Genomic DNA, 112,453 nt, shown 5'->3' on the forward strand with positions numbered 1-112,453 from the left:
GCGCGTGTGCTGCGCACGCCGGGGACGCCCGAGGAGTCCTTCTCCGATGACCCGCTGCGGATGATGCGCGCGTCCTCCTCCGGAGGAACGACGCACGGCCCTACGGGCCGTAAAGACGATAAACCCCTCCGGGGTTTAAACAATTCCTCCGGAATTGTTTGTGAAATTCCTCCGGAATTCACGCGCATTCGGATTTCGAGAATCCGGGAGAGTTGGCGAGTGCGGGTGTAGTGGTCGACGAACTTCAAGAGAGCTGGCTACGGGGAGGGGTGAGGGTGCGCCTGTTCCTGACGGAGACTGGGGTGAAAGGTGACGGTCCGCTAGCCACTGACGCTGCATCACCAGAAGGCGCGGCTTGCACGCCAGATCTTACCAGGAACCACCCTTTGGTGGCTACTCCTCCGAATCTGCTGCATCACTCCGTGATGCAAGGGTAGAGTTCGTGAAACCAGGGCACCACCCCCGAGGGTACTAGACCCCGTGAATTCCTCAGAGGACATGACCAAGTAATGCGTGCTAGAGAAATTGACCGCGCGAGAACATATCCGCCGATCCGCGCTGATCCGTTCAGGAAGCAAATATCGGAATGGCCCGTGAACGTGCAGCAACTCTGGACGGAAAATTGAATACAGCCGGGATTTTCTGATGGCACGCATCATCGAAGGGGGCCTGGGCGCCTTCAGGCCCCCTTGGAAACTTCGCTGGCGCCCTGGGAGGTCCTGCTTCTGGTCCACCCCGAGGGGGGTGAGGCGCGCGTCGTAGGGACTGGAGGACCGCCGGGCCTCCGCGTCGTAGTGACCTCAGCCCACTTAATACTTGGCGAAATCAAGAAGCCGCTGGTCAGGGGCTTGAGTAAGGCGCGATCCGACTCCTCAGCAGGGACACATCGGCTGCGAAGTGTCCCGACTGAGGGGGCATAACGGGGGCTCCATGTCAACCAGAGCCGACATGATCGGGTCCATCATGTCAAGTGGAGGCGACACGGAGTCGCAGAGCGACGGACGGGCCAAGGCGACGGGAGTTGTGTCCCGCCTGAGGGGACACAACTCCCGCGAGATGTCGTGTCGGAGTGACATTGATGTCAAGCACAGGTGACATACTGTCGCCGGACCGAAGATCACAGAACGTGGGAAGAGCATCCTCGTGTCGACTGAGCCGCAGCGCCGCTCCAGGAACGCCCCTGGTGGGCCGCAGCCCAAGCTGCCCCTGGGCGATCCCGCTGACGCCTGGGACCGGCCTCTACGGCCGCTGAAGGACCTGGACGACGTCGCGAAGCGGTACCCCCGCAGGAAGATCACAGTCACCGGCGAGCGGAAGCCGCTGAAGTTCTACGGGCCGGCTGATCAGCCGAACGCGTTCTCCATGGACAGCCTGGAGTTCTTCCTGATCATCTCGCAGTTCTTCCGCGAGGCCCTGCCGCTTCGGCTGATCCTGCTGATGATCGCTTGTCAGAAGGCCGGCGGCCGGATCCACCTGACGCAGGAAGAGATGGCGACCGTCCTGGACGTGGCTCGGCAGAAGGTCAACGAGGCCCTAGGGGAGATCATGTCCCACGGCATCGTCTTCCGCGTGAAGCGTGGGGTCTACCAGTTCAATCCGCCGTACAGCTATCGCGTGGCAGAGTTCATCCCCGGCACCGAGGACATCGATCCCGAATACGTGCAGGTCGAGCAACACACGGTCATCGATCAGATCAAGGCGGATAAGAGCCTGCCCGATCTGGTGCGCTACCCGTCGCTGGAGACAATGAGGCAGGAGATCGAGCGCCTGCGTCAGGAACGGGCCGAGGAGCGCGCCCGCCGGCGGGAAGAGCGGGCGGCGCAGAAGGAGGCAGGACAGTGAGTGGTCTGCATTTCGCCGCGGTCAACGCGGAGGGGATCGTCGCCGACCTCGACTTGCTGCCCGCGGCGTACCGCGTGTTGCTGAAGCTGCGGGCCCACAGCGAGCCGGGCGGCCGCATCGAGATCGACCAGATCACCCTCGCTCAGATGCTCAATCTGAGCCGGGCGGGAGTGAACGCGGCACTGCGTGACCTGGACCTGGCGCAGCTGGTGAAGAAGCAGCGCGCCGGCGTCTACCAGCTCAACGCCATGCTCGCGGCGTACGTTTCACCCGAGGACGCCGTGGCAGCGGTGAAGGCGATGCCGAAGGCCGAGCGCCTGAACTCGCCAGGGTTCGTCGACCGGTACCAGAAGGCCGTGGCGGCTTACCAGGATCAGCTGGCCGAGAAGCGGCGGCGCAAGGAGGACCAGAAGCGCCGGCAGGCCCTCAAAGCTGTCTCCTGACCCCGCGAAGAACCCCACGGCGCTGCACCTCCGGTGCGGCGCCGTTCGCATGCCCAGCGGGCCGCACGCTCTTCCCGGGTTGGTATCACCAGGGGAACCGTCTTGTTCTGGTTCTCCAGAACAAACGCCACGAGGATCGGCCGCACGAAGGGGTAGACGCTCCAGGGGAAACCGCAGGTCAACGGTGCGCGGCGCGGCCGGACGGTATCACCAGGGGAATCGTTCCGTTCTGGTCCTCTAGAACAACCGGCGCCTGCTGCGGGAAGTGCGTACAGCGTTCCCCTGGAGGGGAAACGCGCAGGCGGCAGGGGCGGCGAGCAGCGCGGACGCGAGCGCTGTATTCCGACCAGCTTCTCGCTGGCATCGCGGAGATGAACCAGAGAAAGGGACTGCGAGGCCAGCTCTGAGGCCCTGGAGGGGCGGTTCAGCCTGCGCTATTCCATGCCTGCTGAGGGCCCATTGATCCACAGACTGTTCTGCCTCGCCTTCTCGGCGTCCCTGCTGGCTTGCATAAATTCGGCTAGTGGAGATTTCAGCGGACGATCGCCGCCGACCGGCCTCCTCGGCGAAGGGTCATCTTGTAGTTGTCTGGCCGGCCGTCCTTCCGGAGCGGAGGTGGTGCTCTTGATTTTCTTGATCTCCGTTTCAACGATTTTGCGGACGCCTAGGAGCCGATCGCTGATGCGGTCACACCGGTCGGAGAGGTGGTCGTAGCGGCTCTGAAGCTTTTTGACGGCCCGGTGGAGCTCAGCGAGGTCGCCGCGGAGCTGGGCTGCCTGATCGACGCGTGCCGTCTCATTGCGCTGGCGGTCTAGCTGCTTCCGGAGCGCGGAAGCCTCAACGTTGATCGCCACGATGGCGTGCTCCGTCTCCCTACGCTGGCGGTCTAGCTGCTTTCGGAGCGCGGAAGTCTCAACATTGAGCGCCACCATCTTGCGTAGGTGCGTCAGTTCGTGGCGCAGCTTGACCACCTCCGAAGCGAGGTCGCTCAGTGTGGGCGGCGGCATTCGCCTTGCCGTCCGATGCCGCTCATATGGGTCCAGGGTGCCCAACCCAGGTTCGTCTTCGTCGGGGGCTTCGTCGGGGTCTTCATCGACGGCTTCGACGAAGACCAGGGCAGGGAGATCGATACGCTCTGGCATGAGTGCCGCCTCCTTCAGCAACAGCGGCTAACTCCAGCCTGGACCTGCGACCCCGACGCTGCATAGGTCATCGCTTAGGACAAGGCACAGGTGTCCGACCTGCGAGTCGGCTGCACACCCTCCGCGGTATCCACCTGCCCCCACGGCCAGGGCAGCGTCGCGGGTACGGTGACGGCGAAGGGCCCGGAGTCAATTGGAGTGACTCCGGGCCCTTCGTTCGTGTGGGTCAGGCGGCCCAGCCGACGGAGGAGACGTAGGTGTAGGCGTCCCAGTCGGTGCCGAGGGCCTGGATGATCTCGTCCCAGATCGCGTCCAGCTCGTGCCTGTCGCCGGCGTTCCAGGCGTCGACGGCACGGTCCCACACGCCGCCGCGGACGTTGATGTCGCGGGTTTCCAGGTCGCGCTGGTGGCGGCGCTCGACCTGGGACTGGTCGACGGGGTCGATCTCGATGCGGGTGCCGCGGCCGCGGTTGTTCAGCCGGCGCTTGAGGTCGGCGACGACGTTGCGGCGGCGCAGTTCCCAGTAGGCAGCGTCCAGGCGGGCGAGGTTGGCCTTGTTGGGGGTCGTTTCTTCGGCGAGCCAGGCGATCAGGGTGCGGGGGCGGACGTGGATGCCGGCGCGGTCCATGGCTTCGTATCCGGCGTCGGAGGCGGTGAGGTAGCGCAGGCGGGCGGCCAGGCCGCGTTCGGAGTCGACGGGGGACTCGATGCCCGTCACCATCTTGTCGAGCCCTTCGGCCAGGGCGACCCATCCGGCGATTCCGCGGGCCCGGTAGGCGCCCAGGTCCCTCCAGCGGCCTTCTTCGGTGCCGGCCATCAGCGGGTCACCTGCCCGACGGTGTACTCACCGGACGCCTTGGCGTCGCTGTACTTGATCTTCATGTCGCTCACGCCCCGGCCCTCGGAGAAGACGCGGCGCCAGTCGCCGGTGACGTGCAGCTCGTCGGTGCCCACCATGGCGATGACGTCCAGGCCGGCCTGGTGGGCCTTGTACGCCTTGGTCCACAGGTTGGCGTACGCCTGGCTGTGGATGTTGTGCATCCAGTCCGGACGTTCAATTTCCCGGTTGTAAATGGACTCGCCCATCGTGGAAACGAACTTCGAATACATCGCCTTGACGTACTCGGTGGTGATCGTGTCCTCCTCGTCGATCGCCTTCGCCCGCGCGACGGTGAGAATCTTGCGCAGCGCATCGAGGAAATTCTCTGTCGCGCCGGACGTCCACGATTCGTGAATTTCAGGTGCTTCGATAAGGCCGTATTTCGGTTGGGAGAGGCGGAATAGCAGCCTGAGAGTGGCGTTGGTGACCCACAATGCCCCGTCGGTGTCGCGGTCGCCGAGGGGGTTGGGCAGGTGCGGGTGGCGCCACTCGGCGGGGGTGATCAGGTGGACGCCGGAGCGCTTGGGGCCCACGCCGTCGGCCCCGGTGGAGTGCTCCAGCTTCCCGATCGGCAACCAGCACTTGAGGGCGGAGAGATACGCGGCGTTGGCGTCGAGGGCGGTGACCTGGACGCTCCCGGGGACCTTCAGGGAGAAGTCGGGGTGGTGGAAGGCGGGACGGGCCTCCCAAATCTGGTCCGGCTCCTTCTTCGACGGCTTCTTGAGGATGTCCGGCAGCGCCGGATAGGCGGTGAACTGGTAGCGGGCGGTCGCCCGGGTCTCGTCGAACATCGCCATGACGTCCGGGATGGCGCGCTTGGTCAGCGCCTTCAGCGCGGCCTCGGTGTCGCCTTCGGCACGCTCCAGCTCCTCGTGCACGGCGATGCTGATCATGGCGTGAGTCTCGGCCTCGGCGCGGGCGGCGGACTTCGCGCGGCGCTGGGATCGGTTCGGCAGCGGTGCTGGTACCGGCGAGGCAGGGGCCGGGGCAGGGGCCTCGGGCTCCTGTGTGGGTGCGGGCTGGGCGGCGGGTGCGGCCTGCGGAGCCGTGGCGGCCGCCGGGGGCTGGCACATGGCGCCGGCGTGCAGCGGGCGGCCGTCGGTGGACCGGTAGGGCGTGGGGACACCGCAGCGGATGCACGGGCCCGGCTCCCCCTGGACGGCCATCCCGTTGTCCCCCCACGCGGTCTGCGCGGCCTCCGGCGTGACGAACGCCGGCGCCACCGGCTCCTGGAAGGTTGCGGCCACGGGGGCCGGGTGGAGTTCGGCGAGGCCCTCCAGGAGGGCGAGGTACAGGGCTCGCGCGGGCGGCTGCGGAGTGGCGGAGCCGGCTTCCCAGTTGGCGACGGTCTGACGGCCGACACCGACCGCCGCACCGACCTGGGCGAGGGAGAGCTCTGCGGCTTCCCGCAGCCGGCGGCGCTCCGCCGGCTCGGGCATCGCCGCCATCAGCCGCGCTTCCTCCAGCAGGGCTTTCACTCCAGCGAATTGGTCATCAGTCATGCCCGTAACATACAGCATGATGGACATGGATTGGCGTTGGATTAGACAGTTATTGGACATCGATTTGATGTTTGATTGGCTCGGCAGGCTCGGGCGGTGAAGCTGAGGGAGGGCGGGGGCGCCCCTTGCCCCTTGGGGCGACGGACTGAAGTGCCGGGCAGCAGGCTGGGCGTCGCCGAGGCGGTCAGCCGGCCTTTCGTCGGCACGGCCGACTGTCAGTGCCCTGCGGCAGGATGCCTTCGTGGCCGCCCTGGACGAGTTTCCTGCGTACCGGCGAGCGCAGCTGCTGTGGCGCTGGGCGCACCAGGGCGTTGCCCACGTCGAGGCGATGGTCCGTGACGCCGAGAGCCGGCCGTGCCGGTTGCCGGACGCTCCCCCCGGGGCCCCGGGCCGGGTTCTCGCCGTCCCCGGAGACGACGGCCTGGTCCACCTTGAACGGGCGGGCTGGCTGCTGTGCGGCGAGACGGAGACGGCCGACGGCTGGAGCCATCAGCGGCACTGCGGATGGCTTGAAGGCCGGGGCGGGCCGGAGGACTGGACGGGCAACTATGACGGTCCGGAGGCGACGGTCCGGGGCTCCCGGATCGCCGAATGGGTGGTGCGCCCGATCGGCGCGGGCGTGGATCCCGGCAGCATCGACCGGCCGAGGCGCTGCCTGGCGGGGAGGTACGCCCTGCATCACGTGTGGCCGCCTCGGCCTGTCAGTACGGCATCACTCCGGCGTCTTCGGGCAGCGCTGGTCGACGCGTTCGGTGTCGACTGCCAGCTGTGCGGCCTGTACCCCGGCGCGGTGGTCGACCACGACCACCAGACGGGCCGGGTGCGCGGTCTTCTGTGCGCCTTTTGCAACCGCGTTCTGGAGGAGTGCCCGCACCTCACCGGCTGTCCCAGGGCTGAATACCTGCTCGCTCCCCCGGCGGCTGCGCTGAACCTGGCCTACCCCGCCAGCCAGTAGTGGAGGATCAAGGAGGCCACCCGCCAGCGCAAGATCGAATTACTGGGGTTCGATCCCTTCGGCGCGATCGGACCGTGAACTGGGCATCGGTGATGGTTCCTTGCCCGAGCTCCCGGTCCCGGCAGGTGCGCCACGGGTCGTCAGCGGGTCTCCGCCGGCACTCGCGCGGACAGGGGCGAGTTTGAGCCACCTTATGAACGGAATTTTCGGCTCACAGCCGATCTGCGGGGATCCGGAGCGCCAATAATCAAGAAACCAGCAGGTCAGAGCGCCTATAGCCTAGCTTCTAGAAAAGTTGGAGTGCCGGAACGTCGCAGGCCAGGAACGGTGTGCAGCCCAGTGGCCGACGGCGGCCCCCTGACGAAGTCAGGGCCAATCTCAGCGCCCTAATGTCGATGCCGAGACGACGGAGGCCGCCATGCCCGGCGGCCTCCGATGGCGTCCAGAACCCCATCGGTGCGTTCGACAAGGAAGGACTCCACTCATGGAACCACAGACCTGGCGCGGCGTCAGAGTCAGGTGGACGCGGCCTCACGCCTCGGACCTCACGGTGGCGGGAGCCCTGTATTACCTGCTCTACCTGCAGCCGGATGTGCCCCAGCTCATCGCTGCCGCCGTGTCGATCCTCTCGCTCCGCTGCATCCGGATCGACCGCGCTGACTGAAATGCGACTGGCCGACCGGCCCCCTGCCACGCACCGGCAGGGGGCCTCCGGTCGCCTTCGGCACGGCCGGTGACGAACCGGCGGCACTGGACCAGGTCGCCGCCCGTCTCGAAGGCATCGAGCCGCCGCGCCCATCGGCCCCCGCTGAAGGCGGGCCGATGGGGTGGCGTTTCGCTCTTCCTCGACCGGATCCGATTGCTGGTGGTGGTGGTGGCGTATCGCTCGATGATGTCGGCAACCGTTGGCCTGCGCGAACTCCGCCTGTGCTGGACATCGGCAGCGCCGACTTCCGTCTTGGCGCCGAACCGGCGTGTGCGCAGCCGCTCCGTGTTGCACGACGAGGTGGCGCTACGTGGGCTGGCGGCCATGCCGTATCGCGCGCCTGCCGGCCTCCTCCCGCGACGCGTCCCGGCCGGCTTCATGCCTGGCACGCGTGGAGTTGGTCGGCGAGCGCGAGGTCGGGCCAGGCCAGGGCGTCTGCTTCGTCAGTGGGTTCGGCGGTGAGCCCTTGGACAGCCATGGTCAGGGATCGGGAGAGCATTCCTGCGTGAGTGTAGAAGGTCTCCATGGTCCACTCGGCGGTGCAGGAGTTCTGGCCTCGCAGGATGCGCAGGGCGCGGAGGAGCATCAGGGAGGTCAGGGGCTCAAGGCCCCGGCGCGTGGGCGAGGGGGGGATGTGGCGGCGCGGGCCAGCATCGCCGGCGTCCAGCTCGGCTGCCTGTCGGGCCCAGTGCCGCGCGTGCCGCAGCTCGCCGCGGGTGAGGTACAGCAGGTAGAGGCATTCGGCAGAGGCTGACTTGCCGGCGCCTGCGGCGAACTGCCAGAGGAACTCGGCCTGCTCGTCGCGGCCGGCCAGGTGCAGCAGGCAGGCGAAGGCCATGGAGCTGTCGGGGTCGATCTGGTGTGTCGTGGCCAGGCTGGCGATGTGCCGTGCGGCATGGGGGCTGCGGACCGTCCAGAAGGACAGGACGCGAAGCTGGCGGGCCGCCCGCTCCCGGCGGGCCGCCGGAGCGGGACGTCCGGCGGCGAAGGGCGGTTGGAGAATGGCGGGGTGCGGGTAGCCGCCCCAGGCAGAGCCGCGCAGCGCAGCGTCGTTGAAGTCTTCCTCCAGCCGGCGGCGAGAGGCCCGTTCCTCCTCTTCCCCAAAGTCGTCATGGGGAAAGGCGCGGGCATCGCGCAGGAGGTCATCCAGGGTGCGCGGCGTCTGCATGGGGCGGTACTCCTCAGTCCTCGGTCTGTTCGGTGTCGGGTTCCAGGCCCAGTTCGAGGGCGATCCGGTTGCGGGCGTGGAGGCGGTGGGAGCGCACCGTGGCTTCGGTAATTCCCATGATGCTGGCGGTCTTGGCGGTGCTGTAGTCGAGGACGTAGTGCAGCACCATCACGTCGAACTGACGGGCGGGCAGGCGGGCGATTGCGGGATACAGTCCGACGCTGCTCTCCATGGCGGCGAACTCATCCCTCGCGCCCTCCAGCACCGCGCGGGCGACTCGTTGGAACACAGCCGTCTCCGCGACGGCGGAGTCCCGGCCCTGGGCGATGAGAACGTCGTCGACGGCCTCTTTGAGGTGCGCCCAGGCACTGGCGGCGGGGCACGCCTCCTCCATCAGCCGCTTCCAGCCCCGCAGGAGGCTCATGAAGACCATGTGGACGACCTCGCCGGCGAGCCGCTCGTCAGCGAGATGGAGCTCCGCGTATTTGCGGTAGGCCCGATGGAAGCGACTGTGGAAGGCCCAAAAGGCCACAGGGATCTGCTGCGGTGCGTGCACGCCTGAGCTCGGCGCCGTCCGGCCGGTCCTCCTGTTCTCCGTCACGCGTCCTCCCCCTCGGCGGTCGGGAGCGGCAGGGGCATCTCCATGTGCAGCCGGGGCGGGCCGCCGACGCGCCGGTGATCGGCCAGCGAAGCGGCCCCCACCCTGACACCGACTGCCAATCCCCGCCTTGCCAGACGCACCGCATCGGGGGCGAAGACGCGCACAGCGGTGGCTATCACCAGAGCGCCGATGAGCAGATTGGACAAGAGTGCTCTTCCTTCCTTTCGTCGGCACTGAGCCAGCCCCCGCAAGCCCAACTAAGTTTCGTGCCGGAGGACTTGGTTGCCCTCACGGAACAGCTAAGCGGTCCAGGGTGGGCAAACGTGGAGGCTCCCGCGAAGGAATTTCGACCGATCGTGACGACTGAGCTTCCGAACGCGCCCACCCCGCACCCCCTACCGACCGGTAGACGGACAGCGAAGTTGCGGATACACACTGTGACCAGGGGCTTCTCGGAGCCGGTGCCTCACCTTGCTTCGAGCCCGTAGGAATCGAGGGCTCGCCCTCGTGATGCACATCACACACCCGGCTGCGGGCGGTGATCCGCCCTTGGGCCGTGATCTCCCGGTCTACGCGACAGGCTCTCGGGGAATGCGCCTCGCCCTGGGTGGATTATGTCGCTGAGAAGAAAGGTTCCGCCGTGACTACACCTACCCCCACACCCACCGTTGCCCTGTCCTGCCCGCCCAAGGAAGTCGGACGCTGCGCGACCTGCCAGCAGCCCTGCCACCGGTACGGGCACGGCGGCAATCCGCTGTGCAAGACCTGCCGAACCAACGTCGAAGCCGGACGGGCCAAGCCGACCGCCACGTAGCCGTCCGACAGGCACCTGCTTCGTCAGCCAGGAGCCGTGCCCCAGACGCCGGGTCCTCCGCCACGCCACTTGATCATCGGGTCGTTCAGCCGGGCGCCTTCTGGGTCCAGGCCGACTGTCGGCCCTGCCCCCGACGGGCATAGGGCCGGCAGCCTCCTCTCATCGGGTGGCGACGAGAGCCTCGGTGCGGATTGTCTCCTCGTACCGCCCGGCCGGCTCGTGCGTCAGCAACGCCTGGCGCAGGTCTTCCTCGAACGCTTTCCGGCGCTCGCCGAGCATCGCCGGGGAGGTGTAGCTGTTGCTGTATTGCAGGCCGATCAGTTCGTCCAGGGTGCGCACCACTGTCTCGTCCCAGGCCGTACTGACCACGGCGTTGAACGGGGAGCGGGCGAGGGTGTTGCGGTAGGGCTCGGTCGGCTGCGGGTACACCCCGCGTCCGGCCCGTCTGGTGTTGCCGAGGTGGGCGATTCGGACCTTCTCGATGACCTCGGCCCACTCGGGCAGTGCGGTGGTGCCGGGCGGGCCGGCAGAGACGATGACGACTCCGGCCTTTTCGGTGGTGAGCGCGTCGAGGTCGGCGAGCACCTGGTCGCGGTTCATCCAGTGGAAGCTCTTGGCCATGACAACGAGGTCGAGCGGTGGCAGGCCGAGTGCTGGCAAGCCCGCGGCGTCGCCCTGGATCCAGCGGATGTTGCGCACACCCCGTTCGGCGGCCAGCCGGCGGCCCTGGTCGAGCATCTCGGCTGCGGGGTCGACAGCGAGGACTTCGCCGGTCACCTCGGCCAGCGGCAGCGCGACGGTTCCCGGGCCGCACCCCAGGTCCAGGGCGCGCGCATCGGCCAGCGGGAAGCGGTCGGCGAGCAGGGAGAACAGGGTGTCGGGGTAGTGCGGCCGGTAGCGGGTGTAGAACGCGGCCGCCGAAGCGAATGCCTGAGGGTCCGAGACCACGAAGTACTCCTTCGGTTGGGTGGTGCGACGGCCGGTCAGCGGGCGAGGTTGGCGAGGAAGGACTCGGCGGCGGACCAGGGCGTCAACTCGATGCCGAACGTGCTGCGCTCCCCGGGGCCGTGGAGGTGGACCAGGCGGCCGGAGAGGTAGACGGTGTCGCCTTCGCGGAAGGCGCCGGTGTACGCGCCCAGGTAGGAACGCATCTGCGTGATCCGCCGGGCGAAGACGTCCGCTTCGTCGATCGTGGAGCCGGTGACCGTGTCCACCTCGATGCCGTACACGGCCGGCGTCGCCAGTCCCTCGTTGTGGTCGGTCACCCGGGCCAGCACGCTGATCGCGCCTACCTCCTGGGCGGCCACCCCGGCCAGAGTGCGGTCGCCGTCGTCCCGCAGCGGCTCGCAGTTGATGTGCGCCCCGGACCCGGTGGTCATGCCCTGCAGCTTGCGGGCCTCCTGCCGCATCAACGCGTCGAAGGACGAGCCAGCCATGTACTTTGCCCGCCGGACATACAGCCGGGTCTGGGCCTCGCCCTCGTAGGGCCGGATCAGCGACCGCTCGGCGAACAACTCGGCCGCGGCCTTGTACCCGCGGGGCCCGTAGCAGACCAGGTCGATGTCGGAGCGCGCGTTGCACACCCCGACCAGGAAGCTGCCGGTAACGCCGATGACGTCGGCGGCGCCGGCCTCCACGACCCAGGTGACGATGGCGGCCAGGTCCTTGCTCACCGGTGACCCATCCAGCAGCTCCGGCCGCTCGTGCAGCGCGGCCAGGGCGCGACGGCAGGAGTAGTGAGTGACGACGTCCTCGCGCGGCACGCCGGTGATGACGCAGCCGACGGCCGGCGAGTAGACGTAGCACTCGGGCCGGTCGGCCAGGATGCCGAACGCCTTGGACACGACGGTGTTCTGCCGGTACGTCCGGCCGAACAGGCTCCGGTCGCCGCGCTCGTCCGGGTAGTACTTCACGTAACCCAGCCAGTGCGATCCGGGGTGCACGTCCCCGATCACCTTGAAGATCACGCCGGAGCGGTCGAGGAGGTAGTCGCGGTCACGGATGGCCGGGAGCGCCGTGCCGAGCGGCGAAGTCGTCGAGGGTAAGGAAGCGGGCGGGGTCGACTGCTCCGGTGCGCTCATACTGCTCCAGGACCTCCGTGAATAGGTGCCGGCGGTATTGCCACTTGAGGTGCTTGTCGGTGCGCGCGGGGTCGGCGGGTTTCATCAGCGCGAGGAAGAACAGTGCCTTGACCAGCAGGAATGCCGCGAGGTGCTGGCTGAGGGACTGTCCGGTGGTGGCGCGGGCCGCCTCGTTCAGCGCTTCCAGGTACCGGCGGCGCTGCTCGGGGCTGGCCAGGTAGCCCTTGGTGCCGCCCTTGAACGGGACGATCTCCAGGGCCAGGGCGGTGTCGTAGCCGAGCGGCACCAGGCCGTGGTGCTGCCAGTCGATGACGCCGACCGGCAGGACGTTGGGCAGGCCGTAGTCGAGGTGTCCGGGCACCATCGGCACACCGGCGAGCTGGGCCACCGCCCTCTCCAGGGCCGCCCGCACCCGGGTGGTGGCGAGGTCTGGGTTCTCGGTGAAGACGTTGTCGGTCCACCCGGCCTCCCGCACCCACTCGCGCAGCATCAGCCGGTCGGCGGGGACCGCGTGTGCGGCCTGGGCGCGCAGCAGCCGGCCGCCGACCTCGGTGGCCAGGTCGACCACGGTGTCGGACAGGGCGCGGGTGCCGTCCAGGCTCTCCAGGGCCATGTCGTGCAGCGAGTGGTCGCCCAGGGATTCCTCCACGACGAAGACGTGGCCGTCGTCGAGGCCGTTGTCCAGGATGCGCGGGACCGGGTAGCCGAACTCGGCGAGCTGGCGCTGGTAGGCGGCCTCCGTGGCGAGGGCCTCGCCGCCGGTACGGCGGTAGCGGGTGCGGTCGTCGTTGACGTAGACCGCGCCGCCGGCCGGATCGGCGGTGCGCTTCTTCACGAAGTGCCAGTCGGCAGGTTGGGGGTTCATCCGGTTTCTCCTTCCGGGGGTTCCGTTGCGGAACCGACGTCCGTGCGGTGCGCGAGGGCGTGGGCCAGGACGCGGGCGTCCATGACCCATCGCCGGTCGCCGGCCTCGGCACTGTGCTGTAGCTCGGCGAGGACTTCGTCCGCGGGTATCGCGGGCCGTGCCAGGTCGACTCGGCGCAGGAACTTGATCAGCGCCGGGAGCCGGGCCGGGGTGATGCCGGCGCGCTCGCGCCATGCGCACAGCGGCAGGTACCACTCGGTGAACAGTCGCTGTAGCCGCGGGGTGACGCGGTGCGCCTCGAACAGCCGCCGCAGCACGGGCTCGTCGTAGGGGATGCGGCCGTGCAGCGCGTAGCGCAGCTGCATTCCGCCCCACCGGCGCACCGGGGCGCCGTAGGCGGCGACGTTCGCGGCGGCGTTCTCGGTGAGGGTCATGACGGGCCGGTCCTCGCCGCGCTGCGCGGCGGCGGCCAGCACGGCCAGGTGCAGCCCCAGCCGGGGGTCGAGCACCATGCCGTCGAGGCCGAGCGGGCCAAGGCTGATGCCGCAGGCGCGGGTGCGGGACAGGAGCAGCCGCTGTGGGGCGTTTTGTGCGATGTTCACCAGGTGCGCGGGCAGGCTGGCCCGGGTCGCGTGGAAGTCGGCCCGCTCCAGCACGGGCCAGCTGTCGGGCCGGTCGTGGACGAGCAGCTGCCGGAGGGCCGGACGGGTGCCGGCGCCGGTGGTGCAGGCCCGGCAGGCGTGGTCGACCTCACCGGTCATGTGGTCGCAGGCCCGACACAGCCGCACTTTTACGTGGGCCAGGGCCAGCGTGCCGGTGGCCAGCAGCTCCTCGCAGACGCGCAGGGCCAGGGCGGCCACCTGCGGTGCGGTGTCGGTCAGGAGGCCGGCGACCGGGGCCGGGCCGGGCGCGTACTTCGCCGCGAGCTGGCGCCGCTCCCACTGCCCGCGCGACAGCAGCGTGGTGGCGGCCGCGGTGCGGTGGCGGAGGTCGCCGTCGAGGGTGACGGTGTTCCACAGGTGCGGTGCGGGCTGTGCGCCCGTGAGCTGGTTGAGGGCCTCGGCCAGCCGGATGCCCGCGGCCTTGCCCGGACGGTTGGCGAGGGTGAAGGCGCCGTTTTGCACGGGCCCGTTGAGGAAGAGCGTCATCGGCGCGCCCTCAGCAGTCCGGCTCGGCGACGCCGGCGGCCTCGAAGCGCTCGTCGCGCAGCCGGTAGAGCAGGACGGCCGCGTTCGGGGTCTTGCGGCGGCGGGCCTCCTCAACCAGGTCGGTGACCGGCCGCTCCTCAAGGAGGGTGCGCAGCGCCAGGATCGCGGTGTGGTGCGTGACGGCGACCACCGCGGCCGCGGTCGCGGCGGTCGTGGGGAGCGTGGCGAGGAAGGTACCTGCCCGGCGCAGGACACCGCCGGCCAGCGATTCGCCGCCTTCACCCGGCGGCACCCACAGGTGCTTGCGCAAGCGGCGGTCCTCCGCGCCTTCGGGGAAGGTGGCGAACAGCTCCCGCTTGGTCATGTAGGTGGCGGCGCCGTAGTGCTGTTCGTTCAGCGCCGCGGTCACTTCGCTCAAGGCGCCCGGAAGGGCCAGGGCGGCGGTGTCCTGGGAGCGCCGGTACTGCGAGGTGCGTACGACCGGTGCGGGGCCGAGGAGTTCGGGCAGGGTGCGGCGCAGCCACAGGCACTGCTCGAAGCCGCGCGGGGTGAGGCCGACGAGGTCACGGGATAAGGCGTGGGCCGCGGCCGCGGTCCAGGGGCGCGGGTCGCGGTAGAAGGTCGGCTTGGTGGCGTTCTCCGTCGACTCGGCATGACGGATCACGGCCAGAGTCAGCGTGCGCGGTGCCATACGGACTCCTTCGATGCCCGGCGCGCGAGCGCGGCGGGGCGTAGGGCGTATCCGGCAGCACGGGAGGGCTCCGGCCGCAGCGCAGCGAGGGCCGGTCCACTGGGTGCTGAGTGGGACGTTCTCAGCATGCCGACGCCCTTGCGTAAGGCGCAAGGTTGCGCCTTAAGGTTGCGCCTATCGGGTCAACATTGGCATATGACGCGGCAGTTGAGGTCTGTAGAGTCACCGGCGACGAGGAGGAGGAACCCGGATGTCAGAGGCCCAGCCGAACATGATGCGCCGGCGCCTGGGCGGCGCCCTCAAGACCATGCGGCGCCGCACCGGCCTGAACCTCGACGATGCCGCCGCCCGGATCGGCTTGCCCAGCGGAGCCACCCTCAGCAAGGTGGAGAACGCCAAACGGCTCGTGTCCACCACCGCCCTGGACGCGTACTTCACTGCCTACGGCATCGAGGAGGGCGACGCCCGCCGCGTCGAGATCCGCAAGCTCGCCGCGCTCGCCGCCTCCACCCGGCGCGCCAACCTCCTGCGCCAGTACGGCGACGCGGTACCCGACGCCTTCGCCGACTATCTCGAACTCGAAGAGCTCGCCGCCCAGGCCGACATCTATGCCTCCCAGGTCATCCCCGGCATCCTCCAGACCCACGACTACGCCCACGCCGTCATCGACGGCGGCCGCCGCTGGAGGACCGAACGGGAGGTCAACGCGTTCGCCGAACTGCGCATGCAGCGCACGTCCGTACTGACCCGCGAGAATCCCCTGCCCGTCTGGTGCGTACTCGATGAAGCCGCGCTGCGCCGGGTCATGGGCGGGCCGGTGGTGCTTGCCGAGCAGCTGCGCCACCTCCTTGCCCTCCAGGAGCGACTCCCCCACTTGCAGATCCAGGTGCTCCCCTTCGCTGCCGGAGCGCACCCCGCGCAGGACGGAACCCACACGATTTTCCGGTTCGACACCGGCAGCCCCGTCGTGGTGGTGGAGCCCATGACCACGTCCCTCTACCTCGAAGAGGACGCCGACATCGGCCAGTACGACGTGGCCTTCAACCACCTGCGCAGCCAGGCCCTCGACACCAAGCACTCCCGCACCTTCATCCGCGATGTGATCAAGGAGATCCGTTGAGCACCAACCCCCGCACCGAGCCCGCCTGGCGCAAGAGCAGCTACAGCAGCGGAGCGGGCAACTGCGTCGAGATCGCGTGCATCGGCTCCGGTGCCGTCGCGGTACGCGACTCGAAGAACCCGGACCAGGCCCCGCTGTGCTTCTCCAGCACGGCATTCGCCACCTTCCTGCGCCTGTTGAACAGCTCGTCCTGATCGGCTTCGCAGACGGCCCGGCAGGGCGGGGTGCTGCATTCTCTCCGTCTCCACCATTTCGTCCCGCGAGAGAGCGGCTGCACGGAAGGATGGGGGCATGCCTGCTGACCACACGCCCGTGATGGAGCTTTTGTACGCCTCCCACGCGTCCGCACAGCGAGAAGCCCCGGTGCGCCGGGGCGATGACCCTGCCTGCCAAGTCGTGCTCCGTGCCGCGAAGGCCGACGCGGACGACGACGGCATGGAGCGGCTCACCGCCCTGGCCCTGGGCACGGCGCTCTGCGCGAGCGACCTGACCGTGGTCCTGGCCGACCACAAGAACATCACCACCCAGCAACTGGTCGACGAGCTGGTGGCCGCCCGCCGCGCCCAGGGCGCCGAGGACACCCCGATGCCAGACCTGCTGCTCGCTATGCGCGCGGATGACCCCGGACAGGCAGCCGACCTTCTCGGCAACCTCATCGCAGGCGACCAAGACGCCTTCCTCGACCTCATCGTGGAACTCGGCGGCTACGCCGCCACCTGCGTATCGCTCCTGGACGTCCTTGAGATCAGCCCCGTTGAGGACACCCTCGCCGAGCTGGCGAAGACGGTGCAGCAGTTCTTCGCCGGCCAGCAGCCGCCCCGCACCGGGACCGCCGGACAGCGCCGATAGCCCGCCCCTTCGACCGTCCTCTGCCGGGAGCCCGGGACACCCACGTCCCGGGCCGACTGCCGTGCATCCGGTCAGTGTCCGGTCACCACGGACACCGGGCTGAACCGCCGCTGAGGCGACGGACGGCTCAAGAGCCTGCATGCGCACCGGCCCGCGAAGAGTGCTCCGGGCCCGTGCAGACGGCGGTGAGGTGGTCGAGACGTGCGTAGAGGGCACGCAGCTGGCGGGCGCGCATCTGTACGCACTGGGCGGTTCCCAGCCGCGGTTGGCCCAGGCGCCGTTCGGCCTCCTCCAGCAGCAATTCGGCCAGGACGCGCGGCTCGGCCCGGGGCGAAAGGGCGGCGCAGCGGTGTCGGACGTCGGCGGCCACGGCGTGGGCGTGGCCGGTGAGCTGGAGGGCGATCTGGTCGTAGTCGCGGGTGGAGAGACGCTCCGTGCCGCTCCAGTCGATGACGTTGCGGGCCAGGCCCATGTGCGGTTCACGGTCGAGCGGGAGGCCGGGTTCGGCGTCTAGGTGGCCGTCGGGGTCGTAGAGCACGGTGTGGGTCATGAGGCCGTCGCCTTTTGGTGTTCGACGTGGTCCGCGGCGGGCGCGTCGTGGGCTGGGCGGAAGGTCAGGGCGCCCTGGGCGATGATCGCTGCGGGGCCGGTGAGCTCCATGCCGTCTGGGTGCACGCGGATGTGGAGCCGGCCGCCAGGGGCGTCCACGGCGTAGTCGCCCCGGGAAGAGGACTGCGGGTCGCGTGCCCGGAGGGCGGCGACGGCGGCGCAGGCGCCGGTGCCGCAGGCGCGGGTCTCGCCGACGCCGCGTTCGTGGACGCGCAGGGCCAGGTGGCGGGGGCCGAGCATGGTGACGAATTCGGTGGTGACGCCGTGGGGGTAGGCGTGGGCCGGGGTGACGGTGGGGGCGGTGCGCAGGTCGCCTGCGAGGGCGAGGTCGTCGACGAAGGCGACGGCGTGGGGGTTGCCCATGTCGACATGCACGGCGGGCCACCTCCGTGGGCCGGCGGTGACCTCGATGCCGTCGGGGCCGGGCAGGGTCGGGCGGCCCATCATGACGCTGACCGGGCCGCGGAAGTCGGGGCTGCGGGTGGGGACATGGATGTGGCGGGTGCCGGCGCGGGTGGCGAGGGCGAGGGGGCCGGGGGCGCAGTGGCCGGCGTCGACGAGGAAGCGGGCCAGGAGGCGGATGCCGTTGCCGCACATCGCGCCGCGGGTGCCGTCGGCGTTGCGGTAGTCCATGAACCACTCGGCGCTGTCGGCCATCGGGGCGGCCTCGGGTTCGGCGGCGCAGCGGACCGCGCGCAGGATGCCGTCGGCGCCCAGGCCGGAGCGTCGGTGGCACAGGCGTATGACGTCGTCGGCGGACAGGACCAGGCGGCCGTCGGGGTCGGGGAGGATGACGAAGTCGTTCTCGGCGCCGTGGCCCTTGGCGAAGTACTGGATGGCCAGGGGCGGGGCAGGGGCGGCGGTCATGGGCGGGTGTCTCCCGTTTCGAGGCGCAGCCAGGCCGTGTGTCCGGTGGCTGTGGTGCGCAGGCCGAAGGTCGTGCCGAGGTCGAGGACGGCGTGCAGGCGCGGCCAGTGATGCGTCAGGAAGTCCTCGCTGACGTCGACTTCGATCCGTATGGCGCCGGGCTGGTCGATGACGCGCGGGCTTTGGCCCATCAGGGCGGTGAGCTGCGTGGTTGCTGCGTGGATGACGGCGGTTTGCCGGTGGTCGCGCACTACGCTCACGTTCGATCAGCCCGTAATCACTCGTCGCATTCCTAGCCCACTAGCTTCCGGCTAGTGAACTAGCTTGTCAATGGCGACAGCATCACGGGCAAGGAGAGGTATGGCCGAGGGGACAAACGGCACCCGCGGGGAGACGGCTCCGTACCTGCACGTGGCAGCCGAGATCCGTGCCCGTATCGCCGACGGCGCCTGGCCGCCCGGCCACAAGCTCCCCTCCCGCTCCGCCCTGGGCGCCGAGCTCGGCGGATACGGCGACAACGTCGTCCGTCGCGCCCAGGAGGCCCTGATCGCCGAGGGCCTGCTGGAGGGACGCGCCGGATCCGGGACCTACGTCCGCGATCCCCACGAACGCCGCACACTGCTGCGCACCCCTGCACCCGAAGGCGCACCGGAGCTGTCCGGGCTCGCCCCGGCCGGGTTCGTGGGCACCTGGGAGGCGGAGAGCGAAGCCAAGCTCGGCGCCCCGCCCGAGATCGCTGAGCGGCTGAACATTGCCACCGGTGACCTCTGTGTGCGCACCCAGTACGAGTGGCTCGACGCCCGCCACCGGCCGGTGATGGTCTCCACCAGCTGGGAGCCGATGGAGCTCACCGGCACCACCGTGGTGGTCCTGCCCGAGGCCGGCCCGCTCGCCGGCCGCGGCGTCGCCGCGCGGATGGCGCACATCGGCATCACCGTCACCCAGGCCGTGGAGGTGCCCCGCCCCATCCAGCTCAGCCGCGCCCAGGCGCAGCTGCTGGCGGGCGCCACCGTCGGGTCGCTGGCCACGCTCATCGCCCGGACCCACTACGACACGTCCGGCCGGCCGGTGGAGACCGCGGACATCATCGTCCCGGCCGACCGCTGGGACGTCGCCTACACCATCCCCGCGGCGCCGGGGACGAACAGCCGCTGAAGCACGGCCCCGGGCGCTTCGCCTTACGGCACAAGGCGGCGGCCCGGCACATCATGAATCGCTGAAGGCCAGTTGGCCAGGGGGAGGAACTTTCGTCATGTCCGCACCGCGCCAGGATCCGGTCCGCCGGCTCGCCGACCTTGTGGGGTCACCCGTACTGAGCGGGGTGATCGGCCTGGCCGGCGTCATCATCCCGGTCATCGCCTGGGTCAACGAGCGCGTCAACAAGGACTACCTGCTGATAGCGGAGACCGTCATCGTGCTGGCGCTGGTGGCGAATCATCTTTGGCTGAGGAAGCGGTTCATCACGCTGCGCCGGGCAACTAACCTTCGGGCCATGGACGACGCCGCGTATTACGACCTGGTCCGCGCCCAGTTGGAGAGCGAGCTGATCTCCGACTACGGCGAGATCGCCGACGGACACCTGCGCGTCTACGCCAGCGAGGTGCCGCGCCTGTCGGTGATGCTCGTCAAGACCCTCATCGACAGCGACACGCTGCCCAAGCGGATCCTCGCGGCCGACCTGACGACCAACCCGCAGCTGCTCACCCAGCGCCGCGAATACCTGGCCGCCAACCGCCGCCTTGTCCAGGCCGGCGGCAGCATCGACCGCCTGTTCATCTGCTACCGCGACGACCTGGTGCGCGAGGACTACGCCCGCCCGCTGCTCGAACTCATCAATCACCACCGAGGGCACGGCGTCACCTGCGGCCTCGCCGTCCGCGACCGGTTGCGTGCCGACCAGGCCGTGGACGTCATCATCCTCGCCTCCGCCGCCGTCCTGGTCGAAGAAGAGCAGGGCGACGCCGACTACACCAAGGGCCGCTCGTCCGTGTACTTCAAGGGCGTGGAGCGCTGGGTCGGACGGTTCGAGAGCGTGTGGGGCCACGGCACCGATTCCGCCCCCATGATGCTCCAGGGCTACGAGGCCGTCGCCCGCCCGATGCTGGACGCCGGATCCTGGGACAGCGACCGTGCGACCCAGGGAGTCGACGCGCTGTAGAGCGGCCGGCCGATCCGACCCCTTGCGGGTGACACGGCAACGGCAGTGAGTTGGACACGAGGGTAGAGCCCGCCGCGGCTCTACCCTCGGCCCATGACTGGACGTATCGGCCGGGGCGGGCGCAAGGGACAGACCCACACGGCCACTCCCAAGCTCCGCTCGTACAGCGTCCCGCCGGCCTCCGAGGTCACGGTGACCCGTACGGACGGGAGCATGCAGATCTTGCCCGCGCAGAAGCCGCAGGCCACCCAGAAGCAGCGGCCCAGGAAAGGCCCGCTGATCTGTGCGATGTGCGGTGATCCGACGGCCGAGTCCCCCACCGTCTACAGCAAGGCTCCCCGTACACGGGGCAAGCCGGTCCACGCGTCCTGCGACCCGACCGCCACGCAGAAGCGGGCCAAACGCCCGCCCCGCCAGCGCAAGCAGGACCTGGTGCCGCCACCGACCCGGGTGCGCCTGACTCCGGGAGCCGACCCGGCCACGGCCTGGATCGACCTTCCGTGCACACAGTGCCCCGCCCAGCCGGGCGAGCGGTGCGTCGTGAAATACCGCGACGGAAGCACGGCAGAGGTGAGGACCCCACACAGGGAACGTTCGCTGGCCGCACGTAAGGCGGCGGCACCTCGGTGAAGTCCTCGGCGACGCCGTGGCAACAGGCCCACGCCCCGGTCCGTCGCCATGCCCACCGGCATCCCACAGGCGCGCACGGTTCCGGCCGGCGTGTACGTGAGCGCTCACCGGAAAGCTCGGACAACGGGTGCTCGCCCCTATCGATACGGCACCGTAGGAACATGACGAAGAAGAACCCCTTCATGCTGACCACCACCGACCAGTGGATCGAGCTCGAATCTGACCCGCTCGCCCGATTCGCGCACATCCCGGACCATGAGACAAGCACCAAGAAGGCCGGATACTCGGAGTGGGGCACGCTGTCGCGGAAAGACCTCACCCCTCTGTGGCTGGAGATCTACCACCGCACCGACGGGCTGGACTCAGATCCGGAGTTCATGGTGGTGATCTGCAACCACCACTTCTTCCAGACGGTCTACGCGGAGAGCGCGCCAGCGCTGATGAACTTGCAGGCACGGTGGGCGCCGGCGATCCAGGCTGCTGCAGTGACCCAAGTTCTGGGCGAACTCGAAGACGGTGACTCCACCTTCGCGAGCTTGGTCCAGCAGGCTCTCTCCCGGGGCTGACGTGATGGTGCCCCCGGCCAGCTGAGTGGGGCCCTGGACGGGCCGGGTTCGGCCCCCGGACGAACCGAGCCCGGCCAAGATGCCGTTGGGGGGGGCGGGGCGCGCCCCTGGCCGCAGGCCGGCACCGGCGAACGCCCGGTCGCCGCTCGCGCGGCTGACGGGTATCTGGCATGCGTCGCCGACGGCACGAACCGCATCCGACCTCCGGTGCTCCCTGCCCAGCGGCGGCTACGGCGCGGGCGTCACCGTCACCGTCGTGCCCTTGCAGCCCGCGGCCGTCGTGCGCAGGGCCTTGATCTCGGCACGGTCGGCGGTCAGCTTCCAGCGGAGCTTCGCCGTGACCCAGTCGGCGGCGTAGGTGCAGGTGGCGTCCTTCGCCGGCGGCATCCACTCGGCCGGATCCTTGTCGCCCTTGGTCCGGTTCGGGCCCAGGCTGACCGCGACGAGACTGCGCTCGCTGCCCAGGTCGTTGGCGTACTGCTCCCGGCGCTCCGGCGTCCATTTCGAGGCACCGGAGTCCCAGGCTTCGGCGAGGGGCACGACGTGGTCGATGTCGAGTTTGCGGGCGTCAGTGACAGTTCTGTCGTCGTAATAGGAGCGCCAGGTGCCGCCAGTCAGCTTGCAGCCCTTGCCCTGCCGCGGCTTCTTCACCGCCTCGGCCAGCAGCACTTCCTTGCGGGTGTCGCAGTGGTCGTGGTCTGCGTCGGTCCACAGACGGAACCGATCCCGCTCATACCCGCTACGGGATTCGCCGGACACCTTCAGCCGGCCGATCGCGTCCGTCAGACGAAGGCCGCCGCTCTTGCCGCCGGACGACGAGGCGCTCGGGCCGGCCGACGGCGGCTTCGCATCCTGGTGGGCGGCGCCGGGAGTGCACGCGACCGCGGACAAGACCAGCAACGGGCAGGCCAGAGCAGCCAAGCGGCGCGCGGAGAACATAGGGCTCCCAGGTCAGATGAGATGTCAGCTCCACGGGTCTACCCATCGCACCAAGGGCCGTCAACCTGGGCACGGGGGAGAGCACGGCAGGAACCGCTTGAGGGTAGCCCTCCCGCACGGCACGCTGACGGAGTAAACATGACGGTTCAGGTGACGATGGTTCCGAGCCCCTTGGGTATTCCCTTTCGGGCAGTGATCTCGGCCGCCTTCTTCTTCAACTCATCGCGCGTGTCGTCATAGACCAGTTCGAGTGTGAAGTCCAGGATCTCCACGCCGTCCAGGACATCAGGGATCTGCAATCGAGACTCATGACTTCCGACATTGCCGATCCACTTGACCGCCAACAGCAGACCGGCAGCCTCTGCATAGGACGGCTTAGCTGTCTCGAATACCTTGATCCTTTTTGCAAGGCTGAAGAGGTTTTTCCGCGGGATCCCCTGTTCGTCCATCAGGGCCTCTACGGCGGTCCGGAGACGGTTGGCAGCCGAGTTGGGGTCGACCCAGAGCACCTTTGACGCCGCTTTGATGCAATCCTGGACTGCCTTGGGGCATGCGCTTGAGGTCTCAACCAGCGGCAGCGCGGGCATGAAGAACTTTGGATGCAGGTGCTCGTAGTAGGACTCGTAGTCGCCACGGTCATCGAAATCCGGGTGCTGCTCCATCTCCCCGATGACCCACACGAGGTCACAGGACTGGTTTCGGCATTTCAGGCGGCAGTGAAATTCGCCGCGCACTCCACCGGGGTGCCATTTCCCTTGGTCCACCAGTGAGGCGCTGCTGTTGGATTCCTCGCTGTGGAGGGAAGATCTGATGGGAGTCATGCCGCGCTGCTTGCATGTCGGGCAGGGAAGTTGAGGCCATGTGTCTAATGCATTCGCGGGAAATCCTTTATGGATTTCGCGGAGGACGTCGATGAGTCGGTGGGCCATGCTGCGTAGCATGGCAGCCTGCCCTGGTAGCTCGTCCGGCTTTCGGGAAATGCGTATCGGGGATCATTCCGGTGCCGCAGGAACGAGCCGGGCGATGCCGGTCAACGGCCTGGCCTGCCAGCTGCTTCGTGGAGTAGTCCATGGTGCGGCCTGCTGCCGGCCGCCGGAGGCTGGGGGCATGGAAGCCAAACCGCCGCCGATGCCGATGCGGACCGTGTGGCGCGGCGCCGTGTCCTTCGGTCTTGTGGCGGTGCCCATCCGGTTGGTGGCCGCGACGGAGGAGCACCGCGGCCGTTTCAGGGAGATGCACTCCGGGTGCGGCGGCCGGATTCGCCACAAGCGCGTCTGCGAGGTGGAAGGCCCGCAGGAGGAGATCAGTTATGGGGACGTCGGGCGGGCGGTGGAGCTGCCGGACGGCGGCCTTGTGCCGATCACCGACGAAGACCTTGAGCGCCTCCCCCTGCCCACCAAGCACACAGCGGAGGTGCTCGGCTTCGTCCCGGGCGCTGACATCGACCCGATCAGCTACGGCCGCGCCTACTACGCGGCGCCCGACGGCCCGGCCGCGGACCGCCCGTACGTCCTGCTGACCGAGGCCCTCGCGCGCACCGGCTACGTGGGCATCTGCAAAATCGCCCTCCGCCAGCGCGAAAGACTGGCGGTGCTCCGGCCCAGACGCGGAGTGCTCGTATTGCAAACCCTGCTGTGGGCCGACGAAGTGCGCGAGCCGGGAGACCTGGCTCCGTCGGTGCCCGTCACCGACCGGGAAATGCAGCTCGCCGAGCAGCTCTTGTCCGCGCTCACCGGGATCGAGATGCGGCAGCTGGAGGACGAGTACGGTCACGCGCTGGAGCAGCTGGTGGCCGCCAAGACGGTGGGAAGCGAGGTCCCCGAGCTGCCGGCGCCGCAGCCGGCCGTCGACCTTCTCGACGCCCTGGAGCAGAGCGTCGAGGCCGCGCGCCGCTCCCGGGAGTAGGCCGGCTGACGGTCGGTTCGGTCAAGGCCCTGTCACCGGCCGGTCTGCTGCCTGCGCAGGAAACGTCGTTCCCCGAGGCGTCGTCGGATCTGCCACCAGCGGGTGGTGTAGGCGAGGTCCTCCCGGCAGGCGTCCAGGAACGCTTCTCGCGCGGCGACCACCGCGGCGGACTGCTGCTGGAAGCGGGCGGCGCTCTCGTTCAGCTCCAGGTCGCTGATGGCGGTGACGAGGGCCTCCGCCGCGGCGATGACGGGCAGGCTGCCGCACAGCTGCACCCCGTTCAGCGCGCCGATGAGGTCGCTGGTGATCTCCCAGACCCGGGGCAGCTGCCCTAGGAGCAGCTTGTCCGCCGCCCGGCCGGCTTCGCGCGACAGGTGGGCCATCTGGTAGCCGTAGCCGAACGCGCGGGCTGAGGAGTCCAGCAGCCGGACGTATGCCTCGCGCCGCTCCTCCTTGCTGCCCAACCGGGGCACGCCCGTGGGCCGGTACCGGCCGATCAGGGCGCTGGTCACGCTGCCGGTGGCCTTGATGCCGGCGGCCGCCACACCCGGCGTTATGAACGTCATGAGCGGTTCTACCACCCGGCGGGTCCGGCGCGGGCCCGTACGGCGCAACAGCTGCCCGAGGCGGGCGCAGTGGTAGAGGGCGCGGGCCAGTGGAGCCAGGAGCGCCACGGTGTCACCGCCGTGCGCGGCGTTGGCCGGCAGGTCGAGCAGGGAGCGGATCAGGTCGAGCATCACGTCGGCCTCCGGATCGGCGAGCAGGTTCTGCCCCGTGCCGATTCCGGAGCCGCGTGGGCGGCGCCCGATGTTTCTGAGTATTTCCGGGGCTTCGTCCAGGATGCGGCACCTTTCGAGCGGAGTGTTAATCACCGGCCGGCAGCCGTTCCTGCCGGCGCCGCCCGCCCGGACGTGGCTCACGTCGCGGTGCTGACCCCTGCGAGGTCGCTCGGTTCGACTCGATTCCTCGAAGCTAGTGGGCTAGATGTACTTTGGGTGACGATCGGGGTTCTTCCCGCCGCTCACTGGGGGATCGTTCATGCTGCTCTGCCTCGCTGTCATCGCCGCCGGCATCGGCCTGCGTCAGATCGACCGGCTGCACTTCGCCCGTCGCCGGCCCCGCACCGCCGACGCCGCCCGCCTGATAGCCCTGCAACGCGCCCGCGCCAACAACGCCACCCCCCTGGTGCTGTTGGCGGGCCAGTGGGTGCAGATCACCGGCTGGTGGATGCTCGCCGGCCACGGCCCCTGGGCCGCCGCGGCGGCCGCGGTCGGCGTGGCCAGTGGGTGCAGGCATTTGCAGGAGATCAGCCACTTCGCCGTCCACGGCGTGCTCGCCCGCACCGCCCGCGCCAACCTGCTGCTCGCCGAAGTCTTCGCCCACCTGCCGCTCGGCCTGGGCGCGGTGGTGCTGCGCCGTCGGCGCCACGTGCGCGACCACCACCCCCACGCCACCGAGGCCGGCGTCGACCCCAACCTCGCCGAGCTCCACCAGGCCGGCCTCCAGCCCGGCGCCGGACGCGGGCGCCTGGCCCTCGCGCTCGTCCACCCGCTCACCCCCGCCGGGCTGCGCGCCACCGCCTCCGGCCTGGCCGTGAACGTGCTCCGCTCCCCCGCCCGGGCGGGCCGGACCGCCGCTGTCGCCGCGGTGATCGGCGCCGCCTACCTGGCCGGGGGCTGGGCCGGCCTGGTCTGGGGCCTGCTCGTCCCGCGCCTGCTGCTGTATCCGCAGCTCGCCTGGATGTCCCTGCTGGCGGAACACACCTGGTTCGACGCCGAACACCGCACCGGCTCCCCGGCCTGGGTGGAAGCTGGCCGCTGCCTGCGCCTCTACCCCCGCAACCGCGCCCTGGCCCTCCTCGCCGCGGCCACCTGGCTCCCCTACGGCGACCTCCACCACTACGCCCACTCCGCCCACCCCGGTGTGCGGTGGAACTACCTGCCCGCCCTCGAACGGCACCTGGGCCAGCCGCACTTCACGCCCGATGGTCTGCTCCTGGGCCCCGGCTCCGTCGCACGCCGGCACTTCGCCGCACTCCAGGCCCTCCCCTCCCCCGCACCAACGACTCCGGCGCGGCCAGCGAGCGCCCTCTGACCGACAGCAAAAAGCTGCCCGGACCTGTATTCAGGTCCGGGCAGCTTTGTGTCCGCAGGGATCAGCTCTCGTTCGGGTTCTTGCCGACCAACGCGGTCAGCAGCTCCACGATCTGCGCCTGATTGCGGTCCGACTTCGCCTCGAGGGCGTCGAAGCGGGCGTTGAGCGCGGTGAAGCCTTCAGTAAGCTGGTCCACCTTCTCGTCCAGATTGCTCACCTTCTGATCGAGGTTGCCGACCTGGAGCCGCACCGCGGTGAGATCGGATTTGACGATCCCGAACTCGCGGTCGGTCGTCTCCTGCCCCTGCTCGAAACGGCGGGTGAGCGCGGAGATCTCGCTCTGCGCGATGGGGTCCTCGGCCACGCGGGGCACTCCTGCCAGATCATGAAAATCAGCGGTCATCAGGCGCTCCACGATATCGCGCCGGCCAAGGCCCGTACCCACCCATTCGGCCCAGCAGGCCGTCGTCGGGGCCGCAGCAGTCACACACCGGTCAGTGCCCGGCCTGCCGTCCGCGGACTGAGCCGGTCAGCGTCTGCGCTTCAAGACGGTATCGGGCCGGCACACCGGACACGGCACGGTGACATCCGGTCCGGCGAGCGCGGCGAGCGCTTCCTGGTCGTTCACCAAGCCGCCGGTCGACTCGGCCTGGGCGCAGTCGGGCCGGTGCAGGTAGGCGTCGGCCCAGCCGTCGCCCCAGGGCGGTGGAGACAGTCGCCATCGTTTGCGCTGCTCGGGCGGCGGGAGATCGAGGCTTGCGTAGTTCTCCCCTGGGATGGCCCTGGCCACGGGGTAGGGAGCGCAAAAGGTGATCGTGCGGGAGCCGAGCGACGGCCCGCGGCGGCGGTCGTCGACCCTGTCGGGGAGCTCGATGGCCAGGTCGTACCACCACACCCCCGACCGGTCCCGCCGCCTCCCGAGCACCGCGGCCTTCACGCGCTGCCCATCGGGAAGCGTGACGTCCGCCAGCGGGGGCGGGGTACCCGTCCTCAGCCCGTCCTCATCATCTTGCATGGACCGAGGTGAATCTGTCGTCGAAAGTGGCCACACCCCGAGATTACGCTCACCTGTTCGATTACCCGCTGTCCGGCCGACCAGCCTCGGCACCCGGCGGGGAGAGGAATTCATGATCAGCCCGGGGCTACGCCGTGTGACACTGCGCCGATGACCGAGATCGAGACCTCGCGCCTGATCCTGCGCCGCTTCCGCATCCAGGACGCGGCTCCCATGGCGGCCTACCGCAACGTGCCGGACATAGCCCGGTACCAAGCCTGGCCTTCACCCCTCACTCCCCAGGCCGCTGCCGACCAGGCACGCGTCTACAGCGAACAGGACCCCGAGCAGCCCGGCTGGTTCCAGTACGCCATCGAACTCAAAGCCGACCAGAGCTTGGCCGGTGACCTCGGCGTGAACCTCCACGACAACCGCCGGCAGGCCGACCTCGGCTACACCCTCGCCCCGGCCCTGCACGGCCGGGGCTACGCCACCGAAGCCGTCCGCGCCGTGCTCGGCCATCTCTTCCACCGGGGCCTGCACCGAATCTCCGCCGAATGCGACGCCCGCAACACCGCCTCGGCCCGCCTGCTGGAACGCGCCGGTTTTCATCTCGAAGGCCGGCGCCCCGAGTTCACCCTGAACGTCAACACCGGCGAATGGACCGACACCCTTCTCTACGGCCTGCTGGCCAGCCGCTGCCAGACGCGTCCGGGTGCGCACCGAAGCAGTCGCTGAGCAGCTCCGGTGCGAGCCGGCCGGACGTGGGCGTCGTGGGCGAGGCGGCAGTCCGGGCACCGGCAGCCGCCGTGAGCGCATGCGTCGGCGAGGGCCTCGCCGGCCGAGAGGCGGCGCAGGAGTTCAGCACGCTTGGTTTCGTTGAAGATCGCTCGGCAATCTCCTTGCGACGCAGCCAGTCCTGACTCACGCGGTTGGCGCGGCAGCCCTCGCACCAGCTGTGTGTGACGTCTTCAGAGAGGGGCTTCCCGCAGTTTGCGCACCGCCTCGTGGGATAGCGCCGGCCTGCCGGTGTGGGCTCTGCTGTCGGGGGCGGTTCGACTGCCGGTCCGGATGGCGTGGTGCGCAGCCCGCGGGCGGCGGGGGTGGTGATGATGTGCTCGGCGTCGGTCCTCCTCCAGGAGGGCGGCGGCCCGGGTGCGCAGGGGGGTAGGAGACTTCGCAGCGCGGGTCGTTCGCCCATTTCGACGTCGCCGGGCCGGAAGTCCCCCTCGGGCGTCCACCTGCTGACGCCCCGATACCCCGACGGGACGAGGCTGATGGCCTGAATGGGTTGACCGGGTCGGGTTCTGAGCGCGTCCACGGCCATCGTGAGGAGAACCGCAGGACACCATCCGGGAGGCGTTTATGACGTACGAGCTGATCACGATGCGTTTCCGGACCGAGCTGCACGCTCGGTGGTCGGTGTTCTTCGACCACTTGGAAGTGCCCTATGAGTATGGGCCAGAAAGCTTTTCGACCTCAGAGGGCGGTTTGTGTACGCCGGCGTTCTGGCTACCGCAGCAGCGGATCTGGTTCGCGGCCGAACGGGAATGCCCACCGGCGGGGTGGGCGGCGTTCGCCGCCGGCGCCACGAACAGTGATTACGTCTGCATGCCGTGGGAGGGGCATGAAGTGGAGTGCGCCGACGTCCCGATGGAGGTCGCTGAGCGGTGGCGGGGGCAGGTGCTGTTGTCCCTGGGCGGGATCCCTGACGAGGGCCTGGCCATGTACTCGGAGAACGATCACCCCTATCGATGGACCGTGTGCCCGTTGTGCGGCTCTTTCGGGGCGACGTTTGGAGGGTACGCAGAACGGCTGCCATGTAAGTGCCTTGATGACTTCGACAACCGCAAGGTCGACTGCAGCACCGACGAGACGTTGCTGGATGCCTATCGTGCAGCGCTGGGCGAGCACCTTGAGGTCGATACGGACACCTACCCGACAGAGATGCCCGTACGGCGAAAGGCACTGGCCCGGCGCAGAGGCATGGCGTTGGCAGCCCAGCAGTGCAAGCGGGAATGCCGGTCGGTGGCTGATCAGCTCCGGGCCGTTCTGCCTGCCGGGGCGTACGTGGACGTTCCGGAGGGAGCGGACTCGCTCTGCGCGGAGTGCCCAGGATTTGTGTGCTCCTGGTGTCGGCAGCGGGCGGCCGCCGCCGAGGGCGTGCCCTGCTGGCTGTGTGACCCAGTGGTCTTCCTCACCAAGCGCCGGGCTCGGCAGGAGCTGAACATCCTGGCCGGCCGGGCGGGCAGCGCGGCCAAGCGGTCAGCGAGGGAGATCAACACGCTGATTAACCGGGATCGGCAGCTGCGCGGGCGCGAGTGGTTCTCCCTCTTCGATCTCGGAGAGGCCCTGACGCTGGTGGAGCGGTGGATCGAGGACCCCTCGCTGGTGCCACGATCAGACGGTCCCCGTCGACTGCTCTTGTCCGAGGACGAGCTCGACGCGCTTGATGAAGCCGAGCTTCGCCAGACGCTCAATGGCTGGGTAGGTCCGCTAGCGGGCGCCACCGATGCATCTTTCGCGGCTGTCCAGATGCAGTTCAATTACGTGATGGGCGTCGAGCAGCGGGGCGATGCCGACACGGAGCAGCTGCGCGACGCCATCCTCCAGGCCCAGGAGTGGGTGACCGATCCCAAGTCGTTTCGGGCCCATGTCCGCGCCGCTGGCGCGAGGACACTGCCGGGCAGTCTGCCTGAGCCGATGCGTGTCCGGCATGCCCGCGCGGAAGCAGCCTGCCACCTGTGCACCAGCCCGATCGCCGTGGGCGAAGTCATCGGCCGGCCGCATCCTCCGCACGGGCGCAAGTTCGTTCCGGCCGGCTGGTTGTGCGCGCATTGCCTGTACGACCGGCGGACCAAGCCCCGCCGCCTGGACGTGCTCCTGCGCATCTTCCACCACACTCTCTCCGACGATGGGGTGTGGCTGAACACCGCCGAGGCGGAGGTTCTGCTGAGCTGGCTCCTCGACGTCCCGCCGAACAAGGCGGCGCAGCAAAAGCCGCTGCGGGAAGCGCTCGATGCGCTCCAGCACGGCATCGACACCCAGGCAACCTCGATTCACCTGCCCCACCGCCCCACGCACGCCGTGGTCCGCGTCGTGCACCAAGGCGCCGAACCGGGTGCCACCGACACGCAGACCGTGGTCCTCAAGGCGGTGGCCCAGCACCTGGCCGAATGGCGCAGCAGCTCCCCGCGCCTGGACCCGAACCGCTTCACGAACCGGCGGGAATGGCGCCGCGCGATGCTTGCCCAGACCCGGCGTCCGACGGTGCTATCCCGCCAAGGGGGCCCACTGTTCGTTTGACGGCGGCAGGCGTCACCGGCGCAATGCTTGCTTCCCTCGCCCGAGCGATCCTGCTGCACCGAACCGGTGACCAGGCACCGGGGCACCATGCAGGCACCGCCATGTTGGAGCGACCACCCATCTTGGCGAAAGCAGACGGCATGACCTTCGAAGAAGTCACCCTGGACATGGCCGGCCACGACTTCCCGTCGCTCGACGAGATCCACGCTATGCGCGGTGCGGAGCGGCGCTCGTGGACCGACACAGGCATCAGCGCCGTCGCCCTCTTGCTGGCTGCCTCGCCCGATAAGGTCCGAAAGCGGCTCGCCAAGACCGTCGGCATCAAGGACTGGGCAGCCGCAGACGAGGCTGACCTGGGCGAAGCCTTGCGAGTCCTGCGGCGGTGGCTGAACGCCCCGGACTCATACGCCCCGCCGGCCCCTAAGCCACGGGTGAAACGGCCCGAAGGTATCGCCCAACTCCCCGTCCCCCGCATGCTCAAGCCGGCACACGCCGATATTGCCTGCGGGTTGTGCAGCGACCCGGTCAAGGCCGGAGACCTCATCGGCAGGTTCCGCACTCCCAAGGACGCCCGGACCTACGCGGCGATGGACTGGCTGTGCCATCACTGCCTCTACGAGCGGCGCCATACGCCCCGTCGGCGTGATCTCCTGATGCGGATCTTCCACCACCTGTTCGCCGGCAGCGCCGTCGACCTCAACGCCTTCGAGTGTGCGGTGCTTCTTGTCTGGCTGACAGAACACCCTGGCTTCGCCGACTCCGCTCCCTGGCTCAAAGACCCGCTGGACACCACCCTCACTCGTCTTCAGACCAGCATCACCGAAGGCAAAGCGCACACGGGCATCGCGTTCCCCACAGCGGTCACCGTCATTGCTGTCCTGCGAGAGGCGCCGGTGCAGGCCGGCTCTCCGGCCGAGCGGGATCTGCTCGACGCCATCGCGCAGCACCTCGAGGAGTGGCAGAACAACCCACAGCAGATCGAGGCCCGAAAGTACGGGTCCGGAATCCCCTACCGCCGCCAGGTCCTGAAGTCCACATCACATCCAACGGCCCTGTCTGCTCGTGGGGGCCCCTTTGACCTCCACACGGCACCGGCGCCCACTGAACCGCAGGCAGCCGACGAGAGTGACAGCTGACTGGGCGCCGGCACGCACGAACTGTCGGTCGGGCCGCGGCACATACCCGCGCATCGGCCCTCTGGCGGTCGCGCCCCTTTTGGCCCATCCCGGCGTATCGGATCCCGCGACGGGTCGTTGACGGCCCGTGGGACGAGCATCCAAGGGACGCCACAGCGCACGCCTGCATCGGCAAGCAGCCGGCGGGTTCACAATCCGCCCGGCCCGGCCAGACGATCACGATGCCCTCGCTGCTCTGCTGGAGCTGGTGGAGTTTGAAGACCCTGACGAGGCACGATGCGTGGCCCGCGCTCTGGCGTCACCACAGGGTGTCGCAGCACGCGTGGGTCTTGGCGCGTGGGTGGCTGAAGCGACCAGATGTGATGTGGCCGGTGTGGTCGTGACCTGCCCGCCTTTGTCTTGGATCAGCACCATCCCGGGGCTCAGCGATGACCACCGTCGGCGCCTGGCGCAACGTGTCGTCGAGGCGTCAGCGGTTGCGGTGTCCGAGGAATTCCGCGGCCGGCGGCTGGGTCGGCACCTTCTGCAGCGGGCGGCCCGGGAGGCTCGAGAGCAGGGCTACAGGGTCGTGCTCGGCACGCTGCTGAAAGAGAACGAGGAGTTGGTCGGCTACTACGCCGATGCTGGCTTCGTTGCGTTGCCGCCGGGTGAGCCGCTGTATCTCGTGGATCCGCTCGGGATGGTGCTGTGCCGACCGAGTTCGGCCAGGGTGCGCCAGCTGTGGATGCCGCTTCACCCGCAGGTGGCTGTCCAACGAGTCGCCGCGCCGAGCGGCGGATCCGTCCCGGCCATCGCCGGGGCCCTGGCACCTCCGGAGCATGCGCCGGAGCGTGTCATCCATCATGCCGACGGAAGCGCCACCTTCGAGGGCGGTGGCCAGCGCATGACCGTACCCGCCCCGGCGCTGCGTCTGCTGGAGTCTGTGCGGGGCCAGCAGGTCACCGACGCTGAGGTCCGGGCCGCTGCCGCTGAGGCCATCCGCTATGGCTTCGAACCGCTGATCGCCGCCCAGCTGCGGAAGTCCTCTGGTATGACCTTGGGGGCGCTTTTCGGTCGGTAGCAGGCGCTGGCGGACGCCGCCGGGCCGATCGAAGAGAAGCAAGCAAGCGAGCTTCGAGCCAGGGACCTGGTACGGAAGGTGGCCGGTGGGCAGCGAACAGCGGCGTGACAGCACACCGATGGCACGGCAGGGAAGTCCGTGGAGCGACTCTGAGTGCTCCGATCTGCTCGCGGCGATCGGCCAAGGGCTGTCCATGGCAGAGATTGCCGCACGGCACCAGCGGTCAGCAGTGGCCATCGAGGAACAGGCTGTTCGGCTCATCCCGCCCTCACAAGCCGTCGACCGCCAGCACGCGCTGCCGTGGCTCCGAGACTGCCTCCGGCGCGGAACGGACGTCGACTGGCGAAGCGCGCTCGCCGAGCGGGCCCGGCGCGAGCGGGGCCGCGACATCGCCCAGCAATGGCACAAGCCCCCTCCCCCGCCACCGGCCGCCTCCAGCTCAAGGACCCGTCTCGGCCGTCAGCTTGCGTTATCCGAGGCGCAGCCGGAGGCTCCCGACGAACAGCCGGCCCCGCGCGCCGCTCACTGGCCGCCGGAGCGTGGACGGGCTGCTCGGTGCCCCGACTGCCAAGTTCTCGTCCAGCAGTACCCGCTTGCGGGCCGGGGCTGGGTCGTACTCAATGCTGCCGAGTTGCCCGGGGCGGTCGTTCCTGGGACTTTGCGCTGGAGCGTTGATGAAGAGGGGGTGGCTGCATTGACGCCTGCGGCAGCCCACGCAGTGCGCATCGCCCACTCGGAGACCTGCCTGGCGTCCGGTGAGGCCCGCACGGGCTTGCTCATGCTCACCGGCCGGCCGCGTGACTTCACCCCGGGCCTTCCGGAGGAGCCAGCGGAACCGTCGCCGATCGCAGCCGTCCCCGTTCTTGCCCGTGTGGACCGCCAGGTCGTGATCCGCGAGGTTGCCTGCCCGGTGTGTGGGGCGCCGCCCGGCGTCCCATGCCGCCGGTCCGAAGGGTACCGGTCGCCCCGCAAACGGCCGCACGCGGAGCGGATCGCAGCATGGGCCGGCGGCTCCGCGTGATGCACCTGGCAATGGGCTGGCTCCCCTGCCAACCCGGGGCGTGCGGACGCTGACTACGCGCGGGTCGCTGGCTCCTGGTGTGCCTCAAGTAGGAGCACGAACTCTCGCACCGTGGCGTCCATTCGATCCTGGTATGCGTTCCGGATCGCTTGCAACTTGTCGTAGTCAGCCTTGGGAAGGTACCCCGAGGCTGGTGCCTCCCATGGCGTCCGGGTGAGGAGGAGCAGCAGCGTCTTCCACTTGCCTGCTCCGTACGCCGTGGACAGGTCCACGTACAGTTTCCGCTCGGCAGTTAGGTTGATCCACGCAGAACGCCGCTCCGCGTCGAGCTCTCGCACCCACGCAGCACGCGCAGCCCCCTCCACTGGAATCGGCGCGAGATCCGCCAACCTCCACGCCATGTCTTGGCAGATCACGGCTACAACGCCCGGCAGATGCCTCTGAACGATCTCCTTGACCGTCTCCAGCTCATCGGGAAGCAGCGACAGACGTGGGTCGTTGGCCGGGACGATGTCGTCTGGGTGCGTCAACGGTGGTGCAGCTAAAGGGGATTCCGTCTCTACTTCGTTCATGCGGGTCATGCTTCCACGCGCGCCGCCATTTCGTGCCATCTCTCACGCCTACCGTCGGCTGACGCTTTCACCCGCCCTCCGCATCAGATAGCGCTTGCCGTGCCTGCTGGCGACGCGGGCTGGGGCACGGGCCACACCCCCACCTTCAGCGACCGGCGCTCCCTGCTCAATATCCACTGAATGCCTGCGTACAGACCGCAGGTGAGCGAAGGTGAAGGCATAGGCAGGCGAGATGACCCGCTCGCCGGTGAGGACGGGAGACCGGCACAGGTGGGAGAGCAGGAGACTATGGCGGACGACGCTCGTCCCCAGCGGCAGGGTCGGGCCTGGACCGAGGACGAGTGCGCCGACCTCATCGCAGAGATCCGTGAGGGACTCGGTGTCGACGTCATCGCTGCACGACACGATCGCACCACGACCGCCATTGGCGCGCGCGCCGCACGGCTCATCCCCCGCTCGGCGGGCGTCGACCGGCACGCTGCCATCGCGTGGCTGCGCAGCAGACTGTCGCACGACAGCGCATACGACTGGCGGAGCGCCCTGGCCGAACACACTCGGCGCCGCCCTGCCGTCGGAGCACCTGCACCGCGCAGGTCTGCGCCCGCAGAGAATGCGTCCACCGCCTGTCACACGGGGATCCAGGCCGCGCCCGCGGCCGGTCCTTCTGCACGCGGACCGCTGGCAAAGCGACCAGATCCGGGAACCGTACCCACCTCTGGGCAGTCCGCCCATAGCGAGCGGTCCTGCGGCGCACCGTCGACGGACCGCGCGGTGCCGCGTGCCGCGGCACCGCGTTTGCTCCAGGGCGAGCTGCGGCAGCTGGTGTCCACGCTCACCCGCGTTACAGGGCTGACCTTCGGCGGGGTCAATCAGCGCCTGAATGCCAAACTCGGCGTGCCCACGCGGGCCGGAGCCGACGAGGCACTCCTCCAGCGGGCAGTGAACGTCGCGCAGGAGTGGCTGCAAGAGCTGGAAGGCCCCGAGCGTAACCATGAGGCACCGGAACCGGTCAGCGTGGGACGGGCGCCGGTTGTTCGTCGGGCTCCAGGGCCGAAACCCACGGCTGAGCAGGACCGCGCTGTTGAGGTATTCGCCGGCGGGGAGCATCTGGTCTTGCAGGCCGGGGCGGGGACGGGGAAGACGACCACGCTGACCATGCTGGCTCGCAGTGTGCGCAAGCGCGGCCGGTACATCGCGTTCAACAAGCCCGTGGCCATGGACGCCGCGGCCAAGTTTCCGGACAACGTGGCGTGCCGGACCGCGCATTCCCTCGCGCATGAGGCCGTGGGCAGGCGCTACCAGGACCGGCTGGACTCGCCTCGCCAGCCGGGCTGGGTGATGGGTCAAGCCCTGGGCATCGCCCCCACGATGGTGGTGCGCCTTGGTGAGCGGCGCGTCACCAACCGGGCGCTGTCCTACGTGGTGTTCGAAACCGTCAAGCGGTTCTGCTACTCCGCCGACGCCGAGCTCGGGCGCCGCCACGTCCCCGGGCTGCGCGGGTTAGATGACGCCCTGCTGCACGGGCAGCTGGTTGATCTGGCACTGCCGTTTGCGCGGCGCGCCTGGGAGGACCTCCAGAACCCCAATGAGGGCGTCGTCCGCTTCACACATGATCACTACTTGAAGCTCTGGGCTCTGCAGAAACCTGTGATCCGTGCCGACTTCCTGCTCCTGGACGAGGCCCAGGACACCAACCCGGTCGTGGAGGAAGTCTTCACAGCGCAACGCGACCACGCCCAGTTGGTGATGGTCGGGGACTCGGCACAGGCGATCTACGGCTGGCGCGGGGCGCGAGATGTCATGACCGGCTTCGAAGGACATCAGCTGTCACTGTCGCAGTCGTTCCGCTTCGGCCCCTGCCTCGCTCACGAAGCGAATCGCTGGCTGACCATCGTGGATGCGCCGATCCGGCTGCAGGGCTCCCCTGAGCTCGTCACCGACATCGGGCCGCTCAAGGACCCAGACGCGATCTTGTGCCGCACCAACGGGGGCGCCATCGAAGCGATTCTCCACCTGCTGGAGGCGAAGCGTCGCGTGGCGTTCGTGGGCGGCGGTGGTGCGCTGGCCGCCCTGGCCAAGGCAGCCAGCGACCTCAAAGAGGGGCGCCGTACCAGTCACCCGGAACTGGTGTTGTTCAAGAACTGGGCCGATCTGCAGGAGTACGTCACCTACGACCCGGCCGGCCACGATCTGGCCCCGCTCGTAGACGTCATTGATGAGTACGGCGCCGACGTCATCCTCGACGCCGTCAGCCGTCTCGACGATGAGGCCCAGGCGGACGTGGCGGTGTCCACGGCCCACAAGGCCAAGGGCCGGGAGTGGCCGACAGTCCAGATCGCCCGCGACTTCGAGCCCGCCCCGAGCGACACGTTCGACGCACACGGAAAGCCGGTCCCCGGGGACCTCAACATCCCCGAAGCGCGCCTGTCATACGTCGCCGTGACCCGGGCACGCCAACGGCTCGACCTCGGCGGGCTGTCCTGGATCAACGACCACCCCAAGAACCCTCCGACGTACGGCCTGCCAGCGGCTCCCGGCTTGAACCCACACCTGCCCCGTCGTAGCGATCCAGGCTCCTCCGATGGGCAGGCCACACCATGGGATCGTCTCGGTCCGCCACCGGCTGCCGAAGGCATCTGATCCCAGCGTGCAGCTCGTGGGATGAGCACACCTTGTGTCCCGGGGCCACTGCCGCGCGGCACAGAAATGCGCTGCTGGCCTCCCCGGGCGTTTGCACGCCCAGGGCATACGGAGGGCATCACACTGTGTCAATTGTCAGTGGCTCGCCGTAGCGTAACTCGTATGGCGCACGGTGTGTTCCACAAGGTGCTCGGGGCGATCAACCTCTCCGAGCTGGATCTCGATGTCCGGGAAGACCGGCTCCTGTGGGAGTCGCTCTACGGCAAGACCGTCAAAGGCGACCTGGAGTGTCTGGAATGCCGAGAGCAGGATCCGGGCTGCCCACAATGGATGTTTCTGCGGCTGTGGAAGGGCCGGCCCGTCGCTGTCCACTACAGCACGGGCCGACGACACCCCACAGCACCAGAGAGCCCTCGGCACCGGGCTCTCAAAGACCGCATCGCCCAGGCCGCCGAAAGCGCGGGATACTCCGCGGAACTCGAAGCGCGCGCGCCCGACGGGCGGCGGCGCACCGATGTTCTCGTCCACGGCGAGCAGGGGCTGCAACTCGGGTGCGAGATTCAGCTGTCCTGGGCCACGGCGCCGGCCGTGGCCAAGCGCAGCGACATTGCCCGTTCCGACGGGATCAGCCCGTTGTGGACCACCGACGACACAGGGGCGCCGCTCATTGAACGGACGCCCTGGGCGCGCATCGACCGGCTTCCGCTGGAGGCATTCTCCGGCGGCAATCCTCTTCTGGTCCGCGGTGGCGTCAAGGAGCTGAAGCTCAAGAAGTGCGACAGCAGGAATCCTCTGCCCTGTCCGGACCGTGGGTATGGGCGCTGCAATCAGTGGCACGGTACCTGGGCGCCCACCCTGGGTATGCAGCTCGACCGTCTCGTCGCGGTAGCTGCCGCCGGCGAGTACGTCTCTCTCTATCTGCCCGCGCAGGCGGGCCGCCGTAACCGGGCATCGCACATGTGGGTCGCCACGCAGGACCGCGACCGGTACCTCGACGCCACCAGCGATGATGTGGCTGCCGGTCCCGAGCCGGGCACCGTGGATGATCACGCTCCCGCCCGGCCGGAGAATCGGCCTCTGCCCCGCGAGTGCTCATACCAGCAGCGGCTGGACGACAAGGAACTCCGTGGCAGCCTCCCCCGTGATACCGGCGCGATCGTGCCGGCCGGTATCACCCTCCCCGAACCGCGGGCACCTCGGTCACGCCGGGCGCCGCTTCAGGCGCCGCCGACAGCAGGCTCCCGTAATGCGCCGGTTATCCCTCAGCAAGCGAGCGCCCCAGGCTCGGCCTCGCCCCGCTTGACGCCTCCCCCGCCTCTGCGCGGCACCCTGCTGGATGCACGCCGGCCGTCCCGCCCGCGGGCCGACCGCGCATTTGTCGCTGCCCGACTGGGGTGCCTGGTCGAGCAGGTGGGTCCGTGTGCGTCGTGTCAGGACCTGGTCCAGCGATACGGCGTTGGAGGAAATCCGTTGTGTCCCAGGTGCCGCGCTCAGGTCGAAGCCCGGCGAGCGAAGCCACGGGACGCCGCAACGTAGAGGTCCTGGCCCGGCTCCTGTTGGCACGTCGGCCGCGAATCAGGAGGTAGGAGACGTGGTGGTGGATGCCTCCCACAGTCGTGAGCCATCGCCGCTTTGCTGGATGACGTGGCGGATGATGACGCCGTGTTCGTTTCGGCCGGCGCGGGCGGCGAGCCATCGGTCGAGATGGACTGGGTGGACCTCTCCGTATCGGGTGCGCGGCAGGATGCTCACGAGCGTGCCGTCTTCCACCAGTTGTTGCGCGGTCACGGGCTTGCCGTGGCGTCCGCTCGCCCATACCGAAAGGAACTCGCGCCAGAGCTCCTCCGGGTAGATGTCGTCCTCTGCCTCGGGTTCGGGTGCCGGCAGGGCTGGGTCGGGGGCGTTGGGGCAGCCGATGTTGTTGTGGGCGTCGACCCAGCGGGTCGTGCCGGTCTGCTCGTGGTGGCGTTCTTCGAGGTAGACGTCGCAGTGCCGGCATCGCCGTGCGCGGAGGGTGTCGACACTGCAGTCGGGGCAACGGCGGCCGCGGAGGCTGCGTGATTGGGGGGCTCGGCATTTCCCGCACCAGGCGACCCGTTGGGGTTCGTGGTCGCCGGGGTAGATGGCCGGGGGCTGGGAGGCGGAGAGCATCTGGGCCGTGTACGCGGTGTGCGCGAGTGCGGCGAAGGCGGTGGCGGCCTCGTAGTTGCCGGCTGCGGCGTGTTCGCAGGCGTGCGCGTGCAGGTCGGCGGCGGACATCTGCGTGAGGTCGCGGTCAGTCACTCAGGCTCCAGGCGTAGGTGGCGGGTGGGTTCGCTGTTCGGCCGTGCGCGGTGTTCAGGGAGCCTCCGGTGCGGGCGGATCTGAGCGGGCGCCCTGCCACCGGGAGTGAACGGCTGTGCGGCGTTTCGTCCGCTTCGCGCACTGCCAGCACAGCCAGCCCTCGGGCACGGTCATCACCGTGGAGTTGTGGCAGCTGGCTGTCTCACAGCGGGTGGTCTTGGGCCCCATGTGAATGGGGACCTGGAGCGATTCCTTCTCCGGATAGCCCTGGGGCTTGTCGCCCACGATGAAGGAACCGTGTTTGATGGGGTGGAAGTCCACCCACTCCCGGGGGCTGTATTCCGGGGCCGGGGACTCGGCATGGACGTCGCAGTGCTGCTTGAACCAGCGTGTCGCGGCACCGAAGTCGAGTGGAGCCAGCGTCCACACCCACATCATTCCCCCGGTGGCGTTGAGGATGAGCTCGCCCTGGCGGCCGGGGGCGTGGGGGATCTCCATGTGCTCCCAGAACCCCTCGTCCGCCGCGTACACCGAGTTGCTGCAGCGCTGGCCACGCTGGGTGGTGGCGATGCATTGGAGGTCTTCGATCCGTCCTGGGGCCAGACGCAGGTTGGTGTTGTAGCGCAGGGTGTGGCGTTCTTCGCCGGCGGGGGCGGCGTTGGCGGGTTCCGGTTCCTCGATCTCCGCAGCGTCGCGTGACTCGGGCGACCGGGGGGTGAACTGGCCGGCTTCGATGTTCTTCTGCATCCGCACGCCCAGCCGCGTCACGAGGGGCTGCAGCTCATCGTCGAGGTCGTCGTGGTTGAGGGCGGGGCAGATGGTCGTGTGGGCGAGGCGGCAGTACATATATCCGCGCAGCGTGCCCGTGTAGGCGACACCACCATCGACGTACCACCGGTACTTCGGCGGGATGAGCGCGAGAGGGAATTCCTTGGGCATCAGCGGGATGCGCCGGTCGTCGTAGCGGTCGAACCACTCCACCGGGCACGAGCAGTACGAGCAGATGTCGTACGCCTTGCTGCGCAGGAGCCGGGAGGCGTTGGAGCGGTGTAATCGCATGGCCACGGCATCGCCCCCACAGACGAACAGCAGGGCCCCTTTGCCCTGGACCTCTCACCCACAGGCGGGCCATTTTATGCCGTTGAGTGCTTCTTGCCTGGGAATTGAGGATTTGGCCGAATGTCGCCGTCAGGAAACCGTTCCGAGATGGCAGACAGGGGACTGCCGAGGTCTCTCCCCCGGTGGAGCGGCGCGGTCACGCCGCGGTTCCTGCCAGCCGGGCGAAGCGCTCGCCCGACTGGCAGCCTTCTTCGCGGGCGGCCAGGAGGTCGCTGGTCTTGCTGGTGCTGTGGTGTCAGATCAGAAACAGGGCTGCCGCGACCGCACGACGCGCCAGCCGGCAATAGCGAATCAGCCCTCTTCTTCCTTTTCCGGATAGATCAGCTGGCCGCTGAGCACGTTGAGGATGTAGGTGCCCGAGCTGCTGCTTGCTCCGTCGACGGTGAGCGGGTGAATGAGCAGGTCGGTGGCGGCCAAGACGGCCAGAACCGCTTGTTGTTCGCCCACGGTCGGCGCCAGCCGCCCGTAGAGGCGCTTCAGGCGGAGGGCTGCCTGGCGGATGACCCGCTGCTCGACGTCCGCTTCGACGCCCGGCGTGGACCGGGTCATCAAGTCGAGCATGAGGGGAACGTCGGCCGGGTTCCAGGTGTCGCGCTCGTCGTTGATCCACTCGATCAGTGCGGCAAGGCCATCGACCTCGCCGTCTTCGTCCACCGCCCGGGGCTGAGGCTTGACGGCCGCGGGCGGCAGGGCGTGCCGGATATCCGGCACGCTGGTCTCCATCGGGTGCTGGTCCAGCACGGTATAGAACAGGACCCGGGTCATCGCGGTCAGTTCGAGGTTGTTGATCTCCCCGAACGGCTTGATCTGCCACTGCGGGTCGGTGGCCGCACGCTGCGCGTGGGTCTCCAGCTGGTTGACCGCGTGGGTGCTCATTTGGACGCGCGGCGCGCGGGGGTTCTTCTGCGCAGCCTCGGCGGCTGCCCTGGTTGCGCGCCACACGAGGTTGTAGATCTCGCCGAGCGGCCGGTGGCGGGCCGCCTTGTACGCGGCGTCCCGGAGCCGTGCCTGGTGGTTGTCGGTGACCTCGGGCAGCTTGAGTTCCTCCAGGCGGTGGAGGAAGTAGCGCAGGCTCTCCTCCGCCACGAGTTCTTCGGTCAGGGCGAGGAGGTCGTCTTGCTGCCCGGCGGTCAGGCGCGCGGGGTCCAGCGCGGCGACGAGTTCTTTGTCGAGGTGCTCGGCTCCTGTGCCCGGGCTGGTGGCGAAGGGGGCGTAGAAGCTGGCCGCGCTGGGATAGAACTGGGACGTCAGCGCCGGAGTGCCGACTTCGTCCAGATCGCCGTCGGCGGCGCGCAGAGCATCCTCGAACGAGGCGGGCTCCCAGACGAACGCGCTTGCGGGGCTGGAGGGATGGATGCTCAGGAGCCCGCTGCGCACCAGCGCGCCGAGCAACGAGAAGGCTTCGCGCCTCGTGGGGTGCAGGGGGGCAAACCATGACCCGACGTCGCTGATCGGGGTGGTGGACGGCGCGTAGCGCAGCAGCGCCAGCGCAGCGGTCATCTCCTTGACCGGCGCGGTGGGCACCGTGGCTTCGTAGGCGAGGGTGTACGCCTCTTTGAGGATGCTGCGTTGTGCCTCGGTCCATAGGGTCCGGGCGGCTGCGTGGGCTTCCTGTTCTGCGGCCTTGGCCTTCGCCGCTTCTCGCTTGGCCTTGCGCTTGGGGTCCAGGACGGACTGGACGGCGCCCAGCACGGATGGGTTGCAGTCCACACAAGCTGGCACCTCCCCGTTGCACAGTTGCTGGAAGGCGGTGCGGGAGGTGAGGCTCAGGGGCCCTTCGCACTGAGGGCACTTGTGCCCGGGGACGACAGCGCGGACGCCGGCTGCGGCGACTGCATGGAGGGGGCTCCCCCAGCCGCCGGTGTCGATGCTGGTGGTCTTCTCGCACCAGATGGGGGTGTTGTAGTCCGGCGCGAACCCGGCAAACGCCCAGTACCTCTCGCCGATCGCGACGAGTTCGGGGTCGGCCTCGTCGTCGGCTATGACGGCCGGGATGAGGTCGGTGAGGTCGTTGCTGGTCTGTCCGGGGTCAGGCGCGTCAGTCACATCTGCTTACTCTATGCAACCGGCGTGGGGAGGGGAAACCGGTCCCGGGCGGCGGGAGGGGGCCCGCTCACCGGCGTGTGCACCGCGGTCTCACCACGGTGCACACGAGGAGCAGGAGGCGGCCCTTTCGGGGTTGCAGCGGCGGCGCCGGCAGGCGCACCACGGCCCGTCGTGGCAGGCGGGGCATGGGGTGCGGGTGCAGTACGGGCAGGCCGCAGGCGCCGTCCTTGCCGGCGCACTCCGCCCCGGTCGGGCTAACAGGTCTAACTGGCCTCCTCCTGGTCTTCTTTGCCCTGCGCGCTCGCCGGGCGTACGGCGCCGGCCAACGCTTCCGCGTCCTTGAGGAGCCGGTCGGTGGGACGCTCGTCGCCGAGCTCGACGGCGAGCACCGCCCGCACGAAGGCCGTGAGGTCGATGCTGCCGGACCGCAGATGGAAGGACCGCAGCACTGCCCCGGCATCGGAGACGCGATGGCGGCACCCGGCGTGCAGGCAGTGCCCCTCGGCGGCCAGGCCCAGCCGCCGGTAGGCGGCGGTCTTCGCCTCGGTGAGCTGCGCGGGGCACCCGAGGTGGTCCAGCGTGATCAGGAAGTGCGCGCCGGTCGTCCGTACGGTGAGCCGCCCTCCGCCGGGTGTGACGTAGCGGCCGACGACGACGGTGGCGTACGGGTGCAGCAGCGGCAGACCGGTCTCGGGCGTGCAGGCCGGGCAGGTGGTCGTACAGGGTGTACGGGCCGGCGGCGCCCCGGTGCTCGATGGTCATGCGGTCCTCGTCTCCCCCGCCTGGTCGGCGGGCTCATGGTCCTGGCCAGAGGGGCTGAACCGGCCGGCCCGGCCGGAGCCGGTGGCGCCGAGCTGGGCGGCGTCACCCTTACGGGCCCAGGGTGGCCTCCCGCGGCCCGCCGTGCGGCACGTTTCGGCCTCGTGGTTCGGCCGGAGCCGGGCTGTGACAGCGGCGGAGACCGGCTGCTGGAGACCACCGGCGGCTTGGCCGCACCGCCGCACGCTTCAAGGCCCGCGGACTGGCAAGGTGTTGCGCGGTGCGCTGCTGGGCGGCGTCAAGTCTGGAACCCCGGGGCCGCAGTTCGGTCGCCCCGGGAGCATGGTTCGACCGAGTACCTCACCCGAGCTCACGACAGAGGACATTCCCGTGTTCAGCACCGCCTACGGCTTCCAGATCGGCTCCCAACGCTTTGAAAACGTACGCATCACCTGGGGGCAGCACTTCGGCAAAGAGAGACGCTGGAGTGACGGCTGGGGCCTCATGATTGAGGTACCGGTCGTCTTCGAGCTCCTGGACGGAATCGAAGACGGCACCATCACGTCCTCTGCCGCCCGAGACGTACTGGGCCAGGTCACACGCGATATGACCAAGCACTGCGATGGTCAGCACGACAACGAGGAAGCCCAAGCCGTGGCCCGCTGCTTCGGCGACTGCGACGACTGCAAGCAGACCGAAGCAGAGTTCATCCGCTACGACACCGCGAAGCGCGACCGGGCAGCGAAGGCACGCAACCACGAGAACTATCCCTACATCGTGACCGGCCGCCTCGCCCACGCTGCCGACTGCCATCACGTCGCAGACGTCGCACGGTACGCCGGCGTCTACGACCGATCGAACGAAGAGCGCTTCCGCGCGCTGCTCAAGCAGTACACGCACCGCGACAGGCGCTTTATCGAGATGGATCATGAACCGTTGGACTGGGACGGATTGGAACGGTGGGCAGAGGGGCGTACCGGTCCTCAGGGGGGCCGGTACTACAGGGCGTGCAAGGTCTGCCGACCGCAGGTTCCCTGACCCTCCCTCGGGGTGGGCGACCGGATGCTGTACGAGCCGCAGGAGGGGGAAAGGTCCCGCGCCTCGACCGCCCAGACGCAACGCCCCTGGCTGTCAGCAGCCGGATGCGTCTCAGCCCCCCGGCTGGGCGAGCCCGGCCGGGTCGATCTCGAACGCGAAGGGCTCGGTGAGGCTGGTGACCGTGCCAGGGAGTGCGGTCGCCGTTTCGACGTACCGTCCGCGGTCCAGCTCGCTGCAGATCAGGCGCGGGGCCGGGTCGAATTCCAGGCGCCAGTAGTGCGGGACTGCGGCCTCCGCGTAGAGCAGTGGCTTGAGCTTGCGGTCCATGGTCTTGTTGCCGGGCGAGACCAGCTCGATGACCATTTGCACGGCGTCGGCGTCGATGCTGACGGCGTCCTGTGCGGTCGCGCCTGCGTCGGCGACGACGATGTCCGGCACCACCAGGCCGGACGGCAAGATCACGTTGATGGCTTCCAGGACTTCGACCGGTGCGTCGGCGGCTCGGGCGGCCGCGTCGAGTGCGACGTGGAGGCGGAAGCTGGCCCGCTGGTGGCGCAGGCCGGGGGCGGGGGACATCACGAGCGACTCCCCCAGCAGTTCGTAGCGGGTCGTGCGGTCTTCGGGCAGGGCCAGGACTGCGTCGACGGTCCAGGGCCCGTGGTGCGTAAAGCTGGCAACACTCATTCCCTTCACCTCCCATCACGTGCTGACAGTGTGGCCCAGCACCGAGGCCGGTGTCTCCTGTCAGCGGTCTCGGGCGTCACGAAACGGCTCCTGCCAGCAGGGCGAAGCGATCTGCCCGGCTCAGGCCCGCGGCCTGGCCCTCGCAGGCGGCACAACGGCAGCCAGCGGGTGGCCGGCCGATGAGGGTCAGGCCGCAGTCAGTGCAGGTCCAGGCCCCCTGCGGGCGCTGCGCAGGTGTGACGGCGGCTCGGGCCTGGGCGGCGCCGGCCTCGTAGACCGTGGGCTGGTCACCGGAGGCTGGTTCCGCCGGCGCTGGGGTGTGGGCGGCGCGCCAGGCGTTGCTGCGCTGGGTCAGGAGGTGCTCGGCGGTGCGGCGGCGGGCCTCCTCCGCAGCCTTCGTGGCGGCCTGTTCGGCATCCTCGACGGAGGGGTGGAGATGGCGGCGGCGCATCTGCGCAGCGTGGGCGTTGCGGGCTTCGGCTTCGACCTGGAACTCGCTGCCGAGCGTGCGCAGCGCGATGGCGCGGTATTCGTCGACGATGTCCTGGGCCTTCATCTTCGCGGCCAGCGCGATCATGGTCGCGCTGGCGCCTGCGGCCTCGGCCTTGTCGCAGGCGTCCTGGATGCGGGCGTGGGCCTGGTGCTCGGCCATGTCGGCCAGCGACTGGGTCAGTTCGGGGTCGTCGGGTTCGCCGCAGCCCGCGGCTACGAGCGTTTTGGCGTCGGTGAGGAGCTTTTCGGTCTCCTCCCAGCCCCAGCACGTTCCGCACAGGCCACCCGTTTCGGGTTCGCCGCACTGCGCGCACGGCATCGCCCGCCGCGCGACTTCGTCCGCCTCCTGCCGGGCGCGGGCCGCGGCAGCCTTCGCCGCCACCGCTGCATCCTTGGCCGCTCGCTCGCGGCGACGCTCCTCGAGCCGCGCGGCATCGGCGTCCACCACGGCGCGCAGCTGGTCCTCGAACGCCGCACGTTGCTGGTCGGGGGTGGCGTCGGGCAGCTGGGCCTGGACCTGGGCGGCGACGTGTCGGCGGCGGCCGCGGAGGGAGCGGACCTGGTCCTCGCAGTGCGCGCAGGCGGCGCCGGAGAGCATTCGCACGCCTTCGTCGCACCCCGCGTCGTTGCAGTCGCTGCGCCGGGGCAGGCCCCGGCCCAGGAGCCAGCCCACCGGGTCGGTGATTGCGTCCGCCTCCCCTGGCTGGAGAAGCAGGCGGCGCGTCAGCCGGCTGACGAGGATGCTCTCGGCCTGGTCACGCCCGACCACGCTGGCAATGGCCGTCAGTTCGCCGCGGATGGCCTTCTCGACCAGGCGACGGGTGCTGTCCCGCTTCAGCCGGTCCCACAGCAGCTGCACGGGAGCGACCACTGCCTCAAGATCACGAGCGGGCCGTGGCACCCTCCCCCGTAGCCCGCCGCTGTGACGCCCGCCCACGCCGGCGAGCACATCGGAGGCGGCGTCCAGCCCAGAGCCGGCGCCGGCGCCGCCCTCGGCCAGCTCCTGGCCCTCTGACTGCATTGGGATGGTGGGGGAAGTTTTCGGCATTTCCCCGCGCAGCGGGCCGTCCGGGCCACCGGTCGACGGCGCCGGGGCAGCGGCAGCGTCGGTGTCGGCGGCCTGGTCCTCGCGTGCGCATGCGCGTCCCGGCAGATCACCGGACCCCTCACGGCCGTAGCCGGAAAAGCCACTACCACCCGCACCCTCATCCCTCAGAGCAGCCATAGGTGTGTGGTAAGCGTGCAGTCCTGCAGAAGCCGAACCTGTTCCCGAGGCCGATTTACCCCTGCTGACCTGCGGCTTCGCTCTCTGCGCCGGGATCTGATCCCCCCCTGCAGTTGCCACACCCCTTCGCGGCCCCGGAACCAGCCCTCCAGGACGGCCTTCAGCCCGCCGGAGTCGGCGCATCTCCCGGTAGGCGGCCTCCACTGCGGGGATCACCAACTGCTCCCGGCCATTCGGTGTCACCCGAGCCTCCACCACGCCCGCGGCCACCAGCCGGGCCAGGACCCGAGCACCCTCAGCCGGCGAGCACCGCAGCAGCCGCGCGATCGTCGCCGCCATGCGCCCGTGCTCATCCACCGCACCGCCGCACAGCCGCACCACACCCGTCGCACGTGCCTCCAGCACCAGCAAAAGCAGCGCCAGACGATCGGTCGCAGCTCCCGGGCCGGTGCGCGTGCCCAGCAGTCCGGGGGGCGTCTGCGTACCGTTGCGGTGCGACCAGCCCGGTGCGCACACAGCCTCCACCAGGCCCCACAGCACAGCGAACTCCACCTTCTGCAACCGCAACGGGTGGGTGGCCGGCTGGTGGAGGCGGGCATCGAGCAGCGGCAGCAGCTGCCAGCGAATGCCGGTGATCACCCGCGTGCCCGGCCGCACCCGGTTCTCGGACTTGGTGATGTGCTCCCGGTCAAGGTGCGGGCGCACATCGTGCCCGATCGTCGACGCCGACACCCCCACCCAACGGCCCAGCTCCCGGGACGTCATCTCGACCGCGAGATCTGCGGCCGACGTTTTTGCCGCCAGCACCACGGTCGTCATCCGCATCGGATCCGGCGCACCCACCAGACCCGGCTGCCCCATCAGCTCATGCACCGCTCCCCGCAGCCGTCCGCGCATCTTCTCCGTATGCGTCAGCCAGCTCGCTGCCTCCCACACCGGCACCGGCCCCGCCGGCCGCACGGCCGTCGTCGCCCTGCTCACAGCTGCCCCCCCTCAGCCGCGCGTCCGAACGCGGCGTGAGGAGCGACCTCATCAGCCAAAGCGGACAGGCTCCGAGGAGATGAGGCAGACAGGGGCTCGGTGGCATACGTGCGGGTCACATACAGAGAAGGGACCGTTGAAGAGGCTGATGTGACACGTGGTGCAAAAAAGGTCATGCGAAACGGTCCACCGGACTGCCTGTGGACAGCGGACACGAACGTGTCCTGTCCCGCAGGCCGGGCCGCCGACCGCGCTCCGCGTCCCGCGGGCAGGGAAGCCGAGCTGTCGCGCTCACCGATGGCTGGCTGAAATCCGTCAGCGCTGGTGGCGAAAACCGACTGGTGAGGAAAGATAGAACGCCCATTCCACGCCAAACGGGCATGGCTGGGCTGGCAAAAGATAGACCGGTGCTGCAAAATGACAGCGCCTCCTCAGCTTTCAGCTGGAGGGCATGACGAAGCCCCTCGTGGTGCGTGGTGCTTTGTGGTTCGGTGAGAACCAAGATCGAACTGTTCGACCGGGGCCAACCGGGCGAACAATCCCTTCAGAGGGCCGCCAAACCCTCTGGTGACGGGGACGCCAGCCAAGGTGCGCCAACACCGAGCTGAGCGTCCCGGGCGGTCAAGCCGCCCTGACTCCTAAGTCATCTCGCCCCCTCTTCGGAGGGCTGGTCGAGGTGCGCCCAGACGGCACAAACACCCCACAGCACAAACACCCCACCGAAGGGCCAGCGCGCGCATGTGGCTGCTGGCACCACGGCAGGGTGCAGTGAGTCGGGTGCTGGGTAGAGGTACCCTGATCACGTCGACGCCCTTCTACTCGCACTGAGGGGTTCGGCAGGCCGATCGGACCCCCATCACAAGGTCCATTCGGCCACGTGGCCCCTCTCGCCTTGTCCAAGGGCGATTGACGGGGCCACTTTCTTTTTGATCAACGTCGGGGCCACCCTATCGCGGGGTGTGCGCCCATATTCCAGAAGCGCGACTGACTTGGTCGCGCGTCTGACCGCCGGCGCCCCGGACTTCGGGTCCGACGCCGAGAACGTGCCCAGCGGGGCGCTGGAACAGAGCCCCGCTGCTCCGGCCTTCAGCTTCGACCGTGCGTACGTGGGTGAAGCCACGGTTGCTGTAGTACGTCCGCAGACCGTCATTGCTGCGCCAGGCATCCAGGCGCAGCCAGGTCTTTCCCTGGTCCGCGGCGCGCTTGCTGGCCCAGTCGAGCATGGCCGAGCCCAGATCGAGTCCGGCCACGTCACGGCGCACGACCATACGGTGCACATAGAGGGCAGCTTCGGCGGCCTCGTCTGGGCTCCAGAAGTCACCATCCGCATGCCCGTCCACGGTGATGGTGGCGACGGGAGCGCGGTCAACCTCCACGATCCAGCATTCGCCAGCAGCGAGGTTTGCCCGAATCCGGTCCTCGCGCGGGGCGTACTGCCACTGGTCGATGCCGCGCTCGCGCAGCCAGGATGCGGCGTGCTCCCAGAGCTCAACGACTATGGGGAGGTCTTGCTCTTCGGCCTGGCGAATCGTCGGTTCGGACCCCAGCCGCTGGCGGCTGCGCTCGTAGGTGATGACGTGCCGGTCGCCCGGGAGCACGTTCATCACGGTGCGGACCGGCTTGCCGTCCTCGGTGTAGCCGGTGCACAAGTGCACCGCGACAGGGGTTCCTGGGCCGAGCTGGAGCCGATCCGCCTCGGCCGGTGTGGGCATGCGCACGTGGATTTCATCCAGGGCGCGAACCTGCTCGTAGCCCAGCTCGGCCAGTACCGCGTTGGCGCCGCGAGCGATGTCGTCGGGACGCATGATCTCGCTGTTCTGCACGAGCGTGAGGGGAAAGTGGCTGTCGTTGGTGTTGTAGGGCACGCCGTCGACGAAGCGGACCCGGCGGCGTACAACGACCAGCTCGTCTTCACCTAGCTGGAGGCGCTCACGGACATGCTTGCCTGGCGTCTCGACAGCGACCTCGATGTGCTGGTCGGCCTCCCGGCCCTCCTCCGACATCTGCGTGAGAAAGGCGTCCATCTCGGGGGACAACGGGCGCTTCCAGAACTCAGCCTGCGGTCTGTAGACCATCGGCCGACGACTGCGAACGAAGTAGCCGCGGGGGCGATCGCTCACGATCAGACCTTCATTGACCAGCACCTTCAGGCCCTGGACGGCGGTGGTCCGAGTGGTGCTCCACTTACTCGCAAGCTCGGCCTCGGTGGGCAGCCGGGCACCCGCGCCAAGGGTTCCGTCCATGATCTGGTCGCGGATCTCGTCCGCGATGCGCTGGTAAAGGGCGCGCGCCCTGCCGCTGACTGGCATGGCAGATATCTACCTCCAAAGCAATGAGTAGTCAATCTAGCTGATCGCGCCGTCTGGGCTTGACCCGGCCTAGCGCTTCATGCAAATCTTCGACGCGCAACATTGAGTACTCAATCTATGTCACCTAGTTCACATGTTCTTTCTTTGGAAGGAGCTCCATCCCGTGAAGATCACCCGCCGCCCCGCCGCCAGCCTCGTCACCGAGCACTTCGACACCGAGACGCTCGCGCTCCTGGAGGCGATCGAGGTGCCGCTCCCCGACTTCGCCGGCATCGACCTGGACATCGCGTTCGGTACGCCGCTGGAGATGTACGGGCTGGTGACTACGGACGAGCTGACCAGGTGGGACGCCGCAGCCGCGGTGACGAAGGGCAAGACCAAGGCGCGCAACGCGGTCATCGCGGAATACGGGGCGCGCCGGGATGCGGCGCGGGACATCGTCGCCTCCGACCCGTCGATCACCGCCCGGGTGCGCGAGCGCCTGGTCGACGTCCTCCTCCCCTACGCCGCGCAGCTGCGAATCGCGCCGCCGGCCACCGAACCCCTGCCGCTCGTGGCCTGACGGCGCCGGGTCCTCACGGACCCGGCTCCCCCACCCGGAACCGCCCCGCGGCGGCGCCGGATGAGGGAGCCGGATCTCGGCCCCCGGTACCGCCCGGACTCCTCCCGCTCTCGCGGGAGTCGGAAGGCAGCGGTCCGTTCCTTGAGAACTCCACAGCGTGATCCACCACAGATACGACGGCCGTGACCACACCGGCTGAGGTGAGTGGAGACCCGTCGTGCGGCGCCATCACTCCTGGTGGTGGCAGTCGGCACGGTCAACGACCCGTCGGGCGCGCTCTAACGGCGCGGCCTGGGCTAGCCCCAGCCAGGTGCTCATTACTGACGGAGAGCTCGGAGGGCCGACATCCCCACGACGCAAAAGAACGACGCGGCATGACCTTCACTGCATACCCGCCCGGACGGATCTCTCGGCGGTAGCGGTCCGCGTCTCTACGAGATCCGGCGCCCCACAGGCGCCGCGCAACCTTCGCAGCCACGCGCTGCCCAGTCGCTCACCGACCCGCTTCGGCGGCCCGGTGAGCGGTGGAGAGCGCGGAGGACAACCCGCTCCAACACACACCTCGTCAGGAGACCCATGGATTCCCTGATCACCCACCAGTTCATCGGCCCGAGTCCCGCCGCCCGTTACGCGGTCGATGGGCTCACCTCGGAAGAGGTGTACCGCCTGATCGGTGCGAACACGGTGGCTGGCTTCGAGCCGGTCGTGCACACCCACACCGCGCGGGGCGACCAGCTCAGGACTCGCGATGGCAACCGCCTCACTGTCGTCGCGCTGCACGGCACGAGCGTGATGAGCGCGATCGCGTTCGAGCAGGTCTGACGGTTGCCTGATCCGCCCGCACCGGCCCCGGCTGGGACGAGCGGTGACGGGGAGCCGGGCAGCCCGCCCGCTCTACACGGCGACAGCCCCGGAGCTCTCACCTTCCGGGGCTGTCAAGACAGGACCTAATTGGGAGGCCCTGAATGAACAGCATCGCATGCGTGATCACCGCTCCGACCGGCGGTGCGATCGATGACATCGAGCGCGACGACGACAGCCGCGGCTACGAGGCCGAGGACGCCGTCCGGCGCCTGGACGCCTGGCGGGCCCGCCGCGCCCAGAGCACCGAGGCACTGGACCGTCTGCACGCCGAGGTCCGGCACCGCCGGCGCACCGCCGACGCCCGTATCGCCGACTCCCGGCGTGCGCCGCGCACGCTGGATGAGATGCGGGACCGTCTGCCCCTGCCCCCGGTCGCGGCGACGGAGGAAGACCTCAACCGCGAGCTGGACAACCCGGCGGAGGACTGGGACCAGGCCCTCTCCCCCACGGTCTTGCCCAAGAGCGCCACCCGCGCCGGGATGCGGGGTGCGGCATGAGCGGAATGACGGACGCCGAGCGCGAAGCGATGAGGCGGAAGGTCGACGCGGACAACCGCCGCTCCTCCGGCTCCAACAGCGGAAAGAACCCCTCCTGAACACCACCCCGATAGGCCGTGCCCGCGCCGCGTACCACCTGGCGGCGCGGGTCCTCGGCCGCCACGGCGTGGGGCACCCGCTGGCACACACGCTGCTCGCGTTCGCTGACCGAGCGGCGCAAGTCGCGTACAGGGCCGGCCACCACGTCCACGAAATCCACGCCGCGACCACCCACCACGACAAGCACCACTGATCAGGAAAGAGGAGGCATGCGGTTCATCAACGCGCTCGGCATGGTCGGCGGGCTCTTCATCATCGCCGCGCTGCTCCTGGCCCGCCTGGCCCACTGACCGCCACGCCGATCTGCCAGCTGCCTGCTCCGCCCGTCCCGGCCTCCGGGACGGGCGGAGTCGCAAGGGAGCCGGACAGCCCGGACCAATGACGAATGGAGGCACCAATGGCCTTTGACATGAGCCGATTCGGCACCAGCCGTTGGGTGAAGACCCACCCGAACGGTGTCTACACCCACGGCTCGACCGAGCCGGTGCTCAGCGTGCTGGACGTGCGCGGCTTCGAGCTGCGCGAGCTGTTCCTGATCGGCATCAACGACTCGTGCGGCACGCTCATCTTTCCGCACGAGTCGCGGGCCGAGAACGCCGCTGCCGCGCTGGAGCCCGCCTTCGACACCCGCGTCTCCCTGTTCGGCAACCGCGACGGCCATGACCTGTGGGCGACCGAATTCACCCGGCGTGCGCTGGACGGCACCACGCTGTCGCCCTTCGTCACCGACCTCACCCTCAAGGACGGCACCGTCCTCATCCGCGACGGCCGCTGGGTCCGCTGACGACTCCCGCCTGTCGACTGCCTCCCCCTGCCCGCGCCGTTCCTCGTGACGGCACGGGCAGGGCGGTGGGAGCCGGACAGTCCGGACCATTTCTGCTGAAACTTGCCAGGAGTTGCCATGCGCGCCAGCGCCCAGATCACCACCCCCACGACCCTGTTCAAGCAGGGCCAGTTCGTCCTGTACCGCGACCCGGAGATGTTCTGGACCGGGAAGGCCGGCCACACCTTCGTGTGCCGGGTCGAGCGGTGCTGGTCAGACGGCACACACAACCTGATCGCCGTAGCCACCGGCCGCCCGGTCCAGAACGTCAGCCCGCACTACATGCGGCTGCTGCCGGCCATTGACGCGATGCGCGACATCGACACCGCCCCGCTCAACCCGGCCAGTGCCACCGACATGGCGCCGGCGGCCGTCGCCTGGCTCACCCAGCAGCACGCCACGGCCAACCAGCGCCCCGACCTGCCCGCCCAGCGCGACTGACGACCACCCCGAACACACCACCTGCGTCTGACGGTTGCCTGCTCGGCCCCTCCCGCCACCCGGCGGGAGGGGCCGAGTCATGGGGAGCCAGACAGCCGTCCATCCGCTGCACGTAGAGAGGAAAGGGCATGGCCGCGCGCACCGCGACCCGCACCAAGAACAAGCCGCCCGCCAAGAACAAGAACGCGGCGAAGAAGACGACCGCCGCAGCCAACAGGACGACACCGACGCCGCGTCCGTCCGCACCGGCCACCGCGGACGACTGCGACCTCGCCCGCGACGCCGCCCAGGTCCTGGCTCGGGCGCAGAAGCAGGCTGCGGAGGCGACCAGCACTGCCCGTACCCAGGCCCGGCAGATCCTCGCGGAGGTGACCGAGGAAGCCGGCCACCGTCTGCGCCAGGCCAGCAACGACGCCGACACCACGCGAGCTGACGGCTCCCGCGACGCGCAGCAGATCCGCGAGGAGGCACGCCAGCAGGCGAAGGACACCGCCACCGCGGCCCGCGCGGCCGCGGCCCGGCACCACAACCGCGCTGACCGGGCCGCCAAGACGGTCCAGCAGCGCGCCACGGACCACGGCGAGCAACTCCTCGCCGACGCCAGGGTTCAGGCGCAGGAGCTGACCTGCCGTGCCCGCACCCAGGCCCAGCACCTGCGCCGGGATGCCAGGGCGCAGGCCCGGCAGGTCCTCGTGGAGGTGGCGGAGGAAGCAGGCCACCGTCTGCGCCAGGCCACCGAAGCCGCCGATCACGACGGGCAGCAGATCCGCGAGGAGGCTCGCCGGGAGGCGAAGTCCGCCGTCACCGCGGCCCGCGCGGCCGCGGCCCGCTACCGCAACCGCGCCGACCGGGCTGCCGAGGCGATCGAGCGCAATGCCACCCGTCAGGCCGAGGCACTGGTGGCCGAAGCGCGGACGCGGGCGGCGGAGCTGACGCAACAGGCCGAACTCGAGGCCCGTCAGGTGCTGCACGCGGCCCGCGATCGTGCCGAAAGTCTGGTGGCCGAGGCCCGCGCGCAGGCCGTTGACCTCACCGAGCTGGCTGCCACCGACCGCGAGGCGGCCGGCAAGGCCGTCGCCGAGCTGCGCCGCCTGGCGGAAGCCGACCTCGCCGAGGTCAGCGATCTGGTCGAGGAGCGGCGTCAGCAGGCCGGTGCCCTCCTCGGCCGGGCGCAGGAGCAGGCCGACGAGCTGGTCACCGCCGCCCGCCGCGAACTGGAGCAGGCCCGTAAGCGGTTCGCCGAGCTCGCCCAGACCTCGGCCGGCCAGTACGACGCCCGGCGCGCGGAGGCCGAGAAGCTGTACGCGGATGCGGTCGCGGCCGCCGACGACCGGCGCCGCGAGGCCGACCGTCACACTGCGGCCGCGCACGCCGAAGCGGAGCAGACCCGTGCACAACTGCGCGAGAAGCTGCGCAAGCTCACCGACGAGTTCGACGCGGAGGCCGCCGGCAAGCGCAAGACCCTCGCCGACGAGCTCAGCACGCTCAAGGCGGCCTGCGACAAGCAGCGTGAGCGGCTGCGGGACGAGGCCAAGACCGTCGCCCAGGAACTGCGGGATGTCGCCCAGAAGGAGGCCGACCGCATCACCTCGGACGCGGAGAAGAAGGCGCGCGGCATCACCGAACGGGCCAAGGCCGATGAGGCCAGGGCCCGCCGGATGCTGGATGAGGCCCGGGAGGCGAAGCGGGCCAACTCCCGCTGGCGCGGCTGGCACCACAAGCTCAGCCGCACGGCATGGAGGACGGCCCCGTGGATCGCGCTCGGCGCCGGCATCGGCCTCGCCGCCTCCGGCGAGTACGAGCTGGCACACATGGTCGGCATCAACAAGTACGTCGCCCCGCTCCTGCCGGTGTCCATCGACGTGTACTGCGTCACCGCGTTCCGCACCAAGCGGGACATCCCGGCGGCGCTGACCCTGATGGCGTCGGCCAACGTCGTCTTCCACCTGTCGGAGCAGGCGCACCTCGTGCCCGAGGGACAGTCCGCGCCGTGGTGGCTGACGACGTTCGTCGTGCTGATCTTCGTGGCCGTCGTCTGGCGCGTCCACACGCTGATGCACGACGCCGGTACGGATGGACACGGTGGTACGGACACGCCGAACGGGACGGAGGGATGTACTAGTACGGCCGCCCGGCAGGACGGCCCGGCTGGTACGCCGCTCCCCCGTACAACCACGTCTGGTACGGACTCGTACGGCCCGTCAGCTAGTACGCCGCCCGCTCGGACGGCCACCGCCGCTGCTCGTACGGAGCCTGTACACGGCACCGTGCACGACGCCGCCCCGGCGGCGGCGAATGCGGGCCTGACAAGCGCGTACAGCACCCGTACCAGTGGCGTACAAGCCGCCCCGAACGGGGTGGCGCGTACTGGTACGGAGCACTCCGGCCGTACCAGCGCCGCCGCGTACGAAGGCGAGGCGCGTACCAGTACGGTCACCGCTCGAACGGCTTCCCTGGACGGTGTACCGGCCGCGCGTACCAGGACGGCCCAGTCCCGCTCGCGTACCACCGCGACGGCCACCGCCACCCGTACCGGTACGACCACGCCCGCCCGTACGGACGCCGAACTGCTCCCGCTCGTAGAGAAGCTGCCGCGCGAGGACGACGGCTTCGTCAACATCAGCCGCGTCCGTACCGAACTCTCCGTCAACCAGCCCCGCGCGATCCGGCTGCTGAAGGAGGCCGGCCTGCTGCGGCGCGAGGACGCGGACAAATACCTCACCCCGTAGGCAAACCGAGCTGCATAACGAGCTGTTCGACGATTCCACCGGCTCCCGAGACGAAGCCCAGCGTCTCGGGAGCGCGGTGAAGGCGCCGAAACGCCACGACGGAGCCCCAGATCACCCCCGCCCCGAGAAGGCCCCCGCTGAAGCGTGATCAGCGGGGGCCTTGGCTTCCCTATTCACGCAAGGAAGGAGCACGCATGGCACCCACGACGACCGGGCAAGCCTCGACGCCTGGGAGCTTCCCCCGTACAACGACTCCGTCGGCGCCCGCGCTGGTACCCCCGGCGGTGATCCCGCCGGTCCTGGAGATCTGGGCGCCCGACCCCCCGACCTGGGGCCAGCGCATGATCCCCAAGGGGATCCGGTCCGCGATGGCTGACCTGGGGCTTTGGCAGGAGCCGCGCCCCTTGAAGCCCTCGTACCACCTGATCCAAGTGATCGAAGTCCTGACCCGCTACGGCTGGTGCCAGTCCTTCGACTTCTCCCCCACGGGTCGCATGTGCATCAGGGGTGCCCAGACCTTTCTCGAATCCACCGGGCATGTGACCGCGATCGACCGGGGGAAGGCCGTGAATTACCTCCAGACCCAGCTGGCGCGCCAGGGCGTGAACATGCGCTTCTGGGAGTGGAACGACCTTTCCAGCAACACCTTCCGAGGTGTGGAGGCCACGATCTCTGCGGCCTCCGACATGGCGCGAAAGAACGGAGATTGAAATGACACCGGAAGAAGAGATGGCTTTCGAAGGAATTCAGGCCGGAATGGCGGCAGGGATGAACTTTGGAAATAGCACTCCGGACGCTTCTCCGTACACCGACGAAGGGCCGTACGGAGCCCCGGTGACAAAGCACAAGAAGGCCGGTCTGACCCGCCGTGGCAAGGTCGCCATCGCAGTGGCCGGAGTGGCGATCGCCGGAGGCGGAACCATCTGGCTCCAGGTCCATTCGGCGGCCGTCGCAAAGGACGAGAAGGAAGCCGCCGCCCTCCAGATCCAGATGAAGAAGCTGGAGCTGCAGGAAATGAAGATCCGGAACGAGAAGGCGACCTCCGACAAGAAGGCCGCGATCGCCTCCGCTGACAAGATCCAGGCGTCCGTCGACAAGTGCGTGAAGGACTCCTCCGGCCTGATCGGCAAGGGGTACGGAGCGCCCTCGAAGGGCGACATCGTGGCGGGCTGCAAGCAGCAGTACGAAGCCACCGACGGGTCCGGCATGGAGGCCGCCGGCAGTGCCCAGGATGCCAGCAACGGCGGGGGCGGCGGGATCGACTCCCCCGCCCTGCTGGGGCTCGTCGCCGGCGGCGGCCTGGCCATCGCGGTGTTCGCGCGCAAGGGCAAGAAGGCCGACGCGTAGTCACGCACGGTGATTAATTACTCCTTCCCTCCTGGCGGAGAGCGCCGCAATCGGGCCCAGTGATCCGACTGATCGGGCGCTCTTCGCTGGGAGGTAAGGAGTAAGGAACCGCCGATGAACACGGAGAGTGAGGAATTGATGGCGACCGATGCGGCGCCCCCGGTCTCTGGGGGATCCCCCGATCTGCCGGATCCGCCCACCTCGCCGACCGCCGGCACCGCGACGACACCGACCGGTGACACCGGCATCATGGCCGCCCTGATGGCCGCGGTGGAGCCGGCCCGGCCCGTCAGCGCGACCGGCGCTGGCACCAGGCCGGCCGGTGACGATCCGGCCGCGAAGGCGGACCCCGGCGGATCGCTGGACCGCTCCTCCCCGGGGGTCACCAGCGAATCGTTCAAGGCTCCGGAGGACCTGGCCGGTGCCGGCTCCGACGCAGCCGGCGCCCGGTACAAGGAGGGCGTGATCAAAACGCTGATCCGAGCCGGTGCGACCCGCTGGGCGAAGGGTGGCGGGACAGCCAACAAGCGGCTGGATCTGGAGAAAGCCAGGGCTGGCGCGCACCAGGTGAAAGAGGCCCGGACCACCACGGTCATGAAGTCGCCTGGACTTCCCACCCGAAATGGCTCCGGAGGGGCCGGTGGAGGGGCTCGAAATTCCGGCGGAAATGGCAGCAGAAATTCCGGCCGCAGTTCCATCGGAAAAGGCTCCACAGGCACCGGAAGTGGCGGGAGCGGCGGTGCCACCGGAGGTGGCGGGCGCGGTTCATCTGGCTCGAATGGGAGCGGTGGATCAGGCGGCGGCCGCGGCACCAGCGGAAACGGTGGTGGGGGCTCGTCGAAGAAATCCGGCTCCAAGGGGGCGACCGATTCCGGGAACAAGGGAAAGGGCGGCTCCTCGGGAAACGCGGGAGCTGGCGGAAAGGCTGGCAAGGACGGAAAGGCCGGTGCCTCCGGAAGTAGCGGTGGATCGTCGTCCGGCGGTAACTCCGGCGACTCGAAGGGCAAGGCCGACAAGGGCAAGAAGACCGGCGACAGTTCGAAGGGCGCCGGCGAATCCTCTGGGAGCGGCGGCGCGGCTGGCGAACCGGGCAAGGCCGACGGGGCCGACGGCTGCGACACCCGGACCCCGCTCCAGCGCTCAAGGGAAACCGGCCACGGCGACGGCTCCGCGGTGCGGAACGCGGTCGACCACGTCAAGGCGTACGCGCTGGGCGCGAAGGACGGATACCAGGACAAGAAGAAGGAGAACGGCAAGGAACACGCACGGCTGGACAAGGCGCACGCCGCCCACAAGGCGAAGCAGCAGGAGTCGAAGAAGCAGGGGGTGACGGTCACCGGCCCCTCCGGCCAGACGCTCGTCATCGCCCCGCCGGACGAAGGAGACGACGGAGTGAGTACGGACGTGAAGCCCCTCCGGGTCAAGAAGATCGACCCCAACACCCTGACCCTGGGTACGACTGGCGCGGCCGGCTCGATCAGCCGGAAGGAACTCCGCAACTTCAAGCAGTACGAAAGGAAGTTGGAGGCCAAGGAGATCCACCTGATCAGGGTGGCCGACGCGTGCAAGCAGCTTGAGGCCGCCGCGCAGGACGAGGCGAAGGACTGCCAGCAGCTGGCCGAACAGGCGAAGTCCGTCCAGGGCGGGCAGAAGCTGGCCGGCAAGCTGACCCAGCTGGCCGACAAGGCGAAGGCCCAGGCGACGGAGGCCGCCGAACTGGCCAAGCGGGCGAAGCGCGCCGCGGAGATGTGCAAGGTCGTGCTGACCAACATCGGCACCCGGTACGCGCCGTTGTACAAGGCCGTCGTGGACAGCGACGAGACGAAGCCGGCCGAACTCCGCTTCTACAACGACAAGGGCTCCTACGCGCCCGCCGCGTAGGACCAGGAGGAGACCCGATCATGGCGGAACTGACGTACAAGGCCCTCGTACGCAAGACGGAGGCCAAGGAGAAGGCCCTGGCCCGCAACGCGGAGGGCGTCAAGACGGCCGCGGAGAACATCAAAGCCCTGGCCGACGACACCGCCTCCGACGCGGACGCGCTGGGCGCGAAGTCCGTCGACCGCGACTCCCTGGCCGAGTGCCAGGAGCTGGCGAAGGTCATCCGCGGGGTGTCGCAGGGCGCGATCGACTACGCGGCCAAGACGGCCGACACCGCGAAGGCCGCGAAGGCGGCCGGCGACCAGGCCCGCACCACCCACGCCGGCTTCCAGGAAGCCTTCGATCGCTCCGACGTGACGGACCTGGAGAAGGTGTCGCGCGACTGGTTCGAGCAGGAATAGCACCACCCACCACCGGCGCGGCCGGCCCGGGGATCGCACCCCCACGGGCCGGCCGCGCCCTTGCGGACCACCCAGCATCCAGACAGGAGCACCCCGATGCCCACCATCACTAAGACCGTGCCGAAGGCGGAGCCAGCGGAACGGGCCGCCGCGGCGCTCCAGATCGTCCTCCCCGTCGGGGTGGGCATCCTGTCCCCCCAACTGGACCCGAACGCGGCGGCCTACGTCGGGGCCGGCTTCCTGGCCGGTGCGACGTTCGCCGGCGCCAACTACATGAACCGCCTGGGCCGCTGGGCGAACCAGCTCCCCGGACTCGACATCGCGCGGGCGCACCGCGACACCATCGGGATCTCCACGATCACCACCGGTATGGGCCTGGCCGTGGGCCAGTTGGGCGGAGCCGAGACGTCCGAAGCGCTGATGGCCGGCGTCTTCGAGCCGACCACCGTTCCCGGGATCCTGTCGCTGGGCTGGTGGGCCGCGGTCGTCTTCACCGGCTGGCGCCTTCGCCGTATCTTCGGCCGGCGGAAGATCGAGGTGGAGCAGGCACCGACGGAGACCGGCCCGACCAATACCGGCGCGCCCGGCCCGGTGTCCCTGGCCGACAAGATGATTGCTGCCTGGGGGCGGGTGATCAGCGACCCGAAGACGGGACGTCACCGCAACCAGGTCCTGTCGGACGTCGTCATCTACGCGGACCGCTGGGAGGGCCGGATCACCGCGGCCCTGGGCGACTCCGTGAACGTGGCGAAGGAGACCGTCTCCAGCCTCCTCGGCCGCTCGGTCGAGGACATCGACATGAAGTACGGCGCGCACTCCGGAGAGGCGTTCATCACCGTCTGGTACACCCAGCGCGCGGAGCTGGACCCCTCCACCCTCGAGGGCGCCTGGAAGCGAGTCCGGGCGCGCCTCCTTCCGAAGACCCACCTGGAGGAGGTCGGCAAGGACGAGAACACCGGCGGCCAGGTGGCGCGCGTCGTGGCCGACGACGACCTGGACGCACTCCCCCGCGTCGTCAACGTCGGGGAGCTGGCCGGCGCGCTCCGCCGCTCCATCGACCTCGTCTCCTACGAGCCGGGACGGCGCGATCCGCGTCGCGCGATCATCCGCGTCATGGACCACAACCCGCTGGAGGCCGGCCACGACTTCCAGGGCCTGGACTCCCTGGTGGCCACCCCGGGCGGTTGGGTCAACATCGGGAAGATCGTCTCCGGCTTCCCCGCGAAGATCCAGCTGTTCGACCGGAAGCTGGGCGCCCTCCACGTCGTGATCGCCGGTACCACCGGCTCCGGCAAGGGAGGCACGGGCCAGATGATCAGCCTGGCGTACCACGCCAACAAGATGGCGCAGATCTACGGCGACCCGAAGGGCGCCAGCAACCCCGCGATTCCGAAGATGGCCGCGTACAGCGGCCTGACGAAGTACGGCGCCCTGGGCGCCATGCGGCTGTCCTGGTGGGTCCTCCAGCACCGGATCGAAGAGGCCGCCCGCCTGGACCTGAAAAACTTCACACCGTCCGCGATGCGGCCGTACTGCGCCACCCTGCTGGACGAGGCCGCCCAGATGCTGGCCCCGGGCGCACCGAACCGCAAGGAGGCCGTGAAGATCGTCAAGGACGGCGCCTCTCTGACCCGCTCCATGGGTATGCCCTGGGTCCTGATCAACCAGACCGTGAACCTGGACCAGTTGGGCGGAGAGCAGGCGATCCGCGCCAACCTCCTGGCCGGCGGAACCTGGATCATCCTCCGCACCGACAGCGACCAGGTGAACCTGGGCGACCTTCCCCCCGGCTTCGAGGGCCTGGACCCCTCCCTGATCCCGCCGGTATGGGTGGAGGACGACGACGCGCTGGTGTACGACCCAACCATGGAGGAGTCGGACCCGCGCCGCACCTTCGGCCTGGGCTACATCGCGGCACCGGGCGGGCGCGCCGGCATGATGCGGATCGACACCCTGGAGGACGCCACCGAGCACATCCGGCCGGAGAACATCATGGCCCCGGTCGACGTCCCTTGGTGGGGCGACCAGGCGCACATGGAGGAGCTGGCCCAGACCCCCATCCCCGGCTTCGAGGAGAAGGACGACGGCGGCGGATCCGACGAAGCCCCCGCCTCGTTCGCTGGCGTCGATCTCCCGAAGGCCAAGGAGCTGACGTCCGAGGAGAAGGTCCTGGCCGCCCTCCGCGACGAGTCCGACCCCATGTACGTGGACATGGTCGACGAGGGCGACGAGATCGTCCCCGACGACATCGACTACGTGGAGCGGGGCCAACTGCAGGCCGCCTGCGGGGTGGCGGAGTCGACCTTCGCGAACGTGCTGAACAAGCTGGAGAAGGCAGGAAAGATCCACCGGATCAAGGAAGGGAAAGCCTCGAAGGTGGCCCTGGGCGGCCGACCAGAGAAGGCCAGCGACGAGGCCGCATAACCGCGGCCACACAACGGCGCCCTTCCCATGCGGGGGGCGCGCCGTTCCAGTCCGCGCTGACCCGACGCTCTGCCTGGTTCTCGGCCGCCCCGTGGCTGCCGAGGACCGGACAGGCCGCCCGGCCTGTCCCACCAACTGCGCAGCCAGCTGATGAGTTGACGTCGAATCCATCGGAAACGGCAGTTGCGCCGAACGAAGTCATATCCGTGCGGCGCAACTGGTGATGGGCTCGAGCTACTCCTGGGCGGCTCTCGGAGGCCGGCCGCCGCGGTTCGTCCGGTCCCACCCCTTCTCCCACGTCACGACAGCGGCACGCTCCCAGACTCTGCCTGCCTTCGTCTGGGCGACCGGAGCGGGGAAGTCGGCGCGCGCCACCAGCTTGTTGGCCCGCTGGCGGCTCACGCTCAGCATCTCCCCGATCTCGGTGACGCCGACGTGCTCGGGAGGTGTGTTCGTCATGCCCTTGAGGATCGGGCCCAAGCCAAAACCTGTCAACGCCTTTCGTCTGTAAACGTGTTGACAGGAGAAACTCGTTTACAGCATGGTGGATGCGTACCGAGCGAGACCACCACCTCACCCGGAGGCAAAAGCCAGTGCGTGCACGCGACTTCGACCCAACCGGTGAGCACCACGGCGGCCTCCCCACCTACCCCTGGCGGATGGCCCCGGCCAATGACGGCCTGGCCACCCGCCGCCAACTGCGCGCCCTCGGCCTGCGCATCGGCGGCCAGCCGATCGCCGCGCAAATCCTGTGCCGCAACGGCCGCCGGTACGCGTACCTCTACCGGACCGACCTCGCCAAGCCTGTGCGCCCGATGACGCTCGGCAAGGAGGCCGCGCTCGACAAAGCGATGGCAGCCCGCCAGACCTGCCCTCGCTGCTCGCGCCGGTATTTCACGTGCCTCCCGCTCAAAACACTCGGCAACTGCCTGGAGTGCCACGACGGCACTCCCGCCGACCCGCGCACCTACATCGCTCCCCCGGCCAAGCACCGGCTGGCCGCCTGACCGAAAGGACCTCCGACCGTGCCCACCGACGCCACCGACGAGACGATTCGCTACACCGCCGACGTCGTCTTGCTCGCCGCCGGCAACGTCCTGCTGATCGAGCGGGGCTGGGACCCGTTCAAGGGTCAGTGGGCCCTGCCCGGCGGCCATGTGGACAGGGGAGAGACCAGCCTGGCCGCCGCGGCGCGCGAACTGGTGGAGGAGACCGGCATCACCGTCCCGGTCGCCGGCCTCCGGCAGGTAGGCGCCTACGACGCCCCTGGACGCGACCCCCGCGGCCGGTACGTCAGCGTCGCCTACACGGCCACCCTGCCCTCACCCGTCTCACCGATGGCAGGGGACGACGCCACCGCCGCCCACTGGTGGCCCCTGGACGCGCTCCCCCACCTCGCGTTCGACCACGCCGAAATCCTCGCGCACGCCGCGACTCGCTGCCTCCCCGCAGACGGGGACCATTCACCGGCTGCGGACCGCGGTACCTGCTGAGACCTGACGCCTTGCCTGGTCCTCGCCCCGGCTCCCCGCATCGCCGGCTCCCGCGCCCGCCGACGAACCGCCGTCGGCAGGCGCACTCAACCTCGTCAACCAGATCACTGAAGGGCCCCACCATGTTCCTCATCATCCGTAGGCCCCAGCTCCGCCAGCAGCTCCGTCGGCTCTACCGCTCGATGCATGAACTCCATGACCGGTCCGTCGCCGAGAAGCGCCGAGCCGACACCGCCGCCCAGGAGCTGGAGCAGCTGCAGCTCGCCGTCAATATCTTCCGGCGCCAGAGCATCGAGATCCAGGCGACGATCTCCCGCCTGGACATCCGCGAGAGCGCGGAGGCGTGGGCCCTGGGCGCCCACATCATCGCCCTCCTGGACGGCCCCGTACCGCCCGGCCCGCCGCCCCGCTTCTGCCCCAGCTGTCAGATCGCCGACGTCGAGGACTACGACCTGCCCATCCCCCACACCGACGACAGCGCCCCCTGTGCCCGCTGCCGCCGCTGCGGGCACAACTGGGCGCTGGACCCCGCCGCAGACGGCTGCTGTGTCGCATGCGGCGGCAGCGGCAATCTCGGCCGCCAGGGCCTGGACGACCCGCCCTGCCCCTGCATGACCCCCGAGCAGGACCACCTCCGCAGGATCCGCAGCGGAGGCAACGACCACGCCGGCATCGGCCGGGCCATCCCGCTCTCGTGACCGTCCGGCGCCTGCCCGCCGCCCTGCTGCTCGCGGCCGTGCCCGTCGCTGTGGCGACGGCCACCGCCGTGCTCAAGGCCGGCAACTGGTCGTTGTTCGTCGACCGGCACCGAATCGAGCTCACCCCCAAGGCCCGCCGCTCCTGTTCGCGCTGCCACGGAGAGGGCGGCTGGTGGGTCGGAGGCGCCTTCCCGGAGATGGAGGCGTGCGGCTGCTGGTCCGACCGGCGCGAGCTCCGTATCCGGCTCCTGCCCATCCCGGCCTGGCGGGACCAGCCCCCGTTCTGACCGACCCCGCCCCCGGCCACACAGGCCAGGGGCGGGACCAGCGGGCGACCGCAGCACCGGCAAAGGCCGGCCGCCCGCTCCCCTTCACCCCATTCGAGATCAGGAGAGACACCAGCATGCACCGTCCAGACGTCTTCGCCGCCCTACTCGGACTGACCCGCGCCGGAAGCAAGATCGGAGATTTCTGGGTCCAGGACGATTTCTGCGCCCGCGTGAAGGGCGCCTCCGACGACCACCCGGTCACCTACGAAGACCCGCAGACGAAGGAGAAGACCACCCACGGCACGGCCGACGGCCGCAAGGCGTGCCTGCACCACTGCCTGACCTACACGGCCACGCAGGCGATCGTCGCCGGGGCCGGCGCCCGCGCGCTCGGCATCCGGGTCCACCCCGCCGCCGCGGCCGTGGCGCTGGCGGTGTCCTTCGGCACCCACTACGCCGCCGACCGCCGCGTGCCGGGCAAGGGCCTGCTGGAGAAGATCGCCACCAAGACCGGCAAGGGCAACTTCTACAAGCTGGCCGACTTCGGCATCAACGGCGCTTTCCACCTCGACAGCTCGTGGCACCACGGCTGGGAGACCGTCGCCGCCCTTATCGCCACCACCAAGGCCACCACGCGATGACCGCGGGGGCGGCCAACGGACGTCACCTGGTCGCCCCCCTGCCCCTCCCCGCCTGAGCAACAGCCGTGCCTGTCCCGCCACTTGTGCTCTTGACCTGCAAGGAGAACGCACCTCATGAACTCACCGTTCCGCGCGAACCTGCCGGACAACGCGCTCGTGGTCTTGATCGGGGCCTCCGGCGCAGGGAAGTCCACCCTCGCTGCCACCTGGCCCGACACCCAGGTTCTCTCCCTCGACGCCCTGCGGGGTGACGTGAGCGACGACCCCGGCTGCCAGGACGAGGACGTCACCCAAGATGCCGCCGACGCGCTGGCTGTCATCCTGGAGCGCCGCATGGCGCGGCGCCTCAACACCGTCATCGACGCGACCAACGTCGAACAGTGGGTGCGAGCCAAACTGATCGCCGCCGCCAAGCGGCACCAGATGCCCGCCGTCGCGTTGGTCGTCGCCAGCCCGGCCGAGGTCTGCGTCGAACGGCAGAAGCCGAGGCCGGCCAACCGGGCGGTGCCCGAAGACACCGTCCGCGCCCAGCACAAGGCGATGGTCGCCTCCCACGCGAGCCTCGCGTCGGAGGGCTTCAACCAGGTTCTGTTCGCCGACAGCCTGTACCGCCTGGAGCCCTACTTGCGGCGCCTGAGCGAGGCCCGCAACGCCGACCTCGGATTGGACGGCAGCGACGGCCTGGGCGACCTCCTCCTCCCCCGCCGCAGCTTTGGCCCGGAGATCTTGCACATGTGGCGGTGGAAGCCCGGCTGCGACATCGCGGGTGGTGACCGGGTGGCGGAGATCCGCCTCGGCCAGCAGTACCTCACCCTCGCCCTGCGGCAGAACATCGACGGCAAGGGCGACGTCGGCTTCGACGTCGCCCTGCCCTGCCCGTTCGACCCGGAATGCGAAAGCTACGCGTGGGCGCCGGCCTACAGCATCAGCTGCCTGCATCGGGCGCTCAGCGGCGAGATGGACGGCGACCCGGACACCGTCTGCCCCATCCACGGCGGGTTCGACGACATCGACCAGGAGACCGACGACCAGGACGACGACCCCGAAGGCCGCGCCGACCTGGAGCAGCAGTACGCCGACGCGGTCCGCGCGTGAGCCGCGCCGCCCCCGGGCCGCACCCGCACCCGCTCACCCCGGCTGACCTCCCGGCCGGAGACGAGTGGTGGCGCGGCTGCCCGACCTGCCACCTGCCCATCCAGGGCGGGAGCGCCGGCCTCGCTGAGCACCGCCGCACCGTCCACACCCACCGCGGCGACCCTCGTACGCCGATCACCGTCCAGCTCAACTACTGAGGAGACACTCATGGACACCCAGACCCACGCCCACACCTTCACCGCGCTCGCCGCATGCTTCAGCGCGGACCTCGCCACCTTCATCGCGGAGGACACGCCGCAGGACCCCTCGCCGGCCGACTTCATTGACCTGATCGACCGCGTCCGGAACGTCCTGGGCAGCGCCAGCCTGGGCAATCTGCAGGAGGCCGAGGAGGAACTTGACGCCGCTACCACGTACCTCACCGACGCGCTGAACAGCGCCGAGGACGACCAGGCGACGCTCCTGGCCCATGCGCGTACACACCTGCGCAACGCCCTCGAGGCGATCAACTGACATGCGTTGAGCGCACTCTGTGCCGCCCCTACCCGCCAAAGCAGAGGTCGGGGCGGTCGCAGTGGCTCCTCAACGCAAGCAACACGAAGCCGACTTCGCGGCAGGAGCTTCCGCCCGGGACGGCCGCCAGGCCGGAAAACCATCGGCCGCCCCGGACCACCCACCCCGTTCGAGACGAGAGAGGGAGAGACCAGTATGGCCTCCACCGGACGCCTACACGCCCCGGCCCACCCGGGCACCTGGATCCGCGGCATCACCATCAAGCAGCCGCACGCCGAGTGCATCGTCGCCGGAGCGAAACCGATCGAGAACCGCCCGCGGCCCTGGTCCTGGCGCGGCTGGCTGCTCCTCCACGCGGGCCAGAGCATCGACCGCCCCGCCCTGCGCCTGCCGCTGGTCGCCCGTACGATCCACGGCCGCGCGCTGGCCACCGGCACGGTGATCGGCGTAGCCCGGCTGACGGGCTGCCACCAGGACCCGGCCGACTCCCCGCGATGCACGCCGTGGGCGGAGCCCGGCGCGTGGCACTTGGAGCTCTCGGACGTCCAGGCCCTCGCCCTGCCGATCCCCGCGAGCGGGCAGCTCGGACCCTGGAAGCCCACCGAGGAACTGGTGGCACAGGTGCTCCAACAGTTGCCGAACCTGCGGGCGGCTCGATGAACAGCACCCGGCGCGATGCCGACCACGCCCTCGCCTACCCTGAGCCGGCCGCCTCGCCGCTCTGGCACCGGCACGGCCCGCAGCCCCGGCCGCTCACGCCCCAGCAGCAGCGGCGCAACCGCGAACTCCTGGTGCTCAACCACGGTCACGCTGCCACCCAGCGCACCTAGAACAGCAACACCACTACCCAGCAGTACCACCCGGAGCGCCGCGCCCGACGCACCCGGCCAGTCAGCGCCGCTCCACCGCCTGCTCCCCATCAGCGAAATGGAGGCGCCCTTCATGCGCCCGCCCCACCCGCTCCGCCTGACCTCCTTCGGCTACCTGCACCTGCCGACCGGCCCCGACGGCTCCCCCGTCCCGCCCGCCGCCGACCGGATCGAGGACGTCCGCGACCGGCTCCGCGACCCGGCCGCAGCCCGCGACATCCTCGACCTCGACGGCCTTGACCCCCGCGTCCAGGACGTCGTCCTGAACACCCCCGGCGCCCGCGAACTGCTCAACAACCTCGCGGACTACGCGACTCTGCCCGCCGGCCCCCGCCGCATCGCCATCGGATGTGCCGGCGGCCGGCACCGCGCCAGCGGCCTTACGGAACTCCTGGCCCGAGCACTCCGGGACCGCGGCCGCGAGGTCGAAGTCGAGCACCTCCACGTCCATCTGCCACGCGTCCTTAAGACGCCCGCCAGCCCCGGCACCCAGCAGGAGACCGCCTGATGAGCCGTCGTATGTTCCGCCGCTGCGGCAACGCCCCCAGCGCCCTGTCTGCCGAGGACCTGGCCGTCGTCGACGCGTTCCGCGCGATGCTCGCCGCCGTGCGCCACCCAGAGCTCTGGACCCCCGGCTGCCCCCAAGACGTCGCCGTGAGGGTCGGCCCGTTCATCGAACGCGCACGCCCCCGTTCCGGCGACGACCACGGCCCCGACCTGATTGCCGTCTCCCTGGCCCACCCCGACACCCCGCACGCCGCGGCCTACCTCCACGGCCACCGCCTCGGCTACACCGACAAGGGCTGGCTGCGCTGCGAGACGAACACGATCCTGGGAGTCTGGCAGCCGGCCTACGCCATGCTCACCCACGCCGCCGCGGGCCTGCCCCTTCCCGACGACGTCGGCATGGACCCCGCTCACTACGGCGTCCACGTCGAAGCCCGACGCAGCGACGGCACCTGCTACACGCTGCTCCGCCTCGGGCCCTACACCCAGACCTGGCTCGCCTCCCGCGACGCCGGCCGCGTCAACACCGAGCTGGAGGGCAAGGCAGCCACTGTCATCCCCGGCTTCACCGTCACCGCGAAGGACGCGCCGTTCGACGTCAGCGACCACGCCGCCTACAACGACCCGTACGAGACCGACGTCGCTGTGCTCCTGGCGGCCGCCGTCGAAGGGGCGGGTACCGTGACGGCGTAGGCGGACCGGATGCCGACGATCTGGGCGCACTGAGACCCACGAAGGCCCGTGCCTCTGCGAACGATGCAGCGGCACGGGCTTTCGTGCGTTTTAGGTGCACGCACAGATAGTCGAGCCTGGGGCGAGTCGACCCGCACTGCTACCCCACAGGGGGCTGCACACGGGCTACCGCGCGCGGGGCAACTAGTGGCTGAAACGGTAATTTTCGCCCTCATCGCCCAAAAGGCGACCGCCAGAACGGCGCCATGCACGGCCGAACTCGAAGCGGTTGGTATGGTCCGACCTTGACGCGCCTGCCAGGGCGTCAGATCGCCGCACAGGCGATTCGAGTCCACCGATGAAGGCCGTGCTGCCGCCCAGGACGCTGACCGCCCCACTGAGCGTTGTAGTTGGCCCGCAGGCTCGAAGACCACCGACGAGAGTCAGAGTGTCAGGCGAGTCCGGGCAACCCGCACGAACTCGTTGATGGCTTCCCACATGTGCTGGGTCTTCTCCTGGGCATCGGCGTAGTTGCCCTGATCTTCACCGAGGTGCGGAACCGCCCGGGCTGCTTCCAGCACCCTCGCAGCGGCCTCCCTCACTTCTTGACTGCCCTCAAGTTCCAGGACCAGGCCAGCTGACTGCATCCGCGTCCCTCTGTCGAAGTAGTTTCGGCGGATCTGCTCCGGGTCTCGATCGAAGCCCTGCTGATCAAACATGACCAGGGCGTGGTACCGGCGTATGGCCTGGACGTGCGAGCGAGATGCCGCAACGAACTCGATACACGAATCCCGCAATATCTGTCGCCTCCACTGCTCACGCGTAGCGGCGGCCTGCCCGTCAGTCTGTTGGATCATCGCCTGGGCCTGCACCTTCAACCCGCTGCGACCGAGCCACGCGGCGGTGATCGCCGCGCCGACCCCGAAGACGGCGCCGATCGCGGCACCGAGCAGCGCCGCCCATCCTTGATCCATGACCATCGTTCCCTTCAGGTGTGGAGGTCAGGAGCAGGCTAGGGTGCCTGCGCATGCCGTTCGGAAACGGAGCGCGCCACTAGGCCGATCAGGTCAAGTAGCGCGCTTAGCCACACCCACAAAGCCCGTCTCCTATGGGTGTGATGGGGACGGACCCCATGCGTTTGACGCAGAGCAGCCACGCCCGACATGCGGGCCCCCGACTCAGATTCTGTGGAAAGACCCGGCAGCCGATGCGGAAAGAGGGGCGAACCCTCGGTACGCTCACGCCATGTTCTACCTCGCCAACGTGAGCCCCCGCAGTACGGGCAAGACCACGAACTCAGCGTGGATGGGCCACGCACTGCACGAGCGCGGACGCAAGGTGATCGGCTACGACGCAGACGACTCCAAGCAGTTCAGCCGCTGGCAGGCAGCAGGCAACTATCCCTTCGTCGTCCAGCAAGCAGCCACCCCGGCCTTCCACCTCAACACCCCGCAGATGACCCCGGCCGGGTTCGAGGACGGCATCGGCGTCGTCGACGTCGGCCACCTCGAAGACCACCAGGCCGTGGGCGCCTCCGTGCTGCGGCTCGCAGACCTCGCCATCATTAATCTGCCGCCGTCGATGAACGACGTTGAGCGGATGGAGGAGCTCCCGACCAAGGAGTTCATCCGGAATGTCGCGGCGCTGCGCATGGACAGCCAGCCGCCGGCCACCTGGATTCTCCTGTGCAAGGCCCCGACCGGCGTCAGCGAGATCAAGCAGGTTCGGGAATACCTGGAGGACGAGGGCTACAACGTCTTCAGCACCGTGGTCCCAGCGGTCGTGAAATACATGCGCACCCACGAGGGCAGCGAGATCCAGGCGAAGGGCTCGGTGTTTGACGAACTCGTCACCGAGATGGAAGACCGGGGGCTGCTGCCGTGAAGTCCAATCCCTTCAAGGAGCGTCAGGCCCGTAAGGCCGACAATCAGGACAAGGCGATGCTCCCGGGGCAGCAGGGGGCGGCGCTGCCCGAGGTGCCGAACGCCTCCGCCGGTGGCCCGGCCGCTGGACACACCATCACCTTCGCCCAGGGGCGCGCGGAGAAGATGCTGACGTTCGCCGACCTGCCGGACCCCGTGGAGACGCCGGGCGCCACCGGTGACCTCAGCCAGGAAGAGGAAGAAATCCTCGCCCTGTGCATGCAAGGCATCAAGCAGTTCGAGAACGCGTGGTGGGTCATGGGCAAGGCCATGGCGAACATCAACGCCCGGCGCCTGTACCGCAAGACACACCGCACTTTCGAGGACTTCGCCCAGGACATTTTCAACAAGTCCCGGCCGCTCGCGTACGAGGAGATGAGCTCCTATGCGATCGGCGAGTTGCTGTCTGCACGCGCAGACAAAGCGTTCGAAGGTAATTCGAACGATGTGTCTGCACGTGCAGACATCCCGGTGATCGGCAAGAAGGCCGCCGGCGCCCTCAACCCGATCACCAAGGACTACGGAGCCGAGGTCTCCGTCGCCGTCCACGAGACCATCGAGGACACGACCGGCCAGAAGGTGGCCGTCAAAGCGATCAAGGGCATCGTCCAGCAGCTTCCCCGTAAGGCAGAGAAGGAACTCACCCAGGACGAACTGACCGCGCTGGCCCGCGAACTCGCGACGGCCCAGCCTCAGGACGGCCGTGAGTCCGGTGGTCGACAGGGCGAATCGGAGAGGGCCTCCCGCGACACACCGGCCCTGGACGCACTCCGCGCGGCCGTCTCCGAGCTGGAGTCAGCGCACCGCGCCCTTGCCCCAGCGAAGATCAAGAAAGCTCTCGAAGAGAACCCGGATCAGGCCGCGAAGATCCTGGCCGATGCCAAGGCGACGGCGGACAAGGCTTCCAACCGGGCCAGTACCTTCCTGTCTGAGCAGCCGCGACGCTGACCATATGCCGATGGGCGGGACCAGAGCGCTCCTGGTCCCGCCCATCGACGTTCCCGGACGATCACTATTCGCTGACGATCGTTGCTGTACGTCCGCCTGACAGGGGAGGTCAGCAAGCGGCCATGAGAGTGTGAGGGTCGCTTGCAAGCACTGTGAAAGAAGGGGAGCGGCGTGGCTGTGGGGACGGGGATGCCGACGAAGATCGGCCGGGCTCACCGGATCCTGATCGGCGTGGTCGTCGCCGGGGCAGCCGTGATCGCTGGCATCGGGTTCGCCGGTTCCTACGCGGCGGTTCGCGAGCTGGCCCTCAAGAAGGGCTTCGGCTCCTTCGCCTACTTCTTCCCCATCGGCATCGACGCGGGCATCTGTGTCCTGCTCGCCCTGGATCTACTGCTGACCTGGATCCGCATGCCGTTCCCGCTGTTGCGGCAGACGGCGTGGCTGCTGACCGTCGCGACAGTGGCCTTCAACGGCGCGGCAGCCTGGCCGGACATGTTGGGCGTGGGCATGCACGCGGTCATCCCGGTGCTGTTCGTCGTCACCGTCGAGGCCGCCCGGCACGCCGTCGGACGGATCGCCGACATCACGGCGGACAAGCACATGGAGGGTGTGCGGATCACGCGCTGGCTGCTGTCGCCCGTCCCGACGTTCCTGTTGTGGCGGCGGATGAAGCTGTGGGAGCTGCGCTCCTACGACGCGGTGATCAAGCTGGAGCAGGAACGGCTGGTCTACCAGGCGCGTCTGCGGTCGCGGTTCGGGCGGAGCTGGCGCCGTAAGGCTCCCGTGGAGTCCCTGATGCCACTGCGGCTCGCCCGGTACGGCGTACCGCTGGTGAAGACCGCACCGGCTGGTCTCGCCGCGGCGGGCATCGAGACTCCGATTGAGGACCTGGCGGACCAGGCTCCCGCCGAGCTGGCATCGGACGATGCCCCCCAGTACTCCCCCGGCGCACCCGCATACACCACCGAACTGGCCGGCCGCCGGGACGAGGGGACCAGCCCAGCAACCGCAGGCGTCAGCGCGAGGGAGACGCCCGAGCCGACAGTCGGCACCGCTGATCTAGCCGAAGCCTTCCACGCCTACCTCGCGCTGAACGGCAGCCACCCCAACTCTCGGCAATTCGCCCTATACCTCGCCGACGCTGGCATCACCGACCCAGAGACAGACGGCCCGCTTCCCGAAGCCACGCTTCGCCCCGCCCTGCAAGAGCTGCGCCGGGAACACCTCGCCGCGACTGGTGGCGCCATGGACGTGGTCGACCCCAAGCCTGAGCCTGAGCAGTGGCAGGTGGCTGGTGCCGGCCAGCCCACGTACAGGAGCCTGGTCGAGCACGAGCCGGCCAGCCCCGCGCCAGCCCCTTCAGCCCCGCTTCCGGAACCGGTGGCCACAGCGTCGGCCACCGGCGGGCAGGATGCGCATCATCCGGTTTCCTCGGCCACCGGACAGGGCGCGAGCGGTAAGACAGACGTCGCTTCAGCTCGACCGCCAACGATCCCGCCCTCGCGCGTGCCCGAGACCACCGGCCAGCCTGAACTGTGGGAGACCGCCTCTCAGGACACCGGTGAGGCCACAGCGCGAAAGCTGCAAGCGGAGCAGCAAGAGCTCGACCCCGAGGAGCAGAGGATCGAGCAGGTGGTGCAGTGGCTGATCGAGGCGGAGGCCACCGGTAAGAAGCTGTCTGGTGCAGAGGTTGCTCGTCGACTGGAAGTAGCCCCGCGAACGGGCCAGCGTGCGGTCGCCGCGGCCAAGGAGGTCAAGGAGGCTCGCGAGCGACAGCAGGGCCGGTCGCATCTGAGGTCGGTCACCCACCGCATGTGACCGACCGGCCGTGTCGCCGAGCCACAGCATCAGCCACGGTCGGCACGCGTCACAGGGCCACGGCGGGCTGTGGCCGATAGGCCGACAAACCTCGCTCCATCGAATCGGCCATGGCCGATCGGCGCCGTGGCCGATGGCCGATAGCCGAAGTGCCGGAGTCGGCCACACGGCCACACCTCGCCCCGCGGCGCACCTGCGGGGTATCCGACGAGGGTAAGCATCCGGGTATCCGCTCTGCGCATGGCGCAGTACCCATCGGCCACCCCAGCCAGCTCCTCACCACCGCATGCCGCGCGACGGCACACCAGCCAAAGGAACCCCCAAGTCGACCGGCGGCTGCCTCCGCCCATACCCGCCCGCAGTCGTACCCTCGCCGCGGACCCGCTTGCGGAGTTGGCTGAAGCGTCTGCCGGCAGCTGACCGGTCATGCCGTTGCCGACGAGGGTCTGGCCGATCCGCCTCGTGACCGATCCGGATTCCCAAACCGGCCATGAGCCACCGGCCACGACTGCGCGTCCAATCGGCCACGGCTGGCCACCCCGTGGCCGATGGCCGAAATCCCGGAGTCGGTCATCGGCCACGGCCGCATCGTGGCCGATGTGCTCGACGGCCATCGGCCACGCCGCAGGCGGGCCCGTCCAACTCGGGGACCTGCGGGTATTCGCTGCGGGGTAAGCAAGTGGGTAGCCGGGCCGGTGCGCGGACCGCGGGTATGCGAATCAGGTGCTGGCGGCCAGCCGGAGGTCAGGTGCTTGTGGTGAGGGCGGCGGCGAGCGTGCCGATGATGAGGAACGGCCCGAAGGCCCGTGTGCTCTTGCGGTGTCCGCGCCTGGTGAGCAGGAGCAGAACCGCGACCATGGCGCCGAGGAGATAGGTCAGGACGAGCGCGAGGACTGCGGCCTGCCAGCTGTGCCACCCGAGCACCGCACCGAGGGAGATCGCCAGCTTCGCGTCGCCCAGCCCGGTGGTGCCCAGAACGGCGAGCACGGTGAACAGCCCACCGGCCGCCGCCGCGACTACCGCGGCACGCAGAAGGCTCCCGGCCTCGTGGTGAGCGGATGCGGCGGTGAGCAACACCAGCGTGCCGACGGCGGCAGCCAGCGTCAGCAGGTTCGGCAGCCGCTGCACCGCGCTGTCGATCAGCAGAAGGCCGGCGCCTAGGAGCGCGATCCAGTACTGGGCGGCGGCGTACCAACCGGCAGCGCCACCGGCCGCGACCACGGCGAACGCGGCGGCGGTGGTGAGCTCCGGCAGCCAGGGCGCACACAGCCGGGCACGGCAGTTGGGGCAGTGGCCGCCGGGCGGAAGGAGCCGCAGGGTGTGGGGGCCCCACGTCGGGACCGGCCGCGGTGAGCAGGCCGGGCAGGTGACGTCGGCGGGCTGTCCAGCCGGGACGGCGAGAGCGACGACGAGCGGGCGCAGACCTGCTCCGGCCACAAGGCCCACAAGCGTGGCCAGCAGCTGGCTGAGCATGCGGCGGTGTCCTCTCGTGCTGCTAGACCGGTGCGCGACGGCCCGGGTCGGTTGGTCAGGCGGATTTGCTGAGCTGGGCCAGGATTTCGGCGGTGGACTCTTCCATGTCGACGCCCAACTCCATGTTGAGGGTGTCGAGCTTCTCCGCGGCCCGCTCCAGGGCGTCGTAGTTGCCGAGGGCGGCGTAGGTGCGGAACAGGATGCGGTACAGGTTCTCCATCTCGGGTGCCGCGTCCAGCCCCTTGGTTGCCGCCCACAGTGCTCCGCGCGGATCGCCCTGGGCCAGGCAGTGCTCGGCCAGGTCCGCGGACGCGTCCACGATCGCGGAAATCATGTCCTGGGCCTGGTGCTCGGCCCAGGCGTAGCGCCGGCTGTTCACGCCGGAGAACGGCCGGCCCCGCACGAGTTCGAGTGCGGCACGCAGCTGGGCTGCGGCATGCGGGCCGGGGCTCTTTGCGGCGGCCGCGGTCAGATGCTGGAAGCGGTGCCAGTCGGAATCGACGGCCGGGGCCAGGGCATAGCGGGCGTCGCTGGTGGTGGCGATGGGCGGGAAGAACGGGCTGCCGTCCTCGTCGGTGCCCAGCCACGTCCGCAGGCGGCTCACCGTGGCGTTGCGGTACTTGCGGGCGGTGTCCCGGCCGGGCCACATCGCTTCGTCCACGGCGTGATGGTCCAGGTTCGGGTGCAGCACCAGCCAGGCGGCCAGCTCGATGCAGGTGCGCTTGCGCTTGGACTCGATGGTGCCCCGGGCGCCCTCGAGGTCCACCGGGCCCAGCATCCGCACCACAGGGCCGTCGCCGTCGGCGTCCACCGTGACCTCGGGCTTCGGCGACGGCTTCGGCGTCTCCTCCAGGAGCGAGACATGCGCGTGGACGGCCGGACTACGGTGCTGCGCCGCAGACGCGGAAGAGCCGGACGGAGCGGGCTCGTTCATCTCGTCGACGGTGGGCAAGCCGTCGGCATCCTCGCCCTTGGTGTCGCCCGCGGGGGCAGGCGCCTGGTTGTCCGCTTCGGTGGGCGGCTCGTCTTCGTAGACGGCGAACTGGGCCATCAGGCTCGGCACCTGAGCCGGGGGGCTGGACGGCGCCACTGCCGGGGGAGTGACGGCCGCGGCCGCGGGCTCATCCGCTGCCGGTGCGTACTGCGAAAGGTCGGGGACGGCCTTCGGGGGAGTGGTGACGGGCTGGGCGGCGGGCACGTCGTCCGCGCGGGTCGTCGCCAGTACCTCGAGCGCGTAGGCGTAGTCCTCATCGCTGAGCGCCTGGACGTTGCACGAGACCTCCACCTCGGTGCCCGGCAGCAGCAGGGTGACCGGCCCGGCTGAGGTATCGGCCTCCACCACCTGGGCCCCCGGCAGGGCGGCTCCGCTGCTGCCGGTGGTCAACAGCGCGGTAGCCGACCGCGGATAGTCGGCAACGACCTGCCGCAGCTCCTCCAGCTCCGTGCCCGCGACGTCCTCGGCATCAGCGTCGGCGAACAGGAGGTGCGGGCTCCACGCCGCGGCGGTCTCCTCGCCGGTCCGTGCGCGTCGCAGACCCGGTGCTCCCATGACGGCCAGGGCACGTTGCTGCTCGGTGTGATGCGTCCGGATAGCGGCCCGAGCGCTGGCGATGTCCGCGTGCTCGATGACCCGCTCGGGCAGCTCCTCGCGCAGGCCGGGCGCCGACGGGCCGATGGTGGAGACGGTGAGGTGGTCGGCGAACTCCGAGGCGGCCAGCTCCAGCGCCAGGGTGCGCAGCACCCGGTGCCGGTCGGCCCCGGTGAGGTGGAGGTGACCGGCGTTCTCCAGGTCGAGCAGGATCAGGTGGCCCTGCTCGTCCCACCCGAGGGAGGCCAGCGTCGGGTAGGGGGATTCGACGTCGTCGGTCTGCTCCTGGGGCAGCAGGTCGCCCCCGCGGGTCGGGCAGGTCCACCGCTGCAGCGCGTCGGGGGCCGCGGTGAAGGGCGGCACGGGGGCCGCCGGTTCGGTCAGGTGCAGGACGATCTCGCGCGGACCGATCACCGCGGCGGACAGCGGCGGCAGCTCCCGGCCGGCGGCGGTGAGGTGGACTGCCGCGGTGCGCAGCGCCCCGTCGAGCATGGTGGTGTCCAGGGCCGCCTCAGCGGTGCGCAGGTTCTGCTCGGTGGCCGCGGCCCCGTCTTCGGGCAGGGCGATGCGGCGGCCGCGGTGCCGGCGGCGCTGCTGAAGGATGCGCCGGGTGGCCACCGCGGACAGCAGCGCGGCGGCCAGGACGCCGCCGCCGATCGCGGCGATCTGACCGGAGCTGGCCCGCGCCGAGTCCGAAGCGGGGGCGCTCTGGTGCGGTGCGGGAGTTGCCTTCGTGGGGGAGTGGGGGGCGGTGGGTTCAGCGGTCTGGGGCGCAGCGGGCTCGCGCTCGGGGGCGGACGTGTGCCCCTGCTGCCCGCCGGACTTTTCCGGGGAGGCATCTGGTGCGGGCTGGGTCTTCTCGCCGCCAGCGTCGGGCTGCTGGTGCTCGTGATGGGGCGCGGCGTTGCTGCCGTCGTCCGGCTCGTGCGTGTGCCGTTCGTGTTGCGGGGCCGCGTCCTGGTCCTGGTCGTGCTTGCCCTCGGCCGGCGGGGCGGGGGTGGCCTCTTGCTGCGGCAGGTCGACGTGCTGGCCGGGGTAGATCAGGTCGGGATCGCGGATCGTGTCCTTGTTCTCGGCGTAGATGTCGCGCCACCGGTCCCCGTCGCCGAGCTTCTTCTGCGCGATGAAGGACAGCGAATCGCCCGAAGCCACCGTGTACGGCTCGGTCTTCTTCTCGTTGCTCGTGCCGGTCTCGGCGGAGGCCGGGACGGCCGCTGCGAGGTCTGTGTGCACGCCGCTCGCCTCGGTCGGCAGGTTGACGACGGTCCCGGCGGGCAGCGTCGCGCTCTGCGGCAATCCGGGGTTCAGGGCACGGATTTCGGCGTGGCGGCGCCCGTCGCCGAGGTAGTGCTCCGCCAGGTCCCAGACGGTCTCACCCGTGGCACCCACGGTATGCCGGGGCCCGGCGTGCGCGGCCTTCTGCGCGGTCGGAGCATGCGGGGTGGAGGGGCCGGGCGCTGCTGTGGCGCTGTGGGCAACCGCGGTGGCGGGGGTCGCGGCGATTGCGGTGGCCGACGGGAGCACCAGCAGGCCGCCCAGCAGCACGGCCGCGAGACGCTGTGGTGCGGCAAGGCCCCGCACGCGCGGTGCGGTGCGGTGGCGCAGAAGGGCTGCGGCCTCCACGACCAGGGAGGCGATGAACCACGCCCACAGCACCCAGCACACCAGCGTGATGGCGGTGAACAGGACCTGCCCGTCATCCGGCGCCATCAGTGCATCCCCGATATCGCCCGCCGAGGGCACGCCGGCGGGCAGCGTGCCGACGCGCAGCAGCGCGAGCGGCAGGCCGGCGACGAGCGCGACCAGGGCCACCAGGCTGCCGGTGATGCGTACCAGGGTCAGTGGCCAGGGGCGGCGCGTGGGGGAGTGGGGGTGGGGCATGGGAGTCAGTCTCCGACCTGGTGGACGAGCTGGGCGGTGCCGTGTCCGGTGACGGGCAGTGTGGGGCGGCCGACGCCGACGAGCATGAGGCAGTGGTAGGTGTCGGTCACGCTGACCTCCAGGCGCTTGCCGCCGCCGGAGACCGTGACGGTGCCCTCCACCCCGGCCTGGTGCAAGAAGTCCCGGGCGACGGAGGCGGCGGCTTCCGGGTCGACGACGACCTCCCCGCCCGGGATGGCCTTGCCGGCGTCGATCTGCTGACCGCCCGCCCGTGCTGCGGCGTTGGCGACATCGTCGGCGTGCGCGGAGGCTTTGAGCTGCCCGCCGCCGTCCACGACGAGGGCCAGCAGGCCGAGAAAGACCATGCCGACGATGATCCAGAACAAGGTGGCCGATCCGCGGTCTCCGTCTGCGCTGTGGCAGCGGCGGCGCAGAAACCGTCGGAAGGTGGCGGGCAGGGGCAGCATGGTCACTCCGCGCGGTCGGCGTACTGGTCCAGCGCGCTCGTGGCGGTGGCGGTGAGCGTCTTGGAGCCGGGCAGGCCCGGGACCGTCAGCTGGGAGAGCGGGACGGTGCAGGTGACGGTGGCGGTCACGCTCGCGGCCTGTCCGAGCGGTGCGTTGAAGGAACTGGTGTCGATGCTGACGGTCCGGCTGGTGCAGTTGCGGTCGTCCTGACGCAGGGCCGCGGTGGCGGCGGCGCGGCCGCGGACCTGGGCGGTGTCCGCGTCGGCGGCCTGCGAAGCAGCGCGGGCCGCGCTGTTGGCGGCGTTGTCGACGGAGCTGTCGAATACCCCGGCGAGGCCGTAGGCGGCGAGCAGTCCCAGGAAGGGCAGCAGGAACGTCACGCAGATGACGGTTTCCAGGGTGTAGGTGCCCCGGTCGTCCCGCCAGCGCAGGCGGTGCAGTTTGGTCATCACGGCCCCACGTTCCAGCGCTCGACCGGCACTTCGGCGGACTTGGTGACCTGCGGGGTCCAGCCGGGCACCAGCGAGAGGCTGGTCCCGGTCACCGTTATGCGGACCCGGTCGGCGGTGGAGCTGGCCGAGGAGACGTTCGTGCCCTTGATGAGGTGGACCCCGGCGAGCCAGCTGCGGGCACGGGCGGTGCCGTCCGCGGGGGATGCCTGGTAGGCGGCGCCGGCGGTGGCGGCCTTGCGGGCCGCGGTCAGCGCGGCCTCCTGGGCCAGGTACCACATGCCCAGCTGTAGCCCGGCGCACAGGATCAGCATGATGACCGGGGCGATGATGGTGAACTCCAGGGTTCCCATTCCCTCATCGCCCCGCATGCCTGCGCACCGCGCGCACCACCGCTGCCTCCAGCTCCGCCACATGTCAGAACGAGCTCTTGAAGGTGTTCATCAGCTCGTTGAACTTGCCGTTGAACGCGACGCCGAAGGCGGTGGCGGCGACGATGAGGACGGCGCCGATGATGAGCTTTTCCAGGGTCTCCAGGCCGGCGTCGCTCCGGCTGCTCGTCATGCGGGCAACGACGGTCAGCCAGCGGTCGGTCAGCCGGGAGCGCAGGGTGCGGGCGGTGTGCTTCATGGGATTTCCCCCTTCGGTGGTGGACTTCTGATCGGTGCCGCCGGAGCGGTCAGGTACTGATGAGGGCCTGGAACAGCGGATAGCCGAGGGTCGCGAAAAGGATGACGAACAGCACCGTGCCCGGCACCACGCTCTTTTCGGAGTCGGCGTTGGCCTCGGCCTGGACGTCGGTCTGCAACCGCTTGCGCAGCGCTTTGGCCTGCGTCTCCAGCGCCGCGACGATCGAGGCGCCCTCGCCGCCGGCATGCGCGAACGTATCCGCCGGTCCGGCCAGTTCGGGGACGTCCAGCTGCTCGGAGAGCGCCTTGAGCGCGTCCCAGGGCGGTGTGCCCGAGAGCCGGGCCTGGTCCAGCGCGGCCCGGATCCGCACATAGACGCGCCCGTCGCCGACGGCCGCTGTCTCGTACAGGGCCCGCTCGGCGCCGGAGTGCGCACCGCGCTGCAGCCGGGCCCGCTCCATCAAGGACGCCACCGCATACCGGTACTCCAGCCGCAGCTTGGTCGCCTTGGAGCGCACGTTGGTGTCGGCGGAGACCCACATGATCGCCGCGAACATCACCGAGACGAACAGCGGCACCACGAACGGCAGCGGCACACCGAGCAGCGCGGCCATGGCCAGCGCCATCTGCGGCATCGCGAAGCCACCGATGGCGCCGATGACCTTGTCACCGACGTGCTTGGCCGGTGAGATCCCCAGCAGATCCAGGTCCTTGCGCGGTACTCCCACCCGGTCACCGGCGGACCCCAGGACGCGCGTGCCGACCTGCTCGGTCCAGATCGCGCTGCGCGAAGCCCCCGGCGCCGTGGAGTTCTGCGGGGCCGGAGTGGTGTTCTCCAGGCGGTCGAGGACGCTGCCCAGGTCCGGGCGGGACGGCAGCAACTCCCGCACCACCAGGAAGGCGCCGCCGCCGATCATCGCGCCATACACGGCGCCTGCCATCGACATCATCCAACGCCCCCCTGCCCGGCCATCGCGGCCTGCTTCGTCTCCTCGGCCGCACGCGGCCGCAGCAGCCGCGGCGACGGTTTGACCGCGCACAGGCGCCGCAGCCACACCAGGGCCCCCACGAATCCGGCGCCCATCAGCAGCAACCACATCTGCCCGCCCGCGCTGTTGTACGCGGGGCCGAAGCTACTGCCCATGGTGAAGCCCATGGCCAGCACGATGATCGCCACCCAGCGGGTCTGCGTCCTGACCTTCTGGCGGTCCGCGTCCACCGTCCGTAGCGACGCGGCCTCTTCGGCCGTCAGGTCGGAGAGGGTCTGCAGCGTCTCGACCATGCCGCGACCGCGGTCGCGGATGTGGGTGATGAACACCAGCACCACGTTGTCGACCGCGCCGTCCTCGAAGTCGTCGGCGAACGCACGGTAGGCCGCTTCCGGATCGACGCCCATCCGCAGACGGGCCTCCAACGTGCGCACCGGGGCGTGGATTTCAGCGGGTACCTGGCGCATCGCGCCGCTGATCGCGGCCTCCAGGGTGTGCCCGACGACGTGCGCGCCGGCCAAGTGCTGCAGCCAGCGCGACAACGCCTCCAGCCGCACGATGCGGCGGGTGGAGGTGACCGACGGATGCCAGATCCAGGGGAACCCGGCCACCACCGCGGCGGCCAACAGCCCCTGAACGGGCCGGGCCGTCCAGACCCACACCGCGACCGCAACAACGCCGGAAGTGACGACGATCCACCGGTAGCGCTCCGCCCACGCGCCGGGCAGCGACTCGCACACCCGCTGCCACAGCGAGGCTCGCTGCGGCCGGGCGCGATCCGCTGCGGCCGCCGGCTTGAACGACCGTACGGAGAGAACGATGCCGGCCACTATCAGCAGGCCGCACAGGGCGCCGAGCATCCCGAGCTGTCCCAGACTCATCGGCGCACCAACTCCATCGGCTTGGGCCAGCGTCCGTACTGTTCCTCGGTCAGCCACCGCTTGTCGAAGCCGGTGTCGGCCAGCTCCTGCATCACCTCGCCGGTCGGCAGGTCCTTCGGCACTCCTCGCGGGTCTCCGTCGCCGGCCGGCGCGAAGATGCGGCTGAAGGCGGGCTGGCCGCCTTCGCCGGGGGTGACTTGGAGGACGTCGGAGACGTAGCGGTGGCGGCGGCCGCCGATCTGCGTCTGGTCGGTCTGCCGGATGAAAACCACGAAATCCACCGCGTTGGCGACGAGCTGGTGGGTGGAGTCGACGTCCTTGCCGGCGCTCTGGCACAGCTGCACCAGACGGGGCAGGACCAGGCGCGGGTAGGCGGCGTGCAGGGTGCACATGCTGCCGCGGCCGCCGGAACTCATCGCATCGAGCATCGGCACGACCTCGGTGGAGCGGACCTCACCGACCACCACGCGCGTGGACAGCATCCGCAGCGTGTGCGGATACATGTCGGCAATCGTGATCCGCCCGGTCTCCCGACCGTCCTTGCCGACCTCGCCGTTGGAAGCGCGCTCCTCCATCGCCATCACGTGCGCAGCGACGTTCGGATCCTCGTCCAGGAACAGCTCGCGGTCGGTCTCCAACGTCACGATGCGCTCACCCGCGCCGACCTTGCGCACCAGTGCCCGCAGCAGCGAGGTCTTGCCCACGCCCATGTCCCCGGCGATCAGCATCGTCTGCTTCGCCGTGACCAGCCCCCACAGGAACGCGCGCAGCGCCGGGCTCAGCGTGCCCCATTCGACGAGGTCCTCCAGGGAGGCGCTCATGACGCGGTGGCGGCGGATCGCCATGGTGGGACGGGTGGTCAGCAGCGTCGCCGCGACACGGGAGCGGTCCGGGAGCCGGAAATTGACCATGGGGGTCGCAGGGTTCAGGACACGGTCGCCGTGCCCGGAGCGCGCGGCGAGCCGGTTGATGAGCGCGACCAGGCTTTCGTCGTCGTCGGCTACCGGGTCGACGCGCTGGGTGGGCCGGTCGAAGTAGTCGACGAGGACCTGGTCGCCGTCCACGACGATGTTCTCGACGCTCTCGTCCTCGAGGTGCTGCTGGAGCGGGCCGGCCTTGAACAGTGCATTGATGATGGCCTGCCGGATGGTCTCCAGCTGGGGGCCGGACAGTGGCCGCGTTGTACGGGCGTGCTCGACGGCCCAGGCCGACACGCGCTTGGCGACCAGGGAACGGGCAAGCTCCAGCTGGTCCTCCGCGCTGAGCCGGCTCTCGCTCTTGCGTTCCTGTTCCACCAGGTCCTGCGAGACCGCGTCCTGAAGCTCCCGGATCACGGCCCGCGAGACAGGCAGCACACCGGGCAGCTCGGCCAGGCGGCCGGGGCCGGCCGCGTCGCCCTTGGAGAGCTGTACCTCAGCCTCCGACGACGGCGGGGGAGCCGGCGTGGGGGCGCCGCTGTGCTGGCGCTGCGCGAGCACATCCTTGAGCATCCCGGACAGGGCAGTGCCGTTCACGGGGAAGCCGTTGCGGTCAGCCACTGATCGTCACCTCCTGGTGCGGGGCGGTCAGCCGCTGGACCACACCGGCAACTACCGGCGACGTCACGGGCGGCGGGGGCAGCTGCATCCGCAGCCGGCGTGTGCTGGCGTCCACCTCGGCGGCGCGGGCCGCTTCCCGGGCGTGCTTGAGCAGCCGCATCGCGCCCGGCTTCACCTGACGGGTCGTGCCGTGGGTGAGGATGCGGGCGGTCTTCTCCTCCCACGGCAGTGTGCCGATGACCGGGATCTCGAGGCGGCGGGCGATGTCGTGGCCTGACACGTCGCCCTCCTGCACCAGCAGCAGCCGCAGTGCGTCAGCGCCCGTACCGCGCTCCGCCAACTCCTTCTGGAGGGAACGGGCGACGGGCAGCGTCTGCGCCACGCTGGTCATGGTGTTGCGCATGACCAGCAGGACCAGGTCGGCGCGGTGCAGCAGCGGCCGCGGGAAGAGGGAGGGATGGACTCCGCCCGGCTCGAGGACGACCCGGCCGGCATCGATGACGACGTCGTATCCGGCGTGCTGGTCCATGGCCTGAAGCAGCAGGCTGAGCGGCTCCCAGGTCTGGGCGAGGGCCGCGGCTTGCAGCGGATCGGTCAGGCCCGGCAGCCACAGCCGGCTGCCGGAGGCATCCAGGCGGCGTAGGTGCGCCTCGAAGGCTTCCGCGAGGGCGCCTTCGCGGTCGGCCTGGGCCAGGTGCCACAGGCCGACTTCGCCGCCCCACTCGCCCATGCGGTAGCCGGTCCGGATGGAGCCGCCCTTGGCGTCGGCCTCGGCGAGCAACGACGGCCGCGGGCCAGCCAGTGCCATGGCCAGGGAGGAGACGGTCACCCCACTCGCGTGTGCTGAGGTCAGCGCGATCACGGACATCGTGCTCAGCCCTTCGCAGCGAGCACGATGGCAACCCGGCCTGTTGCGGCACGGGCGGCGAGCCGGGCGCTGTCGGTGGAGTCGACGGCAACCTGGATGACGACGGCCCCCGCGGCGTTGGGCGCCCCGACCTTGACGACCTTCGCCTCGATCTCCTCCGGGCTCGCCGTCTTCGAGCCTGCGGCCGGGGCCGCCTCGTCCTTGCCGGGCGTGGAGACGACCTTGACCTGATCGCCGGGAGCGAGTGCGTCGGCCGGCGCGGCGCCACGCTGGACCTCGACGGCCACGAGCTCCTGGCCGTCGGGCAGCGTCTTGCCTCCGTGGATCTGCGAGTTGGCCAGCAGCTCACCGCGGTGCAGCGGAGCGGTGGCACGCCTGCCGATCACGCTGTCCTTCTCGCTGGCCTTCACCGGTTGCAGGGCAGGGTCTTCGGGCAGTGCTGCGGTGGTCAGGTCCTCGGCGGTGATTTCCTGTCCGGCCGGGACGTCCCGGGCGACGGCCAAGACGTCGACCCGGTCTCCGGCACTGCGCACGAGCATGGAGGTGCCCAGGATGCCGACGAGGGTGATCAGCACGCCGAGCACCAGGGTGGAGCGTTTGCGGCGCCGGGGCGCGGGGCTGGCCCCGATCGGTGTCTCGGGCCGCAGCGGGGGCGCGGTGGTGGGGGCAGGGATCTGGGGGGTGCTGGAGTGATTCATCGCGCCCGACTTTCCGTTACGTGCTGGTCCGCGGAACTAGTTGAGGACCTTGAGCTGGCCGATGCTGACCTGGGTCTGCGACTGGCGGGTCTGGGTGATCTGACCGGTCTGGCCGCCGCCACGCCAGTCGATGCTCCAGGTGGCAGTGGCGGTGACCGGATACTTCTTGCCCGGCTCGTCCTTGGAGGAGTGGCGGTAGCGGTATCCGCAGTCCGGCGAACTCTGCTTCCCGTACGACGACTTGTAGGGCGTGCCGGCCGTGGTGCAGGTGACCTGGTGGCCGTCGCCCATGTCCCACACGATCTGGTCGACCTTCGCCGTGGCAGTGACGGTGACCGCGCCTGTGGACGCCGTGGCCGTGTTGGGCCCGTACGCCTCTGCGGTCTTGGCGGTCCACATCCACACGGGCAGCCCCACCAGGCCCTTGCCGCCCGGCTTCGGCACGATGCCGATGTCTGGGCCGCGTAGCCGCATCTTGTCCACGGCTCGCTGGGCGAGGACGGCGGGGTCGACGCCGCCCTTGGGCGGGTTAGCCGCCCACACCATCCTCGTAATTGAGAAGTCGTCGCTGTTCTTGTAGCGGCAGGTCTGTTCGTACACGGCCCCGTCGCCGGGCTTGTGGCCTTCCCAGTCCGGGCTTCCCGCCGGCGGCTGGGGGGCCGCCTTCTTGTAGGTGCAGGTCACCGGTGAAGTGCGGCCTTTGCCGTCACTGCTGTTGCTTCCGCCCGTGTTCGTCTGCTGGCCGCGGCCGGAACTGCCCGGCTCCTTGGCTTCCACCCGGCAGGAGAACATGGTGCAGTCTGCGCTGCCGGTGCCGGGCTTCGGACCGTCCGCGGCATAGGCGTTACCGGAGACGGCGGCAGCGATCAGGAGGGCTGCGGTGATGGCGGCGCCGCGCCGCCTCAGCATCGCCGGTCCTGGGGCTCGTCACGGGTGACGCGCCAGCCTTCGGGCCAGCGCTCGACCGTGGACTGGATGACGTACTTGGTCAGGCGGTCCGACGGCAGCGTGACCGGCTTCTTGGTGTCGGCCTTGACCGTTTTCCACTTTGAGATGTCCAGGCAACTGGAGATGACCGCGTAGTCCAGCTTGCCGTGTGTGACGACCTTGGTGACCGTCGGGTCCTTGACGGTGACATGGCCCGTGAGCAAGAGGCCACGGCCGTGGGCGCGCTTCGCGTCCTGCTCGGCGTTCTTCAACGCGGCGGATGCGGCGTACTGCTTGAGCTTCGCGCTCTTGCCGGTGCGGTCGGCGTAGAGCTTCTCCACCTCATTCCAGTAAGCCTGGTAGGCGGCGATTGCTTCCTTCTTGGCGGTCTCGGTGAGGTCCGCCGACTTGGTGGGCTGGGCCGCCGACGGCGTGGGAGAAGCCTTCGGTGTGTCAGAGGCGCCGCTGCACGAGGTGACTGCCAACGTCGCACAACCTGCGGTAAACAGCGCGATCATGCTGTTCTTGAGCGGCCTGCGGTACCGGTCCCGGCTCCGTGCGGTTCGCATCAGTGCTCCCTCCCCTAGGGCGCGATCTACAAGCAGTTTTGTGGGTCTGTTGCTGTGGAACGGTTTTCTTGATCACTCACCGCAAGGGCGCGAATGAGCCATACGGGTGGCCGGACCTGCACGATACCTGCGAATTTGCAGACCGCGAAGTCTGTTTTTGTGGGACGGTCAAGGCATCTCCGGCAATTCGGTGCGGAGCGGTAGCCGACTTCCAGGCGCGGGTGCCGACAGATGTGACGAGAATCCCGATATGACACCTAGTCAGCGATCTTGCCCTCAAAAGTGCCCTCAGCGCTTCCCAGGTCGGTCACCTCGACCGTCACCGACTCCGCCTTAGCCCCCTTGGGCAGCGAGAAATGGAACGTATGGGTAGCGGCACGCTGCGGAGCGATGAAGCCGGTGTCCGCGGCGCCGGCCCCGCCGGGGATCAGGTCGGCTTCCTTCAGCTCGTCGCCGTAGTAGACGCGCAGGCTCTTCTTCATCGGCGTGTAGGGCAGATCCGCCACTTCCGCGGTATTGCGCACGGTCAGCTCCCCGGAGAACGTGGCCCTGCCACTGGCGGTGCCCTCCGGCCGGACATGGTCGACGGTCATCTGCGGATCCGCCTTCCACTGACCGAACGCCAGCGTCTTGCGGGTCTCCGGTGCCGGCCGCGGGTGGAGGACAGCGTCCTTGCGAGCAGCTGCTCCGGGAAACGGGCCCTCGAAGAAGGCGACGTCGCCGGTGTCCCCGAACATCGTCGTGGGGCGCGTGGTGAGGGTGACCGGCTCTCCGGCCGCGTCGGCCGGCACCGCGACTCCCACCGTCAGGGTGTAGGCACCACCGGGCTTGACCTGCGGCGGATCGTCGCTGATCGCGTCGGGAATCCCCTCGATGCCGGTGTCGGTGAACTCGGCGGCGGGCCGTCCCATCGCCCCGTACCGGACCGTGGGGGAGAGGTCCAGCAGCTGCTGAATCTCGTTGGTCTTGTTGGTGAGCGTCCAGGTCATCTTCGCCGCACGCCACCCCCGCGGCAGACCCTTGGCCCTCGAGGTCGGCGTCACCCGGGTCAGCGCGGAGGGCGTCAGCTTCCAGGTCCCCTCTTCCGTGGTGACGCCCTGGCCGAGCCGGTGCATGCCCTCGGGCAGCTCACGCTTCACCTTCTGCACCTTGGGCTTGCTGTCACCGGCGGGAGGCTGCTTCGCGGGAGGACTTCCGGTGCACCCCGTCACCAGCCCCGCCACCGTCGCGCCGAGCACGGTCCATCCGGCCTTCCTCACTGCTGCCCCCTCGCGTGCGACCACCAGGACGTCGCGCCCTGACGGGGCGCCGATTCTGCCAGCTCACAGGCTCCAAGATCAGGTCCACGGGAGACGGGGCCGGAATCCGACACCTCCGGTGGCGACGCGTCGTCCGCGTCTTCCGCCTCGAACGTCTTCTGCGACCACCAGTCCGCAGGCGCCGGCTGCCGCTGCACCGAATCCTCGCCCTCCGAACCGCAGCGAGAGGCAGCCGACTCCGATGCTGGCGCACCCTCCTGCTCCGGCACGCGAGGACGGCGGGCGCGGCGGGTGTCATCGGTAAGAAGGTCCCCGATCGTGCCGCGGCCGTCGGTCTGGTGGTGCCATCCGGCCAGCACCTCACGGACGATGGAGCGGGCCAGCAGCCGGTAGGAGTCCGGGCAGTGTTCCCGCTCGGACAGCCACGACAGATGCCGCGTGTGCGTGTGCAGGGCGATCATCTCGGTCACCAACGGCCCTAGCGGCTGAGCCACCGTGGCGAATTGCGCGCACCGCTCGGTATGCCGTTCCGGGAAGGCGGTGACGTCGACAACGGCGACGCCTCCTAGGGACTCGGCCGGCAGGCTGCGGCGCCTGTGGCGAAAGAAGCGGAACATGTCTCTCTTTCCTCGACTCAGGCCACGGACGTGGCAGCGGCAGACGGGCGCAGCAGGACGTCGGTCGGCTCGGTATCGCCGAGGACCGGCGTGACGATCGGCGCGAACGGCCCATGAACGCGGAGCTGTTCGAGGGTGGTCACTGCGGCCTGCAAGTCTGTGGCGGCCGGCTGTAGACGTGTGTCCGCGGCCGCCAGGGCCCGCAGATCGTCGGCCCGCTTCGCTAGCTGGCGCTGTGAGGCGCCGTCCAGCACGAGCAGGACCCGGGGGAAGGACGGGTAGCGGGCGCGCCATGCCTCCCGCCGGTACCCGCCTGCGGCCTTCGGCCGGCCGCGGCCCGGGGCCGGCTGGGGGACGTAGCGGGCGTAGCGGGCGTAGGCGTGCAGCTTCGCGGCCAGGCGGGCGATGCTCATCGTGGCGCGGTCGATCTCGCAGAAGAAGGTCAGCAGCATCCGCTGCTGTCCGCCGTTGCCGGCGGGGGTGGTGTGGATGTAGCGGAGCACGGCATCGGGCACCAGGACCGCCTCGTCGCCCAGGCGGCTATCGCCGTCGCGGACGCGGTGGGCGACTTCGGGGTCCCAGTCGAGCGGGCCGCACTCATCTCCCAGGCGCCGGGCGTGCTGTACGAACGCGAGGCCCAGCTCGTTGACGGCGAGCGTGTGCTCCTGAAGCTGACTGGCAGCCGCGTCCTCGGTCATGCGGTAGGGCCGCGGTGCGAGCTCCCCGCCGGTCTCGACGACCTCGCAGCCCAGCGCGGTGGTGTACCACAGGAGTTCGCCGGCGCGGCTGGTGCGGCGGACCGACGCGTCGACCATGCCGCGGCCGTGGAGCACTTCCAGCTGCCGGCGGACGTAGCGGGTGGAGGTGGCGGCCGGGCGCAGGAGCTGGGTGAGCTGGCTGGCGGTCAGCAGCCGGTGGCGGTAGAGGACGGGCAGGATCTCCTGCCCGAGCTGGGACAGACCCCGGTCCGTGGGGTCCAGAAAACGTGGGCGTGGCATCGGAAGCCTTTCTGTGAAGTGGGTCAGACCGGGCGGAGCGTGCGGACCACGTCGCCGGACCCGGGGCCGGCCGGGCGCGGCGGAGGTGTCCGGCCGGTGGTGAGGTGGGCGAGGATCGCGTCGTCCAGGCCCCGCTGGGTCGCGAGAATCTCGCCGACCGTGCGGCGGCTCAGGTTCTGGTCGATCGCCTTGTCCAGGGCAGGCAGCCCTGCCTCGTTGCGGTATTCGGCGAAGACCTCATCGACCGCAACGCCGCGGACCCTGAAGGGCGTGCTCCTCTTACCGCGGAGCATGACCGACTGGATGTACTCGTACTTGTCCAAGCTCAGCACCGTCTCCGCGTCGATCCCCGGCAGGCGCTTGGTCACGAAGCCGGCCTCGTCGAAGTCCGCCGCCGTCGCCGACAACAGCGACTGGTTCTGCATGAGGGCGGCCCGGGTCTCGGGGGACAGCCGCATCGCCATCTGCGTCATCCCCATGAACCGAACCTGAAATTTGCGCAGCTGCTCCAGGATCTTGGCGACATGGCCGTGGGAGGCACCGTCAACAGCGGTCAGCTCGTCAGCCCACGCCCAGAACGTCGCCAGGTCCTCCACCGCGGTGTCGATGCGCGACATCCCGGCCCGGAACAGGTCGAACAACAGCAGAGCCGTGACCAGCTCATCGCTCTCTCCGGTGCCGGACGGGCACACGAAGACGACCTGCCGCTCGTCCATCGCCCGACGCACGTCATAAGACGACCTGGGGGAGCCCAGGAACGCCCGGAGAGACAGCGAGTTGTCCAGCCGGTAGAGCGCGCTGGTCACCGGGTTACGCGCGGCGGCCTCCAAGTCAGGAAAGGACCGGCGCCAGTAGGTCGTCTCCGCAGGGTCCAGGACCGCCAGCACCGCCTCGCGCCACTCCTCGTCCTCCAGCAGAGTGCGGAGCTGGAAGACCGTCGGCTGCAACTCCGGATGCCCGGTGCTCACCAGGTGATGGGAGAGCAGGGCGAGCGTGCGTGCCGCGCTGGACAAGAGCGTCCGCGCACGGGTGGCGTGCTCTCCCCAGGAGTGGGCGGAGGCGACCGCGCCCACCACCGAACCGATGACGTCCTGGGTCTCCTCAACAGCCCGGCCCTCCATGGACAACGGGTTCCAGCACGCCATCCGGTCGCTCATCGCCGGCCGGGCCAAGTTGATCTCCCACACCCGGCTGGCGACCGCGGGGTGGGCCAGATAGGGCCGCACCCGCTGCCACGCCGCACCATGCGGGTCCAGGAACCAGGCCCCGTCGCCGGCGTAGGCACGGGCCAGACACTGCACCAGGCCCATCTCCGTCTTGCCGAACCCCGACTTGCCGTAGAACGCGCCGAAGAGCACATCGGCGGCCCGAGCGCCGGCAAGCCGCTCGGTACCGTCCGGGCCGGTCACCCGCCCCAGCGGCAGAACATCGCGCTGCCCCGTCCAAGTCGGCAGCGCGGCGGGAGCCGGCGGGACGACGCCGCCACACCGCACCACATTCGGTGCCTCGCAACGTGCAGAAGGGGGCTTGAGCAGCCCCGCGATCTCCTGCCACGTCACCCACTGCCGACGGGCGGGCGCGAAGTCCCCCCGCTCCAGCCGCCGGTCGAAACGGTCCCGCAGCCACCACGCACTCGAATACCGACGCCACGGGCCCCACTTCGGGCCGACCGGCACGAAGCGGTTCTCGCCGCTAAATGCCTCCATCGCCGCCAACATCTGATGCAGGCGAGCCTGCGCCTGCTGCGGATGCCGGGCCACACACCGCACCAGCGCCTGGAGGGCGAACACCTCAGCACCGGGAGTGAACTTCCCTACCCCCTCGGACAGGTCACTCTGCCGCGGCACCCGCGCCGTCCGCTTGGCCCCTCCACCTGCGGAGACACCCAGACCGTCACGCAGGATCTCCATCGCGCCGCCCGCGCGGCCAGCCCCGCCGAGCTGCTCGCCGTACGCGGACGGCCCGCGCCGGGCGGCGCGCCGCATCAACGCACGGCGCCGACGGGCCACCTTCCGGCCAGGCACCGGGACCAGGTCGACGACCAGCTCGGCCTCTTCACCCGCCTCGGTGCGCACCTGGGCGAACACGGCCGCCACGTGCTCCAGAGGGTCGGGGTCCAGCCCGGCCTTGCCCAGCGGACGGTGATCCGGCCCCGCCAGCACCAGCTCAGCCCGCGCCACGTAACGCGGCCCCTCCACACTGCTGTCCTTGGCGGCGGCCTTGGTCAGGTTGACGGTGCTCACCACGAACCACCCCGCTTCAGCGGCGCAGCACCAGCGAACCGGATGCGCCACCGTCGCTCGGAGGGAGCTTGAGGAGCGGCGACTTCGACCCGCCGATATCCGGATTGCCGCAACACTCCAGCCGACCGCTTCGGGCCCTCCCACCAGTAGTGCAGGCGTCCCTCCTCACCCGCCACGACTCGTACGCGCACCGCGGCCGCGCGCCGTGGAAGCGTCCCGCTGGCCGAACGCACACTGGCCAGCCGGCCCGCCACGCGACCTACCTCCAGCACGTCCGGGTCGAACGTGGTCGCCGGCACCAGCTCCACCCGCGTGCGGTCGGAAAGTTCGCGCACCGCCCGACGGCGCCACCACACCGCGGCCGCCACCCACACAGCCGCAGCGCCAAGACCGACAAGGGCGATCCACCACAGGCTCGCCAGACCGGCCTCGATCAGCGTCCACAGCCAGTGCCCCACCTCCGACGTACGGGGCAGGATGCCGGTCACCGCAGGTCCCGCTGGCTCGTCGTGACTCCGTGCGGATTCATCTGTGCCTCCTCGCCGGGCGGCATACCTTGCCGCCTCAGACAGAGAAGGGAGGCGAATCCGCCCTGATGTGACACACGGGCCTCACCTTTTTCTCTTCGTTGAGCGAGTGGCCTCACGGACCGACCGACTGCACCGGTGAAGGCATCAGATATCGAACGTGACGCTCGTACCGCACGAGTTCGTAGCGGAGGGGAGCGGTGGACGGCCACGAGGGGCGCGTTGGAGGCATCCGTTGCGGATTCTGCGGCTGCGCGCCCGATGGTCGCCCAGGAGGGGGAGCCCGGTGCCCACCCGACGCGACAGGCGGGCCGGCGTCGCTCCCGCAATCACCGCAACAACCGAAACGGCCCGCCGCAGAAACCGACGGACCGTCACAAAAGATCAAGGTTAGTATTCCGAGTTCACCGTGTGACGCACGGGAGTCGAGGGCACCGCGATACATGCCGATTCGATGGGCCACCCTCATGGCGCCATGAGCCTGTTGAGCCCGCCGGCACCCGACCGTCCTCTTCTGGCTCTGCCATCTCAAGGAAATCGGGGGATTTCAGTGACAACACCGCCGCAACCTCAGCCGCAGCCGGACCCGTCCCAAGCTCCTCAGCCTGCCCAGCACCAGACGCCACAACCCCCTGCCTACGGGCAATCCGTTGCGCAGCCTCCCCAGCCCGGGGCCTCCGGTCAGTGGCAGGCACAGGGCCAGGGCTACGATCAACCGATGGCCTGGGGACAGGCCCCGGCAGGTAGCCCGTATCCGGCCTGTCGGATCTGTGGCGCCATACCTGCTGCGGACGTGACCGTTCGCGGACACCAGGGCATTCTCATCATGATGCGGTTCCAGAGCTTGAAGGGCCCCTTCTGTCGGAATTGCGGCACAGCCGTGCTGCGCGAGATGACTGGAAAGACGCTCTGGCAAGGCTGGTGGAGCCCGTTCTCAGTGATTGCCTTCACCCCTTTCACGCTGATCTCGAATCTCACGGTCAGGGCCAAGCTCAACAAGCTCCCACCACCGGTTCCAGGGCAGCCCGGCCAGCAGCTCGATCCGGGAGCACCGCTGCGCCGACGGCCCGCCGCTTTGGGGGCGTTGATCCCTTTGGTCTGGGTGCTGTTCTTGGTCATTCAGAACGCGATTCACCCCGCCGGTGCCGCGACCAGCGAAAGCGTCAAGCGCAGTGCTCTCAAGCTGGGTCAGCCAAGCCCCCAAGCCCAGGAAGTCCTGGACGATGACATGAAGGAAGGCAAGTTCGTCATCACGCCGCAGCGGGTCGTCATGGGCAAGCCTTCCGACCTCGACGAGTGGGACGAGGTGGGGAAGGAGAAGATGTACCCAGGGGCCACGCTGGCGTGGCTGTATGTGAACGCGAAGTTGGTCGGTGGTGACACCCCGCTCAGCGGGCCTACGGTGACGGCGGGCAGGGTCGGGTTGCTCTCCGAGGGCGGCCGCCAGGGGACGCCGTTGACCTTCCTCGAAGACCTGAAGAGCAGGCCGGCCGACTGCCAGCCTGAAAAGATCAGCGCCACTTGGCGGAAGGGCGAGGACCACACCCTGTGCGTACCCTTCGTGGTACCGGAGGCCCGGAAAATCACGACTGTTACGTACACCCGCAATGCCCTCGACACCGCGCCCTGGTTGAAGTGGGCCATCGATTCGTGAATAGATCGGGTCCGCGCCAGTGGCCAGGTGACTCTCGAACTGCTTCTCACGCAACGCGGCGGATGTCCCACGCGTACTGCTCCCAGTACCCGGCCAGACTGATGATCTCAACCGATTTGCCGGGTTTTGGTGCGTCGATCATGCGGTTTCCGCCGGCGTAGACCCCCACGTGTCCCCAATTGTGCTTGTCGAAGACGATGAGGTCGCCGGGCCGCATCTGGCTGCGTGGAACAGAGGTCCCGACATGGCGTTGTGCCTGTGAGGTGCGCGGCAGAACGACTCTGTGGCCGGTGCCCTGGTAGACGGCGTAGGACGTCAAGCCGCTGCAGTCGAACCCGCCGCCGGTCGGCCCGTTGACGGTGCCGCCGCCCCAGACGTAGGGCGTGCCGAGCTTCGAGAGCGCGGTCTGCACGATCGGGTTGGAAGTGCCGTCAGCGTCCGAGCCGGGCCCGCTGGGCTGCGCCGTCGCGTAGGACTTGGCCTGGGCGAGGACCTTGCGCACGTACCAGTCGGCGTGGTTGTAGGAGTAGATCGCCTTGTACACCCCGTGGCTGGTGCCGTCTTTGGCGCCGTTGGCGCACAGCATCCGCGCCGCCGCATACACCGCGTCGGTGGCGTCCCACGGTGTCGGCGGGTTCGCGCCGCCCGGCGGCACGGGGTACGCGTACCCCGTGAAAGTGCTCGGCAAGAACTGCATTGGCCCGACCGCGCCGGCCGAGCTGCGCATGGTGGGATGCCGGGCGTGGTCGGTCTCCACCTTCCCGACCGCCGCGAGCACGCTCCAGTCCAGCCCGCGGCAGCCGGCCGGAGCCGCCTGCCGGTAGAGGGCCAGCATCTTCGGGGGGATGTCGCCGACCTGGCCGCCCTGCATCGATATCTGCGACCCGGCTGCGCCCTGCTCCTCCTGGTGGCCGGCGGCGCCGCTGGCGACAGCGGCGATGAACAGCACCAGCACGCCGATCAGCGCGAAGACTGCGGTGGCGAGGCCCACGCCGGTAGCGATGGCGGGCTTCTTCACGAACGCCTCCTGGGCCGGGGCGGCGAGGGCTGGCGGCGCGGCGGTGCGGACGGGGTGACGGGCCGGTTGGCAGCGGCGGCGCGGGTGCGGATGCGGTGCAGGCGCTGTTGCAGGCTCGCCTGCTGGCTGGACGCCGGCGGGGTCATCGGCCGGTTCGGCACCATCTGCGGGCGCCGGCTGCGCCGTGGCGCAGCGGCGGGCGCCGGGTTGGGCGTCCGGCCCGTCGCACCCCGCGCTGCTGGGCCGGTGGTTCGGCGGCCCGAGGGGCGGGAGGGCAGCGGTGGCAGGCCGCGGCGGGCACGGGCACGGTTGCTGATCCAGCGGCCGCCGATGCCGCGCCAGTATTCGTCGGCGAAGTCCCGCACCTGTGGCTCGTACGTCTCGCGTGCGGCATCGAGGCGGTCTTTGAGCTGCGTGGCCGCACCGGTGACCTGGCCGGGCACGGCCTGAGCTGCCGTCACTGCACGGTGTGCGGCCCGGGGGCCGTATACCGGCAGCCCGGGGCCGTACTTGAGGCCGAAGCGGCCCACGCGCATGCCGGTCCGGGCTCCGGCACGTACGGTCTTCTCGGCGCCGCGGGCGAGGCGGCCGGCGCCCTTGGCCAGGTGCCCGAGGGTGCGGGTGCTGCCGGCCCGGCCCAGGCCGCCGCCGATGGCGCCGGCGGTGCCGCCGGTGGCGGCCATCATGCCGAGCATCAGCGCGGCCCCGCCGATCTTGCCCAGGGTGCCGCGCCGACCGCCACCACCAGTGCCGAGGTTGGACGGGGCGGCGGTGCCTCCGAGTTTGGACGCGCCGACGCGGGTCTTGAGCCGGGCGGCCATCTGCTGCGAGCCCCTGACCAGGCGCTTGCGGAAAATGAGCGCACCGACGCACAGGATGTCGACGGTGACGAAGCGGACGACGATGCCGCCGGGGAGGTCCGTCGCGGGTGCGGAGACCACTGCGGTGACGGCCACGACGAACACCCCGAGCGCCACTACGAGGCCGACGAGCAGGGCCAGGCCGCGGGCGATCGCGGCGCCCCGCGACCACAGCCACGCTCGGCCGGGCCCCGGCAGGGTGCCGGCGATCAGTGCGCAGCGCAGCAGCATCGCCTCGGCAGCGAGCCAGACTTGGGCGGCCAGGTAGCTGCCGGCGAGCCCGATGATCAGCGCGCAGACCAACAGTGCTGCCAGGAACATGAAGGCGGCTCCGGCGAGCTTGTCGCCGGAAGCCTTTTTCGCTTCCTTGGCGTTGCCGCTGACGCACGCCTTCTCGAACTTGGCGTCGGGCTTGATTGGCCCGAAGGTGTCCACGCCCCACTGCGCGGCCTTGTCCTTGACGAAGTCCTCGACCTTGCCGCCGATCCCGGGCGCGAGGATGTCCCCCGCACCCGGCATGTCCTTGATCGCCTTGGTCTGCCGGGCGACCTGTTCGTTGACGAATGCGGTCGAGATGCGGGAGGACGTGAACTGCGAGGCGCACTTGTCCTTGGTGTCGTCGGTGAACGTCTGGCCGTAGGTCAGCACCATGCTCGGCTGCACCACGAAGGCATTGACGATTTCGTCGGTGATCGGCGTGGTGATGCCGATCACCGCGTCGTGCGACCGTCCGGTGGGGTCCTCGTTGCCCATGACGATGGCGGCCACGGCGACCCCCAGGTCACGCGCCTTGCCCACCGCACCGTCGGGGCCGAGCAGCGTCTGGGGCGGCGAGGCGAGGCTGGTGACCGCGAGCGCGGAGATCAGCAGTGACGCGGTGAGCTCACCCCAGCCGCGCGAGCGGTCACCGAAGAAAAAGTGGTAGGCCGCGACGGTGCCGCTGAAGGCGAGGCACAGGCCGGGCAAGCCGAGTTGCACCACGACGCTGTTGTAAAGGGAGTCGGAGACCGCAAGGGCCGGCTTGAGGAGCAGCGAGGCCAACTTGAAACCCAGCGCCCACGTGAGCAGCCAGCAGGCGAACGCGACCAGCCACTTGGTGCACATGAACAGCAAGCTGGTCAGCCACTCGTCGACCTTCAGGCCCCAGTCGGACCAGTCGCCGCTCTCGGAGTCCACCTTGAACGCCGAGACCGGGATGCCGTGCTCATCAGTGACATGGAAGCTGTCCAGGAGGTCGTTCTTGCCGATACCCAGCCGGTGCAGCTTCTTGCGCAGCGACTCCTTGGCCTCCCGCTGCGCCTTCTTCGCGGCCGCCTTGCCCTGCGCGGTGTCCTCGTACGCCACGCCGCCCGCTGCACCGGGCGCCGGCTTTCCGTCAGTGGTGGATTCGGGCGGGCTGGGCTGCGCACTGGTCGAGGCCGACGGCGCGGGCACCGGCGCTGCGGCCGCGTGCGCGGCCAGCCCGGTGATGAGGATCGCCGCGACGCACAGCACCAACACCAGCCGCCAGGCACCCCACCGCCCTGCGCACGCCGTCTGCCCGGCCAGGCGCAGCCACCTCATGCCGTGACCTGTACGGCCGGGTCGGAGTGAATGGCGGCCTCTGCCTCGGGGTCGGCCGGGACGACGATCTGCATCCCACCGATACGGCCGTACAGGTCGCGGTGCAGGCACTCACCAGCCCGCTGCGCGCGGAGCTCGTCGTCCACGTCCACGGGGGACAGGCCGGTGGTGACCAGTTCCACCAGGTCCGCATCGCCCGGGTCGAGGTCGAGGAAGGCGAGGCCGCGCCGCGCGAGGGCGACGTCGGTCTGCCGGAACAACAGTTTCCGGGGGAACAGGCCACGGATGACCTGCCCCGCGGCGGATTCCTTCGGGCCGATGTCCTCGCCATCGTGGCTGCCGGCAAAAACGCCGGCATCGTGCTTGCGGCCGTCGCGAACCAGCTCCAGGAGCAGGCTCATGCCCTCGGGGCTGGACGTCAGCCACCAGCATTCGTCCCACACGGCCACGCAGAACTCGTGAGGGTTGGCGAAGCACACTTCTCGGCTCAGTGCCGCGATGAGATACAGCGTCGCCCGGCCGAAGACCTTCTCGAACTCCAGCGTCGCCAGCCGGTCAGCGCTGAGCTCGTGTTCCTTGGGCAGGGCAAGGCCGGCGGTGGCGAAGACGATCGCATCGGCCCTCGAGGTGTCCACCACCGGCAGCGCGGGGTCGAAGATGGTGCGAGCCAGATCCTTGCGGGACACCGCGCTGAGCTTGCGCGCTACCGCATTCGAGGTCGCATCGCGCTTGCCCCGGCTCTGGAGTTCGCCCACCAGCGTGGCCATGGACGGCGCCGGGCCTGCCAGGACCACTGCGATCGCTTCCGACAGCGCGACACCCTGGTCGCTCATCGGGGCAACGCCCAGCAGCAGCGTCAGGAACGACTCCGTGCGGCGCTGTGCCTGCGCGCGGTCGAGGATGGTGCGCAGCGGATCGAGGGAGACCTGGGCCTGGTCGTCGATGGTGATGACCTGGGTGGTGCCAGGGCACGCCTGCGCGAACCGGACCCACTCCTGCTGCGGTGTCCGGTCGACAATGACAGCCCGCCCGCGGCTTCCGGGCTGATCGCTCTTGCGGCCGGCGGCGAGGATCCCGTAGACGGCGGTCTTCATCGCGACGCTCTTGCCGCCGCCGAGCTCCCCGATGAACGCAGCGGACGCGGAAGCGGCCTTGCGCGGCCCGAGCGACCAGTCGGTCAGCACCGGACGGGTGCCGCCGCCGGCCAGCTGGAGCCCGTACAGCGGGCCCTTGGCGTCACCCAGGGCCGATCCACCGAAGGCGCCGGCCATGGCGAAGTCCCGCGCGAGGAGCACCTGGGCGTAGGAGGCCATGACCTTCGGTGTGCGGGCGCCCGGCAGCATCCCGTACCAGAGGTTCTCCTGTTCGCCGAGCGGGCGGGTGAAGGTGTAGTCGTTGCCCGCGAAGTGCGTTTGCAGGTCCGCGGCGCGGGCCTCGGCCTCAGCCGGGGTGGCGCCCCACACGCACAGCGCCCCCATCGCCTGCACCTCAACCTCGCTCTTCGAGCTGGTGATGGCCGTGCGGTATTCGTCCATCCCCTCCGCGGCCTCCAGCACCCGCGAGGGGACGCCGGCCGTCTCGCCCTCGTACTCCCCGGCCTGGCCTGCCACTTCGCGTGCCTGCCGAAGTGCCTTGGCCTCGGCGACATCCCCGGGCGTCACCTTGATCCGCATCACCCAGTCCACCGGAAAGCCGAACTCGTCCAAGCTCGCCAGGTACTCACTGCCCGGGAAAACGAACCTTTCGGGCATCTCCGTCAGCGACAGGATCGTCTGGTAGGACTCGCCCCACTCGGTGCTCACCTGCAGCCAGCGCCGCCCGAACCGGCCCCGGTGCACGTCGGCATCGTCGCCACCCTCGGCGGTCGGAAGGGCGCCCTCTGCCAGAACCACCTGCCCCAGCGCCGCTGCGCCGCGGCCGCGCCCGCGGCCGGTGGACTGCTCCGGCTCGGGCAGCAGGGGCTCCAGCACCCCGCGCCGCGCACTGTGCCCGTAGATCCACAGAATCTCGGCCTCGGTCGCAGGACGCAGAGCCACCGTCGAGGGCCAGGACGCCGCGAGGTCCTGCGCCTGCCGCAGCCGCCGCACTTCCTCGCGGGCGCTGACCGGTGCGGGCAGCAGGCCCAGTTGCTGGGCCATCTCCGCGCGGGCCGCATCGATCGCCATGCCGGCCGCCTGCCGCTTGGTGCCGGCGGGCAGCGGAACGGCCAGCCAGTCCGTCCGGCTGGTCAGCTCCAGGCGCTCCAGCTGGTCCCACACCCGCGTCGCCAGCTGCGCGTAACGCTCGCAGGCGGCCAGATCGACGCCATCGGTCATGCGGCGCACTACCTCGGCCGGGTCGACCTGCGGGCACAGCGACAGCAGCATCGCCTCGCCGCGCAGCTGCTTGACCAGAGACTCCAGCGCGCGCAGTCGGCGTTCCTTGACGGTGCGGGAGGACTGCGCATGTCCGCTGCCCTCCACCCGCCACAGCGCCCAGCAGGTGCCGTGACGGGTCCAGATGACGTTGCCGGCGACGTGCCGTACGGGAGTACGCATTACTGCCCCTGCTCGTTCGTGTTCGTGGTGCTCGCGGCCCGTGCCGCGAGCAGCGCGCCGACGCCGGAAGCCACCCGCACCACTGGGACTTCGGCCGCGGGCCGATCGGCGGCCGGCCTGTTCTCCGGGACGGACGGTGCGGGAATCGGGCGCACCGGCTTGTCGAGCGAAGGACCCGGCTCTCGGGGTGCGGCCGCACGGCCGGGTTCGTTCGACGGCTGCCAGGTGAGGGTGCAGACGCCCACCAGCGCGCCCCTTCGGCGCTGGCGTACGGGACGGCCGTCCATCCGGCCCGCGCTGCCGCTCGCCGCAAGGCCCAACGCGCTGGCGGCAACGGACAGAGGATTGCGGCCATCGACATGGATCCGTCCCACGACCAGCGCCAGGGCGTAGGGCACGCCGACCAGCGGCAGGACGTCAACCAGGCCGTGGTGCGCCCACAGGCCGCGGGTGAGGAAGGCCGCGGCGAAGGTCGCCGCGGCGACGATGATCTGCGGGACCGTGTAGGGGCCGCCCCAGATGCGGCCGCCCCCGGGCCAGTGCCCCACAACCAGGGTGTGCTTGCGCGCCTTGGTGAAGCACCGGCCGATCAGCGGCTCCGGCTGAGCGGTGGTGCTCATCGCCGGCCGCCGTTCAGCGGGTCGATGTGGTCGACGACGCGGATTGAGGCCGGGGCCGCGGTGCCGCCGGGGTTCTTGATGTCCTCGCCGATCTTGTCGCGCACCGAGGTCATGTTGACGACGATGGCCAGGACCACGGCACCACCGATGGCCGCGACTCCGGCCTTGAGCACGCTCTTGGTCTGGCCCCACACGTAGGCGATGGAGATGACGTACATCAGCCCCAGCACGCCCACGAGAAAGAAGGTCTTGAGCTGGTTGACGAGGGTGTTCGCGTCGGAGATGGCCCCTGCCATCTGCACGAAGTTCATGAGCCGTGCCTTTCCTTAAGAATCTGAAGAGTTGGGGGACGTCGCCAGGGCGGGTGCCGCTTCGAGCGCGGCGACCTCCCACCGGCCGTCCCGGGCGCGCAGCTCGATCGCGTACGTCATCGGCCGACCACCCGTGTGCTTGCCGTCGCCTTCGACGTCGACCAGGAGCTGGCGCTGGACACCGTCGGGCGGCGTCTGCTTTTCGGCGCCCTCGGCCGGGCCCTGGCCGTGGTCGGCGATCTGCGTGACCGTCACCGCCGTGTACGGCGCCGGCCGCACCGCGTGCAGCGTGGTGCCGGGGGAGAGGTAGCGGTCCAGCTCGCCCCCGCCCGTCAGGTACGCCGCCAGGAAGCCGCGGACCGTCTGCACCGCCGGATCCGAATCCAGCGGCGCGTGCCCTGCGCCGTACGAGAGCTCAGGAGCTGCGCCCTTGGAACCGGTCGGGGCCGCGACCTCGGCGGGCAGTGCCGCGGCTGTCCAGCCCGAGGTCCCGCGGCCGCCGGTGGCCCTCACCGGCACCTGGAAGTACCGGACGCTGCCGCTCTTGGTGCCCTTCGACGAACCGGTGATCCGCGCGGCCACCGTCACCGACCAGTAGCCGCCCTCGATCTGCCGCACCTGCACCGCCGACGCCGACTCCGCGCGCTCCGCCCCGCCCTCGGCCGACCACGACATCGAGCGGGCCGCCGGGTAGTACGCGGCGAGCTCTTGCGCATCTGCGTCACTGTCGCCGGCCTTCACGTAGGCGGCGACGTACAGCTCGGCGAAGCCGGCCGGTGCCACCGCATCCGACGACGCCGGCTGCGCCCGCGGTGCCTCGGCCCGCGTGGGCACGGCCACCGGCTGGGCGGTGGAGGCCAGAGCCAAGCCGCCGAGCAACGGCCCCGTCAGCAGCAGGCCCCAGGCGCTCCACCGCACCACGGCCGTCCAGTTCGCCATCGCGCCCGTCGACATCGACGTGGTGGCCCACCCGGTGTCCGGCACCGCAGGCTCCTCCATCGGCGGTGCCGGCTCTTCCTTGCGGCGCCACTTCATGACTGCGGCCCCTTCCGCAGCAGATGCCCCCATGGACCCGTCGGGTCCACAGCCCAGATGCGCCGGCCGCCGCGGCGAGCAGCCGCCGCCTGGTCCTTGAATGCCGCCTTGAGGGCCTGGCTCTTGCCGTGGCCCGCAGGGCCGAACGTCGCCGTCATGCCGTCACCTCGCGCTGCACGGTCCTGGGCCGGGTCAGCTCGGCGATCCGCTCGCGCAGCCGCGCCGGCGGAAGCGCCAGCACCTGCCGCACGAGCACCTGCGCCTCATCCGCGTCCTGCTCCACGTACGACCGCAGCTGCTCGTGGGTGTCGGCTGAGAACGGCTCCGTCACCAACGCGACCGCCAGCTGCGTCGCCCGTCGGCGAATCGCCACCAGCCGCAACTCCTCCGCCTTCAGTTCCACCGCTTCTCCCTCATGTCCCAGCCCCTCGTTCACGACGGCTCCCTCCGCTGTGTCGGTGCGCGGAATCCCCCCGCACACACAGAGAAGGGAGCTCGATCGGCCCTGATGTGACACAGCGACCGAAAAACTTTTGACGGCCTCCTCAGGCCGCCTCGACCCACTGCGGCGCCGCCTGCCGAAGTCGGGCCACCGCCCGGCTGCGCCGACGGCGCAGCGCCACCGGGCTCAACCCCCACGCCGACGCCGCCGCGGCATCCTGCGGCGCGCCCTCGCGGTAGTGATCGCAGATCCCGGACGCCGCCTCCGTCGTGAGCACCTCGCACTCCAGCGCCCACACCAGGAGCGCGACCATTTCGCCGCGGGCCCCTTCCAGCTCCTCCACCGCACTGGCCGCTGGCTGAAGGCCGGCCTCCTCCGCGGCCCGCGCCAGCAGAACCGGCTCGACAGCGTCCTCGGGCTCGACACCGCCCGGAAGCGCCGCCGCCCACGTCTCATCCAGCTGCTCGGAGGGCGCCAGCTCCCGCTTGAGCTCACGCGAAACCCGGTGCCACAACTCCAGCCGCAAACCCGCCGCGACCTTCCGCGGCCGCCGCGCAATCGGGAAAGTGCGCACCACCTCCCACAGGGAGGCGATCACCACCTGCGCCACGTCCTCGATGTCCTCGCCCTCGCGCACACAGCCGCGCAGCATGCGGCAGGCGTGCGGGAGCATCGCCTGGACCAGCACGCGGGCGGCCAGTTCTGCATCCCGCCCGTCGCCGGCGCTCACCCGGTGCAGCAGGACACCCATCCAGGCGTCGATGAAGCCCGGTTCGCCACGCTCAGCACGCTTCCGCAGGAGAGTGCACAGCTCACCCAGATCGGCGGGGGCGTGCTCGGCGTCCAGCACTCCGGCGCCGAGCATCCAGGAACGGACGCGGTCTGCGCTGCCGCGGTCGGCGCACAGCCACTCCCACTCGGTGTTCAGACGTGTGACCAACGTCGGCTGTACGGCATCCACGGCAGGCTCCTTTCGGATCGACTGCCGTGAACTCTGCTCAGCACCCCTTACCAAACTGCTTGCCCCAGAGCGGCAAAGTTGCAGGTCAATTGGGGTATCCAGTGGGGTATCCGCACCGCCGGGCGCGGGTATCCCCCTGCTGCGGCCTTCCGGGAGGTGGCCGGTAGCCCCTTCAGCCAGCGCCGCGGCCGGCCCATGGACGGAGATGTCGGTGCGCTGGAGACCCGGGGCATCAGCGGCCGGCGCAGCACCACGACTTCGGTCAACCGGGGTGGTGCTCCCGGCATGGTCCTGCTGTTGGCGGTCGAAAGGGATCATCTGGCCACGCTGGAGCGGAGTGCCTGTGGACAGAGGACGTCCACGGGCACGGGCACAGCCGTACCGGCCACCTCCCGGCAACTGGCTTTCGTCTTGGGGCCGTCGCTCGCGCCGGAAGCGAACGGCGCGGTGGGCGATGGCTCCGCTGCTCCGTGCGGCTGCCGTTCACGCAGGGCAGGCCAACCTGCCCGCAGTCCGCCGGACTGGCCCACTCTGAGCGGTGCTGGATTGGTACCACCGTGGGTACCACCGTGGGTTCCACGGTGCGTTCCACCGTACGTACCACCGTTAGTACCACCGTGCGTACCAGGTCGTATTGGCGCCAAGGTGCATTCATGCAGGTCAGGGCGTGGGGGTATGCGCCCTGCGCCGCTGACACCTCTTCCTCAGGAGGAGGAAGAGGCCCCTTCTCTTCGTTTGGGACCGCGCGGTGCGGTGCGTGGTCCAGCGGGGCCGCGCCGGCTTCTGTGCTTCGCACGCGAAATCGAGCGGCATATCCCACGCTGACGTATTCACCATCGTGGTACGTGGCATGTACCATCTCGCGCATGGCGAAGACACCGAAGCGACAGCCGAACCCTCAGGCGCTGAGCGAAGCGGACCTGAAGGACAGTCGCGTGAAGGCGTTCCTGGAAGCCCAGGAAAAGGTCAGGGTGGCCGAGCGGGCGCTGAGGGAGGCGGAGGCGGAGCGGGATGCCGCAGCTCTCGCCACCAAGGAAGCCAAGGTCGAGCGCGGGCTCCCGCAGCGCCTGGCCGACCTGTACGGCGTCACCCGGCACGCGATTGAGGACATGCGCCGCCGCGCCGCGCCCACGACGTAGCGACATCTCGAGTAGCGCCAGACCCCCGGGGGTGCCCCGGGGGTCTTCTTGCTGTGCGTGCCCTCATCGCCTCCGGGTGCATGGACTCCCGGGGTGGCGGCGTCTCTAGCCCCCTTGCGGGTGGCGTCCCGTCACTTCGCCTCGCTGCTGCTTGTGGTGGCTGCCGATGTGGGGCGCGAATGTTACCCACATCACGTATGTGCCACATACCATTTCCTTGTTTTGGTATGTGGCACGTACTAGAGTGGTGGCATCACCACATGAACGGCACGGAAGGCGTACGGCAATGAGCTTCGACGAGATTCAGGGCGAACTGCGGGCGATCCGCCTGGAGATGTCGCCGGCTCTTCCCGCTCAGGCGCCCACCTGCCACCTTCCCGCGATGGACTGGGCGGAGCTGGCACACGCACTGCGTGCGCTGCGCTCCGACCTGACCGGGGAAGACCTGGAGGACGGCGCCGACGGCCTGTTCGGCGACCAGTTCCTGGCCGACGACGCCGCGGACGTCGACATGTGGGCAGGCTGCGATGCCCTCCCGCTGGAGAGCGACGCTGACGCCGCGGTGCGCGCAGACGGAGAGCGCATCCTGCGCATCGCGCTGTGGGAGCAGGAGCGGGAGCAGGCGCAGGAGTCGGCCCGCGCCGCCTACTCCCGTACAGAGTCGCGCGAGACCTACCGCGCGCACTGCGAGGAGCAGTGGAAGCGCGCGGAGGGCTGGTGCCGCGGAAACCTGCTGAACCGCAAGGCCACCGCGAAGGGCATCAACCCGCGCGCCCTGTTCAGCGGCCCGGCCACGATCGCCTACGCACGGGCCTCGGAAGACCTGGTCCGCTTCTGGGCGGACGTCGAACCGCGGATCACGTTCGCGCAGTGGGACGAGATGCAGCGCGGCACCCGCACAGAGGCCGCCGACCGGGCCCGGCAGACGGCGCACAACCTCCTGATCGCCGCCTGATTACCCACCACCAGACACCACTACGAAAAGGGAACGGCCATGCACTACGCCACCACCAAGACCACCACCAGGGAGCTGCACCGCCAGGACGCGGGCAAGGCCAAGGGCTACTGCGGGAAGTTCGCGCCGAACCCGGTGGACCCGGAGGCCGCGTCCAGGGGGCTGGCGGCCCGGACGATGCGCACGTGCTTGAAGTGCGACGAGATCGCGGAGGACCGGCGGCGCGCCGAGCTGTCCCTGGCCGACGGCCTGTTCGTGACCGAGGTGGCTTCCTCCCCCGCTCCGGCCGTGACCGAGAAATCGCTCTTCGGCGCGGAGGAACTGGCAGACCTGTACGTGGCCCCCAAGCGCTGCCATCCGCGCCCTGCGGCCCCGCCGGAGGACGGCGGACTGTTCGGCGACGCGGAACTGTCGGCCGCTCAAGACGACGCGGAGCGGGCGGACGACGGACACGCGCCTGCGCTGCCGGAAGCCGACGCGGCAGGAGCGGATGCGCGCGACCGGGCGGCGGACCAGGCTGATCTGGCCGCCGAGCAGGACCGGACCGCGGATACCGCGGACCTCGCGGACATGGTGGCCGACGCGGAGATCTCGGCGCGGGTGCAGGCGCAGACGGATCGTGAGGACGCGCGGACGATCGTGCCGACGCTGGGGTGGTCGGACCAGATCCACGCGGGGATGCGGGCCGCGGCGACGGGCCGGCTGATGCTCGATGCCGACGGTGCGCCGCGGATCGTGGGCGCCAACGGCGGGAAGGGCCACAAGACGCGTGCAGACCGCCTGCTGATGCTGGTCGGGGCCGGGATGCTGAACCGCGCCCGCCGCGGGCACCCCTTGACACCTACGGCCGACGGTACACGTGCGCTGCACCTCGCGAACCTGTGCCCGGACGGGGTGCACGCCACCGACCGGGAGGCATACGCGGCCCGTCTGCGAGCAGCCCGTAAGCCCGGGGTATCCGGCGAGGAAGCCAAGAGCGCTGCCCGCACGCTGCCGCCGCTCCCTCACGGCGCGGAGGCGGAGCGGCGCGTGAAGGCACTGTTCGCGGACATGCGCCGCTCCGTGGAGCGTGTCGAGGAGATCCGCCGCAGCATCGATGAGCGCGTGGAACAGACGCGGCGGGAGGAAGCGGAGCGGAAGCGGGCCCGGACCGCCTCGAAGGCTCCGGCTCGTGAGGACAGCCGCCTCCGGCACGTGTTCTGCGGACCGGACCCTCGGATCATCGCGCGGTGGGAGGCGGAACGCGCCGAGACACCACGTCATGGGACGCGACGGGACTCCTCAGCCAGCCCGGAGCCAACGATCGGACCGACACATGAGACGCAGCTGGGCGCCGGCGGCCAGGGCGCCGATCGCCTCCCGGCAGGTGCTCTCCGACCCCCAGACGCCGCGCACGATGTTCCGGCGGCGGTGCACGGCGAACGGCTGCCGATCCCGGCCGATGCCTCTCCGCAGCGTTCGCTCCAGCGGATCGGGAGCAGCGCGAAGTCTCACCCGGACTGCATGGCTCCCCGCTCGATCGGCCATCCGCGCACCGAGACGTCGGCCACCCGCGCAAGGCCACCGCACGAAGTGGATCTTGGCCGATGGCCGATGGCCGATGAGGAGCGCACGCACGGTGGCCGAGCGCGTGTCACATCAGCCCTGGCCGGTCCGCTACATGGCCGATGGCCGATATCCCGGCGTCGGCCATGCGCCATGGCCGACGGTGGCCGATCAGCCATGGCGGTGCGGTGCGTAGCGCACGGCGGGGTGGCCGATGCGCTGTGGCGCTGCGCTGGCCGCAGCCGACGCGCAGCACATACCCCTTTCTCACCTGCGGGTATCCGGGGTGGGGTAAGCAATCGGGTATCCGCTGTGCGGGACGGTGCCCGGGGTATCCGGGACGCAAGCACGACGACTTCCCGCCCCCAGCGGCAGGTAGCCCGATGACTCACCACCTGATCAAGCGCCCGGAGCAGCGCTACCAGTGCTCGCGGTGCCGGGCCGCCTTCCTGACCAGGGAGGGCGGCCGGGCCTCCCGGTTCGAGTGCCCCGGCGTGCCGCTGGCCCACGGGATCGAAGGCCGACGCGAGCACGTCATCTACCCCACGTGGTCGAAGGACCGGAGCTGCGCGACGTGGGGGTGCCCGGACCCGGATCCCGCGCATCAGTGGCACGGGCCGGATCCGTTCTGCGATGAGCTCTCGTGCGGGCGGTGCATGCACTCGTGCGACTGCGACGTGTGCGAAGGGCGGGTGTGGGCACCGGGGCTGTTCCGGTTGGTCGACAGCCGAGAAGTGTGAAGCGCGAGGGGTGGCCGGTGTGCCGCACCGGCCATGGCTGCCTGATGCGGATGGCCGATATACCGGCGTCGGCCATCGGCCATGGCCGACGGCCAGTCAGCCGCGGCGGGGCCGATGGTGGCCGGTGGCCGCGCGGGGCTACTGACGGCCGATGACCAGGGTGGCCAATCGGCCACGGCACGGCGGCGGCCTGGCGCTTTGGCCAACGCAGCTGCCTCGTGATCCTCCAGGTGCTCGCTGCTCAGCACGGTGAGGGCAACCGCTTACCCGGACAGGTGTGACCACTTATCCCACCGGCGGCGAGTGCCTACCTCACTGCATACCCTCAATGCCGGGGCGGGGGTGGCAGCGGAGCACTCAGGGCGCCGCGCGCTGCGGAGGGGAGGGCGGGACCTGGTTGGCGAAGCAGGGGAGTGCGCCCATCTCAGGTCCCGGTGAGGATGTCGTGGGTGCCGATGCGGCGCCAGATGACGTGCGGGGTGCCAGGTCAGCGTGCGGGCCCGTACTCCCAGGTGGCGCGTCCTGCGGGGCCGGTGCCCATGGACCAGGTGAGTTCGTAGATGCCGGGGAATCCGCTGAGGTGCTTGACGCGGAGGCCGGCACGGAAGCGTCCGTCGGTGCGCAAGTCGTGGACGAAGGCCGAAACGGCCCGGCGGAATCGGCGACGCTGTTCTGAGGTGAGGCGGTCCAAGTCGGTGGTGAAGCGGGGCAGCGGGGAGGGTGATCAGCGAAAGCAGTACAACGCTGTACGACACATCCGGTAGACATGGAACGTGACTAGCGCCCGCCAGGAGATACCCAACACGCAGCGTCCCAGCGGATGGTGCCCGAATTGCTCGCTGTCCGTCGGATTCACCCACATCGAGGACAGGCCCATCTGGCCGCGTCTGCGAAGGACCACCCCTGCGCCCGGAGGCGCTCCGATGGTGAGCGGGGCGAGCGGCGTTCCTCCGCGACCAAAGCCGGCCGAACCACAGCCAGAACTCTGGTGCGCGCTCTGGTCCTGCCAGCTCTGCGGGCACAACGTGCTCGTGCACGATCTGCAGATGAGGCAGGGCAGCGGCAGCACCTCGATCAAGAGGTGGCGTGCTTGGCCAAAGGCGGACCCACGAGAGCTCGACGCCTACGTACCGGAGAAGATCCGTTCCCTGTACGCCGAAGCCAGCATGGCCGAGGAAGCGGGGGCGCTACGCGCAGCAGCAGTCATGTACCGCGCAGCGGTCGAGGAACTCTGCGCCGACAAGGGCGCCCAAGGTAGGGACCTGGCGAAGAAGATCGAAGATCTCAAGAATCACGGCGTGGCCGATGACTTGGTCACCGACCTTGATGAGGCACGGTTCTTGGGCAACTGGAGCATCCATCAGGGCGTGGAGTTCACACGTGAAGAGGTCGCAGACGTCGCGGATCTCATCGACGAAGCCTGCTTCGAGATATACGTGCAACCCGCCCAAAGAAGGCAGATGCGCGACGCCCGAAAGAGCCGCCGCGATGCCAACCCCCGGCGAAAGTAGACAACCGGTGCGCCTGCCTCGAACCGAGGCCCCTGCGGTCCGCCGCAGCCTCGGCCGCGGAGCGCTCAGTCCCGGGGCTGCGTCCGTGGGGCCGGCGGGCATACAGCTGCACCTCGCCCTCGACCCCGCCAGCGGCGAGTAGCGAACCATCGGAGGAGAACGCGAAGCTGGAGATCGAGTCGTCATGTTCGAGAGGTTCGCCGACCTGCCTGCCGGTGGCCGGTTCCCAGAGATGCACCTTCCCGCCGCCGGCAGCGGCCAGCACGGATCCGTCCGGGGAGAACGCTCGCGCTGCTCCTCGTTCAGCTGCTCCCCCTGCCGCTGCGCATGCAGCCACGCACCGATGTTCTGGCCACCGACGGTCACGCCGGGCAGCAACGTCCCGAGGTGGTGAGCGGGAACTCTGGTGCTCGCGCCGCTCGTTGCGAGGAGTGCCGGGCCGTTCTTCCGGCTCGCCGCGACTGGCAAGGGAGAAGCATGAGTGGAGAACACCTGATTTCCGACGAAGAGACCCGGCGCTTCGCGGAGGGCTTCCTGTCAGATTCACCCTGGATGGGGGATCACGAGTGGGAACGCATTGTGATCGGTCCCAACGCCGAGTACCACGCCGACTTCAACGGCGTCTTCCCCGAGGATTCTGAACTCCTCGCAGGCCAGCAGTGGTCTTGGCGCGTGTCCTTCTCTGACCCCGGCGGCAAAAGGCTGTCCCTCAATCATGCGACGGTGCTCAAGGGGATCGACCGCATTGTCTACGGAGAAGCCAAGGGAGCCGAAGGCTACCGCTACCTGCACATCCAGCAGTGGTTCACCGAGCCCACGCCGGAACGACAGAAGCTACAGCTGAGCACGGCAGACCACTCCCTGATGTGCCAGCGAGCGCTGTACGACAAGATCGTCTTCCCCGTAGAAGACAGTCCGTTCGGGGAGAAGCTGGACTTTTTCGAGGAGCAGCGCGCGAACACTGAGGCACCAGAAGGCGACACGGCCTCATAGCTCATTGGCAGAGGCTCCACGTCCAGGACCCCCACCGCCCCGGACGCGCAACCGAACACACGGTGCGACCCGACCGGCAATCCGCCGGGCCGCACCCGTGTGTTCGTGGCTACGCAGCCCACTCCAGTCCCAGGTCCGTCAGCTGTCGGAGCGCGTCGGCGGTGAGCTTGCCGCGCCTGGATTTGGTGTTCGAGAGAAATACGCCCAGCTTCACAGACACCGGCTCTGCACTGCCCTCCACCGTGATCTCCTCTGTGTGGGACCGGGGGACCTTCAGGTGCCCCTCGCGGGCCTTGTACTGGGCCAGGGCCGCGATGCCCCGCTCGAAGGCCGCCGAGACCCCCTTGCGGGCCTTCACCGCCTTCACCGGCGCCTCCACGGTGGCAGGCAGCGGTTCGACGCCGAGCTCGGCCAGGCGTTCGCGCTGCTCCTCGCCCAACTGCTCCCACCCCGTGCGTTGCGCGTGCAGCCAGGCCCCGATGTCCTGGCCGCCGATGGTGACGCCTGGCAGGATCTCGGCGAGGGTGGCTCCGTCGTCCAGGACCGCGGAGAGTGCGGCGTAGCGCTGCTGCCACTCGAACGGCCAGCACTGCGGGTTCCAGTACGGGTCGATCCGCTCCAGCGCCTCGCGCCGCTCGGTGGCGCGGTCCTCGTCCTTGCCCAGCCCGCCCGTCTTTCGGAGGTTGGCCAGCCACTGGCCGACGGCTACCCCGTCGATCACCGTGTCCTTGGGCATGGCCAGAGTCCGGTGCACGGCGAAGTAGTCCCGGGCCGCGGCGAGCTTCTTGTAGAACTGGGCGTCGGCAACCGACCAGACCATGCCCAGCTCGTCCAGCAGCTCGGCCCGCCACGCCTTGAGCGTCCCGGCACGGAACGCGCGGCGCTGCTCGCTGACCCATGCCCCCAGCGCATACGTGCCGCCGTCGCCGTCGCCGTTGCTGTCGGTCGTCCAGATCGGCACGACGGTGTCCATCGGCACCTGCGCGTGCCCCTGCGACTCGACCCACTTGCGCAGGGCGTTGAGCCCGGACAGCCACACCTCGGAGTCCGGCCGCAGCACGCGGGTGCGCAGGAAGGCCGTGATGACGTCGGGGTTGCGCGGCAGGGAGAACCGCAGCAACGGCACACCCCCGCGGGCGTCCTCGTCCTCCTGGCCCTCGCCCTCGGCGGGCCGCCGGCCGCCGCCGACGGCCTCGGCCGCCTTGCCCTCCTCGACGTCCTGGTCCTCGCCCTCCCCGGCCTCGTCGCCGGCGGCCGGCTCCTCCTCCGCCTGCCCCTCCGTGTTTTCCTCGCCCTCTTCGTCTTCCTCGCGCCCAGGGTCGAGGGCCACTACCGAGGTGGCCTTCCCGCGGGAGCTGGCGGTGCGCAGGACCATGCGCTCGATCAGCCGGGAGTCGTGTGCACGCAGCCCCTGGAGCACGGCGACCAGGGGCCGGTAGCTGGGGGAAGCCATCATGTCCTCGGGGTCCTCCCCGGCCTGGAGGAAGACCGGCACGACCAGCCGCGCCACCTTCCCCTCACCCGGCGCCTGTCGCAGCCCGCGGCCGGTGATCTGCACGATCTGCACCGGCGAACTGCGGGTGTCTGCGAAAACGACGCCGTCGACGCCGCGCTTGCCGCGGATGTCGACGCCCTCACCGAGCACCTGGCAGGACGCCAGGATGCCCAGCTCGGTCACCCACCCCTCGGCGTCCAGGCCGTCCGCGAACCGGTCCAGCACCACCCGCCGGTGGGCGGCCGAGTGCTCCCCGCACAGCCACTCCGCCCCCACCCGCTTCGGATACACCGCCGGGTCCGTCTCATACAGCTCCGCGGCCGTCTCCGGCAGCGCCCGCGCGAACGCCATCGCCTCGATCGTGCGCCAGTGGAACGTCATCAGGTTCCGCGCACCGGTGGTGTCCGCGTGCTTGAGCAGCGCCGCCTGTAGGGCGGCAAGGCGCCGGCCGCGCACCTCCTCCGGGGCGGCGTCCTCGCCCGGGGCCTCGGGGTCACGGATCTCCAGCACATCCACCTCGAACGAGGCAAGGATGCCCCGCTCCACACTCTCCATCAGCCCTAGCTCGTACAGAACAGGCCCGTACAACTGGACGTCATCCATCGACGCCACCAACCGCCCACCCAACGCCCCTGAATCGCCCTCAGAGCCGCCCCCGGCACCCTCCGCGCCCGATCCGCCGGCGGGTGCCACCGCGGGCGCCCACAGCCGCGGCGTGGC

Annotated in this window: 114 protein-coding genes and 1 pseudogene (1 of these 115 cut by a window edge); 55 read left to right on the forward strand and 60 right to left on the reverse strand. The window is 69.7% G+C overall.

Features of this window, described 5'->3' with window-relative positions:
- The coding region (locus tag ABZ851_RS32660) for a hypothetical protein (RefSeq protein WP_361135707.1) at positions 1-248 on the reverse strand (248 nt) is incomplete at its 3' end.
- 895 nt (positions 249-1,143) lie between these two features.
- Between ABZ851_RS32660 and ABZ851_RS32665 the strand changes: the two genes are divergently transcribed.
- Positions 1,144-1,842, forward strand: coding sequence for a hypothetical protein (locus ABZ851_RS32665; protein WP_361135376.1), 699 nt, complete (start codon positions 1,144-1,146; stop codon positions 1,840-1,842).
- Entirely contained in the window at positions 1,839-2,285 is a 447-nt protein-coding gene (locus ABZ851_RS32670; RefSeq protein WP_361135379.1) for a MarR family transcriptional regulator, read from the forward strand. Before ABZ851_RS32665 ends, ABZ851_RS32670 begins: the two co-directional genes overlap by 4 nt.
- A 434-nt stretch (positions 2,286-2,719) precedes the next feature.
- Here ABZ851_RS32670 and ABZ851_RS32675 read toward each other — a convergent pair whose 3' ends face one another.
- The 3 genes from ABZ851_RS32675 to ABZ851_RS32685 form a co-directional block, all read right to left on the reverse strand.
- Positions 2,720-3,427, reverse strand: a complete 708-nt coding sequence (locus ABZ851_RS32675) for a hypothetical protein (RefSeq protein WP_361135382.1) — start codon at positions 3,425-3,427, stop codon at positions 2,720-2,722.
- Positions 3,428-3,653: 226 nt separating this feature from the next.
- Positions 3,654-4,244, reverse strand: a complete 591-nt coding sequence (locus ABZ851_RS32680) for a transcriptional regulator (protein WP_361135385.1) — start codon at positions 4,242-4,244, stop codon at positions 3,654-3,656.
- A complete protein-coding gene (locus tag ABZ851_RS32685) occupies positions 4,244-5,809 on the reverse strand; it encodes a helix-turn-helix transcriptional regulator (RefSeq protein WP_361135388.1) in 1,566 nt (521 codons plus the stop codon). Before ABZ851_RS32685 ends, ABZ851_RS32680 begins: the two co-directional genes overlap by 1 nt.
- 241 nt (positions 5,810-6,050) lie before the next feature.
- Here ABZ851_RS32685 and ABZ851_RS32690 point away from each other — a divergent pair, with 241 nt between their 5' ends.
- Both ABZ851_RS32690 and ABZ851_RS32695 read left to right on the forward strand, forming a co-directional pair.
- Positions 6,051-6,764, forward strand: coding sequence for an endonuclease domain-containing protein (locus ABZ851_RS32690; protein WP_361135391.1), 714 nt, complete (start codon positions 6,051-6,053; stop codon positions 6,762-6,764).
- 484 nt (positions 6,765-7,248) lie between these two features.
- A complete protein-coding gene (locus ABZ851_RS32695) occupies positions 7,249-7,428 on the forward strand; it encodes a hypothetical protein (RefSeq protein ID WP_361135394.1) in 180 nt (59 codons plus the stop codon).
- Between the two features lie 418 nt (positions 7,429-7,846).
- Here the strand turns inward: ABZ851_RS32695 and ABZ851_RS32700 are convergent, their stop codons facing one another.
- From ABZ851_RS32700 to ABZ851_RS32710, 3 genes are all read right to left on the reverse strand, one after another.
- Positions 7,847-8,638 carry a hypothetical protein gene (locus ABZ851_RS32700; protein ID WP_361135397.1) on the reverse strand — a complete coding sequence of 264 codons (792 nt, stop codon included), beginning with the start codon at positions 8,636-8,638 and terminating at the stop codon, positions 7,847-7,849.
- 13 nt (positions 8,639-8,651) lie between these two features.
- Positions 8,652-9,170 carry a sigma-70 family RNA polymerase sigma factor gene (locus ABZ851_RS32705; RefSeq protein WP_361135400.1) on the reverse strand — a complete coding sequence of 173 codons (519 nt, stop codon included), beginning with the start codon at positions 9,168-9,170 and terminating at the stop codon, positions 8,652-8,654.
- A gap of 65 nt (positions 9,171-9,235) precedes the next feature.
- Positions 9,236-9,445: a hypothetical protein gene (locus ABZ851_RS32710; protein ID WP_361135403.1), complete on the reverse strand. Its 210-nt coding sequence runs from the start codon at positions 9,443-9,445 to the stop codon at positions 9,236-9,238.
- A 434-nt stretch (positions 9,446-9,879) separates the two neighbouring features.
- Between ABZ851_RS32710 and ABZ851_RS32715 the strand changes: the two genes are divergently transcribed.
- Positions 9,880-10,053, forward strand: a complete 174-nt coding sequence (locus ABZ851_RS32715; protein ID WP_361135406.1) for a hypothetical protein — start codon at positions 9,880-9,882, stop codon at positions 10,051-10,053.
- A gap of 159 nt (positions 10,054-10,212) precedes the next feature.
- Here the strand turns inward: ABZ851_RS32715 and ABZ851_RS32720 are convergent, their stop codons facing one another.
- The 5 genes from ABZ851_RS32720 to ABZ851_RS32740 are packed head-to-tail and all read right to left on the reverse strand — an operon-like array spanning position 10,213 to position 14,838.
- On the reverse strand, positions 10,213-11,001 hold the full coding sequence (locus ABZ851_RS32720) for a class I SAM-dependent methyltransferase (protein WP_361135409.1): 789 nt from the start codon (positions 10,999-11,001) through the stop codon (positions 10,213-10,215).
- A gap of 35 nt (positions 11,002-11,036) precedes the next feature.
- Positions 11,037-12,134 (reverse strand): hypothetical protein, encoded by a 1,098-nt coding sequence (locus ABZ851_RS32725; protein ID WP_361135412.1) that lies wholly within the window; start codon positions 12,132-12,134, stop codon positions 11,037-11,039.
- A complete protein-coding gene (locus ABZ851_RS32730; RefSeq protein ID WP_361135415.1) occupies positions 12,049-12,999 on the reverse strand; it encodes a phosphotransferase in 951 nt (316 codons plus the stop codon). Before ABZ851_RS32730 ends, ABZ851_RS32725 begins: the two co-directional genes overlap by 86 nt.
- Complete coding sequence (locus ABZ851_RS32735; RefSeq protein WP_361135418.1) at positions 12,996-14,147, reverse strand: hypothetical protein; 1,152 nt, start codon at positions 14,145-14,147, stop codon at positions 12,996-12,998. Before ABZ851_RS32735 ends, ABZ851_RS32730 begins: the two co-directional genes overlap by 4 nt.
- A gap of 10 nt (positions 14,148-14,157) precedes the next feature.
- A complete protein-coding gene (locus ABZ851_RS32740; RefSeq protein ID WP_361135421.1) occupies positions 14,158-14,838 on the reverse strand; it encodes a phosphoglycerate mutase family protein in 681 nt (226 codons plus the stop codon).
- Positions 14,839-15,088: 250 nt separating this feature from the next.
- Here ABZ851_RS32740 and ABZ851_RS32745 point away from each other — a divergent pair, with 250 nt between their 5' ends.
- From ABZ851_RS32745 to ABZ851_RS32755, 3 genes are all read left to right on the forward strand, one after another.
- The gene (locus tag ABZ851_RS32745) at positions 15,089-15,958 is read left to right on the forward strand and encodes a helix-turn-helix transcriptional regulator (protein WP_361135424.1); all 870 of its coding nucleotides are present in this window, start codon (positions 15,089-15,091) and stop codon (positions 15,956-15,958) included.
- Entirely contained in the window at positions 15,955-16,152 is a 198-nt protein-coding gene (locus tag ABZ851_RS32750) for a DUF397 domain-containing protein (RefSeq protein WP_361135427.1), read from the forward strand. The genes ABZ851_RS32745 and ABZ851_RS32750 overlap by 4 nt, the downstream gene beginning before the upstream one ends.
- A 97-nt stretch (positions 16,153-16,249) precedes the next feature.
- Positions 16,250-16,807, forward strand: a complete 558-nt coding sequence (locus ABZ851_RS32755; protein ID WP_361135430.1) for a hypothetical protein — start codon at positions 16,250-16,252, stop codon at positions 16,805-16,807.
- A gap of 127 nt (positions 16,808-16,934) precedes the next feature.
- Here ABZ851_RS32755 and ABZ851_RS32760 read toward each other — a convergent pair whose 3' ends face one another.
- From ABZ851_RS32760 to ABZ851_RS32770, 3 genes are read right to left on the reverse strand one after another with little or no spacing between them, the layout of a single operon-like run.
- Complete coding sequence (locus ABZ851_RS32760) at positions 16,935-17,357, reverse strand: restriction endonuclease (protein WP_361135433.1); 423 nt, start codon at positions 17,355-17,357, stop codon at positions 16,935-16,937.
- Positions 17,354-18,283, reverse strand: a complete 930-nt coding sequence (gene dapF / locus ABZ851_RS32765; RefSeq protein ID WP_361135436.1) for a diaminopimelate epimerase — start codon at positions 18,281-18,283, stop codon at positions 17,354-17,356. Before dapF ends, ABZ851_RS32760 begins: the two co-directional genes overlap by 4 nt.
- Positions 18,280-18,543: a hypothetical protein gene (locus ABZ851_RS32770; protein ID WP_361135439.1), complete on the reverse strand. Its 264-nt coding sequence runs from the start codon at positions 18,541-18,543 to the stop codon at positions 18,280-18,282. Before ABZ851_RS32770 ends, dapF begins: the two co-directional genes overlap by 4 nt.
- Positions 18,544-18,643: 100 nt before the next feature.
- Between ABZ851_RS32770 and ABZ851_RS32775 the strand changes: the two genes are divergently transcribed.
- From ABZ851_RS32775 to ABZ851_RS32790, 4 genes are all read left to right on the forward strand, one after another.
- Positions 18,644-19,438 (forward strand): GntR family transcriptional regulator, encoded by a 795-nt coding sequence (locus ABZ851_RS32775; RefSeq protein WP_361135442.1) that lies wholly within the window; start codon positions 18,644-18,646, stop codon positions 19,436-19,438.
- Positions 19,439-19,535: 97 nt separating this feature from the next.
- Positions 19,536-20,441, forward strand: coding sequence for a hypothetical protein (locus ABZ851_RS32780; RefSeq protein ID WP_361135445.1), 906 nt, complete (start codon positions 19,536-19,538; stop codon positions 20,439-20,441).
- Positions 20,442-20,534: 93 nt separating this feature from the next.
- Entirely contained in the window at positions 20,535-21,071 is a 537-nt protein-coding gene (locus ABZ851_RS32785; RefSeq protein ID WP_361135448.1) for a hypothetical protein, read from the forward strand.
- A 161-nt stretch (positions 21,072-21,232) separates the two neighbouring features.
- The gene (locus ABZ851_RS32790; protein ID WP_361135450.1) at positions 21,233-21,637 is read left to right on the forward strand and encodes a hypothetical protein; all 405 of its coding nucleotides are present in this window, start codon (positions 21,233-21,235) and stop codon (positions 21,635-21,637) included.
- 228 nt (positions 21,638-21,865) lie between these two features.
- Here the strand turns inward: ABZ851_RS32790 and ABZ851_RS32795 are convergent, their stop codons facing one another.
- Together ABZ851_RS32795 and ABZ851_RS32800 are read right to left on the reverse strand one after the other, a co-directional pair.
- The gene (locus tag ABZ851_RS32795; RefSeq protein WP_361135452.1) at positions 21,866-22,576 is read right to left on the reverse strand and encodes an HNH endonuclease family protein; all 711 of its coding nucleotides are present in this window, start codon (positions 22,574-22,576) and stop codon (positions 21,866-21,868) included.
- Positions 22,577-22,722: 146 nt separating this feature from the next.
- On the reverse strand, positions 22,723-23,397 hold the full coding sequence (locus tag ABZ851_RS32800; RefSeq protein ID WP_361135454.1) for a DUF4145 domain-containing protein: 675 nt from the start codon (positions 23,395-23,397) through the stop codon (positions 22,723-22,725).
- Between the two features lie 286 nt (positions 23,398-23,683).
- On the opposite strand from ABZ851_RS32800, the gene ABZ851_RS32805 reads away from it, so the two are divergent.
- A complete protein-coding gene (locus ABZ851_RS32805) occupies positions 23,684-24,481 on the forward strand; it encodes a Ku protein (RefSeq protein ID WP_361135456.1) in 798 nt (265 codons plus the stop codon).
- A gap of 32 nt (positions 24,482-24,513) precedes the next feature.
- On the opposite strand, the gene ABZ851_RS32810 is transcribed toward ABZ851_RS32805, so the two are convergent.
- Positions 24,514-25,353 carry a hypothetical protein gene (locus ABZ851_RS32810; protein ID WP_361135458.1) on the reverse strand — a complete coding sequence of 280 codons (840 nt, stop codon included), beginning with the start codon at positions 25,351-25,353 and terminating at the stop codon, positions 24,514-24,516.
- A gap of 166 nt (positions 25,354-25,519) precedes the next feature.
- On the opposite strand from ABZ851_RS32810, the gene ABZ851_RS32815 reads away from it, so the two are divergent.
- Complete coding sequence (locus ABZ851_RS32815) at positions 25,520-26,575, forward strand: fatty acid desaturase (protein WP_361135461.1); 1,056 nt, start codon at positions 25,520-25,522, stop codon at positions 26,573-26,575.
- 61 nt (positions 26,576-26,636) lie between these two features.
- On the opposite strand, the gene ABZ851_RS32820 is transcribed toward ABZ851_RS32815, so the two are convergent.
- Both ABZ851_RS32820 and ABZ851_RS32825 read right to left on the reverse strand, forming a co-directional pair.
- Positions 26,637-26,978, reverse strand: a complete 342-nt coding sequence (locus tag ABZ851_RS32820) for a hypothetical protein (protein ID WP_361135464.1) — start codon at positions 26,976-26,978, stop codon at positions 26,637-26,639.
- 126 nt (positions 26,979-27,104) lie between these two features.
- Complete coding sequence (locus ABZ851_RS32825) at positions 27,105-27,590, reverse strand: DUF6233 domain-containing protein (protein ID WP_361135467.1); 486 nt, start codon at positions 27,588-27,590, stop codon at positions 27,105-27,107.
- 150 nt (positions 27,591-27,740) lie between these two features.
- Between ABZ851_RS32825 and ABZ851_RS32830 the strand changes: the two genes are divergently transcribed.
- The 5 genes from ABZ851_RS32830 to ABZ851_RS32850 all read left to right on the forward strand — a co-directional run bounded on the left by ABZ851_RS32830 (position 27,741) and on the right by ABZ851_RS32850 (position 34,092).
- On the forward strand, positions 27,741-28,307 hold the full coding sequence (locus ABZ851_RS32830) for a GNAT family protein (protein WP_361135470.1): 567 nt from the start codon (positions 27,741-27,743) through the stop codon (positions 28,305-28,307).
- 627 nt (positions 28,308-28,934) lie between these two features.
- Positions 28,935-30,875 carry a hypothetical protein gene (locus tag ABZ851_RS32835; RefSeq protein ID WP_361135473.1) on the forward strand — a complete coding sequence of 647 codons (1,941 nt, stop codon included), beginning with the start codon at positions 28,935-28,937 and terminating at the stop codon, positions 30,873-30,875.
- A 122-nt stretch (positions 30,876-30,997) separates the two neighbouring features.
- Complete coding sequence (locus ABZ851_RS32840) at positions 30,998-32,011, forward strand: hypothetical protein (protein ID WP_361135476.1); 1,014 nt, start codon at positions 30,998-31,000, stop codon at positions 32,009-32,011.
- A 340-nt stretch (positions 32,012-32,351) separates the two neighbouring features.
- Positions 32,352-33,071 (forward strand): GNAT family N-acetyltransferase, encoded by a 720-nt coding sequence (locus tag ABZ851_RS32845; protein ID WP_361135479.1) that lies wholly within the window; start codon positions 32,352-32,354, stop codon positions 33,069-33,071.
- 193 nt (positions 33,072-33,264) lie between these two features.
- On the forward strand, positions 33,265-34,092 hold the full coding sequence (locus ABZ851_RS32850) for a DUF6083 domain-containing protein (protein WP_361135699.1): 828 nt from the start codon (positions 33,265-33,267) through the stop codon (positions 34,090-34,092).
- A 53-nt stretch (positions 34,093-34,145) separates the two neighbouring features.
- Here ABZ851_RS32850 and ABZ851_RS32855 read toward each other — a convergent pair whose 3' ends face one another.
- On the reverse strand, positions 34,146-34,664 hold the full coding sequence (locus ABZ851_RS32855; protein WP_361135482.1) for a hypothetical protein: 519 nt from the start codon (positions 34,662-34,664) through the stop codon (positions 34,146-34,148).
- Positions 34,665-34,952: 288 nt separating this feature from the next.
- On the opposite strand from ABZ851_RS32855, the gene ABZ851_RS32860 reads away from it, so the two are divergent.
- Positions 34,953-37,304 carry a UvrD-helicase domain-containing protein gene (locus ABZ851_RS32860; protein WP_361135485.1) on the forward strand — a complete coding sequence of 784 codons (2,352 nt, stop codon included), beginning with the start codon at positions 34,953-34,955 and terminating at the stop codon, positions 37,302-37,304.
- A gap of 162 nt (positions 37,305-37,466) precedes the next feature.
- The gene (locus ABZ851_RS32865) at positions 37,467-38,840 is read left to right on the forward strand and encodes a hypothetical protein (RefSeq protein ID WP_361135488.1); all 1,374 of its coding nucleotides are present in this window, start codon (positions 37,467-37,469) and stop codon (positions 38,838-38,840) included.
- Positions 38,841-38,879: 39 nt separating this feature from the next.
- Here the strand turns inward: ABZ851_RS32865 and ABZ851_RS32870 are convergent, their stop codons facing one another.
- The 4 genes and pseudogenes from ABZ851_RS32870 to ABZ851_RS32885 form a co-directional block, all read right to left on the reverse strand.
- Entirely contained in the window at positions 38,880-39,587 is a 708-nt protein-coding gene (locus ABZ851_RS32870) for a hypothetical protein (protein ID WP_361135491.1), read from the reverse strand.
- Positions 39,588-39,641: 54 nt separating this feature from the next.
- A complete protein-coding gene (locus ABZ851_RS32875) occupies positions 39,642-40,646 on the reverse strand; it encodes a DUF6083 domain-containing protein (protein ID WP_361135702.1) in 1,005 nt (334 codons plus the stop codon).
- Positions 40,647-40,997: 351 nt separating this feature from the next.
- Positions 40,998-42,752, reverse strand: coding sequence for a hypothetical protein (locus tag ABZ851_RS32880; protein ID WP_361135493.1), 1,755 nt, complete (start codon positions 42,750-42,752; stop codon positions 40,998-41,000).
- A 263-nt stretch (positions 42,753-43,015) separates the two neighbouring features.
- Positions 43,016-43,514: pseudogene (locus ABZ851_RS32885) on the reverse strand (DUF6420 family protein).
- A gap of 387 nt (positions 43,515-43,901) precedes the next feature.
- Between ABZ851_RS32885 and ABZ851_RS32890 the strand changes: the two are divergent.
- A complete protein-coding gene (locus tag ABZ851_RS32890; protein WP_361135496.1) occupies positions 43,902-44,549 on the forward strand; it encodes a hypothetical protein in 648 nt (215 codons plus the stop codon).
- Between the two features lie 111 nt (positions 44,550-44,660).
- On the opposite strand, the gene ABZ851_RS32895 is transcribed toward ABZ851_RS32890, so the two are convergent.
- From ABZ851_RS32895 to ABZ851_RS32905, 3 genes are all read right to left on the reverse strand, one after another.
- A complete protein-coding gene (locus ABZ851_RS32895; protein ID WP_361135499.1) occupies positions 44,661-45,233 on the reverse strand; it encodes a Uma2 family endonuclease in 573 nt (190 codons plus the stop codon).
- A 76-nt stretch (positions 45,234-45,309) separates the two neighbouring features.
- On the reverse strand, positions 45,310-47,769 hold the full coding sequence (locus tag ABZ851_RS32900; RefSeq protein WP_361135502.1) for a hypothetical protein: 2,460 nt from the start codon (positions 47,767-47,769) through the stop codon (positions 45,310-45,312).
- 1,109 nt (positions 47,770-48,878) lie between these two features.
- Positions 48,879-50,240 carry a GNAT family N-acetyltransferase gene (locus ABZ851_RS32905; RefSeq protein WP_361135505.1) on the reverse strand — a complete coding sequence of 454 codons (1,362 nt, stop codon included), beginning with the start codon at positions 50,238-50,240 and terminating at the stop codon, positions 48,879-48,881.
- A 163-nt stretch (positions 50,241-50,403) separates the two neighbouring features.
- Between ABZ851_RS32905 and ABZ851_RS32910 the strand changes: the two genes are divergently transcribed.
- The 12 genes from ABZ851_RS32910 (at position 50,404) to ABZ851_RS32965 (ending at position 62,308) form a co-directional block, all read left to right on the forward strand.
- On the forward strand, positions 50,404-50,802 hold the full coding sequence (locus tag ABZ851_RS32910) for a hypothetical protein (protein ID WP_361135508.1): 399 nt from the start codon (positions 50,404-50,406) through the stop codon (positions 50,800-50,802).
- 576 nt (positions 50,803-51,378) lie between these two features.
- On the forward strand, positions 51,379-51,624 hold the full coding sequence (locus ABZ851_RS32915) for a hypothetical protein (protein WP_159476255.1): 246 nt from the start codon (positions 51,379-51,381) through the stop codon (positions 51,622-51,624).
- A gap of 143 nt (positions 51,625-51,767) precedes the next feature.
- On the forward strand, positions 51,768-52,163 hold the full coding sequence (locus tag ABZ851_RS32920) for a hypothetical protein (protein WP_361135512.1): 396 nt from the start codon (positions 51,768-51,770) through the stop codon (positions 52,161-52,163).
- A gap of 116 nt (positions 52,164-52,279) precedes the next feature.
- Positions 52,280-52,552 (forward strand): hypothetical protein, encoded by a 273-nt coding sequence (locus ABZ851_RS32925; RefSeq protein ID WP_361135515.1) that lies wholly within the window; start codon positions 52,280-52,282, stop codon positions 52,550-52,552.
- 107 nt (positions 52,553-52,659) lie between these two features.
- Entirely contained in the window at positions 52,660-53,046 is a 387-nt protein-coding gene (locus tag ABZ851_RS32930) for a hypothetical protein (protein ID WP_361135518.1), read from the forward strand.
- A gap of 117 nt (positions 53,047-53,163) precedes the next feature.
- Complete coding sequence (locus ABZ851_RS32935; protein ID WP_361135521.1) at positions 53,164-53,526, forward strand: hypothetical protein; 363 nt, start codon at positions 53,164-53,166, stop codon at positions 53,524-53,526.
- Positions 53,527-53,654: 128 nt separating this feature from the next.
- On the forward strand, positions 53,655-56,255 hold the full coding sequence (locus ABZ851_RS32940) for a hypothetical protein (protein WP_361135524.1): 2,601 nt from the start codon (positions 53,655-53,657) through the stop codon (positions 56,253-56,255).
- A 194-nt stretch (positions 56,256-56,449) separates the two neighbouring features.
- Positions 56,450-56,965, forward strand: a complete 516-nt coding sequence (locus ABZ851_RS32945; RefSeq protein ID WP_361135527.1) for a hypothetical protein — start codon at positions 56,450-56,452, stop codon at positions 56,963-56,965.
- A gap of 124 nt (positions 56,966-57,089) precedes the next feature.
- The gene (locus ABZ851_RS32950) at positions 57,090-57,602 is read left to right on the forward strand and encodes a hypothetical protein (protein WP_361135530.1); all 513 of its coding nucleotides are present in this window, start codon (positions 57,090-57,092) and stop codon (positions 57,600-57,602) included.
- 114 nt (positions 57,603-57,716) lie between these two features.
- Positions 57,717-59,483 (forward strand): hypothetical protein, encoded by a 1,767-nt coding sequence (locus ABZ851_RS32955; RefSeq protein ID WP_361135534.1) that lies wholly within the window; start codon positions 57,717-57,719, stop codon positions 59,481-59,483.
- A gap of 20 nt (positions 59,484-59,503) precedes the next feature.
- Positions 59,504-59,884 (forward strand): hypothetical protein, encoded by a 381-nt coding sequence (locus ABZ851_RS32960; protein ID WP_361135537.1) that lies wholly within the window; start codon positions 59,504-59,506, stop codon positions 59,882-59,884.
- Positions 59,885-59,980: 96 nt separating this feature from the next.
- Positions 59,981-62,308 (forward strand): hypothetical protein, encoded by a 2,328-nt coding sequence (locus ABZ851_RS32965; protein WP_361135540.1) that lies wholly within the window; start codon positions 59,981-59,983, stop codon positions 62,306-62,308.
- A gap of 234 nt (positions 62,309-62,542) precedes the next feature.
- On the opposite strand, the gene ABZ851_RS32970 is transcribed toward ABZ851_RS32965, so the two are convergent.
- The gene (locus tag ABZ851_RS32970) at positions 62,543-62,767 is read right to left on the reverse strand and encodes a hypothetical protein (RefSeq protein WP_361135542.1); all 225 of its coding nucleotides are present in this window, start codon (positions 62,765-62,767) and stop codon (positions 62,543-62,545) included.
- A gap of 89 nt (positions 62,768-62,856) precedes the next feature.
- Between ABZ851_RS32970 and ABZ851_RS32975 the strand changes: the two genes are divergently transcribed.
- From ABZ851_RS32975 to ABZ851_RS33030, 12 genes are all read left to right on the forward strand, one after another.
- The gene (locus ABZ851_RS32975) at positions 62,857-63,315 is read left to right on the forward strand and encodes an RRQRL motif-containing zinc-binding protein (RefSeq protein WP_361135546.1); all 459 of its coding nucleotides are present in this window, start codon (positions 62,857-62,859) and stop codon (positions 63,313-63,315) included.
- 18 nt (positions 63,316-63,333) lie between these two features.
- Positions 63,334-63,801, forward strand: coding sequence for an NUDIX hydrolase (locus ABZ851_RS32980; protein ID WP_361135548.1), 468 nt, complete (start codon positions 63,334-63,336; stop codon positions 63,799-63,801).
- 122 nt (positions 63,802-63,923) lie between these two features.
- The gene (locus tag ABZ851_RS32985; protein WP_361135551.1) at positions 63,924-64,499 is read left to right on the forward strand and encodes a hypothetical protein; all 576 of its coding nucleotides are present in this window, start codon (positions 63,924-63,926) and stop codon (positions 64,497-64,499) included.
- Positions 64,496-64,786: a hypothetical protein gene (locus ABZ851_RS32990; protein ID WP_361135554.1), complete on the forward strand. Its 291-nt coding sequence runs from the start codon at positions 64,496-64,498 to the stop codon at positions 64,784-64,786. Before ABZ851_RS32985 ends, ABZ851_RS32990 begins: the two co-directional genes overlap by 4 nt.
- Before the next feature lie 116 nt (positions 64,787-64,902).
- A complete protein-coding gene (locus ABZ851_RS32995; protein WP_361135557.1) occupies positions 64,903-65,409 on the forward strand; it encodes a hypothetical protein in 507 nt (168 codons plus the stop codon).
- A 114-nt stretch (positions 65,410-65,523) separates the two neighbouring features.
- Positions 65,524-66,504: an ATP-binding protein gene (locus ABZ851_RS33000; RefSeq protein WP_361135560.1), complete on the forward strand. Its 981-nt coding sequence runs from the start codon at positions 65,524-65,526 to the stop codon at positions 66,502-66,504.
- Complete coding sequence (locus ABZ851_RS33005) at positions 66,501-66,701, forward strand: hypothetical protein (protein ID WP_361135563.1); 201 nt, start codon at positions 66,501-66,503, stop codon at positions 66,699-66,701. The genes ABZ851_RS33000 and ABZ851_RS33005 overlap by 4 nt, the downstream gene beginning before the upstream one ends.
- Positions 66,702-66,711: 10 nt before the next feature.
- Entirely contained in the window at positions 66,712-67,017 is a 306-nt protein-coding gene (locus ABZ851_RS33010; protein WP_361135566.1) for a hypothetical protein, read from the forward strand.
- A gap of 195 nt (positions 67,018-67,212) precedes the next feature.
- Complete coding sequence (locus ABZ851_RS33015; protein WP_361135569.1) at positions 67,213-67,677, forward strand: hypothetical protein; 465 nt, start codon at positions 67,213-67,215, stop codon at positions 67,675-67,677.
- Complete coding sequence (locus tag ABZ851_RS33020; RefSeq protein ID WP_361135572.1) at positions 67,674-67,847, forward strand: hypothetical protein; 174 nt, start codon at positions 67,674-67,676, stop codon at positions 67,845-67,847. Before ABZ851_RS33015 ends, ABZ851_RS33020 begins: the two co-directional genes overlap by 4 nt.
- Positions 67,848-67,959: 112 nt before the next feature.
- Positions 67,960-68,394: an RNase adapter RapZ gene (locus ABZ851_RS33025; protein ID WP_361135575.1), complete on the forward strand. Its 435-nt coding sequence runs from the start codon at positions 67,960-67,962 to the stop codon at positions 68,392-68,394.
- Entirely contained in the window at positions 68,394-69,086 is a 693-nt protein-coding gene (locus ABZ851_RS33030; RefSeq protein ID WP_361135578.1) for a hypothetical protein, read from the forward strand. The genes ABZ851_RS33025 and ABZ851_RS33030 overlap by 1 nt, the downstream gene beginning before the upstream one ends.
- Positions 69,087-69,508: 422 nt before the next feature.
- On the opposite strand, the gene ABZ851_RS33035 is transcribed toward ABZ851_RS33030, so the two are convergent.
- A complete protein-coding gene (locus ABZ851_RS33035) occupies positions 69,509-70,039 on the reverse strand; it encodes a hypothetical protein (RefSeq protein WP_361135581.1) in 531 nt (176 codons plus the stop codon).
- A 271-nt stretch (positions 70,040-70,310) separates the two neighbouring features.
- On the opposite strand from ABZ851_RS33035, the gene ABZ851_RS33040 reads away from it, so the two are divergent.
- From ABZ851_RS33040 to ABZ851_RS33050, 3 genes are all read left to right on the forward strand, one after another.
- Positions 70,311-70,949: a plasmid partition protein gene (locus ABZ851_RS33040; RefSeq protein ID WP_361135585.1), complete on the forward strand. Its 639-nt coding sequence runs from the start codon at positions 70,311-70,313 to the stop codon at positions 70,947-70,949.
- A complete protein-coding gene (locus tag ABZ851_RS33045; RefSeq protein WP_361135588.1) occupies positions 70,946-71,935 on the forward strand; it encodes a hypothetical protein in 990 nt (329 codons plus the stop codon). Before ABZ851_RS33040 ends, ABZ851_RS33045 begins: the two co-directional genes overlap by 4 nt.
- Positions 71,936-72,124: 189 nt before the next feature.
- Positions 72,125-73,753 carry a DUF2637 domain-containing protein gene (locus tag ABZ851_RS33050; protein WP_361135591.1) on the forward strand — a complete coding sequence of 543 codons (1,629 nt, stop codon included), beginning with the start codon at positions 72,125-72,127 and terminating at the stop codon, positions 73,751-73,753.
- A gap of 744 nt (positions 73,754-74,497) precedes the next feature.
- On the opposite strand, the gene ABZ851_RS33055 is transcribed toward ABZ851_RS33050, so the two are convergent.
- The 18 genes from ABZ851_RS33055 to ABZ851_RS33140 all read right to left on the reverse strand — a co-directional run bounded on the left by ABZ851_RS33055 (position 74,498) and on the right by ABZ851_RS33140 (position 92,315).
- Positions 74,498-75,226: an A24 family peptidase gene (locus ABZ851_RS33055; RefSeq protein WP_361135594.1), complete on the reverse strand. Its 729-nt coding sequence runs from the start codon at positions 75,224-75,226 to the stop codon at positions 74,498-74,500.
- A 55-nt stretch (positions 75,227-75,281) separates the two neighbouring features.
- Positions 75,282-78,695 (reverse strand): LysM peptidoglycan-binding domain-containing protein, encoded by a 3,414-nt coding sequence (locus ABZ851_RS33060; protein WP_361135597.1) that lies wholly within the window; start codon positions 78,693-78,695, stop codon positions 75,282-75,284.
- Between the two features lie 5 nt (positions 78,696-78,700).
- Entirely contained in the window at positions 78,701-79,162 is a 462-nt protein-coding gene (locus ABZ851_RS33065) for a pilus assembly protein TadG-related protein (RefSeq protein WP_361135600.1), read from the reverse strand.
- Between the two features lie 2 nt (positions 79,163-79,164).
- On the reverse strand, positions 79,165-79,611 hold the full coding sequence (locus tag ABZ851_RS33070; RefSeq protein ID WP_361135603.1) for a hypothetical protein: 447 nt from the start codon (positions 79,609-79,611) through the stop codon (positions 79,165-79,167).
- Positions 79,611-79,964, reverse strand: coding sequence for a TadE family protein (locus ABZ851_RS33075; RefSeq protein WP_361135606.1), 354 nt, complete (start codon positions 79,962-79,964; stop codon positions 79,611-79,613). The genes ABZ851_RS33070 and ABZ851_RS33075 overlap by 1 nt, the downstream gene beginning before the upstream one ends.
- 64 nt (positions 79,965-80,028) lie before the next feature.
- Positions 80,029-80,241, reverse strand: coding sequence for a hypothetical protein (locus ABZ851_RS33080; RefSeq protein WP_361135608.1), 213 nt, complete (start codon positions 80,239-80,241; stop codon positions 80,029-80,031).
- 49 nt (positions 80,242-80,290) lie between these two features.
- Positions 80,291-81,181: a hypothetical protein gene (locus tag ABZ851_RS33085; protein WP_361135611.1), complete on the reverse strand. Its 891-nt coding sequence runs from the start codon at positions 81,179-81,181 to the stop codon at positions 80,291-80,293.
- Between the two features lie 5 nt (positions 81,182-81,186).
- A complete protein-coding gene (locus ABZ851_RS33090; RefSeq protein ID WP_361135614.1) occupies positions 81,187-82,110 on the reverse strand; it encodes a hypothetical protein in 924 nt (307 codons plus the stop codon).
- Positions 82,107-83,648, reverse strand: coding sequence for an ATPase, T2SS/T4P/T4SS family (locus ABZ851_RS33095; protein ID WP_361135617.1), 1,542 nt, complete (start codon positions 83,646-83,648; stop codon positions 82,107-82,109). The genes ABZ851_RS33090 and ABZ851_RS33095 overlap by 4 nt, the downstream gene beginning before the upstream one ends.
- Positions 83,641-84,516, reverse strand: a complete 876-nt coding sequence (locus ABZ851_RS33100; protein ID WP_361135620.1) for a hypothetical protein — start codon at positions 84,514-84,516, stop codon at positions 83,641-83,643. The genes ABZ851_RS33095 and ABZ851_RS33100 overlap by 8 nt, the downstream gene beginning before the upstream one ends.
- A gap of 5 nt (positions 84,517-84,521) precedes the next feature.
- A complete protein-coding gene (locus ABZ851_RS33105; RefSeq protein ID WP_361135623.1) occupies positions 84,522-85,214 on the reverse strand; it encodes an SAF domain-containing protein in 693 nt (230 codons plus the stop codon).
- Positions 85,215-85,250: 36 nt separating this feature from the next.
- Positions 85,251-86,123 carry an ATP/GTP-binding protein gene (locus ABZ851_RS33110; protein WP_361135625.1) on the reverse strand — a complete coding sequence of 291 codons (873 nt, stop codon included), beginning with the start codon at positions 86,121-86,123 and terminating at the stop codon, positions 85,251-85,253.
- Positions 86,117-86,710: a hypothetical protein gene (locus ABZ851_RS33115; RefSeq protein ID WP_361135627.1), complete on the reverse strand. Its 594-nt coding sequence runs from the start codon at positions 86,708-86,710 to the stop codon at positions 86,117-86,119. Before ABZ851_RS33115 ends, ABZ851_RS33110 begins: the two co-directional genes overlap by 7 nt.
- A 257-nt stretch (positions 86,711-86,967) precedes the next feature.
- Positions 86,968-87,969: a hypothetical protein gene (locus ABZ851_RS33120; RefSeq protein ID WP_361135630.1), complete on the reverse strand. Its 1,002-nt coding sequence runs from the start codon at positions 87,967-87,969 to the stop codon at positions 86,968-86,970.
- Positions 87,966-88,586: a hypothetical protein gene (locus ABZ851_RS33125; protein ID WP_361135633.1), complete on the reverse strand. Its 621-nt coding sequence runs from the start codon at positions 88,584-88,586 to the stop codon at positions 87,966-87,968. Before ABZ851_RS33125 ends, ABZ851_RS33120 begins: the two co-directional genes overlap by 4 nt.
- Positions 88,587-88,603: 17 nt before the next feature.
- On the reverse strand, positions 88,604-89,584 hold the full coding sequence (locus ABZ851_RS33130) for a replication-relaxation family protein (RefSeq protein WP_361135636.1): 981 nt from the start codon (positions 89,582-89,584) through the stop codon (positions 88,604-88,606).
- 23 nt (positions 89,585-89,607) lie between these two features.
- On the reverse strand, positions 89,608-91,827 hold the full coding sequence (locus ABZ851_RS33135) for an ATP/GTP-binding protein (RefSeq protein ID WP_361135640.1): 2,220 nt from the start codon (positions 91,825-91,827) through the stop codon (positions 89,608-89,610).
- The gene (locus ABZ851_RS33140) at positions 91,824-92,315 is read right to left on the reverse strand and encodes a hypothetical protein (protein ID WP_361135643.1); all 492 of its coding nucleotides are present in this window, start codon (positions 92,313-92,315) and stop codon (positions 91,824-91,826) included. Before ABZ851_RS33140 ends, ABZ851_RS33135 begins: the two co-directional genes overlap by 4 nt.
- A 757-nt stretch (positions 92,316-93,072) precedes the next feature.
- Between ABZ851_RS33140 and ABZ851_RS33145 the strand changes: the two genes are divergently transcribed.
- Positions 93,073-94,008 carry a hypothetical protein gene (locus ABZ851_RS33145; RefSeq protein ID WP_361135645.1) on the forward strand — a complete coding sequence of 312 codons (936 nt, stop codon included), beginning with the start codon at positions 93,073-93,075 and terminating at the stop codon, positions 94,006-94,008.
- A gap of 46 nt (positions 94,009-94,054) precedes the next feature.
- On the opposite strand, the gene ABZ851_RS33150 is transcribed toward ABZ851_RS33145, so the two are convergent.
- The 9 genes from ABZ851_RS33150 to ABZ851_RS33190 form a co-directional block, all read right to left on the reverse strand.
- A complete protein-coding gene (locus ABZ851_RS33150; protein ID WP_361135649.1) occupies positions 94,055-95,026 on the reverse strand; it encodes a bifunctional lytic transglycosylase/C40 family peptidase in 972 nt (323 codons plus the stop codon).
- Positions 95,023-97,449, reverse strand: coding sequence for a hypothetical protein (locus ABZ851_RS33155; protein ID WP_361135652.1), 2,427 nt, complete (start codon positions 97,447-97,449; stop codon positions 95,023-95,025). Before ABZ851_RS33155 ends, ABZ851_RS33150 begins: the two co-directional genes overlap by 4 nt.
- Complete coding sequence (locus ABZ851_RS33160; protein ID WP_361135655.1) at positions 97,446-99,986, reverse strand: ATP-binding protein; 2,541 nt, start codon at positions 99,984-99,986, stop codon at positions 97,446-97,448. Before ABZ851_RS33160 ends, ABZ851_RS33155 begins: the two co-directional genes overlap by 4 nt.
- Positions 99,986-100,606, reverse strand: coding sequence for a hypothetical protein (locus ABZ851_RS33165; RefSeq protein ID WP_361135658.1), 621 nt, complete (start codon positions 100,604-100,606; stop codon positions 99,986-99,988). The genes ABZ851_RS33160 and ABZ851_RS33165 overlap by 1 nt, the downstream gene beginning before the upstream one ends.
- Positions 100,603-100,917: a hypothetical protein gene (locus tag ABZ851_RS33170; RefSeq protein WP_361135661.1), complete on the reverse strand. Its 315-nt coding sequence runs from the start codon at positions 100,915-100,917 to the stop codon at positions 100,603-100,605. The genes ABZ851_RS33165 and ABZ851_RS33170 overlap by 4 nt, the downstream gene beginning before the upstream one ends.
- Before the next feature lie 15 nt (positions 100,918-100,932).
- A complete protein-coding gene (locus tag ABZ851_RS33175; RefSeq protein WP_361135664.1) occupies positions 100,933-101,952 on the reverse strand; it encodes a conjugal transfer protein in 1,020 nt (339 codons plus the stop codon).
- The gene (locus ABZ851_RS33180; RefSeq protein WP_361135667.1) at positions 101,949-102,110 is read right to left on the reverse strand and encodes a hypothetical protein; all 162 of its coding nucleotides are present in this window, start codon (positions 102,108-102,110) and stop codon (positions 101,949-101,951) included. The genes ABZ851_RS33175 and ABZ851_RS33180 overlap by 4 nt, the downstream gene beginning before the upstream one ends.
- Positions 102,107-102,388 (reverse strand): hypothetical protein, encoded by a 282-nt coding sequence (locus ABZ851_RS33185; RefSeq protein WP_361135670.1) that lies wholly within the window; start codon positions 102,386-102,388, stop codon positions 102,107-102,109. The genes ABZ851_RS33180 and ABZ851_RS33185 overlap by 4 nt, the downstream gene beginning before the upstream one ends.
- A gap of 109 nt (positions 102,389-102,497) precedes the next feature.
- Positions 102,498-103,355 (reverse strand): hypothetical protein, encoded by an 858-nt coding sequence (locus ABZ851_RS33190; RefSeq protein WP_361135672.1) that lies wholly within the window; start codon positions 103,353-103,355, stop codon positions 102,498-102,500.
- An 866-nt stretch (positions 103,356-104,221) separates the two neighbouring features.
- Between ABZ851_RS33190 and ABZ851_RS33195 the strand changes: the two genes are divergently transcribed.
- From ABZ851_RS33195 to ABZ851_RS33205, 3 genes are all read left to right on the forward strand, one after another.
- Positions 104,222-104,494: a hypothetical protein gene (locus ABZ851_RS33195; protein ID WP_361135675.1), complete on the forward strand. Its 273-nt coding sequence runs from the start codon at positions 104,222-104,224 to the stop codon at positions 104,492-104,494.
- Between the two features lie 286 nt (positions 104,495-104,780).
- On the forward strand, positions 104,781-105,449 hold the full coding sequence (locus ABZ851_RS33200; protein WP_361135678.1) for a hypothetical protein: 669 nt from the start codon (positions 104,781-104,783) through the stop codon (positions 105,447-105,449).
- Positions 105,450-105,488: 39 nt separating this feature from the next.
- Positions 105,489-107,381, forward strand: a complete 1,893-nt coding sequence (locus ABZ851_RS33205) for a hypothetical protein (protein WP_361135681.1) — start codon at positions 105,489-105,491, stop codon at positions 107,379-107,381.
- A gap of 840 nt (positions 107,382-108,221) precedes the next feature.
- Here the strand turns inward: ABZ851_RS33205 and ABZ851_RS33210 are convergent.
- Positions 108,222-108,359, reverse strand: coding sequence for a hypothetical protein (locus ABZ851_RS33210; RefSeq protein WP_361135684.1), 138 nt, complete (start codon positions 108,357-108,359; stop codon positions 108,222-108,224).
- A 406-nt stretch (positions 108,360-108,765) separates the two neighbouring features.
- On the opposite strand from ABZ851_RS33210, the gene ABZ851_RS33215 reads away from it, so the two are divergent.
- Positions 108,766-109,245, forward strand: coding sequence for a DUF4145 domain-containing protein (locus ABZ851_RS33215; RefSeq protein ID WP_361135687.1), 480 nt, complete (start codon positions 108,766-108,768; stop codon positions 109,243-109,245).
- Here ABZ851_RS33215 and ABZ851_RS33220 read toward each other — a convergent pair.
- Positions 109,142-109,792, reverse strand: coding sequence for a hypothetical protein (locus tag ABZ851_RS33220; protein WP_361135690.1), 651 nt, complete (start codon positions 109,790-109,792; stop codon positions 109,142-109,144). The genes ABZ851_RS33215 and ABZ851_RS33220 overlap by 104 nt on opposite strands.
- Between ABZ851_RS33220 and ABZ851_RS33225 the strand changes: the two genes are divergently transcribed.
- Complete coding sequence (locus ABZ851_RS33225) at positions 109,723-110,238, forward strand: hypothetical protein (RefSeq protein ID WP_361135710.1); 516 nt, start codon at positions 109,723-109,725, stop codon at positions 110,236-110,238. The two genes, ABZ851_RS33220 and ABZ851_RS33225, sit on opposite strands and share 70 nt — an antisense overlap.
- A 109-nt stretch (positions 110,239-110,347) precedes the next feature.
- Here the strand turns inward: ABZ851_RS33225 and ABZ851_RS33230 are convergent, their stop codons facing one another.
- On the reverse strand, positions 110,348-112,453 hold the 3' portion of the coding sequence (locus tag ABZ851_RS33230) for a Helicase associated domain protein (RefSeq protein WP_361135705.1). Its footprint extends 639 nt past the window's final position; 2,106 of the gene's 2,745 nt are visible here — the last part of the coding sequence; its start codon lies beyond the right edge, outside the window; it ends in the stop codon at positions 110,348-110,350.

Source organism: Streptomyces sp. NPDC047049 (assembly GCF_040643995.1).
In the GTDB taxonomy this organism is placed as follows: domain Bacteria; phylum Actinomycetota; class Actinomycetes; order Streptomycetales; family Streptomycetaceae; genus Streptomyces; species Streptomyces mooreae.

Coding starts and splice junctions, on each gene's coding strand:
- ABZ851_RS33160 (WP_361135655.1), bottom strand. CDS start 99,986: ATGCGTACTCCCGTACGGCACGTCGCCGGCAACGTCATCTGGACCCGT.
- ABZ851_RS33100 (WP_361135620.1), bottom strand. CDS start 84,516: ATGTCCGTGATCGCGCTGACCTCAGCACACGCGAGTGGGGTGACCGTC.
- ABZ851_RS32930 (WP_361135518.1), top strand. CDS start 52,660: ATGGCCTTTGACATGAGCCGATTCGGCACCAGCCGTTGGGTGAAGACC.
- ABZ851_RS32675 (WP_361135382.1), bottom strand. CDS start 3,427: ATGCCAGAGCGTATCGATCTCCCTGCCCTGGTCTTCGTCGAAGCCGTC.
- ABZ851_RS32740 (WP_361135421.1), bottom strand. CDS start 14,838: ATGGCACCGCGCACGCTGACTCTGGCCGTGATCCGTCATGCCGAGTCG.
- ABZ851_RS33050 (WP_361135591.1), top strand. CDS start 72,125: ATGCCGACGAAGATCGGCCGGGCTCACCGGATCCTGATCGGCGTGGTC.
- ABZ851_RS33035 (WP_361135581.1), bottom strand. CDS start 70,039: ATGGATCAAGGATGGGCGGCGCTGCTCGGTGCCGCGATCGGCGCCGTC.
- ABZ851_RS32745 (WP_361135424.1), top strand. CDS start 15,089: ATGTCAGAGGCCCAGCCGAACATGATGCGCCGGCGCCTGGGCGGCGCC.
- ABZ851_RS32960 (WP_361135537.1), top strand. CDS start 59,504: ATGGCGGAACTGACGTACAAGGCCCTCGTACGCAAGACGGAGGCCAAG.
- ABZ851_RS33090 (WP_361135614.1), bottom strand. CDS start 82,110: ATGAGTCTGGGACAGCTCGGGATGCTCGGCGCCCTGTGCGGCCTGCTG.
- ABZ851_RS32730 (WP_361135415.1), bottom strand. CDS start 12,999: ATGAACCCCCAACCTGCCGACTGGCACTTCGTGAAGAAGCGCACCGCC.
- ABZ851_RS33075 (WP_361135606.1), bottom strand. CDS start 79,964: ATGGGAACCCTGGAGTTCACCATCATCGCCCCGGTCATCATGCTGATC.
- ABZ851_RS32755 (WP_361135430.1), top strand. CDS start 16,250: ATGCCTGCTGACCACACGCCCGTGATGGAGCTTTTGTACGCCTCCCAC.
- ABZ851_RS33225 (WP_361135710.1), top strand. CDS start 109,723: ATGAGTGGAGAACACCTGATTTCCGACGAAGAGACCCGGCGCTTCGCG.
- ABZ851_RS33155 (WP_361135652.1), bottom strand. CDS start 97,449: ATGAGGTGGCTGCGCCTGGCCGGGCAGACGGCGTGCGCAGGGCGGTGG.
- ABZ851_RS33060 (WP_361135597.1), bottom strand. CDS start 78,695: ATGCCCCACCCCCACTCCCCCACGCGCCGCCCCTGGCCACTGACCCTG.
- ABZ851_RS33175 (WP_361135664.1), bottom strand. CDS start 101,952: ATGAAGTGGCGCCGCAAGGAAGAGCCGGCACCGCCGATGGAGGAGCCT.
- ABZ851_RS32940 (WP_361135524.1), top strand. CDS start 53,655: ATGGCCGCGCGCACCGCGACCCGCACCAAGAACAAGCCGCCCGCCAAG.
- ABZ851_RS32855 (WP_361135482.1), bottom strand. CDS start 34,664: ATGAACGAAGTAGAGACGGAATCCCCTTTAGCTGCACCACCGTTGACG.
- ABZ851_RS32780 (WP_361135445.1), top strand. CDS start 19,536: ATGTCCGCACCGCGCCAGGATCCGGTCCGCCGGCTCGCCGACCTTGTG.
- ABZ851_RS32850 (WP_361135699.1), top strand. CDS start 33,265: ATGGCAGAGATTGCCGCACGGCACCAGCGGTCAGCAGTGGCCATCGAG.
- ABZ851_RS33195 (WP_361135675.1), top strand. CDS start 104,222: ATGGCGAAGACACCGAAGCGACAGCCGAACCCTCAGGCGCTGAGCGAA.
- ABZ851_RS33015 (WP_361135569.1), top strand. CDS start 67,213: ATGGCCTCCACCGGACGCCTACACGCCCCGGCCCACCCGGGCACCTGG.
- ABZ851_RS32805 (WP_361135456.1), top strand. CDS start 23,684: ATGGAAGCCAAACCGCCGCCGATGCCGATGCGGACCGTGTGGCGCGGC.
- ABZ851_RS33105 (WP_361135623.1), bottom strand. CDS start 85,214: ATGAATCACTCCAGCACCCCCCAGATCCCTGCCCCCACCACCGCGCCC.
- ABZ851_RS33055 (WP_361135594.1), bottom strand. CDS start 75,226: ATGCTCAGCCAGCTGCTGGCCACGCTTGTGGGCCTTGTGGCCGGAGCA.
- ABZ851_RS32775 (WP_361135442.1), top strand. CDS start 18,644: ATGGCCGAGGGGACAAACGGCACCCGCGGGGAGACGGCTCCGTACCTG.
- ABZ851_RS32820 (WP_361135464.1), bottom strand. CDS start 26,978: ATGACCGCTGATTTTCATGATCTGGCAGGAGTGCCCCGCGTGGCCGAG.
- ABZ851_RS32945 (WP_361135527.1), top strand. CDS start 56,450: ATGGCACCCACGACGACCGGGCAAGCCTCGACGCCTGGGAGCTTCCCC.
- ABZ851_RS32935 (WP_361135521.1), top strand. CDS start 53,164: ATGCGCGCCAGCGCCCAGATCACCACCCCCACGACCCTGTTCAAGCAG.
- ABZ851_RS33130 (WP_361135636.1), bottom strand. CDS start 89,584: ATGCCACGCCCACGTTTTCTGGACCCCACGGACCGGGGTCTGTCCCAG.
- ABZ851_RS32790 (WP_361135450.1), top strand. CDS start 21,233: ATGACGAAGAAGAACCCCTTCATGCTGACCACCACCGACCAGTGGATC.
- ABZ851_RS32835 (WP_361135473.1), top strand. CDS start 28,935: ATGACGTACGAGCTGATCACGATGCGTTTCCGGACCGAGCTGCACGCT.
- ABZ851_RS33080 (WP_361135608.1), bottom strand. CDS start 80,241: ATGAAGCACACCGCCCGCACCCTGCGCTCCCGGCTGACCGACCGCTGG.
- ABZ851_RS32875 (WP_361135702.1), bottom strand. CDS start 40,646: ATGCGATTACACCGCTCCAACGCCTCCCGGCTCCTGCGCAGCAAGGCG.
- ABZ851_RS33000 (WP_361135560.1), top strand. CDS start 65,524: ATGAACTCACCGTTCCGCGCGAACCTGCCGGACAACGCGCTCGTGGTC.
- ABZ851_RS32680 (WP_361135385.1), bottom strand. CDS start 4,244: ATGGCCGGCACCGAAGAAGGCCGCTGGAGGGACCTGGGCGCCTACCGG.
- ABZ851_RS32965 (WP_361135540.1), top strand. CDS start 59,981: ATGCCCACCATCACTAAGACCGTGCCGAAGGCGGAGCCAGCGGAACGG.
- ABZ851_RS33030 (WP_361135578.1), top strand. CDS start 68,394: ATGAGCCGTCGTATGTTCCGCCGCTGCGGCAACGCCCCCAGCGCCCTG.
- ABZ851_RS33165 (WP_361135658.1), bottom strand. CDS start 100,606: ATGAGCACCACCGCTCAGCCGGAGCCGCTGATCGGCCGGTGCTTCACC.
- ABZ851_RS32800 (WP_361135454.1), bottom strand. CDS start 23,397: ATGACTCCCATCAGATCTTCCCTCCACAGCGAGGAATCCAACAGCAGC.
- ABZ851_RS32815 (WP_361135461.1), top strand. CDS start 25,520: ATGCTGCTCTGCCTCGCTGTCATCGCCGCCGGCATCGGCCTGCGTCAG.
- ABZ851_RS33170 (WP_361135661.1), bottom strand. CDS start 100,917: ATGAACTTCGTGCAGATGGCAGGGGCCATCTCCGACGCGAACACCCTC.
- ABZ851_RS33180 (WP_361135667.1), bottom strand. CDS start 102,110: ATGACGGCGACGTTCGGCCCTGCGGGCCACGGCAAGAGCCAGGCCCTC.
- ABZ851_RS32915 (WP_159476255.1), top strand. CDS start 51,379: ATGGATTCCCTGATCACCCACCAGTTCATCGGCCCGAGTCCCGCCGCC.
- ABZ851_RS33115 (WP_361135627.1), bottom strand. CDS start 86,710: ATGCGAACCGCACGGAGCCGGGACCGGTACCGCAGGCCGCTCAAGAAC.
- ABZ851_RS32920 (WP_361135512.1), top strand. CDS start 51,768: ATGAACAGCATCGCATGCGTGATCACCGCTCCGACCGGCGGTGCGATC.
- ABZ851_RS32685 (WP_361135388.1), bottom strand. CDS start 5,809: ATGACTGATGACCAATTCGCTGGAGTGAAAGCCCTGCTGGAGGAAGCG.
- ABZ851_RS33200 (WP_361135678.1), top strand. CDS start 104,781: ATGAGCTTCGACGAGATTCAGGGCGAACTGCGGGCGATCCGCCTGGAG.
- ABZ851_RS32725 (WP_361135412.1), bottom strand. CDS start 12,134: ATGAGCGCACCGGAGCAGTCGACCCCGCCCGCTTCCTTACCCTCGACG.
- ABZ851_RS33125 (WP_361135633.1), bottom strand. CDS start 88,586: ATGTTCCGCTTCTTTCGCCACAGGCGCCGCAGCCTGCCGGCCGAGTCC.
- ABZ851_RS32995 (WP_361135557.1), top strand. CDS start 64,903: ATGCACCGTCCAGACGTCTTCGCCGCCCTACTCGGACTGACCCGCGCC.
- ABZ851_RS32955 (WP_361135534.1), top strand. CDS start 57,717: ATGAACACGGAGAGTGAGGAATTGATGGCGACCGATGCGGCGCCCCCG.
- ABZ851_RS32975 (WP_361135546.1), top strand. CDS start 62,857: ATGCGTACCGAGCGAGACCACCACCTCACCCGGAGGCAAAAGCCAGTG.
- ABZ851_RS32865 (WP_361135488.1), top strand. CDS start 37,467: ATGGCGCACGGTGTGTTCCACAAGGTGCTCGGGGCGATCAACCTCTCC.
- ABZ851_RS32830 (WP_361135470.1), top strand. CDS start 27,741: ATGACCGAGATCGAGACCTCGCGCCTGATCCTGCGCCGCTTCCGCATC.
- ABZ851_RS32900 (WP_361135502.1), bottom strand. CDS start 47,769: ATGACGACCGTGGTGCTGGCGGCAAAAACGTCGGCCGCAGATCTCGCG.
- ABZ851_RS32860 (WP_361135485.1), top strand. CDS start 34,953: ATGGCGGACGACGCTCGTCCCCAGCGGCAGGGTCGGGCCTGGACCGAG.
- ABZ851_RS33110 (WP_361135625.1), bottom strand. CDS start 86,123: ATGCTGAGGCGGCGCGGCGCCGCCATCACCGCAGCCCTCCTGATCGCT.
- ABZ851_RS33065 (WP_361135600.1), bottom strand. CDS start 79,162: ATGCTGCCCCTGCCCGCCACCTTCCGACGGTTTCTGCGCCGCCGCTGC.
- ABZ851_RS32825 (WP_361135467.1), bottom strand. CDS start 27,590: ATGCAAGATGATGAGGACGGGCTGAGGACGGGTACCCCGCCCCCGCTG.
- ABZ851_RS32700 (WP_361135397.1), bottom strand. CDS start 8,638: ATGCAGACGCCGCGCACCCTGGATGACCTCCTGCGCGATGCCCGCGCC.
- ABZ851_RS32735 (WP_361135418.1), bottom strand. CDS start 14,147: ATGACGCTCTTCCTCAACGGGCCCGTGCAAAACGGCGCCTTCACCCTC.
- ABZ851_RS33205 (WP_361135681.1), top strand. CDS start 105,489: ATGCACTACGCCACCACCAAGACCACCACCAGGGAGCTGCACCGCCAG.
- ABZ851_RS32905 (WP_361135505.1), bottom strand. CDS start 50,240: ATGCCAGTCAGCGGCAGGGCGCGCGCCCTTTACCAGCGCATCGCGGAC.
- ABZ851_RS33010 (WP_361135566.1), top strand. CDS start 66,712: ATGGACACCCAGACCCACGCCCACACCTTCACCGCGCTCGCCGCATGC.
- ABZ851_RS33145 (WP_361135645.1), top strand. CDS start 93,073: ATGGCCTGGGGACAGGCCCCGGCAGGTAGCCCGTATCCGGCCTGTCGG.
- ABZ851_RS32985 (WP_361135551.1), top strand. CDS start 63,924: ATGTTCCTCATCATCCGTAGGCCCCAGCTCCGCCAGCAGCTCCGTCGG.
- ABZ851_RS33020 (WP_361135572.1), top strand. CDS start 67,674: ATGAACAGCACCCGGCGCGATGCCGACCACGCCCTCGCCTACCCTGAG.
- ABZ851_RS32760 (WP_361135433.1), bottom strand. CDS start 17,357: ATGACCCACACCGTGCTCTACGACCCCGACGGCCACCTAGACGCCGAA.
- ABZ851_RS32785 (WP_361135448.1), top strand. CDS start 20,535: ATGACTGGACGTATCGGCCGGGGCGGGCGCAAGGGACAGACCCACACG.
- ABZ851_RS33040 (WP_361135585.1), top strand. CDS start 70,311: ATGTTCTACCTCGCCAACGTGAGCCCCCGCAGTACGGGCAAGACCACG.
- ABZ851_RS32795 (WP_361135452.1), bottom strand. CDS start 22,576: ATGTTCTCCGCGCGCCGCTTGGCTGCTCTGGCCTGCCCGTTGCTGGTC.
- ABZ851_RS32970 (WP_361135542.1), bottom strand. CDS start 62,767: ATGACGAACACACCTCCCGAGCACGTCGGCGTCACCGAGATCGGGGAG.
- ABZ851_RS33070 (WP_361135603.1), bottom strand. CDS start 79,611: ATGACCAAACTGCACCGCCTGCGCTGGCGGGACGACCGGGGCACCTAC.
- dapF (WP_361135436.1), bottom strand. CDS start 18,283: ATGACCGCCGCCCCTGCCCCGCCCCTGGCCATCCAGTACTTCGCCAAG.
- ABZ851_RS33085 (WP_361135611.1), bottom strand. CDS start 81,181: ATGGCAGGCGCCGTGTATGGCGCGATGATCGGCGGCGGCGCCTTCCTG.
- ABZ851_RS32895 (WP_361135499.1), bottom strand. CDS start 45,233: ATGAGTGTTGCCAGCTTTACGCACCACGGGCCCTGGACCGTCGACGCA.
- ABZ851_RS33025 (WP_361135575.1), top strand. CDS start 67,960: ATGCGCCCGCCCCACCCGCTCCGCCTGACCTCCTTCGGCTACCTGCAC.
- ABZ851_RS32695 (WP_361135394.1), top strand. CDS start 7,249: ATGGAACCACAGACCTGGCGCGGCGTCAGAGTCAGGTGGACGCGGCCT.